This is a genomic window from Micromonospora sp. NPDC050795, from assembly GCF_044456785.1.
In the GTDB taxonomy this organism is placed as follows: Bacteria; Actinomycetota; Actinomycetes; order Mycobacteriales; family Micromonosporaceae; genus Micromonospora.
The window spans coordinates 1-110,484 of sequence record NZ_JBITGE010000008.1 but is presented as its reverse complement, the minus strand read 5'-3'; the positions used below and the strand labels follow the sequence as shown (position 1 = coordinate 110,484).

Here is a 110,484-nt window from a genome sequence, read left to right as displayed (position 1 = left end):
CCCCCACGCCGTCAGCGCACCAGCAGATCGATGACGCGCCGCGGGGGGACGCGACCGGTCGTCAGTTCGATGGTTGGGGGAGACGCGCTAGTGATCCTGCGCGATCTCCTCGAAACCGCGCCGGCCCGTGCCCCCACCGGGGACACGGGCCGGAGTGCGTCAGTCGTCTACTTGGAAGGCTCGGGCAGCTTGCAGTCGACCTTCGGGTTGGCGCCGATGTAGTTCAATGGCCCGGCCACGATGGTGACCAGGATGGTGCCGGCCTCGGCGCAGTTGGTGTCGTCGCCGCTGTAGTAACCGCGCTGGCCACCGGCGATGGCGCCGATCACCAACCAGATCACGACGATGACTCCGAGAATCGAGGTGCCGCGCATCGCTGCCTCCTGAGGTATGTGGTGGATCTGAGGTGCAGCCGTTGTACCCAATCAGGTCGCGCGGCTAACGGTTGCGTGCTACGACCCCCTGCGGATCCCCCATCCGGCCGATGCCGTCCGCCGTTGTGTACGCCCGGGCATCCGCCGCCCGCACCGGGTGGCACCTGTCGGCTATCGGATCGCCGACCGACCTCGCCGTCATCCGGGTGAGTGGACGTAGAACTGCTTCACGGCCCCGCCGAGGAGGACTCATGGACGCCCCGACACCGCCCCTCTACATCGACCGCCCCGAGGACGTCGCGGTCGCGGCCCGCGCGCTTGCTGGCGGCGCGATCGTCGCGGCGGCGTTCGCCAACGTCTACGCCATCGTGACGCGCCCCGACGCGGCCACCGTACGTCGGGTCAACCTGGCCAAGGGTCGACCGGTCCACCAGGTCGGCAGCATCACCACGGCGATCGGCCGGATCCCCGGGATGTTCGACTGGACGCGGATCTCGCCGCGGTTGCCGGTCGGTCGGGTGCGGGCGCTGATGGACGCCCTGTACGGGGCCGGCCCGTTCGGCTTCCGTGGGCCGGCCGCCGACCGGCTTCCCGACCACCTCACGCAGATCGACCAGGGGAGGAGGACCACCCAGGTGATCGCACCAGGGCTGACCTGCCCCTCCAATGCCTTCTTCGAGCGGGCGCTCGCCGAGACCGCGACGGATCACCTCTACATCACCTCGGCGAACCGCTCCCGGCATCTCACCGGCGCGGCGGAGGAACCGGCGCACTGGACGGCGGGCGCCCTCGCCGCGGATTTCGCCCACCTCGACGATCTGGTGGTGCTGGTCCACCGGGACGAGGCAGCCGCCCGCGCCGCGTACCCGGGATACCTCACCACCTCGGTCACCCTGCTCTCGTTCCACGCGCCGGAGGGTGACCTCGAAGAACCGCCGGTGCTCACCGTGGACCGGCACGGATCGCTGCACGTGGACGACGTCCGCCGCGCCGCCGCGCCGCTCGGCCTGCAGGTGCGCCTGGCGGGAGGTGCCCGGGAACGACTGCAGGTCCGGGGGTACGCCGGGGCACTGGTGTAGCTGGCGGGCCGCTCAGTGTGGCGGTGACGGTGCCTCCGGCGGCTTGCCGTGGCTACGCCGGAAGTCCGCGTAGGCCACGCCGACCAGCACCAGCAGCCCGCCGAGGGACGCGAAGCCCGGCGGCACGTACAGCAGGGCGGGGGCGATGGTCAACAGCGCCAGGACCCCACCGGGCCGGGACCACGACACCCGGCTGAACACCTCGTACTCGAACGAGGCCCGGCCGGCCAGGAACAGCGCCGGGCCGCCGAGAATCACCGCCAGCCAGGACGGCGGGGTCCGCCCGGTCGGCTCGTGCAGCACCAGGTGGAAGCCGGCCGCCGTGGTGACCACACCGGCGATCATCAGCAGATGGGTGTATGGCGCGCTGAAGAGGAACTTGCTGGGCGATTCGGCGGCCTTGATGGCGTTCGGCAGCAGCTCGCCGGACCTGTGCACGTAGATCCGCCAGAGCAGCAGCGTGGTCAGGAACGCCACCGCGAATGCCCCGATGTTCTCGGCCTCGGTGTGCTCCATGCTGAACATGGTGCCGATCGTCAGGATGGCGTCGCCGAGCGCGATGATGAAGAACTGCTGGTAGCGCTCGGAGAGATGCTCCGCTGTGACGTTGCGTTGCTTCTCCGGCACCACCCCGAGCCCCGGCACCGGGTACGCGAGCCGGAAGCCGAGGTAGTCGATGGCGAGGGCGACGGCCCAGCACACGATGCGGGCGTCCCCGCTGACGAACGCCCCGATCAGCCAGGGGATCGCCGACACGGCGAACCAGAGGAAGATGCGGGCCGCCCGCCGCTGGGTCTGCGGTTCGCGGCGTACCGCCGGCATCAGGAACAGCCCACGCCCCAGGTGGATCGCGACGTACGTTCCGGCGAAGACGAGCCCTCGATTGTTGAACGCCTCCGGGATGGCCGTGGTCATCAGCAGCGCGCCGAACATGACGGCGCTGATCAGCAGCTTGATCTCGGTGCGTTCGGGGTTGTACAGGTCGGTGACCAGGGTGGTGATCGTCCAGGTCCACCAGACGGCGGCCAGCATGATCAGTGCCTCGGCGGCCCGGTGCCAGTCGAGTCGTTCGGCCAGTCCCCGCGAGATGAGCGCCAGGGCGACCACGTACACCAGGTCGAAGAAGAGTTCGAGGAGGGTGACCCGACGTGGGCCCTCCGGGTCGCGGACCGGCGGACCGCTGGCCTGGGGCGATCCGGGCTCCGGCGCGGCGAGGTGCACGGGTTACTCCTGCGGAACCGCTCGACTCGATGGACCTGCCCGGTCCACCTTCACGGACGGTAACGAGCGGGGGAGCGCGGGAACCCGCGTTCACCCGCTCGTCCCCCGACCGGGTCGTGCCGGGCGGTCACCCCGCCTGCGGGGATGTCGACGGCTTCTCGCCGCCGCGCGGGGCGGCGAGGGCGTCGACCAGGCGGCGGGCCGAGCCGGCCAGGTTCCATCGTTGGGCGAGCTCGAGCAGCCGGTCCGGGTCGGCCGGCGCGCTCGGCAGCGCGGTGGGCAGCTCCGGCAGGGGCACGTCCAGGGCGACCCGGACCACCGTCGGCGCGACGCCCAGGTAGTCGCGGGCCGCGACCAGCTTGGCGCGCAGGCCCGGTGCGAAGGACGAGTCGGAGTCGTCGAGCGCGGCCAGGATGCCGGCGATGCTGCCGTACCGCTCGATCAGCCGGGCGGCGGTCTTGTCGCCGACGCCGGCCACCCCGGGCAACCCGTCACTCGGGTCGCCGCGCAGTGCGGCGAAGTCGGCGTACCGGTCGGCGGGCACGCCGTAGCGGGCCCGCACGGCGGCGTCGTCGCAGTCGTCGAGCTTGGCGACGCCGCGCCCGACGTAGAGCAGCCGGACCGGCCGGGCATCGTCGACGAGCTGGAACAGGTCGCGGTCGCCGGAGACCACCTCGATCGGGCCGGGCTGGGTCACCGAGAGGGTGCCGAGCACGTCGTCCGCCTCGTAGCCGGTCGCGCCGACAGCGGTGATGCCCACCGCGGTCAGCACCTCCAGGATCATCGGCACCTGCGGGGAGAGGGTGTCCGGAACGATCTCGCCGCCCTGCGGGGCGACCCGGTGCGCCTTGTACGACGGCAGCAGGTCGACCCGCCACGCCGGGCGCCAGTCGTAGTCCAGTGCGCAGATCATCCGGTCGGCGCCCCGCACCCGGATCAGGGTGGCGAGCATGTCGAGGAAGCCGCGCACCGCGTTGACCGGGGTGCCGTCCTCGGCCCTGGCGGCGGACTCCGGGATGCCGAAGTAGGCCCGGAAGTAGAGGCTGGCTGAGTCGATCAGCAGGATCGGGGGTCGGTGTGCCACGCCGGACAGCCTGGCACAACCGTCCGACGATCTGGGGTACGCCCGGCCGCTGGTGGTGTCAGCGTCGCTCGTCGGGCCGGTAGACGGTGTCCCGCCGGGCCAGGTGCTGCACGACGTAGCTGGTCACCAGCAGCAGGATCGCGACCACCACCTCGACCCAGGCCGCGATGCCGTCCGCGACGGTGACGCCGATGACGAGCAGGACCAGGCCGACGAGCGCGAGGACTCCGGCCCACAGTTGGCGGCGACGGCGGGTCGCCGCCCGGTTCGTCTGGTTCCCTGCCACGTCGGTCCTCCCGGTCAGGTCGCCCGCACGGACGCCCGGTCCCAGGCTAGGGCCGGGGGGAGGCGCCGGCCCGGAAAACGACAGTGCGGGCTGGTTGCCGCGCGGCAGGGTGGCGCGGACGCCGAGCCGCCCGACCGCCGACCCGACCACGCTGGTCGTGCCGGCGGTCCACCAGCGCCGGAACACCCCGGCCCGTTCGTCGACGTGCGCGTCGCCGTCCCCCGTTCGTCGAGCCAGCGCATTCCAATCTGGAACGGACTATAGTCGGATCAGGAGCAACGGAGGTAGCGGGTGCGGCGAGAAGATCTTGCCGATGCGGACTGCGGCATCGCGCAGGCGCTCGGCGTACTGGGGGACTGGTGGACGTTCCTCATCGTGCGTGACGTCGCCGGCGGGACGACCCGTTTCGACGCGCTGCAACGGGAGTTGGGCGTCAGCCGTCGGGCGCTGACCGAGCGCCTCGGCGCGCTGGTCGAGCACGGTGTGCTGGAGCGCCGGCCGTACTCGCTACACCCACCGCGGTACGACTACCTGCTCACCGGGAAGGGTGAGGGGCTGTTGCCGGTGCTGATCGCCTTGCAGGACTGGGGAACGAGGTACCTGATGGGTGACGGTGACGTGACCGCCACGGCCGACGCCGACTCGGCCGAGGCGCGCCGGGTGCGCGACCTGGTGGGTCGACGGTTGCCCGAGGTCGTCCTGCCCGCCGCTGACGGGCACCCGGTGGCGGTGACCGCGACGGACGGGTGGACGGTCCTCTACCTGTTCCCCGGGGCGTACGCGCCGGGGACGCAGGGCCATCCCCCCGGCTGGGCGGAGATTCCCGGCGCCCGGGGTTGCACACTGGAGTCGACCACGTACGCCAAGCGTCATCCAGACTTCGTGACCGCCGGTGTCCGGGTGTACGGGATCAGTACCCAGCGGGCCGACCAGCTTGCCGACTTCGCCGCGTACGCCAGACTGCCGTTTCCGTTGCTGTCCGACCAGGACGGTCGGCTGGGAGCGGGGCTGCTGCTGCCGGTGTTCCGCGCGGGCGGGGTGACCCGGTTCAAGCGGCTGACCCTGCTGGTCGACCCGACGGCTGTGGTGCGGGCCGTGCAGTTCCCGGTCACCGACCCGGCCGGCTCGGTGCAGGAGATGCTCGACCTGGTCGGTGAGCACGCCGGGGCCCCCGGCTGACGCCTACGCGTCGACCGGGGGCCTTACGAGCCAGGCTGGTCCGGGGACCCTGTGCTCGCGGCGTCAGGCCGGGAGCGTCCAGCGCTGGTTGGCGCCGGCGAAGCAGTCCCAGATCTGCAGCCGGGCGCCGTCGGCGGAGGTGTTGTCGGTGACGTCGAGGCACTTGTTCGACTGCGGGTTGCGCAGCGTCCCGTTGGACTGCGCCTGCCAGACCTGGGCGCCGCTGCCGTTGCAGTCCCAGAGCTGGACCTTCGCGCCGTTGGCGGTGGATCCGCTGGTGATGTCGGCGCACTTGCCGAGGGCGCGCAGTGTGCTGTCGCTGGCCACGGTCCAGGTCTGGGCGTTGGTGCCGTTGCAGGTCCAGATCTGGAAGGCGGCGCCGTTGGCGGTGCTGGCCGAGGCCACGTCGACGCACTTGCCGCCGATCCCGGTGATCCGACCGGTGCGTCCGGTCGGCGGCGGGGTGGTGCCGCCCATGATGGTGTCGTACATGGCGCTGAGCAGTGAGGTCGAGCCGCTGGTGTCCTGCGACAGCTCCCAGTTCATCACGCCGCCGGCGTTCGCGAGGGCCCACTGCGTCTTGCGCTTGACCGTGGGGATGCCGTTCCAGCACTGCTGCGATCCGTTGATGGTGGCGCAGTCCCGGTTGGCGTTCGCCGGGTCGAGCCCGACCAGGTACGAGTAGTTGTAGTAGACCGGGCGGCTGTAGAACGGGATGCCGAGGACGGCCTTGCTGGCCGGCAGGCCGCGGGCCTTCCACCCGTTGATGGCGTTGATCGACCAGTCGTAGTTGGCGTGCGGGCTGCCGCCGTCGTACGCCATGATGTTGAGCCAGTCGACCTGGTTGAACACGGCCGTCTGGACGCCCTGGACGCTGCCGCCCTCGCTGACCACGGCGGCGGTGAGCAGCTTGCCGCGGCTGCGCAGGGCGCTGCCGAGTTGCGTCATGAGCGCCGTGTAGTTGTTGGCCGAGGTGCCCGGGTCGGGGTACTCCCAGTCCATGTCGACGCCGTCGAGGTTGTACTGGTTGACGAAGTTGATCAGGTTGTTGACGAAGTTCGTCCGGCTGGTGGTGTTGGCGGCGAGCGCCTCGAAGGCGGAGTCGTTGCCGTCGTTCCAGCCTCCGACGGCGATGGAGACCTTGACGTTGTTGGCGTGCCCCTGCGAGACCAGCGAGGAGAGCCGGGCCCCGTCCACCCCTTGCAGGGTGCCGTTGCTGTTGGGCAGGACGAAGGCGTAGTTGATGTGGGTGAGCTTGTTGTACTGGATCGTGTTGATGTTGCCGGCCCAGGAGGGCATGTAGCCGACGCTCTTGAAGTTGTTCGGCAGCACCACTGCCTGCGCGGCGGTGGGAATGACGGTGAGGGTGGCGCCGGCAGTAGCCAGCGCGAGCAGGCCGGCGGCGAGGGCGCGGCGCAGGGGTGAGGACATCGGGGGCCTTCCCGTGGGCGGGGAGATGACGACGGCACCGCCCACGCGGGGTCGGCGCGGGCGGGCGATGCGGGGGACGCAGGGACGGGTGGGCCTCGAGGCAGCCAAATCTTAAAGAGTGTTAACTGTCCGAGTCAATCAACACCGATGGATTTCCGGTCATCCGGTGCCAATAGGGGGTTTGCCCAAACGACCGTTAAGCTGGCGGGGTGGGAATCGACGAGCTGTATCCGCCGGATCGGTTGACCGCCGCACAGCGAGCGACGGCCGACGCCGGCCTGGACGCACTGCTGCTCACACCCGGCTCCGACCTGCGGTATCTGACCGGTTACGACGCCCACGCGGGGGAGCGGCTGACCTGCCTGGTGCTGCCCGCCGACGGTGAGCCGACGCTGATCGTGCCGAGGTTGGAGCGTCCCTCGGCGGAGGCCGCCCCGAACACCGGCGTACGCATCGTCGATCACGTCGACGGCACCGACCCGTACCCCTTGGTCGTCGCCGCCCTCGACGGCCCGGTCGCGGCGGTCGGGCTCGCCGACCGGATGTGGGCCGAGCAGGTCCTCGGCCTGCGGGCGGCGCTGCCCGACGCCGCGCAACGGCTCGCCGGGGAGGTCCTGCGCGAGTTGCGGATCCGCAAGTCCCCGGCGGAGATCGCGGCGCTCGCCGAGGCCGGCGCGGCGATCGACGAGGTGCACCTGCGGATGGGCGAGTGGCTGCGCCCGGGTCGCACCGAGGCCGAGGTCGCCACCGACATCGCCGCGGCGATCCGCGCCGCCGGACACGTCACTGTCGACTTCGTCATCGTGGCGGCCGGGCCCAACGGGGCCAGCCCGCACCACGGCACCTCCGACCGGCCAATCGGCGTCGGCGAGCCGGTGGTGGTCGACATCGGCGGCACGATGGCGTCGGGCTACCGCTCGGACTGCACCCGCACCTACCTCGCGGGCGGGTCGGCGCCGGCCGACTTCCTGGACTACTACGCCGTGCTGCGCGACGCCCAACGCGCCGCGGTCGAGGCGGTGCGGCCCGGGATCACCGCCGCGGCGGCCGACGCCGAGGCCCGCGCGCCGATCGCCGCCGCCGGCTACGGTTCCGCGTTCCTGCACCGCACCGGTCACGGCATCGGTCTGGACGGGCACGAGGAGCCGTACCTGGTGGCCGGCAACGACCGACCCCTCGACGCCGGCATGGCGTTCTCCATCGAACCGGGCATCTACCTGGCGGGCCGGCACGGCGCCCGCATCGAGGACATCGTCGTCTGCACAACGGACGGCGTGCAACGGCTCAACACCACCCCCACGGAGCTCATCGCGCTATGACTGTCGACCGGATCCTCCCCACCGACGAGGCTCACGACCTGCTGGGTCTCGCCACCGAGCTCGCCGACGGTGAGCTCGCGCCGAAGGCCGCGGCCTTCGAGGAACGCGCCGAGTTCCCCCGCGAGGTGCTGCGCACGCTGGGCCGCGCCGGCCTGCTCGGCCTGCCCTACCCCGAGGAGTACGGCGGCGCGGCACAGCCGTACGAGGTGTACCTGCAGGTCCTGGAGATCCTGGCCAGCCGCTGGCTCGCTGTCGCCGAGGCGGTCAGCGTGCACACCCTGTCCTGCTACCCGGTGGCGGCGTTCGGCAGCGACGAGCAGCGCAAGCTGCTGCCGGACATGCTCGGCGGCGAGTTGCTGGGCGCGTACTGCCTCTCCGAGCCGCAGGGTGGGTCGGACGCGGCGGCGTTGACCACCCGGGCGGATCGCGACGGCGACGCGTACCTGATCTCCGGCACCAAGGCGTGGATCACCCACGCCCACACCGCCGACTTCTACAACGTCTTCTGCCGCACCGGCGGGCCCGGTGCGAAGGGGATCTCCTGTCTGCTCGCCGACGCGGGCACGGCCGGCATCACCCCGCAGGCGGCCGAGCGGACGATGGGGCTGCGCGCCTCGCCGGTCGCGCAGATCGCCTTCGACGAGGCCCGGGTGCCGGCCGACCGGTTGATCGGCGGCGAGGGGATGGGCTTCACCATCGCGATGTCCGCGCTGGACTCCGGCCGGCTGGGCATCGCGGCGTGCGCGGTCGGGCTGGCCCAGGCCGCCCTGGACTACGCGGTCTCCTACGCGCGCGAGCGGCAGCAGTTCGGGCGTTCCATCATCGACTTCCAGGGGTTGGGGTTCCTCCTCGCCGACGCGGCCACCCAGATCTCCGCTGCCCGCGCGCTGACCCTGGCGGCGGCCCGGCTGCGCGACGCCGGCCGGCCGTACGCCATCGAGGCGGCCAAGGCGAAGCTGTTCGCCACCGACATGGCGATGCGGGTGACGACCGACGCGGTGCAGGTGCTCGGCGGTGCGGGTTACGTGGCCGACCACCCGTTGGAGCGATACATGCGGGAGGCGAAGGTGTTGCAGATCGTGGAGGGCACCAACCAGATCCAGCGGATGGTGATCTCCCGGGCACTGGCCAAGGGCTGACGACGGTACCTGGTGGTGGGGCTGCGGTGGGTGCGTCACGGCCCACCGCGGTCCGCCACTCGGGTACCTCGTCGCCGTACGACGGTTTTCCCGGTAGGTTGCACGCCGTGGAGGAGATCGACCGCGCTATCGTCGCCGCGCTGACCGCCGACGGCCGTCTGTCGTACACCGACCTGGCCGAGCGGGTGGGGCTGTCGGTGTCCGCCGTGCATCAGCGGGTCCGTCGGCTGGAGCAGCGCGGGGTGATCAAGGGGTACGCGGCCCGGGTGTCGTTCGAGGCGTTGGACCTGCCGCTCACCGCGTTCGTGGCGATCCGGCCGTTCGATCCGTCGCAGCCGGACGACGCCCCGGAGCGGCTGGCCCACCTGCCGGAGATCGACTCCTGCTACTCGGTGGCGGGGGAGGACTTCTACCTGCTGCTGGTGCGGGTGGCCAGCCCCACCGACCTGGAGCGGGTGCTGCAGGAGATCCGTACCTCGGCGAACGTCACGACCCGGACGACAGTGGTGTTGTCCACGCCGTACGAGAACCGGCCGCCGAAGATCAGCGCTGCGGCACCGAGTCGGTCGCGGTCCCGGGCGCCGGAGGAGCCGGCTGGTTCCACCGCAGGATGACCTGCCGGCCGTGTTCGTGACCGAGCGCGCTGACAGTGGCGGTGTCCAGGCGTAGCCGCCCACCGGCGGACGGGGGCAGGCCGATCCAGCGGGCACCGAGCACCCGCAGGCTGTGCGCGTGCCCGACCAGCGCCACGGTGCCCCGGTCGAGCAGCGGGGTGACGCGGGCCAGCACCCGGTCCAGCCGTTCGCCCACCTCCGCGGGGGACTCCCCGCCGGGGCAGCCGTCGGTCCAGATGTTCCAGTGCGGATCGTCGTCGTGGATGTCGACTGTGGTGCGACCCTCGTACTCGCCGTAGTTCCACTCGCTGAGGTTCTCGTCGACGGCGTCGACGGTGAGCCCGGCCAGCTGCGCGGTGCGCAGCGCGCGGGAGCGGGGGCTGGTCAGCACGGTGACGAAGCGCCGGCCGGCCAGGAACGCGGCCAGGGTGCGGGCCTGTCGCTCGCCGTCGGGGGTCAGCTCCAGGTCGGTGTACGAGGTGTGCCGCAGGCTGGCGCTCCAGGTGGTCTCGCCGTGCCGGATCAGCAGGAGCTCTCCCATGCGGTCAGTTAACCATCGTGGGTCGGTGCCGACAGCCGACCTCTCACTACCTATCTTCCTAGGATGCTCTAGCGGGTGTGCCGACCGGCACTGCCGGTTTCGGCACCCGGAGACCGGGCAAGCGAGCCAGGACAACCGCCAGACCGAGGAGGCGCGATGAGCTTCACCGAGAAGGCAAAGAACAAGGTTGAGCAGATGGCCGGCGCCGCGAGGGAGCGCGTCGGCGACATGACCGACAACGAGCGGATGCGTGGCGAGGGCGCCAGCCAGCAGAGCGACGCGCGCGCCAAGCAGGCCGGTCAGAACGTGAAGGACGCCGGTCGCAACGTGAAGGACTCCTTCACGAAGTGACGTGAGCGGTCCACGGGTCCCCGGGCGCACCGACGCCCGGGGACCCGTCGCGCTGCGGTAGGGGACCAACCATCCTCGACTACCCAAACCCGGCACAAAACCCCATAATCGACGCCCCCCAGGGTCTCCCCAGCCCTCACGCCTCGTCGATCTTGCACTTTCTGTTGCGGCATTTGGGGCATCCCGTTCAATCCGACGACCGTAAGTGCAAGATCGGCGAGACACGGGCGGGGCGCGGGCGGGGCGCGGGCGGGGCGCGGGCGGGGCAGTGAGGGTGGCTCGCGTTTGGGATGATCGGCGGCGTGAATCGGGGTCGGCTTCGTCCGTTGTGGTGTGGCGTACTCGCGGCGGTGGCCGTTGTCGGTGGTGCCGCGTGTACGGCGTCCCGGGTGCCGCCGCCGGACCGGCCCGTCTTCGTCGGGTCGTCGGCCTCGTCCACCCCGGCCGCGAGTTGGCCGGTGCCTCTTCGGCCGTGCCGTCGACGGGTGTTACTCCCGGGGTGCCGTCGAACAGCGTCTCGACGCCGCCGGTGGTGGTTGCCACGGTGCCGGGCACGACGCCCATCGGAGCCAGGGCGCGGGTGGTGGATCACGGGCCGCGCAGCGGCGCCAGGGTCGCGCTGACCTTCGACGCGGACATGACCGACGGGATGTTGGCCAGCCTGCGGGCCGGCCGGGTGAAGTCGTACGCGAACCTGCGCATCCTCGACCTGCTGGAGCGGGAGCAGGTGCCGGCGACGTTCTTCCTGACCGGGAAGTGGGTGCAGCGGTACCCGGACGTGACCCGGCGGATCGCCGGCAACCCGCGCTTCGAGTTGGCCAACCACACCTACGGGCACGCGGCGTTCACCGCGGACTGCTACGACCTGCCCCGGTTGCCGGTCGACGAGCTGGCCGGCGACGTGGCGAAGACGTTCGAGGTGATCGCGCCCTACGGCGGTCGGCAGACCCGGTACTTCCGGTTTCCCGGGTTGTGCCACGACGCGGCGGCGTTGGACGCGTTGGCGCCGCTGGGCGTGACCGTGGTCGACGGGGACGTGGTCAGTGGGGATCCGTTCGCGACGGCGTGGAAGCCGTTGGTGCGGGCGGTGTTGGACCATGTTCGCCCCGGCTCGGTGGTGATCATGCATGTGACCGAGGCGAACGCGGCGATGACCGATGAGGCGTTGCCGCACATCCTGGCCGGGCTGCGTGAGCGAGGGCTGGTGCCGGCGCCGTTGTCCGAGGTGCTGGTCGGCGGCTGAGGCGACCGAGGCAGCCAGGGCCATCACGCTCGTTCCGCGTCGACCCGTGCACTCGCGTCGTTGCCGCGGGTGGACCGTTGGGCGTCGTTTGCCAGCATCAGCACCAGGATCGCGATGGTGGTGACGAGCTGGACTGTTGCATGGCGACGGTGGCCAGTGTCGCCGCGGCGGCGGCGAGTCGGGCCCGGGGGATGGGCAGGCATAGCACGGTCGCGGTGGCCGTTACGGCGGTGAGCTGGGGTGGGTTTCGAGGGCTGTCACGGTTGGGGCCTCACCGGACATGGAGTGGATGTGAGCTCCGGCATTGAGTACTACGAGGACCGCTTCCGGCGTGTCTATCTTGAGCACTTCGCGCCGTTGTTGGCGTACGCGCTGCGGCGCGTCGCGCATCCCGAGGACGGGGCCGACGTCGTCGCGGAGACCTTCCTGGTCGCCTGGCGGCGCAGGCATGACATTCCGGCCGACGGTGAAGCTCGGCTCTGGCTGTACGGCGTGGCCCGGCGGGTGCTGGCCAATCATCACCGGGGTGGGGTTCGCCGGCAGCGGCTGGGTGAGCGGCTACGTGAGCAGATCGCCGTCGTGGTGGCTGCTGATCCGGGCAGTGAGGTGCCCGAGCGGCTCGCTGTCCGGGCGGCGTTGGCGGGTCTGGGTGAGCTGGACCGCGAGGTGTTGATGCTCACCGTGTGGGAGGGCTTGCAGCCGCGAGAGGTGGCTGCGGTCCTGGGGGTGGGTCCCACCGTGGTGCGGACGCGGCTCTCGCGGGCGCGAGCCAGGCTGCGCGAACTGGTCGGTGACGACCTCGGGCCGCCTGGACATGTACTCGACGTGCTGACCGCAGCGACCCGGAAGGAGCAGAGATGACCGAGGAACACCTTGACCGGCTGGTTCGGGAAGCTGACCCCGCTCGGCGGGACCTCATCGGGCAGCTTGACGGGATGAAGCAGACCCTCCTGGGGGAGATCATGTCCGAGTCGACGCTCGATCGGTTCGTGGAGCCACCGCGAGGGCGACCGAGTGTGCGTCGCTTCGCCGGTGTGGCGGCGGTGGTCGTGGTCCTTGCCGGCGTCCTGGCCGTCTCTGTTCTGGCGGGCGAGCCCGAGGAGGTCGGGGAGGTGGCTTCCGCTCCCAGCGCCGGTGCTGCGGTCGTCTACTCGCCGGTGGCGATGCGGGCGGCGGAGAAGAATCCGCGGTTGCTGATCAACCGGCCCGGCTGGAAGGCGACCAACGTGTCGGGGTTCACCCAGGAGGTGGGCACCATCACCTTTCGCAACGGTGGACGCGAGGTGGAGTTCGACTGGTATCCGGCTGACGGTTACGCCGACCGTTACGCCGACCGGCTCCACGTCAGTCGTCCGAAGGCTGTGCAGGTCGATGGCTGGCCGGGTGACCAGTTCGAGTATTCCGCCAGCGACTTCGAGGTGTTGCTCCGTCCCCGTGACGGGGTTTTCGTCGAGTTACAGACCACGGGTGACTGGTCTCGGAGGGAGTTCGCCCGGGTCCTCGCCAATGTGGTCCGGGCGGATGCCCGTACGTGGTTGGGCGCGCTTCCGCCGGAGATCGTCATTCCCGAGCGGGCGTTGGCGCGGGCGGCCGAGGTGCTCGCGGACGTGCCGCTCCCGCCGGGCTTCGACGTCGCGACCCTGGTTGACGTCGGCATCAACGATCCCTATCACTTCGGTGCCGTTGTGACGTCGCGGGTCGGTTGTGGGTGGATCGCTGAGTGGCAGCGGGCGAGGTCGAGCGGGGACGAGGCCGGGGTGCGGCGGGCCGCCGACGCGTTGCGGAGCAGTCACGGGTGGCGGGTGCTGCGGGACATGGACAAGGCCGGCGACTGGCCAGAGGTGTTCTGGGAGTACGCCGACGAGATCGCGGCCGGGACGTTGCGGGCCAGTTATTCGCAGGGTCTGGGCTGCGCCTGACGACGGAGTGCGAGACACCCCCGGGGCGTGGTCTGCCCGGGGGTGTCGTCGTCGGTGGGTCAGTCGTCGCGGTGGTCGTGCCACCACTGCTGGCCGTTGGTGGGCAGGGTGTCGATCGGGTCGTAGTAGGCGTAGCGCTTGTTGAGCGCCTCCAGGTCGGCGGATTCGATGGAGGTGCGGTAGTTCTTGGTCCAGTAGGAGATGCCGCGTTCGCGGTCGTAGTCGGTGAGCATGTGCACCCAGCGCTTACCGACGAAGGGGACGTCGCAGACGATGCGGGGGGTGGCGTAGCCGGGGAGGTAGCCCATGATGTCGTGTTGGAGTTGCTGGGCGTGCCAGACCGGGACCCGCCAGTGTTCGGCGTTGGGGATCATGTCGCACATGTAGAAGTAGTACGGCAGGATGCCTGCTTCGCCCTGGAGGGCGAAGCAGAGGTCGAGCAGTTCCGGGGTGGTGGCGTTGACGCCGCGCATGAGGACGCCCTGGTTGCGGACGTCGCGGACGCCGACGTCGAGGGCGGTCTGGGCGGCCTTGGCGACCAGTGGGGTGAGTGACTGGGCGTGGTTGACGTGGGTGTGGATGGCGAGGTTGACGCCGCGGCGGGCGGCGGTGCGGGCGACGCGTTCCAGGCCCTCGACGACGTCGGGTTGCAGCCAGTGTTGGGGTAGGCCCATGAGGGCCTTGGTGGCGAGCCGGATGTCGCGGACCGTTTCCAGTTCCAGCAGGCGCATGAGGTACGACTCGAGGTTGCGCCAGGGGACGTTGGCCACGTCGCCGCCGGAGACGACCACGTCGCGGACGCCGGGGTGGGCCTTGAGGTAGGCGATGTGGGCGTCGTAGCGGTCGACGGGCTTGAGGGTGAGTTTGAGTTTGTCGACGGCGGGGGTGGAGTTGCCGACGAGGTCCATGCGGGTGCAGTGTCCGCAGTACTGGGGGCAGGTGGAGAGCAGCTCGGCGAGGACCTTGGTGGGGTAGCGGTGGGTGAGCCCTTCGGCGACCCACATGTCGTGCTCGTGGAGGCTGTCGCGGCTGGCGTAGGGGTGTGAGGGCCAGTCGGTGCGTCGGTCGGAGGCGACCGGGATCATGTAGCGGCGGATGGGGTCGGCGAGCAGGGCCTCGGTGGTGAGGGTCGCGAACGGCACCATCGTGTTGATCATTTGTGGTGGCACCAGCATGGACATGGTGGCCATTGCCGCTTGGTCGGCTTGGAGGTCGGCGTAGAAGGTCTCGTCGATCAGGTCACCGAAGACGGCGCGCAGTTGCTTGATGTTCTTGACGCAGTTGACGCGTTGCCACTGGGCGGATTCCCACTGGTCGCGGGTGACGTGGCGCCAGCCGGGGAACCGGGTCCAGTCGGGTTCGACCAGGGGGCGGCGGTGGTACTCGTAGGGCTGCCCGGCGGTCGGTACGGCGACCGGGGCGTGACGGGGTTGAGGGATGGTCTCAACCGGTTGGGTCTGGGTCACGGCCCCTCCTCGGTGTTGTGGCTGATCATCGAAGCCCGAAGGCTACTGGAAAATATTCGGTACAGAAACTAGTCTGCCGTAAGTTTTCCCGTTACGCGAGCCTTGACCGGGGCTTCGGGCGGCTGGACAGGGGAGGTCGGCGTGACGTCACCGGTGGGACTGCACCGCGTCGTGCAACCGGCGGGGGTGCTGCCGCAGGCGGCCTGGCGCCTGGACACGTCGGCGGCGATCGCGCCGAACGAGGTGCGGATCCGGGTGCAGCGGCTCAACCTGGACGCGGCGAGCTTCCGGCAGTTGTCGGAGAAGCACGGCGGCGACGGTGACGCGGTCCGCGCCGAGGTGCTGGAGATCATCGCTACCCGGGGGAAGATGCAGAACCCGGTGACCGGGTCGGGCGGGATGCTGATCGGCACCGTCGAGGAGGCCGGTCGGCGGTCCCCACTGGGCCTCCGGGCGGGGGAGCGGGTCGCGACCCTGGTGTCGTTGACGCTGACGCCCCTGGTGATCACCGATGGGTTGGCCCGTTGGGACGGGCGCAGCGAGCAGGTGCCCTGTGACGGGTGGGCGATCCTGTTCGCGCGCTCCATCGCCGCGGTGCTGCCCGACGACGAGGACCCCCAGCTGTCCCTCGCCGTGCTGGATGTGTGCGGTGCGCCCGCGCTGACCGCCCGGGTGGTGTCGCGCTACGTCGAGGAGCGTCAGCGGGGCGGTGATCCGACGCCGGTGCGGGTCGCGGTGATCGGTGGGGCGGGTAAGAGCGGGTCGCTGTCGCTCGCTGCGGCGCGGCGGGCGGGCGCCGCGCGTACCGTCGGGGTGGTGCCGGTGGCGGCGGAGCGCGACGCGCTGACGGCCGCCGGCCTGGCGTCGGTGGTGGCGCTGGCCGACGCGCGCGACCCGGTGGGGTTGTCCACGGCGGTGACCACCGCGTTGGGGGTGCCGGCGGACGTGACGGTGGTCTGCGTGGACGTGCCGGGGTGTGAGCACGGGGCGGTGCTGGCCACCGCTGACGGCGGCACGGTGATTTTCTTCTCCATGGCGACGAGCTTCTCCGCGGCGGCGTTGGGCGCGGAGGGGTTGGCGGCGGACGTGACGATGCTGGTGGGCAACGGGTACGTGCCGGGGCACGCGGAGTTGGCGTTGGGGCTGTTGCGGGCCGAGCCTGGGGTGCGTCAGCTGTTCGCGGCGCGGGTCGCGGCAGACTGAGGTCATGACGAACCCCTCGACGTTGTACCGCGGCGGCGTGCTGCACTGCCCCGCCGACCCGAGCGCCACCGCGCTGCTGGTGTCCGGTGGGCGGATTGCCTGGTTGGGTACCGACGGTGACGCGCCGCCGGCCGACCGGGTGGTGGACCTGGGCGGGGCGTTGGTGACGCCGGCGTTCGTGGACGCGCACGTGCACGCCACCGACACCGGGTTGGCGTTGTCCGGGTTGTCGTTGTCCGGGGTGCGCTCGGCGGGGCAGTTGCTCGACGCGGTGGCGGGGTTCGCGGCGGGTCTGCCGGCGGACGCGGTGGTGCTCGGGCACGGCTGGGACGAGTCGGGGTGGTCGGATCCGACGTTGCCGGACGCCGCGGCGTTGGACCGGGCCGCCGGTGGTCGGCGGGTGTACCTGTCGCAGGCGTCGATCCACTCGGCGTTGGTGTCGTCGGCGTTGCTGGCGGCGTGCCCGCAGGCGGCGCAGGCCCCCGGGTACGACGCGTCGGGCTGGTTGCGGCGCGACGCGCACCACGTGGTGCGGGCGGCCGCGCAGGCGTCGGTGAGTCGGGCGCAGCGGGTCGCGGCGCAGCGGGTGGCTCTGGCCCATGCGGCGTCGTTGGGGATCGCGGCGGTGCACGAGTGTGGTGGCCCGGAGATCTCCGACGAGGAGGACTTCACCGGTCTGCTGGGCATCTCCGGCGCGGGCCTGCCGGAGGTGTACGGGTACTGGGGTGAGTTGGGTGGTGCGGCGCGGGCCCGGGAGTTGGGCGCGGTCGGCGCCGGTGGGGATTTGTTCGCCGACGGGGCGTTGGGGTCGCGTACGGCGCACGTGTCGCAGCCGTACGGCGACGGTGAGGGCTGCGGGCACGGGTACCTGTCGGTCGAGCAGGTGCGTGATCACCTGCTGGACTGCGCGGCGCACGGCATGCAGGGCGGTTTCCACGCCATCGGTGACGCGGCGATCGGCACCGTCCTGGACGGGTTCGCGGCGGCGGCGCGGACGGTGGGGGTGGAGCGGTTGCGCGCGGCCCGGCACCGCATCGAACACGCGGAGATCATGAGTAAGGCGTTGATCGCGCGGTTCGTGGAGTACGGGGTGGTGGCGAGCATGCAGCCGGCGTTCGACCGGTTGTGGGGTGGCGCGGGCCGGATGTACGAGGCGCGGTTGGGGTTGGACCGGTCGTTGGAGTCGAACCCGATGGGTGCGATGCACTCGGTGGGGGTGGCGTTGGCGTTCGGGTCGGATTCGCCGGTGACGCCGCTGGACCCGTGGGGGTCGGTGCGGGCGGCGGTCGCGCACCACAACCCGGCGCAGCGGATGGGTGTGCGCTCGGCGTTCGCGGCGCACACCCGGGGCGGGTGGCGGGCGGTGCACCTGGACGTCGAGGGGGTCCTGGCGTTGGGTGCGCCGGCGACGTTCGCGGTGTGGTCGACGCCGGCGGGGGTGGAGCGGGGTCTGCCGGTGTTGCAGGCCGAGGACCCGGAGGCGCGGGGTCCGAACGACCCGACGCCGTTGCCGGTGTGTCGGCGTCTGGTGCTGCGCGGTGAGGTCATTTACGAGGAAGGGTCATCATGACCGGGAAGCTTGATCTTGATCCGGTGCTGGTGGCGCGGGCGCGGGAGTTGGCGCGTCGGGCCGGGCAGCCGGTGGTGGACCTGGCCCGCAGCCACACCACCGTGTCGGTGGAGCGGGCGGTCCTGCGGTTGGCCGGGGTGACCGGCGCCGACCCGGACGGCATTCCGTGGGTGAACCGGCTCGTCGAGGCGGTGGCCGCGGACGTGGGGTTGGGGCACGGGGTGGCGGTGCCGGTGTTCGACGCCCTGGTGCGTGAGGGCAGCACCGACGTGACGTTGCTGGCGCAGAAGGCCGCCGCCGGGTCGGTGCGGTTCACCCAGCCGACCGGGCGGGCGGCCACGGCGGCCCGGTCGGCGGCGCGTAAGGCCGTCGGCGCGGGCATCCGGCGCATCGACCGGCGGCGCGCCGAGCGGGACCGGCTGGTGAAGCGCCACGGCGACCCGGCGCAGCGGCCGTGGATCTACCTGATCGTCGCCACCGGCGACATCTACGAGGACATTCCGCAGGCGCAGGCGGCGGCGCGCGCCGGCGCGGACGTGATCGCGGTGATCCGTTCCACGGGGCAGTCGTTGCTGGACTACGTGCCCGAGGGCGCGACCCGGGAGGGCTTCGCCGGCACGTACGCCACGCAGGAGAACTTCCGGCTGATGCGTGCGGCGTTGGACGAGTCGTCGAAGGAGGTGGGCCGCTACGTGCGGTTGACCAACTACGCGTCCGGGCTGTGCATGCCGGAGATGGCGACCCTGGCCGGGTTGGAACGCCTCGACATGATGTTGAACGACTCGATGTACGGGATCCTGTTCCGCGACATCAACCCGGTGCGCACGTTCGTCGACCAGCGGTTCTCCCGGCAGGTGCACGCCCGCGCCGGGATCATCATCAACACCGGTGAGGACAACTACCTGACCACCGCCGACGCGGTCGACGAGGCGCACACGGTGACGGTGTCGCAGCTGCTCAACGAGTTCTTCGCGCACGAGGCGGGGTTGGCGGACTGGCAGTTGGGGTTGGGGCACGCGTTCGAGATCAACCCGGAGGTGCCGGAGTCGTTCCGGTTGGAGTTGGCGCACGCGTTGCTGGCCCGGGAGTTGTTCCCCGACGCGCCGTTGAAGTGGATGCCGCCGACGAAGCACATGACCGGTGACGTGTTCCGGGGCAACCTGCTCGACGGGTTCTTCAACCTGGCCGGTGCCCTGACCGGTCAGGGCATCCTGCTGGTGGGGATGATGACCGAGGCGGTGGTGACGCCGTGGTTGTCCGACCGGGACATCGCCCTGCAGAACGTGCGGTACGTCCTCGGCGCGGCCGGTGGGTTGCACGAGGACTTCGTGCCGGCACCGGGCGGGTTCATCCGCCGCCGCGCCAACCAGGTCCTCGGTGAGGCGCTGGACCTGCTGGATCGCATCGGGGAGCAGACGCTGCTCACGGCGATCGCCGAGGGCACCTTCGGGATCATGAAGCGGCCTGCGGACCGCGGCAAGGGCCTCGACGGGGTCGCCGCGCACGAGGCCGACTACTGCAACCCGGCCACCGACATCCTGGAGGCGGCGGCGTGAGCGAGCGCAGCAGCAAGGCGATCGTGCGGCCGTACGGGGACACCACCGGTGACGGCATGGTGCAGGTGTCGTTCACCCTGCCGGTGACCCACGACAAGCGCGCCGAGGGCGCGGCGGTGCAGTTGGCCAACAAGATGGGCATGGACCCGGCGATGGTGGTGCACGCCAAGCCGATGGGCGACGGGTTCACGTTCTTCGTCGTGTACGGGCGGGTCAACCACCTGGTCGACCTCAACGCCGTGCAGGTGGTGGAGCGGGACTTCGCGCTGCTGTCGGCGAAGGACGTCAACACGGTGATCAAGCAGCGGTTGCGGCGCAAGCTGTCAGTGGTCGGGGCGTGCATCGGCACCGACGCGCACACGGTGGGCATCGACGCGATCCTCAACGTCAAGGGCATCGCGGGCGAGAAGGGCCTGGAGTACTACCGGGAGTTGAAGGTCACCAACATGGGCGCGCAGGTCAGCGTGCCGGAGCTGGTGGAGACCGCCCGGGCGGAGAAGGCCGACGCGGTGCTCGTGTCGCAGGTGGTCACCCAACGCGACGCGCACCTGCACAACACCAGGGAGATGTCGGCGGCGTTCCGGGAGGCGATGCCGGCGGGGCGGCGTCCGCTGCTGATCGTCGGTGGTCCCCGCTTCGACGAGACGATGACCGACGAGTTGGGCGTGGACCGGATCTTCGGTCGGGGCACCACGCCCGGCGAGGTGGCCAGCTACCTCGTGCACGCCCTGATCACGCAACGGAAGGCGATGGCATGACCGACGCACGGCTCGGGTTGACGGTGACGCACCGGCGGTATGTGCCGTACTCGCACGCCCACTACGCCGGCAACCTCGTCGACGGGGCGTACGCGCTCGGGTTGTTCGGCGACGTCGCCACGGAGGTGTGCATCCGCACCGACGGCGACGAGGGCCTGTTCGCCGGGTACGCCGATGTGCGTTTCCACGCGCCGGTGCATACCGGGGACGTCATCGAGGTCACCGCGCGGCTGTCGCGGGTGGGCAGCCGCAGCCGCACCCTGGAGCTGAGCTGCGCGGTGGTGTGCCGGGGTCGCCCGGACCGTTCCGCGTCCGCGGCGGAGGTCCTCGACCCGCCGATCGTGGCGGTCACCGCGACCGGCACCGTGGTCGTTCCCGCCGCGTCGTGACCCTGGCGGTCTGCGCCGACGTGGGTTCCACGTACACGAAGGTGGCGGTGGTGGACCTGGCCGGCGGTGTCCTGGCCGGTGCGGCGTCGGCGCCCACCACGGTGGGCACCGACGTGCTGCACGGCCTGGACGCCGCGGTCGCGGCGGCCACCGCCGGGCTCGGTGTGCGTGACGTTCCCTGGTACGTGTGTTCGTCGGCCGGTGGTGGGTTGCGGCTGGCCGTGATCGGCTACGAGCCGCTGGTCACCGCGCAGGCCGGCCGGCGGGTCGGGTTGTCCGCCGGCGCGCACGTGGTGCACGTCGCTGCCGGGCGGCTCGGCGCCGCCGACCTGACGGCGTTGCGGGCGGCCCGCCCGGACGTGGTGCTGCTCGTGGGCGGCACCGACGGCGGCGACGCCGACACGATCACCCACAACGCCACCCGCCTGGCCCGCGCCCGGTGGCGGCGGCCCGTGGTGTACGCGGGCAACGCCGACGTGCGCGAGCAGCTTACCGGGCTGCTGCGCGACGCCGGGGTGCCGGTCACCGACGCCGACAATGTCCTGCCGCGCATCGGGGTGCTCGCCCCGGCGTCGGCGCGGGCGGCGATCCGCGCGGTGTTCCTGCGTCACGTCATCGGTGGTAAACGACTGTCGCGGGGTGCCCGGTTCGCACGGTTGGTGCGGGCGGCCACCCCCGACGCGGTGCTCACCGGCGTGGAGGTGCTCGCCGACAGCCTCGGCGGTGATCTGGCGGTGGTCGACGTGGGTGGGGCCACCACCGACGTGTACTCGGTGCTCACGCCCGACGAGCGGGCCACCGGGCCGGGCCGGGAGGTCGCCGGCAGCCTGTGGCGGGCCCGCACCGTGGAGGGCGATCTGGGCATGCGGTGGAGCGCCCCCGGGGTGGTGCGGGCCGCCGCCGAGGAACGGCTGCTCACCGCCGGCGAAGCCGACGACCTGGGTGCCGCCGTGGCACGCCGGGCGGCCGACCCGGCGTTCCTGGCCGTCGGCGACGTCGAGCGGGCCGTGGACCGGCGCATCGCCACCCTCGCCGCGACGGTGGCGCTGCGCCGGCACGCCCGGGGCGCCGCCACCGGTGAACGCGCCGGGCGGGACCTGCGCGACGTGCGGATGCTGGTGGGCTCCGGTGGGGTGCTGCGGCACTCGCCGGCGGACGTGTCCGGGCAGGTGCTGACGGCGGTCCTGGCCGACCACGCCGGCGGGTGGGCGCTGCCGCGCGCCGCCGCGGCGGTGGTCGACGCCGACTACGTGCTGGCCGCCGGAGGGCTGCTCGCCGAGGAGCACCGGGCGGCCGCGCAGGCGCTGCTGCGTGAGCACCTGCGTACGCATTGAGACTCGCCGACCCGACACGCCGTGTCGCAACACACGACAGGCCGGCTGCGGGTTGACAACCGACGGGGGTCGGCACGTACCGTCTTTGAGTCCTACCACGGGAAGCGGCTGTTGTTCGCTTCGTCCCTTCGTCCGCTGGCCGAGCGACATGTTCGAGCGTCATCGTCGCGGCGGCCAGGTCCAGCGGGCGGGGGTCGGCGGGGCGGCGCGAACCGGCCGCGGTTACCGGTGTACGGGCAGGGTGAGGTGCACGGCCAGTAGACAACGGCCCGGCGGGGGCAGCCAGTCCACGTCCGGTCGGTCCGAAGGTCGTCGTGCCCCATCCTCGCCACACCGGCCGGGAAGGGCCTGGGAGCATCGGGGCGCGGCGAAAGCCGCGCCCCGATTTCATATCCGTGCTTCCCCCGCGCGCTCCCACCCCCCGTTCTCGGCGATCTTGCGGTTTGTGTCGTTGATGTGGGCGGGAATGCCCCTTGTGTCGGCACCGGAAGTGCACGATCGGCGAACAGGGGGCCCGGCCAGCGGGACCGTCAGGCGGGTAGCCTTCGCCGGGTGATCGAGGTGAAGCTGCGGTGACGATGCTGGACCGGGATGAGACACCCGCCCCCACGGTGATCAGCGCCCCTGCCGTCGTGGGTCGCCCCCTGTCGCTGCGGGTCGCCGTGCCGCTGGCCGTGGCCGCCGGGCTGGCCCTGCTGGTGGCGTTCCCCCCGTACGGGGTGTGGCCGCTCGCGCCGGTCGGGGTGGCGTTGCTGGCCGCCGCCGCGCACCGGCGGCGGTTGCGCGCCGGCGCCGGTCTGGGCTTCCTGACCGGGTTGGCGTTCTTCGCCCCGCTGCTGGCCTGGACGAACCTGCACACCGGTTACCTGCCGTGGGTGCTGCTGACGCTGCTGCAGGCCGGCTACCTGGCGTTGCTGGGCACGGCCACCGCCTGGGTGTCGCCGCTGGTCGACCGGGCCCGCTGGGCGTGGCCGGCGCTGACCGGGCTGCTCTGGGTCGGGCAGGAGGCGCTGCGCGACCGTACCCCGTTCGGCGGGTTCCCGTGGGGGCGGTTGGCGTTCAGCCAGGACGACTCGCCGCTGCTGCGGCTGGCCGCGCTGGGCGGCGCCCCGTTGGTCACCTTCGTCGTGGCCCTCATCGGCGGGTTGCTGGTCACCGCCGTCTGGCGGGGCTGGGTCACCGCCCAGCACCACGCACCCGAGCCCACCACCACGGCGAGCGACGCCGAGACGGGCGCTGACAGCCCGCTGGACGGCCCCGCACGCGCCGGGGGTGCCGCAGGGGGCCGCTGGACGCCGGTGGTCGTACCGGCCGTCCTGGCCGTCGCGCTGACCGCCGGGGCGCTGCTGGTGCCGGTCGCCTCCGCCGGGTCCGGCGCGAACGTGACCGTGGCGATCGTGCAGGGCAACGTGCCCCGGCTGGGCCTGGACTTCAACGCCCAACGGCAGGCGGTGCTCAACAACCACGTCGACGCCACCATCGAACTGGCCGAGCGGGTCGCCTCCGGGCAACAGCGGCGACCCGACCTGGTGGTGTGGCCGGAGAACTCCAGCGACATCGACCCGCTGCGCAACCCCACCGCCGGTGCGCGCATCTCCCAGGCCGCCGACACCATCGGCGCGCCGATCCTGGTCGGCGCGGTGCTGCTGGGCCCCGACGCCGGGCAGGTCCGCAACGCGGGCATCCTGTGGCACCCCGGCACCGGCGCGGACCTCGGGCAGCTGTACACGAAACGCCACCCGGTGCCGTTCGCCGAGTACGTGCCGCTGCGCGACGTGGCCCGGATGGTCAGCAAGAAGGTCGACCTGATCCGCAACGACTTCGTGCCCGGAAGCACCCCGGGCGTGGTACGCGCCGGCCCCGCCGTGCTCGGTGACGTGATCTGCTTCGAGGTCGCCTACGACGAGGTGGTCCGCGACACCGTCACCGGCGGCGCGCAACTGCTGGTGGTGCAGACCAACAACGCCACCTTCGACGTGGCGGAGGCCCGCCAGCAGATGGCCATGGTGCGGCTGCGGGCGGTGGAGCACGGACGGCCGGCGTTGATGGCCTCAACGGTCGGGGTGTCCGGGTTCGTCGCACCCGACGGGCGGGTAAGCGATGCCACCGGGTTCAACACCCGGGAGGTCGTGGTGCGGCAGTTGCGGCTCGACGACGGACGCACCCTCGCCACCCGCCTGGGCTGGTGGCCGGAGGTGGCGCTCGCCGCGCTGGCCGCGGCGGCCCTGGTCGGCGCGGCGGTGCTGCGCCGGCGGCAGCGGGTCAGGCCCGGATAGCAACAGCCGGTACGCCGGCGGGAGCGGAGGAACCGTGATCCAGGCGACCGATACGATCCGACGCGCGGACGAGGTGCCCGGGGTGGGCCGGGTGCTGGTGGTGATCCCCACCTACAACGAGGCCGACAACATCGCCGTGATCGTGGGCCGGGTCCGGCGGGCCGCCCCGGCGGTGCGGATCCTCATCGCCGACGACAACAGCCCCGACGGCACCGGTGCGATCGCCGACGCTCTCGCCGACGGCGACGCGCACGTGCAGGTGCTGCACCGTCAGGGCAAGGAGGGCCTCGGCGCGGCGTACCTGGCCGGGTTCGGGTGGGCGCGCGAGCGTGGCTACCAGGCGGTCGTGGAGATGGACGCCGACGGCTCGCACGCCCCGGAGGACCTGCCGGCGCTGCTGGACGCCGCCCGCGACGCCGACGTGGTGATCGGCTCCCGCTGGACCAGTGGCGCGCGGGTGCTCAACTGGCCGCTGCGACGGCTGTTGCTGTCCCGCGGCGGCAACCTGTACGCGCGCCTGGCGCTGGGCATGCCCGTCTCGGACGCCACCGGCGGTTACCGGGTGTACCGGATCAGCGCGTTGGACGCCATCGACCTGGAGTCGGTGACCTCGCAGGGCTACTCGTTCCAGGTGGAGCTGTCGCGGCTGGCGCACCGGGCCGGGGTACGGATCGTCGAGGTCCCGATCACCTTCGCCGAGCGGGAACGCGGCGACAGCAAGATGAGCCCGAAGATCGTGGCCGAGGCGCTGTGGCGGATCACCGCCTGGGGGGTGCGCGACCGGCGCCAGGCGGTCCGCCGGGGCCTGCACGGCACCGCCACCGGCCAGGCACGGTGGCCGTGAGCGGGTCGGGCACGGTGGCCGTGGGCGCGGCCGTGTCATGCTGGATGAGCGGAACACGTCAGTGGTGTCCGCAGGAATGGCGATGAGGTGAGATGCGCCGAGGACTGAGGTTCGTACCGTTGGCACTGTTGCTGGCGGTGGTGCTGGAGCTGGCGGTGTTCGTCGGCGTGGGACGGGCGCTGGGGTTCGGCGCGGCGGTGTTGCTGGTGTTCGCCGCGTCCCTGCTGGGGTTGGTCCTGCTGCGCCGCGAGGGGATGCGCGCCTGGCGTGGGTTCCGGGCTGCGGCGTCGGCCGGGCAACCCCCGGGTGGGCAGGTGACCGACGGGTTGGTCGGGCTGGCCGGGGCGCTGTTGCTGGCGGTGCCCGGCCTGGTCAGTGGGCTGGTCGGGTTGCTGCTGCTGGTGCCGCCGGTGCGTCGACTGGCCCGCGTCGGGGTGCGCCGCGCCACCGAGCGGCGGGTGTCGTCGATGGTCGCCGGTGACCTGTTCGGGCCCCGCACGGTGCGGGTGCGCCAGGGTGCGCCGCAACCGACCCCGCAGCCGGAACAGCCCGTGGTGGTCGACGGCGGTCGCGCCATCGAGGGCGAGATCGTCGAACCCGGCCGGCACTGACACCACGCCACACACAGACACGACGACGGCGCCCCCGGGGAGAACCCCGGGGGCGCCGTCGTCGTCCGTCGTGCGGCTCAGGCGCGGCCGCGGCGGGTCCGAACCTCCTGCAGGCGTTCCTCCAGGATGTCCTCCAGCTCGGCGATGGAACGCCGCTCCAGAAGCATGTCCCAGTGGGTACGCGGCGGCTTGGCCTTCTTCTGCTCCGGCTCGCTGCCGTCGACGAGTCGGGCGACGCTGCCGTCGAACTTGCATTCCCAGGTCGTCGGGACCTCGGCGTCGACGGCGAACGGCACCTCGAACTGGTGGCCCTTGGCGCAGAGGTACTCGCGGGTCTGACGCGGCGCGAGCTCCGTGTTGCGGTCGGATTCGTAGCTCACCGCGCCAAGGCGGCTTCCGCGCAGCATACGCTCGCCCATGATCGACTTCCCCTCGTTCGTGGTGCTGGTCTTCTGGGTGTAACGGTGCGTCCCCGTCGAGCCATTCCCGCCCGAGGGCGTGAGGCGTCCACGGGTGGGCCGGGACCAAGGGTAGCCGGCCGGGACGCTCACCCGGTGAGGTGATCCCCAGGCGGGTCGGGACAACGGTGCGTGTCCGCTGCCACCGGGGAGGTTAACCGCTTGAGCCTACCGAAGGTTGCGCCACGACCGTCAGGTGGCGTCCTTGGCGGTGGTGGCGCCGAGGCGGGCCAGCGCCAACGCCAGGTCGCTGACCTGGTCACCGAGTTGCGCCACCCGCCGCTGCGCGAGATCCCGGTCGGTCTCGGCGGCGTCGAGTCGTACCGTCAGGGCGGTGCGGTGACCCTCGGCGGTCGCCGCGGCCTGTCGGGCCACGGTCAGCTCGGCGGTGAGCGTGTCGCGCTGGGCGGCCAGGGCCGCCACCTCCGCGCGCAGCCGTGCCGCGACCTCGGCGGCCTCCTGCCGGGCGTCGTCGGCCTGCCGGGCGGCGACCTCGGCGCGGTCGCGGGCCCGGTCGGCCTGCTCGCGCGCCCGGGCGGCGTCGGCGGCCTCGGCGCGGGTCCGTGCCGCGTCGGCGCGCGACTGCTCGATCTGGCGCCGGACGTCCTGCACCTCGGCCTGCCACCGCCCGGCCCGCTCGGTCGCCTCGGCGGCGGCCCGGCTGGCCCGTTCGGCCTCGGCGCGCAGCGCGTCGCGTTCCACGCTCAGGTCGGCCACCCGCTGCCGTTCGGCGTCGCGCTCCGTGCGCAGCTCCCGCGCCTCGGTGCGGGCCTGGTCGCGGTCGCGTTCGGCCTGGGCGCGCAGCGCCTCGGCGGCGCTGGCGTCGTGGCGCGCCTGGTCGCGGGCGGCCTCGGCGTGCTGTGCCCGCTCGTCGGCGGCGACGCCCTGCCGCTGGGCCAGCTCGGCGCGGTGGCGGGCGTCGTCGGCCTCGGCGCGGGCCTCACGGGCCTGCTCGCGGGCGCGCGCCGCGTCGGCCGCCGCGTTTTCGGCGTCGTCGCGGGCCTCGTCGCGTTCGGTCTGCGCCGCCGCGATCTCGCTGGCGGCCTCCGCGCGGACCTGCGCGAGCTGCCGCTGCACACCCACCGGGGACAACTCGGCGTGCAGCGACTCGGTCAACGTCTCGACGATCTGGTCGAGCCGGTCCACCGCCTCCCAGGTGCGGGCCACCTGCCCGGGCAGACCGGGGGCGTTGCGGTGGCGCATCCGGCTGTTGCGCGAGGCGCGCTGGCAGGCGCCGTCGTTGTCGCGGCAGTAGCGAAACGGTCGACCCGCGCCGACACGCTGCGGCACCGGCGCTCCACAGTGGGCGCACGGGCGGGTCTCGGTGGTGCTGGGCTGGGCGTCCATCGAGGGCGAAGTCTAGTGCCGGCCGATCAGCTTCCCGCCCGGGCCGTCGCGTCCAGGGTGTAGCGGCGTTGCAGCAGCACCGCCGCCAGCATCGCCACCGCCGGCAGCAACCCGAATCCGTAGCGGACCGCCGCGAGCGCGGCGTCGGGCTGCACCGGCGACTCACCGGCCGTCGAGGCCACGAAACCACCCACGGTCAGGCACAGCGCGTACGCGTACGGGCCCAGGGCCGCGCCGGTGGCCTCGGTGGCCGTCCACACCCCGGTGTAGGTGCCGGCCCCGGTGCCGCCGGCGTTGCGGATCACGTCGGGCAGCATCGAGAACGGCAACAACTGCATGCCGGCGAACGCCACCCCGAGCACCGCCACCGCGCCGATGAGCACCGGCAGGCCGGCCGGTCGGCCCACCGCCAGCACCAGGGAGCCGATCGCGAACGCGCCCTGCGCGCCGAGCAGCGCCCGCTGCTTGCCGACGCGTCGGGCCACCACCAGCCAGGCCGGGGTGACCAGCAGCGCCGGCGCCACAAACGCGGCCACCAGCACCGTGGTCAGGCCGGGGGCGCGCAGCTCGTACTCGGCGTAGTAGGGCACCCCGGCGAGCACCAGGTGGGTGGTGGTGGACATCGCCAGGTAGGCGGCGACCAACCACCGGAACTGCGGATCGCGCAGCGCCGTGCGCAACGCCCGCCACCCGCCGTGCCCGGACGCGGTGCTGGCCGGCGCGGACCCGCGCAGCCGGGCGATGCCGGCGACACCGACCAGCATGGCCACCAGCATCCCCACGGCCAGGACCACGCCCATCCGCTGGTAGCCGCCGCGCGTCGCGGCGTCGCCGCCGGTGAGCAGCGGAGCCAGCAGCCCGGAGACCAGGATGCCCAGGGTCAGCACCACCATCCGGAACGCCATCAGCCGGGTGCGTTCGTGGTAGCCGATGCGCAGGTCGGCCGGGGTGGACAGGTAGGGGACCTGATAGGCGGCGAAGAGCAGGTTGCCGGCAACGAAGAACACCGCCACCCACGCCGCTGCCGGCGCGCCGGTCAGGCCGCCGGGCACCGCGAAGAGGGCGGCGAACGCGACCGGCAGGGCGCAGCCGAGCAGCAGCAGGCGACGACGGTCGCCGCGTCGGGTCTGCTCCACGTCGGCGCGGTGCCCCACCCACGGGTGCAGCAGCACGTCGGCGATCTTCGGCAGCAGCAGCGCCAGGCCGGCCAGCCACGGCCCGACGGCCAGCACGTCGGTGAGGAAGTAGAGCAGCAGCAGGCCGGGCACTGTCACCCAGACACCCATGCCGAGCGAGCCGGCCGCGAAGCCCGCCAGGGGGCCGCGCGGCAGCGTCGCGTCGGTGGCGGCCGCGGGCCGCCGGTCCAGCCCGGTCATCGCCGCATCCTCTCCGCAATCCAACGGTTGCTGGATTCTAGGGGCAGAATGGCGGCCATGACCATGCCCCGCCGCCGCCCGGGTCGGCCCCGCCGCGACGAGACCCGGCCGACCCGCGAGGTGGTGCTCACCGCGGCGACCGCGCTCTTCGCCGAGCGGGGCTTCGACGCCGTCGGACTGCGGGAGGTCGCCGCCGCCGCCGGGGTCGACGTCGCCACCGTCGCGCACCACACGGGTACGAAGGCAGCGCTCTACGACGCGTGCTTCGCCCGGGTGTTCGCCGCCGAGCGGGACGTGCTGACCGAGGCCGCCGAGCAGGCCCGTGCCGCTCTCGACGCGGGTCCGGACGCGGCGCGACGGGCCCTGCACGAGCTGGTCGACGTGTTCGTCGACTTTCTGGAGGACCGCCCCGAGACCACCGCGCTGTGGTTGCGTCGCTGGTTGGAACCGCAGCGGCACGCCGAGCTGGACCAGCGTTACGCCGACCCGTTGTACCGGCTGGTCGCGGAGTTGCTCACCGCCGCCGCGGCGACCGGCGCGCTGGCCGAGCCGACCCCGCACATCACCGTGCGCAGTCTGGTGTGGGCGACGCACGGGCATGTGGTGGCGCTGGCCGCGGGCGCGCCCGGCGCTCGGGAACGGCGCGAGTTCCGGGCGTTCGTGCATCGCCTGCTCGACGGGCTCTACGGGTCGCCGACCCCTTGACGGGCCGCCGCCACGCGACGATTATCCATCGGACGTTGGATTAATGGGGGCGGCAATGGGCGTACCACCTCGGGTGGCGGTGATCGGGGCCGGCGCCGCCGGGCTCGCCGCGGTCAAGGCACTACGCGACGTCGACGTGGCAACGGTGGGCTTCGAGGCCACCGAGCAGGTCGGTGGCCTCTGGGTGTACGGGGCGCCCGACTCGCCCGCGTACCGCACGCTGCACCTCAACACCAGCCGTGGTCGCACCCAGTTCGCCGACCACCCGATGCCGACCGACTGGCCCGACTACCCCGACCACCGTCGTGTCGCCGGTTACCTCGCCGACTACGCCGCGCGCTTCGGCCTGACCGACAGCATCCGGCTGCGGCACACCGTGCAGCGGGTCACCCAGCACCCCGACGGCACCTGGACGGTGGCCGCCAGCGGCCCGACCGGCCCGGTCGAGGTCACCGTCGACGCCGTGGTCGTCGCCAACGGGCACAACCGGGTGCCCCGCCTCCCCGACCCCGGCTACCCCGGCACCTGCACCGCCGAGCAGATCCACAGCCACGACTACCGGGGTCCGGAGCAGTTGGCCGGCCGGCGGGTCCTGGTCGTCGGCGGCGGCAACTCCGCGATGGACATCGCCGTCGACGCGTCGTACGCCGCCACCCGCACCCTGCTGTCGTTGCGCCGAGGCGTCTGGGTGGTACCGAAGTACCTGCTGGGACGCCCCTCGGACACCCTCAACGGGGCGTTGGCCCGCCGACTGCCGTGGCGTCTGCGCCAACGCATCACCCAGACGATGCTCAGCGCCACCGTCGGCAACCCCACCCGCTACGGGCTGCCCGCGCCGACGCACGGCTTCCTGCAGGACCACCCGACGCTGTCCGACGGGTTGCTGTCGCGGCTGACCCACGGTGACGTCGAGGCCCGACCCGGCGTCGCCGCCCTCGACGGCGACCGGGTGGAGTTCACCGACGGCCGCAGCGACACCGTCGACTTGATCATCTGGTGCACCGGCTACCGGGTGGACGTCCCGTTCCTCGACCCGGGGTTGCTCGCCGGAGGCGCCGACACCCTGCCGTTGTACCGGCACGTGTTCCACCCCGACGCCCCCGGGCTGAGCTTCGTCGGGTTGATGCAGTCCACCGGCTCCGCGTTCCCCCTGGTCGAGGCGCAGGCCAAGCTGATCGCGGCGCACCTCGCCGGCCGGTACGCGCTGCCGGACCCGGCCCGACAACGCGCCGCGTGCCGGGCCGAACTGCGGGCCGCGACCGCCCGCTGGGGTCAGCGCCGCCCGGCGATGCGGGTGGACTTCGACGTCTACCTGGCCGAACTGGCCCGGGAGTTGAGCGTCGGGACCCGCCGCGCCCGCCCCACCCCGAGCGGAGCAGGGCGGTGACGAGATCGCTGACCGGCCGGCGGGTGCTGGTCACCGGGGCGAGCGGGACCTTCGGCCGGCACCTCGGCGCCGCGCTGAGCGCTGCCGGCGCCCGGGTGGTCGGGCTCGACCTGCACGCCCGTACCGACGGCGACGTGCCGGTGCTGGCCTGCGACCTGACCGACCCGGACGCCGTACCGGCGGGGGTGCGGGCCGCCGTCGACCGGCTCGGCGGGCTCGACCTGCTGATCAACAACGCCGGTGTCGGTGGTCCCGCGCCGGCCGAACTGCCGCCCGACGAGGTGGTCCGCCGGCAGTTGGAGGTCAACCTGCTCGCCGCCTGGCGTACCACCGCCGCCGCGCTGCCCCCACTGCTCACCGCACGCGGACGGGTGATCTTCGTGGCCAGCCGGATGGCGGTGCTGCCGCTGCCGCTCGCCGCCGCGTACGGGGTGAGCAAACGGGCCCTGGTCGCCTACGCCGACGCGCTGCGCCACGAGGTGGGCACCCACGTCGGGGTCAGCGTCGTCTACCCGAGCATGGTCGCCTCACCGATCCACGACAGCACCGCCGAGGCCGGGCTGTCCCTGCGAGGGGTGTCGCGCCCCGAGCCCGTCGAAGGGGTGGTCGCGGCGATCCTGCGGACCGCCACCGCCCGGCGGGCGCCCCGGGACGTGGCGACCACCGCACGCGGTCGGCTGGAGATGGCCGTCGGCCGGCACGCGCCCGCGCTGGCCGACCGGCTGGTACGCCGTACCCTCGCCGCCCGGCTCGCCGCCGGTGACCTGGACGCCGCCCCGCTGGCCGCGGGGATGCTCGGCCGCCACCGGGGGCGCTGACCGACCGGGTCAGGGCGTGGCGACGGCAGGGCGCGAGCGGTCGGCGGCGATGCGCACGGCCAGCGCCGCGAGCGCGGTGCCGGTGACCCACCTCTGCACCCGCAACCACACCGGCCGGCGGGCGAAGAACCCCGCGAGGGCCCCGGCGCTGAGCACGATCAGCGCGTTCACGCTCAGCGCCACGATGATCTGGGTCAGACCGAGCAGCAGGCTCTGCGTGGCCATGTGCCCCCGCGTCGGGTCGATGAACTGCGGAAGCAGCGACACGTAGAGGATCGCGATCTTCGGGTTCAGCAGGTTGGTGACCAGGCCCATGGTGAACAGCCGCCGGGGCGGGTCCGGTGGCAGCGGCGCGGGCCGGAACGGTGACTGCCCACCCGGACGCAGCGTCCGCCAGGCCAGCCAGAGCAGGTAGCCGGCGCCGGCCAGCTTCACCACCGCGTACAGCGTCGGCACCAGGACGAAGACGGTGGCCAGGCCGGCGACCGCCGCCGCCAGGTAGACGCCGAAGCCGGCGGCGACCCCGAGCAGCGAGATGAGCCCGGCACGGCGGCCCTGCGCCACCGAGCGGGAGACCAGATAGACCATGTTCGGGCCGGGCGTGAGCACCAGCCCCAACGCCACCAGCGTGATGCCCAGCAGTGCACCTGTACTCACCATGACGCTTCCCCCGTCCGATGGATCCCTCACCGACCGTAATCGGGGCGAACGTCCCCACCCAGGGCCACCTGGCAGGCCGTGGCCTGCGATCCGCAGTGATCCGCTCGCGTTCGGCGCGACGGCCGGACCGTCGGCGGGAATGCTCACCGTCGCGGGCGTGCTGACCCCTGGCAAGAGCGTGTCGCCGGCCGCAGGCGGCGCGTTACGGTGGCCAGGGAGGTGCCGCACGGTGACCGAGGCGTGGAAAGCGTCAGTGGAGGCGAAGATCCAGGATGCCGTTCAGCGCGGCGAGTTCGACCGCCTGCCCGGCATGGGCAAGCCGATCCCCGGTCGGGGGGCACCGTATGACGAGGCGTGGTGGATCAAGAGCTTCCTGGAGCGCGAGGCGCTCCCCAGCGACCTGCTCCTGCCCACGTCGCTGCAACTGCGCCGACGCATCGAGCAGGTCCCCGACGAAGTCCGTGATCTGCCCACCGAACAGTCCGTCCGCGACTTCGTGGGACAACTGAACGCGCAGATCGTGGCGTGGCTGCGCTTCCCCGACGACGGCCCCCGGGTCGCGGTGCGCCCGGTGAACACCGAGGACGTGATCCGCCGCTGGCGCGCCGAACGTGCCCGCCCCAGGGCCACCGCAACCGTCGCCGAAGCGGCGGACGTACCGCCGCCCGCGCGCCGACCCCGGCGTAGCTGGTGGTGGCGGTGGCGCCGTCGGGGCTGACCGCCGGGCCACCGCCACGGCAGACTGTGCCGATGCTGATCGAATCGCGGTCACCCGGCACGCCCTCGACGCCGGGTGTCGCCCTGCGTCAGTGGTGCGCCGACGACCTGGATGAGCTGGTGCGGGCGTACCGGGATCCGGTCCTGCGCCGTTGGACCAGAGCTCCGGTGACCAACGCCGCCGAGGCCCGACGGTGGCTGGAAGGCGCGCTGCGCGACTGGGCCGACGGGCGGCGGTACACCTTCGCCGTCCTCGAAGAGCAGGCCGACGGCGCCCGGCTGGTGGGCAACGTCGTGCTCAAGGGTGTCACGGCGCAGCGCCCGGCCCCGGAGGTCGGCTACTGGACGGCGTCGTGGGCACGCGGCCGTGGCGTCGCCCCGCGCGCGGTCACCGCGCTGAGCCGCTGGGCGTTCGGCCGGTTCCCCAACGTGGCGCGTCTCGACCTGCTGCACCAGGTGGACAACGTGGCGTCCTGCCGGGTGGCGCAGAAGTGCGGCTTCGTGTTCCAGGAGGTGTTGCCGGCCCGGCCGCCCTTCCCGCTCGACGGCCACCGGCACTCGCTGCACGCCGGTTAGCCGGACGGCACTGCACTGACGACACCTCCCGCACCGACCGTCCGCCCCTGTCGCGAACGAACCCGAACAGGTCCGAAACTCGTTCCCGGCCGCGACGGCGCGAACGCGGATACGGTCTGCGCCGAGCGCCCAGACGACCGCCGGCGCGGGAGGGACGGGGCGACGTGACCGAGCGCGCCGCGACGTACGCCGAGGTGTTCGCGGTACGCGAGTACCGCCACCTGTTCGGTGCGTACCTGCTGTCCCTGGCCGGTGACCAGCTCACGGCCGTGACCGTGGCCTATCTCGTGTTCAGCGAGACCGGCTCGGCCGCACTGGCGGCGGCCGCCTACGCCAGTTCCTACCTGGCCTGGCTCACCGGCGGACCGCTGCTGTCCGGTCTCGCCGACCGGTTCCCCCGGCGAAGCGTGATGATCGCCTGCGACCTGGCCCGCGCGGCGCTCATCCCGCTGGCGGCGCTGCCGGCCCTCCCCGCGCCGGCCCTGGTGGTGCTCCTGTTCGTGGTCAACCTGATGCGGCCACCGTTCGTGGCGGCGCGGGCGGCGTTGATGCCGGAAGTGCTCGACGACGACCGCTACGCGGTGGCCAACGGCGTGGACAACATCTGCGCCCAGGTCGTGCAGGTGGTCGGGTTCGCCGTCGGCGGGAGTCTGGTGGCGTTGCTGTCGCTGCGCGGTGTCCTGCTGGTCGACGCCGGCACGTTCCTGGTTTCGGCTCTGCTGATCGGGATCGGCGTGCGTTCCCGCCCGGCTCCTCGAACGCGGTCGGGCGCGACCCGTCAGGGCCGGGCGGTCGGTCTGCGGGTGATCTTTGCCGATTCGCGGCTCCGGGCCTACGTTCTGGTCCTGTGGACGGCCAGCGCCTTCACCTACGCGGCCGAGGGGTTGATGGCGCCGCTGGCCCGACAGTACGGCGGCGGCGCCGGCACCGTCGGGCTGTTGCTGGCGGCGGCGCCGTTGGGCATGTCCCTCGGTGGGGTCGCGCTCACCCGGTTCTGTCCACCGGCGGCCCGGCCACGGCTCATCCTGCCGTTGGCCGCGATGTCGGCCGGCGTGCTGACGGTGGCCTGGTTGGTCCCTCCGCTGTGGACGATGCTCCTGCTGTTGGTACTGGCCGGAGCCGCGAGCGCCTTCGCCATCCCACTGAACGCGTTGTTCGGCCGGGCGGTGCCGACGCAGTACCGGGGACGCGCGTTCGGGATGGCCATCACCGGCCTCAGTGGGCTGCAGGGGACGGCGATGGTCCTCGCGGGTCTGGGCGCCGACCGGTGGCCGGCCACCACGGTGATCGGGTTCAGCGGATTGTCGGGTCTGGTGGCGGTTCTCGCTGTCGTGCCGCTGTGGCCACGGCGACCCGACTCTAGAGCTGCGCCGTCCGAAGGCCTGGTCGAACAAGTCCGAACGACTTCGAACGCCGACATCCCTACCGCCGAAGCAGGCAGTGGCCGACCCTGAGGTCACCTGGCGGGCACGGGGGCCGTCATCAAGGGGAGAGGAGAAGGGCATGCGCAGCGTTCGCAACCGTGGCATCAGCTGGACCTGACCCTGACGCTCCAACCGGGTGGTCGCCTTCCGGGCGACCACCCACCCCCCGCATCGCCGGTGCGAGTCAGTCGACAGCGGCCCGCCAGCTCCAGGAGGTGCGCCGGGCCCGGTCGGGCAGGTCGCCGCGGCCGGTCATCCAGAGCAGCACCTGGGGCGCCGCCCCGGGCGGGGCGTCCGGGAAGAGTCGGCGCAGCACCAGCGCGCTCAGCCGCTGCGACGGCTGCCACGGCACGCCGAGACCGAGGGTGATGTCGTGGGTGTGCAGCAGAGTCTCGGCCACGCCCATGGCGGCGAAACCGGCCGGATCGCACGGACCCCAGTGCCAGGCCCGCACGTCCGCCGAGGCGGCGTCGACGGCGGCGGCGAGCAGACCGGCGCAGGCCCGCACCACTGTGAGCACCTGCGTCGGGCTCGCGTCGGGGGAGACCCGCAGGTCGTACGGCAGATAGCTGTCCTCCGGGCGGCCGGTGACCTGGCCCGCGTACGCGAGGAGATCGTGCGCGATGTGCGCCGCTGTCGTCCAGCAGCTCCAGCTCAGCGAGCCGGCCGGCACCGACCAGTCGCGGTCCCGGTGGGGCCGCAGCACCCTGGTCATCTCGTCGGCTGCCTCCCGCAGGTCGGCGCCGGTCACCGCCGACACTCGCCAACCCGCCGAGCAGCACCGGGCGTGAAAAACCCGTCGTGGGTAAGGGGAGTCGAGGCGTGCAAGAATCCATCTTCGCATATGGGGAAGCGAGCGGAGTGTTGCCCAACCTTGTGGTGGACACGACGGTGTTGCCTCCGGCGGACCGATTCGCGTTCTGGTACGCCCTGGTGGCTCAGGAGACGGCGCCGGCGCACATCAGCAGTGGCCACCTGGACAACTTCGTGGCCTACGCTCAGGCCATCGATCTCGGCCGCATCCGGATGACCTCGCTGCGCTACCCGTCGCTGGACTCGATCCGGCCCACGAAACTGGTCCGCAGAACCGAGGGGGAGATCTATCAACTCGCGATACCACTGACGGGTCGCAGTACGTTGATCCAGGACCGCACCGAGTCCACGCTGGATGCCGGGAACCACTTCACGCTCCTGGACACCGCGCGACCGCACGTCGCCCGACACCGCGCCGACGGCGCTGGTCCCGCCACCACGATCACCGTGCAGATTCCGTACGCGGCGCTGCCCCTGGCACCGGACCGGCTCCGCCGCCTGTTGGCCACGCCGATGCCGTCACACCTCGGCGTCGGCGGGCTGTTGTCCCACCACCTGCGCAGCATCGCGGCGCACCCGGAGCAGTTCGAGCCGGCCCAGGCCGAGATCCTGGGCGGGGTGGCGGTGGACCTGCTCACCGCAGCGCTCGCTCAGTACCTCGACATCGAGGACACCCTGTCGCCGGAGGCGCGGCAGACCGCGCTGCGGGCCAGCGTCGTCGACTTCATCGATCGCCACCTCGACAGTGACGATCTCAGTCCTCGTAGCGTCGCCGCCGCCCACCACATCTCGGTGCGGTCGCTGCACCGGCTGTTCGAGGCGGAGGCGACAACCGTTGCCGAACTCATCCGCGCCAAGCGCCTGGAGCAGTGCCGACGTGATCTCGGCAACCCGCTGCTGCGGCAGTCGATCCAGGCCATCGCCGCCCGTTGGGGGTTTCCGGACAAGGCCCACTTCAGCCGCCTCTTCCGTGCCCACTACGGACGTTCGCCGCAGGACTACCGCACCGGCGTCGCTCGCCAGGACCGGTGATCCGACCGACCGTCAGCGGCGGCGGTCGGTCGGGTCGTCCGCGACGAAGTCCCGGACCGCGGCGCGGATGCTCTCGCCGTACGGGTCGTCCGGTAGCCGCATCAGGTGTTCGCGGGCTCGGGCGAGGTGCTCCCGGGCCGGGCCGACGTTGCCCAGGCGTCGGTGGCAGTCGGCCAGGTTGAGATACAGCGACGGCAGGAACGCCTGGACCTGGAGTGAGGACAGATACCGCTGGGCGCGTTCGTCGGTCAGGTCGGAAACGGCGTCCAGGGCCTTCTCGTCCCAGGCAAGCTCCGCCTCGGTGGTGTCCTGCAGATCGGCGAGGTGGTGCGCCAGGGTGCAGCGGTGCAGGGCGTCACCGGTGGGGCCGAGCTCCTCCCACAACAGGGTGAGCACCTAACGGGCTCGGGCAGGTGCGCCGCTCTGGCCGAGCTGCACGGCCTCGATGATGCGGGTCATGGTCGGGTCGGCGGTCGTCTGGTCGGTCATGTCGCCGATGGTCGGGCCTCGACCCGGTCGAGGGTCAAATCCGGGCTACGTCTATAAATTACAAAGATCTGCTCAGATCTTGCACTCCACTGTCGACTCTCCCTAGGCTGCCGGGGTGAGCGAACATCCGCTGGTCGAGGCGAGAGATCTGACGAAGGTCTATCCCGCACGTGGGTCCACGGCGGAGTTCCGCGCCGTCGACGGCATCGACTTCGCGCTCGAGCGGGGTGAGTCGTTCGGACTCCTCGGGCCCAACGGCGCCGGCAAGTCCACCACCATGCGGATGATCGCCGCCACGTCGCCGATCAGCGGGGGCAGCCTGCGCGTGCTGGGCATGGACCCGATGAGACAGGGCCCGGAGATCCGGGCCAGGCTCGGTGTCGTCACGCAGGACGACTACCTGGACAACGAACTCACCGTGCGGGAGAACCTGCACATCTACGGGCGATACTTCGGCCTGTCGCGGGCCGTCATCCGCGACCGCGCGACCCGACTACTCGACTTCGCCCAGCTGCAGGAGAAAGCCGGCGACCAGGTCGAGACGCTCTCCGGCGGCATGCGGCGGCGGCTCACCATCGCCCGCTCCCTGATCAACGAACCGGACATCCTGCTGCTCGACGAGCCGACCACCGGCCTCGACCCGCAAGCCCGACACGTCCTGTGGGACCGGCTCTTCCAGCTCAAACAGCAGGGCGTCACGCTCATCCTCACCACGCACTACATGGACGAGGCCGAGCAGCTCTGCGACCGGATCATCGTGGTCGACCACGGCCGGATCGTCGCGCAGGGCTCACCCCGGGAACTGATCACCAGGTACGCCACCCGCGAGGTTCTCGAACTCCGCTTCCGCCTCGACGAACGCGACACCGCGGCGGAGAAACTGCGGACGTCCGCGCTGGCCACCGGCGGCAACGACACCGACGGCCGCGTCGAACTGCTCCCCGACCGGGTGCTCGTCTACACCGCCGACGGCGAGGCGGCCCTCGCCACGGTGCACGCCATGTCGCTCACGCCGCTCACCGCACTGGTCCGCCGCGCGACGTTGGAGGACGTGTTCCTCAAGCTCACCGGCCGATCGCTCATCGAGTAGCAGGAGAAACCACTGGTGTTTCGTGTGTTCGGGTACTGGTTGACCCGCTACCGGCGTACCTGGCGGGGCTCGATCGTGATCAACGTGTTGAACCCGTTGCTGTTTCTCATCGGCATCGGCGCCGGGCTGGGCGCCCTGGTCGACGACAACGCGCCCGCCCAGATCGTCGGCGTCTCGTACGCGGCGTTCTTCGCCCCGGGCATGCTGGCCGCCGCCGCGATGCAGAACGCGTTCCTGGAAGGGGCCCCGGGTGTTGCCCGGGCTGCCGGCTTCGGGGCCTACCGCAGCGCCACGCCGACGCCGCTGAGGCCCGAGCAGCTCGCCGCCGGGCACCTGCTCTTCATCACCTTCCGGGTGCTCATCGCCAGCGGCGCCTTCATCGTGGTGATGGCCGCGTTCGGGTTGATCGGAGGATGGTGGGCCCTCGGCGCCCTGCTCGGCGCGACGCTGACCGGGGTCGCGTTCGCGGCACCCGCCGCCGCGTGGGCGGTCGGCGTACGCAAGCTGCGCCACATCGACACGGTGTTCCGCTTCGTCATCATGCCGCTCTACATGTTCTCCGGCACGTTCTTCGCGGTCTCGCAGCTACCCGAGTGGATCCGACCGGTGTCCTACCTGCTGCCGCTGTGGCACGGGGTGGAGCTGTGTCGCACCCTGAGCCTCGGTACGGCGACGGTCGTCGGCAGCTCCGTGCACATCGGCTACCTGCTGACACTCGCCATCGGTGGCTACCTGGTCGCGCGGGTCACCTACCGCCGGCGGCTGCATCCGTGACGGCCCACGCCCGAAGCCTCCTGGAGGCACCATGACCACCGTCGCCGTACCCAGCTGGACGAGTCGCCGGGCCCTGGCGCTCATCGAACGCAACTTCATGATCTACCGCCGGTCGGTGACGCCGCTGCTCAACGCGCTCGTCGAACCGATCCTGTACCTGCTGTCGATCGGCGTCGGCGTCGGGATGCTCGTCGGCACGGTCCCCGGCGTCGATGTCCCGTACGCCGCCTACGTGGCCCCGGCGATCCTGGCGACCACGGCGATGAACACGGCGTTCAACCAGATGAGCTTCGGTGTGTTCATCCGGATGAGGGTGGAGAAGACCTACGAGGCGATCCTGCCGACACCGCTCTCCGTCACCGACATCGCCGTCGGCGAGGTGACCAGCGCGATGATCAACGGGCTGCTGACGTCGATCGGATTCCTCGCCCTGATGGCCGTCGGTGGGCTGGTCACGTCGGCCTGGGTGCTGCTGGCCCTGCCGGCGTCGCTGCTGATCTCGTACGCGTTCGCGGCCGGCGGGCTGGCCGTCACCACGTACCTGCGCGATTTCTCCGACTTCCAGTACATCCAGCTGTTCATGCTGCCGATGTACCTGTTCGCCACGACGTTCTATCCCCTGTCGGTCTACCCGGAGGCGGTGCGGCCGGTGATCCAGGCGCTACCGCTCTACCACAGCATCGAGCTGGTCCGAGAACCCGCGTTGGGCCACGTCGGCTGGGAGCTGCTGATCCCGGTGGTCTACCTCGTCGCGTTCGGCTCGATCGCGATGTACGTCGCCACCCGCCGGATGACCCGGGCGATGCTGCGCTGACCGGCTCGAGGGAGCGTCATCGCCGGGCGACGATGGCCTCGAGCACCGAGCGGACGGGTGTCGGGCGGTGGCCGATGATCCTCTCCAGCGTCGGATCGGTCACGGCGAACTCCTTCGCTCGCGCCGCGCGGTACATGCCGAGGGTGAAGTCGGCCGCGGCCGCGGGCATGCCTCGCGCGATGGCGGCCTCCCGCCACTCGTCGTCATCGGCGACGACACGTTCGACGGTGCGGCCCGTGATGTCGCTGAGGATGGCGGCCACCGCCTCGAGGTCGAGCATTTCCGCGGCGGTCAACGGTGCCGTGACCCCGTCGAGTACGCCGTCCTCGGTCAGGGCGACGGCGGCGGCCTCGGCCAGGTCGGCGTGCGCGGTCCAGGACACCGGGCCGTCCGCCGGCGCCACGAGTTGCCCGGTCTCCAGCGCGGCGGCGACGGAGAAGCTGAGCGTGCTCGCGTAGAACCCGTTGCGCAGGGCGGTGAAGGCAACCCCCAGTTCGGCCAGGTGCTCCTCGGCGGCGGCGTGGATCGGCTGGGCGGCGAAGAGCGAGTCCCGGGAGGCAGCCTGGTGGCTGGTGTAGAGGATCCGGTCGGCTCCCGCGGCGCGGGCGGCGTCGATGGCGGCGCGGTTCGCGACGAACGCGCCGGTGCCGCGGATCGCGGCGGACACGATGAGGACCGTGTCGGCATCTTCGAAGGCGTGCTTCAGCGTGGCCGGGTCGGTGAAGTCCCCGGCGCGCACCCGTACGCCCCGCTCGGCGAGGCCGGCGGCCCTGTCGACGTCGCGCACGCTCACGCCCACGGCGTCGGGCGGCAGCCGGTCGAGCAGCCGGTCGACGATCTGGGACCCGAGGTTTCCAGTGGCACCGGTGACGACGATCATGATGAGCGCTCCCTTGTTATCGGCGTTACGATGACGACGTTAACACCGATAATTCGCGGATAACAAGACGCTGTTAGCATCGGTTCATGGTGACGACGCAGGACACCCGCGACGACGTCCGGGCGGGCATCGTCGCGGCAGCGACCCAACTGCTGCGGGAGAAGGGCGCGAACGCGGTGACGACGCGCGCCGTCGCCCAGGCCGCAGGCGTCCAGGCGCCGACCATCTATCGCCTGTTCGGCGACAAGGACGGCCTCGTCGACGCCGTCGCCGAGCACGTCATGGCGGCCTACGTCAGCGGCAAATCGGTCGCCGCCGACGCCTCGACGGGCGACCCCGTGACGGATCTACGCGCCGGATGGCGCCTGCACGTGGAGTTCGGCCTGACATACCCCGAGCTGTACGCGTTGATCGCCACCCGGGGGAGCCGCGCACCCTCGCCGGCAACAGTCGCCGGCCTCGACGTGCTACGTCGCCGCGTCCGGCGACTCGCCGCAGCCGGCCTGCTCCGGGTCGACGAGGAGCGTGCGCTACTGATGATCCACTCTGCGGGCAACGGAACCATCCTCACGCTGCTGGGAATGCCCCCCGACCAGCGAGACGTCGGTCTGGGGGAGGCCATGCTCGAGACCGTGCTCTCCAGCATCCTGGCGACAACTCCAGCGACACCCGACACCACCGCGAAGGCCGTCGCGGTGACGTTCGCGACGGTGCTGCCCGACCTCCCGGGGCTCACCGACGCCGAACGCGCGCTGATGGCCGAGTGGCTCCACCGATCGCTGACCCACCCGACCCCGTGATCACGTGGCGGGGAAAGAGCTCGACGGGATCGCGCTGGGGGAGATAGCTTGCAGGTGACCGCGACACCGCCTGAGGAGGTGAGACCCATGAACGTTGCAGCGATGTGGGTGCTCCCCCTTGCCGTCACGGTCGGGCGACTGACGTAGGTGTCGCCGGGAGCGCCTTGCCAACACGGCCCTCCCGAAAGGCAATACCTGTGCAACTCTCCGCCAAGTCACCGTCGACCGATCGCACGCACGACGTGATCATCGCCGGCTGCGGGCCGACCGGTGCGATGCTCGCCGCCGAACTACGACTGCACGACGTACGGGTCCTCGTTCTGGAGAAGGAGACCGAGCCGACGTCGGCCGTCCGCATCGTCGGCCTGCACATCCGCAGTCTGGAGCTGATGGCGATGCGCGGGCTGCTGGACCGCATCCTCCCGCACGGGCGGCGGCGTCCGGCCAGCGCCTACTTCGCCGCCATCCCCAAGCCCGCGCCCGAGGGCCTGGATCCCCGGTACGCCTACCTCCTGGGTATCCCGCAGCCGGTCATCGAACGTCTGCTCGAAGAACACGCCATCGCACTGGGCGCGCAGGTCCGACGCGGTTGCGCGGTCGCCGGCCTCGCCCAGGACGACGAGGGCGTGACCGTCGAACTGGCCGACGGGGAACAGCTGCGGTCACGCTATCTCGTCGGTTGTGACGGCGGGCGCAGCACGGTGCGCAAACTGCTCGGCGTCGGCTTTCCCGGCGAGCCTGCCCGGACCGAGAGCCTGATGGGCGAGATGGAAGTGGGCGTCCCGCAGGAGGAGCTCGCCGTCACGGTGGCCGAGGTCCGCGAGACCCATCAGCGATTCTGGCTCCGGCCAGCCGGCGTCGGGATCTACAGCGTCCTGGTGCCCGCCGCCGGGGTCAGCGACCGCGCCGAACCGCCCACCCTCGACGACTTCAAGCACCAGTTGCGCGCCGTCGCCGGGACCGACTTCGGCGTGCACTCCCCGCGTTGGTTGTCCCGCTTCGGTGATGCCACCCGGCTGGCCGACAGGTATCGGATCGGGCGGGTGCTGCTGGCCGGCGACGCGGCGCACATCCATCCGCCCATCGGCGGGCAGGGTCTCAACCTGGGCGTCCAGGACGCAGTCAACCTCGGCTGGAAACTGGCCGCGCGGGTCCGCGGCTGGGCGCCGGAGGCACTGCTGGACACCTACCAGGCCGAACGTCGCCCTGTCGCCGAGGCGGTGTTGGACAACACCCGAGCCCAGACGGAGTTGCTGTCCACCGAACCGGGCGCACAGGCGGTGCGGAGGCTGCTCATCGAGTTGATGGACTTCGACGAGGTGAACCTCCATCTGCTCGAAAAGATCACCGCCATCGGCATCCGTTACGACTTCGGCGCGGGCCCCGATCTGCTCGGTCGCCGCCTGCCCGACATCGCCGTGAAGCAGGGCAGCCTCTACGGTCTGCTGCACCACGGCCGGGGCCTGCTGCTGGACCGGACCGAACGCCTGACCGTCGACGGCTGGTCAGACCGGGTCGATCACCTCGCGGATTCGAGTGCGGAGCTGGACGTTTCCGCTGTTCTGTTGCGCCCCGACGGCCACGTCGCCTGGGTCGGTGACGACCAGCGGGACCTGGACGAGCACCTCTCCCGCTGGTTCGGCGAGCCCGCCCACTGATCTCAGGCCGGCGGCCTCGCCGTCGAGGCTGCGGGCCAGACCAACCAGCGGCGAACAGGCTCGGGGCGACTCTCTGCTGGGTCGCCCCGAGCCCGTTCGCTCAGGTGCGGTTGAACCGCCAACGAGTGTCAACTGTCATGACGGATCCTCTGCCGTGTCGTACTCGTCGTGCAACCGCCACCACTGGTACGGCTGGGTCTGCGGCCAGCCTTCCGGCGAGTCCTCCCAGGACTCCTGTCGGCCGTACGGCGTCAGATCGAGAAAGGACCAGTTGCTCCCGAGTCGTTCCACGCCGCGGGAGGTGGTGGTGTAGGTGCGGAAGATCCGGTCGTCCGTGCGGAGGAAGACGTTCAGCGCGAACCCGTCACCGGTTCCCATGTCGGCGTTGAAGCTGTTGTTCAGCGACGAGTACCAGGGCAGGGTCCAACCCATCCGGCGCCGCAACGCCAGCAGGTCGTCCAGCGGGCCATGGGACGTCAACGCCAGAGTGGTGTCGCGGGCGTTGAGGTGGGCCGGGTGTCCGACGTTGTCGGTGAACAGCGAGCAGCCGGAGCAGACAGCGTCGACGCCGTGCCACATGAAGGTGTAGACGATGAGCTGGCGGCGGCCCTCGAACAGATCGGTCAGACTGGCAGGCCCGGACGGGCCCTCGAACACGTAGTCCTGCTCGACCGGCGTCATCGGCAGCCGGCGGCGCGCTGCGGCCACTGCGTCGAGCTGGCGGGTGAGTGCCTTTTCGCGGACGCGCAAGGTGTTCACTGCGTCCTGCCAGTCCCTGGTCGGCACGATCGGCGGATGGTTCATGCGGGCCTCTTTTCGGCTTCCATGCACGTGCGGAGAGGGCACAGACCAGTCAGTTCCCTGAAGAGATGGACTGACATGACGCTAACACAGTTAGTTCCTTGAAGGAACTAACTCGCGTATCGTGGCGTCATGCAGCGAACGCAGTTCGGCGCCATGGCGTGCTCGATCGCCCGAACCCTCGACGTCATCGGTGAGCCGTGGTCTCCGCTGATCCTGCGGGACGTCTACGCCGGCACACACCGCTTCGAGCAGCTTCAGCGGGGGCTCGGCATCTCCCGCAAGGTGCTCGCCGAGCGGCTGAACTGGCTGGTCGAACAGGGCGTCCTGACCCAGCGTGAATACTCGGCCCGGCCTGTCCGACACGAGTACCTGCTCACTGACAAGGGCCGGGAGCTGTGCGATCTGCTGCTCGTCATGGTGCGCTGGGGTGACCGGTGGACGGCGGGCGACGCCGGCCCGCCGGTGCTCTACCGCCACCACGCCTGCGGCAAGATCAGTCACGTCGAACTACGGTGCTCGGAGTGCGAACAGCCCATGCGGGCTACGGACATCGATCTGCTGCCGGGGCCTGGGGCACACCCACCATCGTGACCATCGGCTCGGTCAACACCCGCCGTCATCCGGTCGACGGCGGCCGATCGATCGCATGGTGTTTCGTGGATGCTGGCAGACTCGTCGCATGACGGGTCTCACCGCCGAACTCGTGGTCGATGGTCGTGCCCCGCAGACCCCGGCGCTCGCCCCGAACGGGCGCCTGCTCTGCTACGTCCTCGCTCCCAGCAGCCGGACCGGTGACCACCTCGACACCGAACTCCGGCTCGTACCCACCGATTCCGCCGTCGCGCCGCGCCGGGCGACCGACGACACGGCAACCGAGTCCCAGCCACGCTGGTCGGCCGACTCGGAGACGCTGTTCTTCCTCTCCGACCGCGCCGAACGCGGCATGTCGCAACTGCACAGGCTCACCCTCGCCGACGGCACGGTGACCACCTTGACCAGCTGGCGCGGCGGCGTCATCGACCACCTGCCGCTCACCGACCCCAACCTGGTCGCCCTGCTCACCGAGGACGAACCCACCGAGCAGGACGCGCGTCGCGCCCTCAACCGCGACGACGCCATCGTCGTCGGCGAGCGCGAACCACGCGCCCGATTGCGCCTGCTCGACCTGCGCACCGGCCAGCTCACCACCCCGAAGGCGTTCGGTGACCGACACGTCGTGGACCTGCGGCAACGTCCCGACGGCGGTCCACTGGCCGTACTGACGTGGGCCAGCGCCGACATCGACCACGGCCCGCGAAACGGCCACCTGCACCTGTTCGACCCCACGACCGGGACCGCGGAGAACCTCGGACCGGTCGAGGTCGACGCACGGTCTCTGGCCTGGTGGCCGGGCGAGGACGGTTGGCACCTCGGTTACCTCGCGCTCACCCCACCGCTTCTGCAGGCCGGCACCGCCGTCTTCGACCTGGCCATGGAGACCCGCGTCCTGCGCGACCGCACCGCTGGCCTCACGATGTGTCCCACCGAACTGTGCCAGACCGACGCCGCCCCGCTGGTCGTGTTCGCCGACGGCCTGAACACGACACTGGCCAGGCTCGACCCCACCTGCCTCACGACCCTGTCGCATCACCCTGGACGCCTCGACCGACTCACCGCCACCCTTGCCGGCGACAAGATCGCGGTGCTCACCGGCACCCGCTATCAGCCCGCGAATGTGCACATCGGAGCGCCCACCGGGCCGCTGCGCAGAATCACCAACACCCGACCGGAACTGGACGGCGTGGCACTCGGCACGCAACAACCGCTGGCCTACCGCGCCGCCGACGGCCTCGATCTGGACGGCCTGCTCGTGCTGCCGGTCGGCAAAACTGCCTCGGAGGGCCCGTTCCCGCTGGTCACGATCGCGCACGGAGGCCCGTACGACCGCTACGCCGATCGTTGCCAGTTGTTCTGGTTCCCTAGCGCGCAGTGGCTGGCCGCCGCTGGCTACGCGGTGTTGCTGCCCAACCCGCGCGGCGGCCAGGGCCATGGTCACCAGTTCGCCGCCAGCGTCGCCGGCCGGGTCGGCCAGCAGGAGTGGACAGACATCCTGACCGGCATCGACCTGCTCATCGCCGAGGGCATCGCTGACCCTGACCGGCTGGGCATCGCCGGCTGGAGCCACGGCGGCTTCCTGTCCGCCTGGGCAGTCGGCCAGACCGACCGCTTCCGTGCCGCGCTGGTCGGCGCCGGCGTCGTCGACTGGGGCATGCTCGCCGCGACCGGGGAGAACGGCCAGTTCGAAGCCGCGCTCGGTGGCAGCACCGGCTGGTCCGGCACCGGCCCCCACCCGCATGACGCGGTCAGCCCGATCTCCTTCGCCAACCGCATCCGCACCCCGGTGCTCATCCTGCACGGCGCCGAGGACACCAACGTCCCCCTCGGACAGGCCGTCTACCTGCACCGGGCGCTGCGCCACTTCGACGTCGAGCACGAGTTCGTGATCTACCCGAGGGAGGGCCACTCGATCCGGGAACGCCACCACCAACTCGACGTTCTGCGCCGGACCCGCGCCTGGTTCGATCGCTGGCTCCGAGCCTGACCGGACGCACGTGGACGAGAACCCTGTTCGCCTGACCGGCCGGGGCGTCGGTTGGACGCGACACCTAGGACAGCGCTGTCGCAAGGTCGGTAGCGGCCTCATACGCAGCCGCAGCCCGTGCGGCCTGGTCCGCGCTCAACGCGACACGGTCAACACGAGCCAGCATCTCGATCGCCGTGGCCGGATCGTTCAGGACCATCGCGACCTCAGCCCGGTATACGAGCACCTCCAGCAACGCGACCGGGTCATCATCTGTATCGGGATGGCCCAGCGCGCTGTCAAGAATCCGAGCGGCCTGCCGGGCGTCCCCTCGGGAGTCGGCCTGCACGACGGCGTTCGCCATCGCCTTGCCCAGCCGCCCTGTCGGCGCCGACGCGGGGGAGGCCGAGGCGTTCTGAAAGACGCGGATCCAGTTGCCGCCTGGATCGATGACGCTGAAGCCGCTGAGCCCGTCGGCGTTCTTCCGCGCGCGGGGCCGGGTCATCCGGGGCGTCCCGGAGACCAACACCTTGCCGTACGCGGCGCGCATTCCCGCCGCGAAAGCCCGGTACAGCTGCCCCGTGTCCGAGGTCAGCACGAGACACGAACCGTAGGACTGCGCCGGATCGAACCCCGCGATCTCGAAGAACTGCAGATGTAGATCTTCACGCTGCAAGCCCACGCACGGGTTGGGTTTGCGCTGCTGGTAGGTGGTGTGGAAACCGAGCACCTCGTAGAAGGCGACGATGTCGTCGATGGACGCGCAGGGCAGCAGGGGAACGGTTACCTCGTTGGTCACCCGTACTTCGTAGCCGTCGGGAGGAGGCACACGCACATGGAAATGACCGATCGGCGGCCGCAGGCAACTGAACGGCCGATACAGCGCAAGCTGAGCTTGTCCGCCAGCGCCCCTCTGTCGGCACTCACCTTCGAAGGATGTGCGCGGTGATCCACATCGCGTCGCGTTGGTAGAGCCCGACGTGACTGCGGACGTTCTCCTGGCCCTGACCAGCCCGCGCCTCGGTGAAGGCGGCGAGGTCGTGCAGTCGGTGGACTGCGACCTGGAGGACATGAGCGGGGACTTGCCCCGAGCCGTAGGCGTCGCAGAGCATGCGCAGCCGACGTGTCCGCTCGCCCAGGTCGCTGTCGATCGCGTCGCCGTTGTCGGGGTGGGCCAGCGGCACCAGCCGGTAGGCGAGGTAGGCCAGATCCCACGACCGGGGACCGGGCGAGGCCGTGTCCCAGTCGATGATTCCGGTGAGCCGCCGGTCGGTGAAGACCATGTTGTAGGGCGCGAAGTCGTTGTGACAGATGACCTCAGCTGGCTGTCGCACCGGAAACTGCCACACTCCGCCGACGGTGTCGAAGCTGGCACTGGCCTCGTGAAGTTGTGCGAGGTGGAGACCTGCATCGGCGATGATGTCGTCGCTCCAGATCCAGTCCGGCAACGGGTACTGCGGCACGATGCCTTGCAGGTAGGAGACGCTGTCGCGTCCGTGCTCATCGGTCCCGAGTGGTTGCGGAACCCAGGTGACGCCGCGCTCCCGTAAATGTCGTAGTAGGCGCTGAATCGTCGGGCTCCATGCTCCCTGACCGCGCCGAACAGTGGCACCGACCCGTGTCGCACTCCCCATGTTGCCGCCCGGCAGCGCTTCCTCCTGCTCGTCGGCCGCGCTCGGACTGCGGTCATCCATGTCGACATCCTCAGCGCGTGCGGGCCGTGACGCCACCGCGTTCCCGAGCCGGACTAAAGCGAGGGATCGCAGCCACCCCAGGTAATTAATGGATTGTTGTTAATGAGAATCCAGTAATTACCTGGGACAAAAGGTACGCAACGTACGTGCACCATAATGACAGTTCTTGTGCGTAAGGACTTAAGTTGGTGTAGGCGTCTGGGTAGTTCGATGCGCGGGTGTTGGCCGGGAACTCAGGTGACCTCTCGGGGCGGCACCGATGACGGCCCCGACTGGAGGTATTCCAGTGCGCGGCGCAGCGCCTCAAGGCTGTCCCGGAAGTGCCCAAGTGCCGAGTTGCACCCGTTGCAGAGGAGCCCCGAACGGTGTTGGCGCCGTGGCAGTGATCCACGACCAACCGGAACGCCTGGGCGGAGGGCTTGCCGTCTTCCGGGGGCGACCGGCGAGAGTTGCCGAGAGGTCACCCTCATGGATGCCGCAGATGGCGCATCGAAACCCTTGCCTCCTCACACCCTGACAGCTTGAGTGGCGGTACCGGCATCGGAAAGCGTTGGAGGGCTGACTACGAGCGGCCGTACGCGGCGCGGGCCTGGGCAACCTCGACTGCCTCGCGTTCACGCCACCGGCGCTGTGCCTCCCGGTTGCACGTCCGGCAGACCCGACGGTACCGGCCGGTCGCCGGGTCGAGCTCACGGTCGTGGCCGTTGCGGCACAGCGCCGCCTGGTTCCGGCGGCGGCCGGCCTCGGCACGACTGAGCTGTCGCAGATGAGTCGGCTCGATACAGTCGGCGGCGCCGCAGGTCTGGTCGACGTCGAGGGCGGGGTCGTACCCGCCGAGGAAGACGACGTACGCGGCGATGTGCGCCCACGCCCGGCCCGCGACCTTCTGGTGCACCCCACGTCGCTGCCCGTAGCCTTCGACGACCAGGCAGCCGCTCTCGGTACGGTGTGAGCGCTCCAGCAGGTAGGCGCGCAGCGACTCCTCGGTGTGGTAGCGGGACAGACCCTTCACGGCCGCGAGCACCGTGTCACCGTACCCACGTCACGCACCATCGTCGACTGACGCTGGCACGGCGGCTCGTCTGCTCGGCGAGTGGTCGCGCTCCGACCGGTGGGCGGTCGTCGGCACCTACCTGTGCAGCCGCTCCGGGTTCGGTCGAGCGTGCGGGCCACGCTTGTAGATGATCGAGGACCACCTCCGCCCCTACTCAATCCACCACAACAAGATCAGCTCTGCGGGCATCAGTTAGCCGTCTGCCAGAATGACGTCCTCGGTCCGTAGGGCGTGCCGCGCTTCCGGTCAGGGATGGAGGAACGGCGTGAGCGTCGTACGGCGGCAGTTGCTCGACCATGTCGCTGACCTGGTGCCGACGTTCCCCGCGCCGCAGTGCGTACGGGTGGCCGTCGACGGGGTCGATGGAGTGGGTAAGTCCACGTTCGCCGGCGAGTTGGCCGCGTTGCTGAGCGACCGGGGACGCCCTGTCGTGCACGTGTCGGCGGACGACTTCCATCACCGTCGGGATGTGCGGCATCGCCGTGGCCGGGATTCGCCGGAAGGCTTCTGGCTCGACAGTTACGACTACGAAGCCCTCGCCCACAACGTGCTGGAGCCGTTCGGTCCCGGGGGCTCTCGCCGTTACCGTCCCGCCGCCCATGATCTTCGGACAGACGAGATCCTGGACCTTGAGTGGCGGACCGCGGCGCCCGGCACTGTACTCATTGTCGACGGGCTGTGCCTGCACCGTGACGAGCTTATGGAGTGCTGGGACTTCTCCGTCTTCGTTGACGCGCCGTTCGCGGTCACCGTCGCACGGATGGCCCGACGCGACGGTTCGCACCCGGATCCCGAACATCCCAGCCTCGGCCGCTACGTCGGCGGGCAGCGGCTGTACTTCGCCGCCTGCGCGCCTAACGAACGCGCGGACGTCGTCATCGACAACCAGGATGTGAACCGACCGGCCCTCGTGGAGGTCGTCGCGCAGGCCGAGGCAGTTGACGGTTGGACGGCCGCCAGCGGATGATCCAGCGATGTCGCTCGGGTCAGCGAGCCGGGACGCTGGTTCTCATGGGCACCATGATCGCCGTCATTCGGTGGCTTCAGGAGAGCGGATTGCATGAAGTTTCTTCTCACGTCGGGGGGCATCAGCAACCCGAGCATCGCCGACGCGCTGGTCGACCTGTTGGGCAAGCCGCTCGCTGAGTCCACGGCCCTGTTCGTGCCCACTGGCGTCTACCCCTTTCCCGGCGGAGCTGCGAAGGCGTGGAAGGCGATTCACGGCCACCCCGACATCCCGCTGTGCCAGCTGGGTTGGAAGTCCCTGGGGTTGTTGGAGCTCACCGCGCTGCCGACCATTCGAGAAGAGAACTGGGTCCCGGGGGTCCGGGAGGCTGATGCCCTGCTGGTCTGGGGCGGCGATGTGCTGTACCTGACCTACTGGCTGCGCCAGTCGGGCCTGGCCGACCTTCTACCGTCGCTGAGTGACACGGTCTATGTGGGGGTCAGCGCCGGAAGCATCGCAGTCACCCCGTACAACTGCGACGCCGAATTCGACACTCAGTTCGTCCCCGACGGCAGCGACAGGGCGCAGGACGCCGACCGGGCGCTGGGGCTGGTGGATTTCACGCTCTACCCCCACCTCAACCACCCGGACATGGAGGACACCGAGCTGTCCCACATCCAGAAGTGGGCGGCCGGAATCCCGGTCCCGACCTACGCCATCGACGACAACACCGCCATCAAGGTGGTCGACGGCAGCGTCGAGGTCGTCTCCGAAGGAGACTGGAGACTGATCAACCCCTGACCGAGACGCCCCTTCTGCCGATTGCTGTGATCGTGGCTGCTCGGCGGCAGGGTCGGCGTCACCAGCGGTGGTCGGCGTCACCGGCCCCGAAGACCGCCGGTGACGCCGACGACCGTCTCAGGTGCGGATGCGGTAGTGCAGGCACGCCACGCCGTTGCTGAATCGGCGATTGCTCAGCAGCTCCAGGTCGAGGCGGGTGCGGCTGGGCAGACCGGGCTTGCCTCCGCCGGTGAGGACGGGGTGGATCAGCAGGTGGCACTCGTCGATCAGCCCGGCCTGGAATGCCTGCGCCGCGAGGTGTGCGCCACCGATGGTGAGGTCGCTGGTGGCCGAGGCTTTCATGGCGCGTACCGAGGCGGGGTCGAAGGCCCTTTCGAGCCGGGTCCTGGCGGTCGACGTCGCGTCCAGCGTGGTGGAGTAGACGACCTTGTCCGCTGCCTGCCAGACGTCGGCGAAGTCGGCAGTGAGCTTGGATTGTGCGGCGAGAGCGGGCTCGGTCTCCCAGACGGCCATCGACTCGTACAGGCGCCGACCGTAGAGGTAGGTGCCCGCCGGCCGAACCAGGTCGGTGATGAACGCGAGGTAGTCGTCGTCGGGTGGGGTCCAGTCGAAGCGGCCGTGTTCGTCCTCGATGTAACCGTCGAGGGACACGTTGGTCACGTAGATCAGCTTGGCCATGGCGCTACACCTCGACGGCAACGGGTCGGGCATTGCCGAATGTCGCGTCCAGTTTGGAGAAGGCCTCGTTCCAACCCTGGTTGGCGGGAGCGGACAACTGCTCGGGGAGCCACTGACGGATCTCGAGTCGGGTCCGTCCATCGGCGTCGTCGTGAAACTCGACCCGCATCCTCGTCTCGTGCGGCGCGATGCCCTCCGGGAGTTGCCCGGTGACGTGCGCGATGCCGTCGATCAGTTCGCCGTCGACGACGTCGGTGAGGTCGATGTGGACCTCGACCCGCAGGCCGGGTTGGGTCGGGAAGACCTCGGTCCACCGCTGGTAGCCGCCAGGCCGGACGTCGAACTCCATCTCGTCGCGGGGCAGTGAGTTGCCGATCGGCCCCCACCATGCCGCCAGGTGGTCCGGGTCGGTGAAAGCTCGATAGACCAGCTCCCGTGGCGCGTCGACCACGCGCGAGATGACGATCGGCGGCTTGTCGCTGTCCATCAATTCTCCTTGTCGTGAGCCTTGCTCGGCGATTCCCTGTCGGGGATCGCCGGGCCGTGGGCCGTTTGGTCCGTTGGGTGGCCGGCGGTCTGGACGGCCGCGAGGTGGGCGTCGAGGCGGGTGAGGGACGTGTCCCAGAACCGCCGGTAGCGCTCGATCCACTCGGCCGCTTCGCGTAGCGGGGCGGCCTCGATGCGACTCATCCGCAACTTTCCCGACCGGGTGCGGGAGATGAGCCCGGCGCGTTCGAGCGCCTTCAGGTGCCGCGACACCGCCGGCATCGAGATCGGGAGTGGAGCGGTGAGCTCGGTGACCGTGGCGTCGCGGTCGGCCAGCTCGGCGAGGATCGCCCGTCGAGTCGGGTCGGCGAGCGCCGAGAACACCGTGCTGAGTTGATCGCTGCCAGACACCAGAGCCTCCAGTCGCTTAACCAACACGTTAAACGTAGTGCCGGACCGCCGCAACTACCAGAGGTGATTGGCAGGGATGGTGTCGGCACCACGAGGGACGGCAGGCTGGTCAACGTCGACGGCCCGGTCGCGTGCTCGCGTCGGGGGCGAGGTCGGTGGGCGGGCGGTGACCATGGCGTGCACGCCCAGGCCCAGGCGGGTCAGCGCGCCGGGGCGGCTGTCGTAGCGGTCGGTAAGGTCGGTGCTCCACACCTGCGGCAGGCCGCTGGTGTGGGTCAGCAGTTGGCGGACGGTGACCGTCCCAGCGGTGTCCGCGTCGCCCAGGCGCAGCCACGGGAGGTACGTGGAGGCGGTGGTGTCGAGGCCGATCCGGCCGGCCTCGACCAGTTGCGCCACCGCCAGCGCGGTGAACGACTTGCTGGTGGACCCGAGCAGGAACGGGGTCTGCGTGGTGATCGATCGGCCGTCACCGTCGACGCCCCATGCGCCTCGCTGGAGGACCTCGTCGCCGCGAATGACCGCGTACGCCAGGCCGGGTGCCTTGATCTGCTTCAGGTACGCGCGCAGGTAGCGTTCGCCAGCGGCGAGGTCGTTGGCAGCCGCGGGCTGGCCACGACCGGGGCGGCCAGCCCCGCGGCCGTCACCAGCAGGCAGCCGGCCGCGGCGGCGAGACGTCGGGCCCGCATCAGCGCGTCATTCCAGGTGCTCATGTGGTGCGTCCTCCCCGTCGGTGGGCCGTCAGCCGATCTGGCTCAGCAGCTTCTCGAGCGCGGCCAGGCGCTGCCGAACCTCGCCGAGCTCGTCCCGTACGCCCTTGATCTCGTCCGCCGTGGCCTGGGCGCCGGTGGCGCTGCGCTCGGCGAGCACTCGGTAGCCTTCCTCCCGAGCTGCGGCGTACCGGGCGCGGTAGATGCCCGTCCCGATGAGACCGGCGACCACGATCATCGCCGTCACGATCACCGCCGCGGCGATGGTGGAGGTCTGTGCGATGTCCAACGCGACCTGATGGGTCATTGCTCACTTCTCCTGTTCTGCGGCCGGCCCGGAGCCGGTCAGGTTCTGTGCGGCCAGTGCGATCGCGTCCAGGTCCAGGGACACCGTGAACGGCACCGCCTGGACGTACTTCACCGAGCTGCCGTCCGGTGCGGTCACCAGCTCGCCGGTCACCAGGCCGGCCGCTTCCAATTTCTGCAGGTGCATGTAGAGCAGCGGCCGGTTCATCTGCAGCCGCCGGGCCAACTCGCTGACGTAGGTCCGCTGCCGGGCCACGGCGGCCAGGATTCGTAGCCGGTGCGGGCTGGCCAGTGCGGCCAGCAACGACACGAGTTCGTCACCGGTCGGCGAGGTGCCGCTCATGCTGGTTTCCCTTCTCAATGAAGGTGTCAGATTTCTCTGACGCCCCCTGTCAGGTGAGTCTGACAGGGGAGGGTGGCAGATGTCAACGAACGCCGTAGCGCGTCGGTCACTGACCCCAGGGCGGTAGCCAGACCTCGATGTCGGTGGCCTGCACCCGCCGGGAGGCGAGGTAGGCGCGCAGTGCCCGCAGCGCGGGATGCGGGTTGTCGTCGCGCCAGATGAGGGACATGGGGTAGACGGGCGCCGGGCCACGCACCGGTACGCGCCGCAGGTCGTAGCTGTCCGGCCACAGGTACCGGGTGCGAACGCCAGCGAGGGTCGCCAGCTCCGCGGAGTCGGCGATCTCGGCCAGCAGCGCCTCGTTGCCGAAGACCGGCCCGACCAGGTCGATGGTGAGACCGAACGCGGCGGCGAGTTCGTCGTAGTAGTCGGACCATTCGGTGCCGGGGGCCATGCCGGGCATCCAGATGCGGTGCTCGGCGAGTTGCGCGGGCGTGACGACGCGGGCGTTGGCGAGCGCGTGGCGGGGGCCGACGAGCAGTTCGTGGTACTCGTCGATCACGCGGGTGGTCCTGATCGCGGCGGGCAGGTGACGCGCGGCGACGGTGACGGCGTGGAAGGTGGCGTCGACCGTCCCTGCCTCGACGGCGGCCATCGCGGCGTGGACGTCCGCGTCGAGGGTGACGACGTCCAGCTCGATGCGGGGATGCGCGCGGTGGAAGTCCTGCAACAGCACCGCTGGTGCGATCCGTCGGCTGTGCACGTCGACGCGCAGTGCCCGTCGCCCCGGGCGTACGGAGGCGTCGGCGCGCGCCTCCGCCCGGAGCAGTTCACGGGCGTGCGGCAGGAAGGTCTGACCGTCGACGGTGAGGTGGGTGCCGCGCGCGGTGCGGGTGAACAGCCGTACCCCGAGGTCTTTCTCCAGTGCCGCGATGCGCTTGGAGACGGCCTGCTGGGTGATCGACAGCGCCGCGGCGGCGTCCTGGAACTGGCCGGCGTCGACGGCGGCGACGAAGGTACGGACAGCGTCGAGATTCACCCGGCAAACCCTAGCGACACAACCTCTGGTTGTGGCTCGCCGCTCACGGGGTTGTTTGATCCCTCGTCACTGGGCTTGCTGTGATCGCAACGATCAACGGCGGGTTGTCAGGAGCGGGAGGTGTGGGTGTGTCCACGTGGCGATCCCTGGGACGGAGGTTCGGTTGGTTGTGGGCGTCGTACGCGGTCAGCGCCTACGGCTCGGGGCTGAGTTTCGGGGCGTTGCCGTTGATCGCCGTGCTGGTGTTGCAGGCCAGCCCCGCCCAGGTGTCCGTGTTGGCCGCGCTGGGGCCGGCCGTGGGGGCGCTGATCGCGTTGCCACTCGGGCCGTGGGTGGAGTTCCACCGCAAACGGCGGGTGATGATCGCGATGGACCTGGCCCGGTTCGCGGTCCTGCTGACGGTCCCGGTCGCGTACGCGCTGGGTCGGCTCAGCTTCGGGCAGTTGCTGGTCGTCTCGGCCGTGCTCGCCACCGCCAAGATCGCCTTCAACGCGGCCAGCGGCGCCCTCCTCAAGGCTCTCGTCCGGCCGGACGACCTGCTGGGGGCGAACGCGCGGTTCGAGTCGACGACCTGGAGCTCGATCGCGCTCGGGCCGCCGCTGGGCGGCGCCGCGGTGGGACTCTTCGGGCCGGTCGTCACCGTCGTGGCCGACGCGCTCAGCTACCTGCTCTCCGCGGTGGGCCTCGCCGCCATTCGCGGCCACGAGGAGCCTCCCCGGCGTGCCGGCGCGGGCCGGGTCCGGGCCGGTGAGCTGCTCGACGGCTGGCGACATCTGCTGGCCCATCCCGGCCTGCGGGCGCTCTACCTCAACCAGTTGCTCGTCGCCGGGCTGATCATGGCCACCGAGCCGTTGTTGGCCGTGCTCCTGCTCGGCGAGCTGGGCTTTGCGCCATGGCAGTACGGCCTCGCCTTCGCCGTGCCCTGCGTCGGCGGGCTCATCGGGTCACGCCTGGCCCGTCGGGTGGTGGCACGCCACGGCCAACACCGGATCATCCGCGCCGTGGGCACGCTGCGCGCGATCTGGCTGATCGGCCTCGCCTTCGTCCAGTCCGGCGTGGTCGGTCTCGCCACGGTGATCACCGTCGAGTTCGCGATCATCATCAGCATGAGCCTCTTCAACCCGGTGCTCGCCACCTACCGCCTGGAACAGACTCCGAAGGATCGCATCGTCCGTACCCTCTCTGCCTGGTCGATCGGCAGCAGCGCCACCATCGCCGCCCTCAGCGCGCTCGGTGGGCTGCTCGCGCAGGCCACCAGCCCGCGCACGGCAATCACGGTCGCCGGGCTGGTGATCTTGGTGAGCCCACTGCTGCTGCCCCGGCGTGAGGACGCCGATCAGCCGGCACCGGAGCGCTCCGCACGGGTCTCTACGATCGCGTGATGTTCCAGCCGACCTTCCCGATCCGCACCGCACGCCTCGCCCTGCGCCCGGTCACGATCGAGGACCTCGACGACGTGTACGCGTTTCAGCGTCGACCGGACGTCGTGCGCTGGATGCTCGGCGCGAAGCCGCGTACCCGTGAGCAGTCACGGGTGTCGGTGCTCGCCATGGCGGGCGAGGACGCCTGGCGCGCGGTGGGCGACTGCCTGACGGTGGCCGTGGTCACCGACGCCGGGATGATCGGGATCGTGGAGTTGGTGTGGCGCAGCCAGCTCGACCGTACCGCCGAACTCGGGTTCGTCTTCCACCCCGACCACGGTGGCCGCGGGCTGGCGACGGAGGCCGCCACCGCGTTGCTGGCCTGGGGGTTCGACGAGTTCGGGCTGCACCGGGTCTACGGCCGGTGCCACAGTCGCAACGGCGCGTCGGCCCGGCTGATGGCGCGACTCGGCATGCGGCAGGAGGCACGCCATGTCGAGAGTTACCTGTTCAAGGGGGAGTGGGCCGACCGGCTCGTCTTCGCGATCCTGGCCCACGAGTGGCGGGCCCGCACGCCCCCGTCGTGATCGACTGCCACGGCGACGTGCGGGCCGCTCGCCACCTCAGGCGTGGCGGCCGAGCCACTCCCGGTACACGGTGGGCGCGATGACGGCGCCGTCGGAGCCGGTGAGGACATCACCGGACACGGCGGCGAACATGCCGGCGCTGTTGTCGGTGGTGACGGTGCGCTGGTCACCGCGGGCGGCGAGGGTGATCCGCCCCAGCTCGTCGAGGGCGAAGACGTCGGGTCCGGCGACGTTGCGGACGCCCTGCAACGGCGCGCCCATGCTGACCTCGGCGACGGCCTGCGCCACGTCGGCGGCGGCCATCGGCTGCACAGGCGTGCTGGGCAGGCGGACGGTGGTGTCGTCGGCCGTCCAGGACAGGATCGCGTCGACGAACTCGAAGAACTGGGTGGCGCGGACGATCGAGTACGGAACGGGGCCGGCCTTGAGGATGTCCTCCTGGAGGACCTTGGCGCGGTAGTAGTCCAGGTCGGGCACCTGGTCGACGCCGACGATGGAGAGGATCACCGCGTGGCCGACGCCCGCGCGAGCGGCTGCGGCCAGCAGGTTGTCCATGGTCGTCTGGAAGAAGGCGGGCGAGGCCTCGTCGAAGGTCGGCGAGTTCGTCAGGTTGACGACGACCTCGGCGCCGGTGAGTGCCTCGGACAGGCCCTGCCCGGTGAGGAGGTCGACGCCGGTGGATAGCGAGAGCGGCACCGCCTCGTGGCCCGCGGCCTGCAAGATCTTGACGACCTGCGACCCGATGAGGCCGGTCCCGCCCAGTACGGCGATCTTCATGCCCATGCACCTTCCCGTGACATGTGGTCCGACTGCTGAGGCTCAGCCGATACTCGGACCTTCCTTGTCCGAGAACTATACTCGGACATACTGAGTCCGAGTAACGGGGTGACTAGGGTGACGTCATGAAGATGTCCGGCGGGGTCGAGTGGGCGCTGCACTGCTGCGTGGTGCTCACGGCCAGCCACACGCCCGTTCCGGCGGCCAAGCTGGCGGAACTGCACGACGTCTCCAGCAGCTACCTCGCCAAGCAGCTCCAGTCCCTGGCCCGAGCCGGCCTGATCCACTCCGTGCAGGGCAAGTTGGGCGGCTACGTCCTCACCCGCAAACCGGAGAGCATCACCCTGCTCGACGTGGTCCGGGCCGTCGACGGTCCCGGCCCGACCTTCGTCTGCACCGAGATCCGCCAGCGCGGCCCCTTCGCGACCCCGGCCGACGCCTGCACGACGCCGTGCCCGGTCGCCCGCGCCATGTGGGCAGCCGAGGACGCCTGGCGTCAGGCGCTCGCCGCCGTCACCATCGCCGACCTCGCCCGCGACGTCGACGCCACCTCCGGCCCCGAGGCGCTGGTCGGCATCCAGAGCTGGCTGACCAGCGGAGCCAGCTGAGCACTGCCTACCGGCTGCACCTGCTCAGCCGGTGTGGCGTACCTCGGTGTCCCAGATCTGCGCCCACGGACGCCGCAGCCCCTGGCACGCGTAGATCGGGCCGCCGTTCTCGTCGTTCTCCACCTCGACCCGCTGGTCCACCCGCCCGGCCAGGGTGCACTGCTCGAACCAGGTGTTGAGCTGGTCGGGGCGCTCCCAGCCGACGGCGATGACCACGTCCGCGTCGGCGGGCGGCCGACCGAAGTCGACCATGCTGTTGTGCCCGGAGTACGCCCGGGGCAGACCACGGGCCGGCCCGTAGCGGGCCACCGCACCGGCCTCGCCGTAGTTGCCGGTCAGGATGACCGCCCGCGAACGCTCCTGCGGCGGCAGGCCACGATGGACAGCGGCGATCGAGTCGGCGAACGCCGGCCAACCGATCGTCTCGCCGGCGTCGTAGTTGACGTCGACCACGAAACCGGGCAACCGGTCGGCCGGCAGCACCGGCAGCAACAGCACGACGGTGGGCAACAGGAACGGCACCACGCCCAGCGCGAGCAACCCCCGACGCCACCATGTTTTCCCGCGCGATGCCCACGCCACGGTGACCACCGCCCCGGCGGCGGTAAGGACCAGCAACAGCGGGGCGTCGTAGTAACCCTTGCCGCCGGCGATCAGCACGATGCCGACCACCACCACCCAGGCCCAGCCCACCGCCCGGTAGGCCCGCCACACCGGTCGGCGGAGCAGCGCGACCAGGCCGGCGATCCAGATCGGTACGGCGTACGGGCTGATGATGACGAACTGGAGGGTGAACGCGTCGAGCCGGCCACTGTAGGAGCTGTCACCGTCTGAGATGGACGCGGCAACGCCAAGCTGCGGAAAGCCGTTGGTCGTCTGCCAGATCAGGTTCGGCGCGGCCAGCAGCACGGCGATCCCGGCCCCGGCGATAACCCACCGGTCGCGCAGCAGCCGGCGTGGCCCAGCGATGAGCACCCCGGCGACCAGGCCGACGGCCAGCAGCGCCGGCAGCAGCTTGCTGAGCATGCCCACACCGAGCGCCAGCCCGATGCCCAGCGCCCAGCGGCTGTCGCCGGTGCGCAGCAACCGCACCGCACACCACACCGCGACCAGCCAGACCAGCAGGTCGACGGTGGTGGTGCTGAGCAGGTGACCACTGGCGAGCACGATGCCGGACAACGCGGCGAGCACCGCCGCGAAGAACTGCGCGCCCCGGCCGGCGCCCAGCTCCCGGGCGATGGCGGCGACCAGCAACACCGCGCCGCCGGCCAGCACCGCCGACGGGGTACGCAGCACCACCAGGTTGCCCGGCGCGATCGTGTCGAGCAGCCGGGCCAACGCCGGGACCAGCGGACCCTGGTCGACGTAACCCCAGTCGAGGTGCCGACCGGCGAGCAGGAAGTACAGCTCGTCGCGGTGGTAGCCGTAACGGCCGGCGAGCAGCAGCAGCGTCACGGTGGTGGCGGCGGCCACCACCCACGGGCCCCACGTGCGTGCCCCGGGCTCCGGCGGCCGCCCCGGCAGTGGCGACTGCGCCGGCTGCTGAGGTCGGTCGATGTCGATCGCGGGTTCGCTCACCCGCTCATGATGACCGGCGAAGTGGCCGCGCGGGGGCCCGTGCCGGGGCCTGACGGCCTCCATGTGCAGGTGGCCCCACCGAGTGCGAAGATCAGCTTTGTCACTCGAACCGAAAGGACGATATGCGCTATCGCACTCTGGGCAACACCGGCACCGTGGTGTCCACCCTGTGTCTGGGCACGATGACCTTCGGCGCGGAGACCGACGAGGCCGGCAGCTTCGCCCAACTGGACCGGTTCGTCGAGGCCGGCGGCACCTTCATCGACACCGCCGACGTCTACTCCACCGGCATCTCCGAGGACATCATCGGGCGTTGGCTGCGCAGCCGACCCGACGTGCGTGACCGCCTGGTGATCGCCACCAAGGGGCGGTTCCCGATGGGTTCGGGGGCGAACGACGCCGGCCTGTCCCGGGTGCACCTGACCCGCGCCCTGGACGCCAGCCTGCGCCGTCTCGGCGTCGAGGCCGTCGACCTGTACCAGGCGCACGCCTGGGATCCGCTGACCCCGCTGCCGGAGACGCTGCGGTTCTTCGACGACGCGGTCAGCGCCGGCAAGATCCGCTATGCGGGGGTCAGCAACTTCACCGGCTGGCAGTTGCAGAAGGCCGCCCTGCTCACCCAGCACCTCAACCTCACCCCGATCGTGACCCTGCAACCGCAGTACAACCTGCTGGCCCGGGAGATCGAGTTCGAGTTGGTGCCGGTCTGCGAGAACGAGGGCATCGGTATCCTGCCGTGGTCACCGCTGGGCGGCGGTTGGCTGACCGGCAAGTACCAGCGTGACAGCACGCCCACCGGTGCGACCCGGCTCGGCGAGAACCCGCAGCGCGGCGTCGAGGCGTACGCGGGTCGCAACGCCGAGGAGCGCACCTGGCGGGTGCTCGACGCGGTCCGCCAGATCGCCGACGACCGGGGCGTGTCCATGTCGGCGGTGTCGCTGGCCTGGCTGGCGGCCCGACCGGCGGTCACCTCGGTGATCCTCGGCGCGCGGACCACCGAGCAGCTCGACGACAACCTGACCGCCGCCGACCTGGTCCTCGACGCCGAGCAGATGCGGCTGCTGGACGAGGCGAGCGCCCCGCTGGTGGGCGACTACCCGTACGGCGGCGCGGGTGTGCGTCAGCGCGGCCGTGACCTGCCGACCGGATCATGACGTCGTTTCCCGAGCCCACCGACCCGGCCGGCAGCCGCACCGAGGTCTTCCTGCGCTACCTGGACTACTTCCGCGAGTCCATTGTCGACAAGGTGTCGGCGCTGAACGAGCCGGAGCTGCGGCGCAGCCGGCTGCCGTCCGGGTGGACCCCACTGGAACTGCTGAAACACCTGCGCCACGTCGAGCTGCGCTGGATCGAGTGGGGTTTCCAGGGCCGGGACGTCGCCGAACCGTGGGGCGACCGCCGCGACGACCGCTGGTACGTCGCCCCCGACGAGAACCGCGCGGACCTGGTGGCGGCGCTGCGGGCGCAGGGCGCGCACACCACGGCCGTGGTGACGGCACACGACCTGGCCGAGATCGGTGCGCCGGGCCCGCGGTGGAGAGGCGCGGACCCGGCGTCGCTGGAGCGGGTGCTGTTCCACCTGGTGCAGGAGTACGCCCGCCACCTGGGCCACCTCGACGTGGTCGCCGAACTCACGGGCGGCCCGACCGGAGAGTGAGGCCGTCGGTCCGATCTGATCACCCGGTCTGATCGACGGGCGGCACGGATGGTGTCGGCGTCGCACTACCGGCGTCGGCGCGTCGCATCGCCCGCGGCAGTCGCAGCGCGACGACGCCGGTAGCCACCAGTCCGCCGACGCCCGCGACCACCAGTGTCACCGGGGCGTCGTGCCGCCGATACCCGGGACGGGTGAACCAGCCTGTGGGTGAAGGTAGCCAGGAAAGCATCGGTGAGCACCGTATTTACTGTTGTCGGGAGCTGGTTCAGGAAGCGACCGGGACGTCGGTGGTGGCCCCGCTGGCGTCGGTGACCCGTACCTCGGTCGCTGTCGCGGGCAGCAGTGCCGCGTCCGCGCCGGCGTCCTGCCACTGGCCGTCGCCGATTCGGTAGCTCAGCGCTGACCCCACGGCGGCGACGAGAACGCCCTGGTCGTCGGGCAGTCGTAGCCGCACAGGCAGGGGTGCCGACCAGTCCGCGTTCGTGCTGGCCACCGCCTCGAACGGCAGATACTTGCCGGCGAGCAACGCGATGACGCGGGACGGGCCGTCGTCGTACTGGACGGTTTCCACGAGGAGCCGCCGGCCGTCGGGGGTTGCCCCGTAGACCCACAGGAGGGGAGAGCCGTTGTGCGTGTGCACTCCGACCGGGTCGATGTATTCGGCGAGGGCTTCGATCGGCGCGTTCACCTGCGCGGCAGCCGGGTCGGTGCCCCAGACCTGCTCCGCACCCGGCAACGTGTGCCGCAGCATCGGTATTGCGGACCGATCCTGTTTGCCGGCGAAGAGGATCTCGCTCGTGCCGTCGATGTGAATCGCGTTCTGCCGTTGAACGGGAGTCCGGGTGAGCGCGACGGTGACCTTCGTGCGCTGCGGCGGCACCGACAACACCGCCGCACCGTCTCGGAACACCACCGGCTCGAAGGTCCGCTCGACCTTGCCATCGGGCATGGACCGCAGTTGCGCGGAGAACTCCACCGGTTGCCCGAAGTCCAGCACAAGGAGCACGTCGCGCTGCGATCCGAGCAGTACCGCCTGCTCGAGGCCGTCTGTTTCGCTGTCGGTGGCCTGCGTCAGGGTGCGCACGCGCGGGCCACCGGCGGTGGGTTCGACGAACCCCACGGTCGTGCCGTGCGCGGTGGCGTGGGCCACGTAGGCGGCCGGACCAGCAGGCGTGACTCCTGCCCACACGACGTGCGGCTCGCCGCGCGTCCGATCTCCGACCTCCTTGATCCGGCGCTGCCACACCTCGCGGACCTGCCGCAGGTAACCCTGGTCGGTGGCCAGATCACCGCGGGCCGGCTGGTCGAGCAGCGGAGAGGCGGCACGGGTGTCTCCGGCGTCGCCGGGCAGGTCGAGAACGCCAGCCACGGGCACGGCCACCACGGCCGCGCAGACCGCCGCCAACAGCGCTCGCCGGCGCACCACCCGCCGCCGCCCGCCCCGACGCACCTCAGCGAGCAGGCCCGGCGGGCTGACCAGGTCATCCGTCGCGCGATGCAGGATGCCGCGCACGTCACTGTCGTTCATGGTCATCGCGAACTCCCGGTTCCAGTGATGGGTATGACGAGGTTCGATTCCGCCAGCGCCTCGCGCAGCCGAGCCAAACCACGGGAGGCGTGACTCTTCACCGCACCCTCTGAACAGCCCATCGCCGCCGCGACGTCGACCACCGGCAGGTCTTCCAGGTAGCGGAGCACGACAGCGGCCCGCTGCCGGGCCGGCAACGCCCGCAGCGCCCCGACGACCAGTTCACGCACCGCCACCGCGTCGGCGTGGTCCCGGGCAACCCCGTCATGCTCGCCCAGCGACTGTTCCGGACGGCGGGCACGCCACCGCCACCGGTTGATCGACCGGTTGACCAGCGCCCGTCGCGCGTACGCCTCCGGGCTGCTCTGCACCCGACGCCAGCGCACGTACACCTGCTCCAGCACCTCCTGGAGCAGGTCCTCGGCGGCGTGCCGGTCGCCGGTCAGCAGGAAGGCAACCCGCAACAGCACCGCCGACCGTGAGCGAACGAAGTCGTCGAACTCCGCCCCGCGCGAATCCCTCATCTGACCTCCCGGCTTCGTCAACCAGCAAGACACCGGACGGGCTCGCGAGGTTTACCGGTCCGGCGGTCCGGACCCGATGGAGGGCGCGGGTGGTGAACGCCCGGCTGTCAGTAGGGGCAGGTCCGCCCGTCGCGCACCATCTGCGCGTACTCGGCGCCGGTGATGCGCAGCCGATCGGTCTCGGTGCCGTCCTTGGCCCGACATCCGTCGGACGGGCTGAGGTAGACCCAGGCGTAGGCCGAGTCGTCCGCGCGCCCGGTCACCTCGAACGGCTTGTCGCCGGGTGCCGAGATCACCATTGTCTGACGTCGTCCCTCGGCCAGGTAGTCCAGCTCCAGTCGCCATCGGCAGTGCTGCTTCGCGCTGAGCGCTCGTACCTGGATGACGTTCTTCTCACCCTTGGGCAAGGTGATCTTGTGAGTGGCGAAGAACGGGACACCGGCGTCGGCGCCACCCGGGTCGTCGACGAGCATGCGGGGGTTCGGTCGATCCACGTGTGTCACGAGGACGATCTTCTGCGAGTCGCCCTGCGAGGGGTTGGGCTCGTGAATCCCGGTGAGCGGGGGCCCGCAGGGCTCGACGAGGACGGGTCGGAGGTCGACGGCCTCGGCCGCCTCCTCCCGGGTGCCGACGAGGGTGATCTCCCAGCTGCTCCGTTCGATGTCGACCGCGCCGGCCTCGACGGCCGGATCGTCCGGCCGCTTGGCGTCGAGCCGGGCCAGGTCGGAGTCGGCGGGGTAGACGTAGTCGAACGCACCCTCCTGCGGGTAGGGGATGTGCTTGAGGTCCAGGACGACGACGGGCCCCCGGCCGGCCAACTGCTCGGCCAACTCGTTCGCCGGCTTCCACTGGTTGATCATGCCGAGGACGACGGCCCCGAGCCAGGTGGCGACGGCCCCGACCACGATCGTCAGCAGCCAGGTGACGGGACGCTTCCACCAGGCGACGGTTGCCGGGGCGGGCGGCGACGCCGGGGCCGGCGCAGCCGGAGCGGCGGCCCTACGGCGACGCGGTCGCTTGTCACGTGGGCTCATGGACCGGCGTCTCCTGCGTGTCGATGGACGGATCGGTGTCGAGGAGCCGGCGGGCCAGCAGCACGGGCAGCGCGACGAGCCAACCCCAGGCCGCGCCGAAGCGCAGCGAGGGGGTCAATTGCACGCCCAGGAACTCCCAGGGAGCACAACCGGTAGGGGAGTCCAAGATGGCGCAGCCGACAACGACATCGGACGTCGCGGTCAGGGCGGCCGCCGCGATCGTGGCACCCCAACAGACGACGACGAGCCCGAGGCGATGCCCGGAGTTCGGCAGCCCGGCCAGTAGCGCCCACAGCAGGAGCCACAGCACCAGCAGCAGGGCGAGGGCGAGCACCGACCTGTGCGCCCACTCGTCCATCGACAGGGGATTCGGGTCGACCTCGTGAGTCAGCCGGTAGCCCACGTCGTCGCGGGCGCGTGGCGGCAGGGACAGGGCGGGGCGGTGCAGGAATTCCCCGAGCAGCGCCAGGAAACCTCTCCCCGAATAGCTGTCCCACACCGCCTGGGTGCCGTTGATCAGGAGGAGCACCAGCACCGGAAGGACGCCAGCCAGGGCAAGATTAGCGCTGCGTCCTCGCGCGTCGCCGATCAGCGGAACGCGGGGGGCCGGCTCGGTGTCGTCAACCGCATCCTGGGCCTCGTCTTCGACCTCGCCGTCGCCTTCGTCGGTGTTCTTGTTCAGCCGGTTCAGCAGCATCATGGCCAGGCTGGAGCCACCAACCAGGAATGCGTTCGTGACTGCCAACAGGCAGCCGAGAAAGAGGGCATCGGACGTCCACCCCGCCAGCGCCAGGTGCGCGCTGGCGAGGAGCGTGGAGTGGTCCAGCGCCTCGTTGGCGTACCAGCCGGTGGGGGCGGTACGCACACGGACCACGAGGGTGGCCCACCAGAGCAGATCGCCGATTGCCGTTGCGGTGAGGGCGGCGGCCGCACCGATCATCGCCGCGATGAGCGGGTGCATCTGTCTGGTGACGAGACCGCAGACCAGGTACGTCGACACCGCGAGCAGCAGGATCACGACCCAGCGGATCAGCGGCGTCACCGCGTCCATCATGGGAGCGGTCATGGCGTCGAGGGGGGCGAAGAAGACGAACCCCTTCGCCATGAGCGTCGGGAAGTCGACCGCGGTCCGCGTGACGGTGAACGACCCCGTCATCGAGCGCACCTCGGCGGTGACCCTCAGGTACAGGAGGATGGCCTCCGCCGCGGCGAGCACGGCGATGACAATCCTGAATAGTCGGCTCATGTCGCCGGCCTCGTCCCGGAGAGGGTCGTCACACCGTCAGTCTCTCGCATCGCGCCGCCTCGTACAGACCCCTGGAAGCAGGTGCCGACGCCTCAGCGGGCCCCGGCACAGCCCGCGAGGAGCGGCGGTAACGGCGGTGACTCTGTCGAGGTTGCCGACATCCTTCCGGGCGCCGGTCACCGCGCGTCGACGTTCGGTCCGGTCAACGGACGGCGGCGGGGTCGGCGGGTTGCGGTTGCGGGGTCGCCGGCCAGGTCAGTCGGCGTACGCCGGGAACGAGGGCGGTGCCCGCGCAGGAGGCGAGCACCAGAAGGCCGGCGACGGCCAGCGGGACGGGTGCGCCGAACGCGTCGGCGGCCAACGGCGCCAGCGCGTAGCCCAGCGGCATGGCGCCCAGCGACACCAGCCAGTCGTAGGAGGTGACCCGGGCCAGGACCTCCGGCGGGAAGTGGTGCTGCACGACGGTCTCCCACACCGGGTTGAGGTAACCGAGGGCGGTCAGTGCCACCGCGTAGGCGGCGATGACCGCGGGGGCGGGCGCGGCGACGGCGAGCAGGAACAGCGGGGCGGCGTAGCAGGCCAGCCCGAGGTTGGCCAGCAGCACCGGCCGGTGCAGCCGGACCCGCCCGGCCAGCAGCGATCCGGTCAGCATTCCGATCGCGCCGGCCTGCAACAGCAGCACCCAGGTCGTCTCGCCGCCGAGACGGTCGATGGCGACGGCCGGCCCGAGGGTCATCAGCACGGCGGCGGCGCCGTTCCAGACGCCGTGCCCGAGCAGGCTGGTCCAGAACCAGTCGCGGGCGCGTACCTCGCCGAAGCCGTGCCGCAGGTCGGCGAGGACGGAGCGGCGGGGGACCGGCACGTGGCGGACCCGCACCAGCGCGAGGAGCGCGGCGCTGAGCGCGAACGACGCACCGTCCAGGATGAACGCCCAGCCGGGACCGGCGGCCCAGATCAGCGCGCCGGCCAGCGCCGGGCCGGCGAGGCGGCTGGTGTTGGCGGTGATTCCCATCAGCGCGTTGGCGCGCTGCCGCTCGGCCGGCTCGACGGTGCCGGCGACCAGCGGGGAAGCGGTAGGGATGGCGAACGCCGAGGCGGTGCCGCCGAGCGCGGACGCCACGACCACTGTGGTCAGCGACGGGTCGCCGCCGAGCAGTTCCACGCCGACCGCGAGTTGCGTGGCGCAGCGGACCAGGTCAGCCAGGAGGGCGACCCGGCGGGCGTCGAACCGGTCGGCCACCACCCCACCGAACGGCAGCAGGACCAGCCGGGGCACGACCGCCGCGGCGAGGACGACGGCCAGCGCGCCGGTGGAGCCGGTGGCCCGCAGCACGGCCAGCGCCAGGGCGGCGGGCACCACCGCGTCGCCGAGCGCGGAGATGGTGCGCCCCAGGAACAGCAGTCGGAAGGAGTGGTCGCGCAGTGGGTGAGCCATGGCCTCAACATACTTCGGCGTCAAATATTTTGACAACGAATATTTCGGCGTTGAGGTAAGGTGCCACGGTGACCACAACTCCGGACGCCGTCGACCGGCACATCGAGCGTTGGCTGCCCGTGGTGCCCGACCTCGACGCGGACGTCGAGGGGGCGGTGACCAGGATGATCCGACTAACCCGGCACCTGCGGGCCGTCAAGGAGCGGGTCCTGGTCGACTTCGACCTACCGGCCCACGAGTACGACACCTTGCACGCCCTGGCCGGCCGCGGTGGCCGGGCGGCACCCTCGGACCTCGCCGCGGACCTCACGATGGCCCCCGCCTCGATCACCGCGCGGGTGGACGCGCTGCTGCGACGGGGCTTCGTCCGCCGGATTCCGTCGACAGTCGACCGTCGACGCGTCGATGTGGAGCTCACCGAGGCGGGCCAGGCCGCCTGGCGCGGGGCGATGGAGGTCCAGGGCGCCGAGGAGCATCGCCTGTTCGGCGCGCTCACCCCGACCGAGCGACGACACCTCTCCACCCTGCTGCGCCGGGTGCTGCTCGTCGCCGAAGAGCCACCGAGCGCGCCCCAGACCGACTGAGCGGGGCCGAAAAACGCGTGGCGGCGCGCGTACCGCTGATGCGAGGGTGACCGGCGTGACTGCGCATGTGCTGGCCGGGGCCCTGGCCGACGACGGACGGCGACGGACCTTCGCGGCGATCGTGCTGGGTGCGACCAGCGCGACCGAGGTCGCCGCGCGGACCGGCCTGCCGGCGCGGGTGGTGCTCACCGGGGTCCGCCGGCTCACCGACGCGGGCCTTGTCATCTGCGCGGACGGCGCGCTCGCGGCCGACGAGGCGTCGCTGCGGGCCGCCGCGCGTGACCGCCGGCCGGCCGACGACGCCGACCCCGGCGTCGACCCGGTCCTGCGGACCTTCCTGCGGGCGGGCGTCCTGGTGAGCCTGCCGGCGCAGCGCGGCCGGCGTTGGGTCCTGCTTGCGCACATCGCCGAGCAGTCGTTCGAGCCGGGCACCCGCTATCCGGAGCGGGCCGTCGACGACGCGCTCAAGCCGTGGTGCGCCGCAGGCGGGTCGGATCACGCGACGCTGCGCCGGTATCTGATCGACGAGCAGTTGCTCACCCGCGAGCACGGCATCTACCAGCGGCTCTGAACGTCGACTTCGGGAACCGTCTGGTCGCGGAGGATCTTGCTAGCCTCGGCGCATGACCTCCTGCACGCCGTCCGATGGCCCGCCGGACCTGTTGTTTCTGCTCTCCTGGGCGAGTCACGCGTTGCAGACCGAGCACGCCGCCGGGCTGGCCGAGCTGGGCATATCGCCGCGGGCGCACTACGTGCTGGCGCAGGCCCACACCGGCGAGCTGACCCAGCGGGAGATCGGCGAGCGGTGCGGTGTGGACAAGACCACGATGGTGGTGACGCTCGACCAGTTGGAACGGGCCGGGCTGGCCGAGCGCCGCCCGGTGCCAACGGACCGGCGGGCCCGGATGGTCGCTGTGACTCCAGCGGGGGAGCAGGTGCTGCGGCAAGCGCAACAGGTGGTCCGACGCATCCAGGACGACCTGCTGGCAACCCTGCCCGAGCAGGACCGGGAAGTGTTCCTGCGGGCTCTCCTGGGGCTGGTGAGCGGACCACTGGCCAACACCTCCCCGTATGCGCCGGGTGCACGCTCCGGTTGTTAGTTCTGAAGGAGATAGTTCCGAACAAGATTATCTGTTACGGTCGTACTCGTTCGTTTCCCTGAACGAGGAGCCGTCATGAGTGCTGCCACCGTCACGACCCCTGCCCCCTCCTTGCTGCGCCGCCGCGCCCTCGGCGTCGCCGCCGCTGTCGTGGCCCCCCTGGCTATCTGGGCGATCGGGGCGTTGGCCGGAGTCGACTACACCGTCGAGAGCCCGGGCCAGCCCGCCACTGTCATCGGGGCCGGCGCGATCGTCATGATCGCCCTGGTGGCCGCGCTGCTCGGCTGGGCGTCGCTGGCGCTGCTCGAGCGGTTCGCCAGCCGGGTCGCTCGACCGGTCTGGATCTCGCTGGCCATCGTCGTGACGGTGCTGTCCTTCGTCCCCGTGCTCAGCGTCGAGGCCACCGGCGGTGCCAAGCTGGCCCTCGGCGCGACGCACGTGGCCGTGGCGGTCGCGCTGATCGCCCTGCTACCCCGCCCCCGCCGGTAACCGCCCCCTGGTATTCCCCGCCGCCCACCCCGTGTCGCGCGGACCACGGGGTGGGCAAAAACCGGTAGGAGCGGGGAGATCGTCGCTGTTAGCATCGCCGTCATGGCACGAGGTATCTGGTCGCAGAAGGTCCGCTCCGCCCGCTGACGGCGGCGCCCTTCGTTCTGCTGAATTCGCGCTCGCCGTCCCGGTTCCCGCCGGGCGGCCGTTAGCTGCTGCCCGGCTCCATCGCGAGCTGCGGAGCACCGTTGAACCTCATACCGAACCCCGAAACCATGTCCCGGCCCGTCGAGGCCGGCAGCGCGCACGTCCGCGCCACCGACGTCACAGTGACCCGCGGGTCCCGTCGCGTCCTGACCGACGTCTCGGTCACCGTCTCCGCCCGTTCGAGGGTGGCGGTCGTCGGCGAAAACGGCCGCGGTAAGACGACGCTGCTGCACGTCCTCGCCGGGCTGATCACGCCGGACGGCGGCACCGTGCGGCGGGCCGGCACGATCGGACTGGCCCGCCAGGAGCTGTCCGCCCGCGACGGCGAGACGGTCGGCACCCTCACGTCCGAGGCCCTCGCCGCGTCGCTCACCGCCCTCGCCGCGCTTGACCAGGCGACTCTCGCCCTGGCCGCCGGAGCCCCGAGCGCCGAGGACCGCTACGCCTGCGCGCTCGACGCGGCCACCCGCCTCGACGCGTGGGACGCCGAGCGCCGCGTCGACGTGGCACTGGAGGCCCTCGACGCCTGCACCGACCGCGACCGCCCCCTGGCGACGTTGTCGGTGGGGCAGCGCTACCGGGTGCGGCTGGCGTGCCTGCTCGGCGCCCGCCATGATGTGCTGCTGCTCGACGAGCCGACCAACCACCTCGACGCCGGCGGCCTGGATTTCCTGACCCGCCGGCTCCGCGAGCATGACGGCGGTCTCGCCGTCGTCAGCCACGACCGGGCGCTGCTACGCGACGTCGCGGACCGGTTCCTCGACCTCGACCCCACCCACGACGCGAAGGCGCGGCTGCACGCCGGCGGTTATGACGCCTGGCAGGACGCCCGCCGTCGCGAGCGGGAGCACTGGGAGCAGGAGTACGAGCAGCAGCAGACCGAGCGTCGACGACTCCAGGACGCGGTGTCGAAGGCCCGCGACCGGCTCTCCACCGGCTGGCGACCGGACAAGGGGACCGGCAAGCACCAGCGCCAGTCCCGCGCGCCGGGCGTCGTGCAGGCCCTGAACCGGCAACAGGACGCGCTCCAGGCACACCGGATCGACGTACCGAAACCACCGCCGGCGCTGCGGTTGCCGGACCTCGGCGTACGGCAGGGCGCGCCGCAGGTACGCGCGCAGGGTGTCGCCGTCGACGGGCGGCTCGCCAGTCGGGTCGACCTCAGCCTCGACGGCGGTGACCGGCTGCTCGTCACCGGGCCCAACGGCGCCGGGAAGTCCACACTGCTCGCGGTGCTCGCCGGAGCGCTCGAACCCTCCGTCGGGTACACCTGGACGGCGAGGGGGGCCCGGGTCGCCCGGCTCACCCAGGAGACCGCTGGGCAGGCCCTCGACCTCACCGCCGACGAGGTGTACGCCGGCCAGGTGGGACGACTGGTGTCCGCTGGGGTGCTGCCCGCCGCCGAGGCCGTGTCGCTCGGATCGCTCGGGCTGCTGGACTCCGCCGCGACGCGTACGCCCGTCGGGCGGATGTCGCAGGGACAGCAGCGCCGCCTCGATCTGGCACTGGTCCTGGCCGGGCGGCCCACAGTGATCCTGCTCGACGAGCCGACCAACCACCTGTCGTCGACGCTTGCCGACGAGCTGACCGCCGCGATCCGTGCGACGAGTGCCGCTGTCGTCGTCGCCACCCACGACCGGCAGTTGCTGCGGGACCTGGCCGACTGGCCGCTGCTGCGGGTCGGCGAGCCCACGACACCGGGCACCCGGGCGACCGGATAAAGCCGTTGACCGGGCGGTGATGATCAACAGGTGACCGTCACCGCCCGACCGACCTGGACGACAAGCGCCAGCCGGCCCGACCACCCCGACGCAGTTCTGCTGCTGCGCGAATACATGACCGAGATGGTGGTCCGCTACCACCGTCGTCCGGCCCGGCCCGGTGAGGTCGACGCCGCCCTGGCCGAGATGCCCAGCGACGACCTGACCGCGCCGAGCGGGCTGCTCCTGCTCGCGCACCACGGCACCGACCTGGCCGGCTGCGCCGGTCTGCGCTGGCAACCGGGATGGGCCGAGCTGACCCGGGTGTTCATCCGCGGCGAGCATCGCGGCGTCGGTGGGGGTGCCGTGCTGCTGGCCGCCGTCGAGGAGCGGGCCCGCGCGGCCGGGGTGGACCGGATCCGGCTCGACACCCGCAACGACCTGGTCGAGGCCCGCGCCCTGTACGCCCGGCACGGCTACGTGGAGATCCCGGCGTACTCGCGGGGCCCCTACGCCGACCACTGGTTCGAGAAGCAGTTGACGTTCGCTTGCGAAGGCGCTAAACAAGAAGAGGAAGTTGAGTCACCCCGGCTCAACTCATCACCTTCGGCCAGGAGATCCGAGGAGGCATGACCATGTTGATGCGTACCGACCCGTTCCGCGAGATCGACCGGCTCGCCGAGCAGTTCTTCGGTACGGCGGCCCGTCCCGCGACGATGCACCTGGACGCCTACCGCGACGGCGACCACTTCTACGCGGCGTTCGACCTGCCCGGCGTCGACCCGGACAGCATCGACTGCACCGTCGAGCGCAACGTGCTCACCGTCCGCGCCGAGCGTCGCCGGCCCGCCGGCGACGGCGTCGAACTGGTCGCCGCCGAACGCCCGATGGGCACCTTCACCCGGCAACTGTTCCTCGGCGACACGCTCGACACCGACAAGCTGGAGGCCGGCTACGAGAACGGGGTGCTGACGCTGCGCATCCCGGTTGCCGAGCGCGCCAAGCCCCGCCGGGTGACCATCCAGGCCAACGGCGCCGCCCGCCGGGAGATCAACGCCTGACCCGACACGGTGACGGGTGGGATCGGCGCGCCTGCACGCCGATCCCACCCGAGGCTGAGAGCCTTTTTCACATGGTGTTCTCCGACGCTCCGGTGCTCGCCCGCCCGTCCGCGCCACCGGCGCTGCCGAGCGGGCCGGTCGAGGTCACCGAGGCGTGGCTGCGCAACCGGCGGCTGTCCGAGCACACCCGGGACGCCTACCGACGTGACGTCACCGGCTGGCTCACCTGGTGCGGCGGTCACGACCTCGACCCGCTGCGGGCCACGTTCCTGCACGTCAACGAATACGCCCGCGCCCTGGAGAGCAGTCTCGGCACCCGCAGTGGCCGCCCGCTGACCCCGGCGACCGTCGCCCGCCGACTCTCGGCGCTGTCCAGTTGGTACGACTTCCTGGTCAAACTGGGCGCTGTGCCGGCCAACCCGGTCTCCGGCGCTGACCGCCCCCGCGTCGACCGGGACCACTCCGCCACCGTCGGGCTCACCCCCGAGGAGGTGGACTCCCTGCTCAGCGCCGCCGACGCGGACACCGGCGCGACCGCCGTCCGCAACCGGGCGGCCCTCGCGCTCCTCGCCGACCTGGGCCTGCGGGTCGGGGAGCTGATCTCGCTGGACCTGACCGACCTCGGCACCGAACGCGGCCACCGCAGCGTGCGTTTCGTCGGCAAGGGCGGCAAACAACGCCGCCGCGCCCTCACCCCCGGCACTGGGCACGCCCTGGACGCCTACCTGGCCCAGCGGGCCGCCACCACCGGCGTGCCGGTGCCGCAGCTCACCGGCCCGCTGCTGGTCACCGCCAGCGGTGCCCGGCTGGACCGGCACTCGGTGTTCCGGATGGTCCGTCGGCTCGCCCGCGCCGCCGGCATCCCGGCCTGGGCGAAGCTGTCCCCGCACTCGCTGCGGCACGCCTTCGCCACCACGGCCCGCTCGGAGGGCGTGCCGTTGGAGGACGTGCAGGACGCCATGGGGCACGCCGACCCGCGCACCACCCGCCGCTACGACCGGGACCGGCACAACCTCGACCGCGACCCGGCCTACGCGGTGTGGGCGGCCCGGTCGCGTCGTCGCGGCTGAGCAGCGCGGGCGGCACTGCCGCTTCTCCGCCTCTGCCCCGCGGACGGCGGCAGACGCAGGTCGGCAGAAGCTCTCACGCCGGCGGTATGCCGCCGGGGCCCGACACCTTCGGCCCCGTGACACTCGCCGCGGCCCAGTGTCAGGCCCCCGCCCTACGGTCGGCGGATGAGACACGGTCTGGAGATTTCCTGCGGTGGGGCCTCGATAGCGGTGTCCACACTGGTCGAGCTGGGTGAGCTGGCCGAACGCGCCGGCTGGGACGGTGTGTTCCTGGAGGACTACCTGATCCACTATTCCGGAGACGAGCCGTTCACCTACGACCCGTGGCTCGTCCTCGCCGGGATCGCCGGGCGCACCGACCGGGTGCGACTGGGCACCACCGTCACCGCGCTGCCCCGACGCCGTCCGGCGAAGTTGGCGCGGGAGGTTCTCACCCTCGACCACCTCAGCGCGGGCCGGGCGACAGTGGCGGTCGGTGTCGGTGACCCCGGCGATCGGGGTCTGGTCGCCTTCGGCGAGAAGACCGAGGTGTCCGTGCGGGCCGCGATGCTCGACGAGGGTCTCGACCTGCTGACCGGGCTGCTCAGCGGTGGGCGGGTCAGTCACCAGGGCACCCACTACCGCGCCGATGGGGTGTCGCTGCGGCCTGCGCCGGTGCAGTCGCCGCGGGTGCCGGTCTGGGTCGGCGGGAGCACCCAGGCCGGGGCGGTGCGCCGCCGGGCCGCCCGCGCCGACGGCATCGTGCCGTACAAGCTCACCGACACCGACGGATGGTCCGACTTCACCCCCGACGAGGTCCACGACCTGGCGAACGCCCTGCCATCGACGCGCGCCGACGGTCAGCCCTTCGACGTGGCCATCGGCGGCCGGCGACGTCGCTCCGACGAACGCGCCGAACGGGCCTACCTCGGCGAGCTGGCCACCGCCGGGGCCACCTGGTGGTTGGAGTTCGTCCCGGCCGGCGATCCGGCGACGATGAGCGCAGCCGTTGCCCGAGGCCCCCTACGCTGACCCGGGGTCACGGGGCGTCGAGGGGCCAGAACGTCACACGGGCCGTGCCGTCGCGGCAGATCAACCCGGCGCCGACCCGGCGGCAGTCGGTCACACCCGCCGGGAGCACAGCGGACACGCGATGCCCGTCGCGCCCCACCGTCGCGACCAGGGAGCGCCTGCCGTCGGCCGCGATCCCCAGCACCACCAGGGGTTCCGTGGCGACCCCTGGCCCAGCCACCGTTCGCCAGCGCGCCCCGCCCGGCCACGTCCACACCCGCACCCCGCTGCCCGCGTCGATCGCCCAGCGTCCCTGCTCGTCCTGCCCGCAGAGCAGACCCTGGCAGGGCCGCAGGATCAGCTCCCCCGGCTGCACCGGCGACGACCAGCGCGGCACCAGCCCGGGTAGGTCGTAGCCGGTCAGCGCCACCGCGCCGCCGCGCGGGTGGCGCAGCACCAGGTACGCCCCGACGACCTGGGGATTGTCCGGGCCGTAGTCGGCCGGCGGAAGCTGTCCCCGCCCACGTTCGGTGCCGTCGCGGGCGTCGAGCAGCCGGACCAACCCGTCGTCCTGCACCAACAGCACCCGCCCCGGCAGGCCGGGCAGCGCCCGCAGCACCGCGGTGGAGGGCAGCGGGACCGACCACCGGGTCGCGCCGGTGGCCGGGTCGACGCCGTGCACCGTGCCCTCGACCCGCCGACCCGGTTCGGAGGCGCTGCGCACCTCGCTCACCGCGACCGCCGCGTCCCCGGCCGCGTACACCCGCTCGGGTCGCCGCCATACCGGCTCGCCGGTCCGCAACGACCGCCCGGTGGTCATCCGTGCCCCGAGCGCCTGGTCGCGCTCGACCAGCAGCAACACCTCACCGGCGACCTCGGCGGACCACCCGGCGGCGGGCGGCACGGTGACCCGCCACCGCGGCGGGCCGTTCGGCGCGGCCGAGTCGTAGGCGCTCAGCGTCGGCGGGTTCGGCTCAGGGTCGACGACCAGCAGCAGCGGCCCCGCGCCCAGCACGGTCGCCCGGGCGGGCAGCGCCGGCCCGGGCTGCGGCGTCAGGCGCGCGGCCGGGGCGGCACCACCGAGCAGCAGGACACAGGCCGCCACCAGCACCGCCACCCGCCACCGGCGGGACACCTGCGGCGGTGGTCGGCGCTCGTCCAGCGGCGCGCCCCTGTCGTCACCCAGCTCGATCAGCACCGACATGGCGTTCACCCGTCCGCTCGCGCCGGCCGGTCAGCAGAGCAGGTCGAGGTGATGGTGGGCGTCCTCGGCGATCTCCTCGTGCCGCAGCCAACGGCGCGCCCACAGCCGGGCGGCCAACTCCGCCTGCTCGTCGCCCCACGCGGCGTGCTCGACGAGCAACGAGGTGGTCAGCGCGTACGCCAGGCGCAACGCCAGACCGCGGGCGCCCGCGAGCACCGCCGGCGCACCCGGTTCGACGGTCACCGCGGCGATGGTCTCCGCCAACTGCGCGGCGGCGGTGGCCAGGGTGTCGGCCAGCACCGGCGACAACGGCCGCGCGAGGTCGACGGCGGCGGTCAGCCGGCTCAGCAGCGGCGTCCCGGCGTCCTCCCGCGTCAACGCGCGCAGCACGTCCAGGGCCAGCACATTGGTGGTGCCCTCCCAGATCGGCAGCACCTGGGCGTCGCGCAGCAGGCGGGGCACGCCGGTGTCCTCCACGTAGCCGGCCCCGCCGAAGCTCTCCACGTACTCGCTGGCGGAGCTGACGGCGAGCCGACCGGTGGCCAGCTTCGCCAGAGGGGCCACGATGCGCAGCTCGGCCGCGGCCTCCGGGTCGGCGCCGACCTCGACCCGCCCGAGCAGGGCGAAGGCGTGCCCGGCGAGAGCGAACGCGCCCGCCGCGTCGACCGCGAGGGTGCCCAGGGTGGCCCGGTGCAGGGGCGAGGACACCAGCGGGCCGCCGGCGACGTGCCGCGCCTCGGCGTACGCGCGGGCGTAGGCGAGACCCCGTCGCATCCCGCCGGCCGCCGCCGCGGCGTTGTGCACCCGGGTCACCACGACCAGGGTCATCGCCCGGACCAGACCGGGCACCGCCGGGTCACCCAGCGGGAGGGCGTACGCGTCGCGCAGGCCGATCTCGGCGGTGGGCAGCGCCCGCGTGCCCAGCTTGTCCTTGAGCCGGTGCACTGTGACACCCGGTGCGGGTGCGCCGGGCGCCGCGCCGTCGGCCAGCGGTGAGTCAACCGCGTACCGGGGAACGAGGAACGGGGCGAGCACCCGGCTGCCCCGCCCGGCGCCCTCGGGCCGGGCCAGCGCCACCGCCATCGCCGCGTCGGCGGCGGAGCAGAACCACTTCTCCCCGGTCAGCCGCCACGAACCGTCCGCCGCGGGTCGGCCGAGGGTGCTGGAGCGGCCCAGATCGGAACCGCCCTGCGACTCGGTCATCCACTGCCCGCTGGTGATCGCCGTGGCCGGGTCCGTGGAGATCAGCCGGGGCAGCCACGTGTCGCGGACCGTGGCGTCGACGTCGGGCGTGCTGAGCAGCGCTGCCGCCCCGTCGGCCATCGCCACCGGGCAGGAGAACGTCGCGGACTCCGGTCCGTACAGGTGCAGCAGGGCGTGCTGCACGACCCGCGCGGCGGCACCCCAGGTGCCCCGCGCGTCCGGCAGGTAGGGCAGCGCCACCACGGCGTGTCGGGCGGCGGCGGCACGTTGCGCCTGCCAACCGGCGGAGGTGTCGATGCGGTCGATCCGGGCACCCCACGGGTCGTAGCGGACCAGCGTCGGCGGGTGCGCCTCCGCGTCGGCGTGCGCCGCGCGCAGCGGGCCGGTGACGTCGGCGGCCAGGTCCGCGAGACGGCCCTTCGCGGCGGCGTGCCCGCCCGGGCCGAGGTGACGCTCCAGCCAGGACCGCAGCAGACCATCGCCGGCGTACGGGTCGACGGGGGGTGGTACCGGCTGCACGAAGCGGCTCATCGATCGGCTCCTGGCACTGCTCGGGGGGTGTGCGCCGACGGTAGACGATGCGGGGCCGCCGCGAACAGGGCACACCCGCCCATCGGGCGCACCCAGTTTCCGGCTTGTCGCCCGTCGGCGTGACCGTCTTCTCTACGGTCGGTAGTCGTGGGTGCGGGCCAGTCGTGGAGCCGACCGGCCCGGCGTCACCGCCCGATGCGCACCGGGTTGGCGTTCGCCGGGTTCGGCGTGGCGCTGTGCTGCGTGGGGGTGGCCGGGCTGGGCGCCTGGAACCTGCAGACCGTCCGGCAGGCCGCCGGCCCGATCCGGGAGACCGCCGACGGCTTCCTCAGCGAGGTGGCCCTCGGCGACAGCGACCGGGCGTACGAGCGGCTCTGCGAGGACGCGCGCAGCCGGTGGAGCGCGATCGGCTTCACCAGTTGGGTGCGGACACCACCGATGGTCACCGACTACGAGATCACCGACGTGTCGGTCGCGACCCGCAGCGGACGACCGCAGGGCACGGTGACGGTGAAGGTGACCCGCGACGGCGGGCTCAGCGAGGAACGGCGCCTGCCGGTGGTCCGTGAGGACGGGGACTGGCGGGTGTGCGGTGACCCGTTCTGAGCCCTCACTCGCCGCCCCGGTGCGCCCGCAGCTGCTGCGACCACGTCAGGGGGTGCAGCCGACCACCTCGACGGAACTCTTCTTCGACCTGGTCTTCATCTTCACCATCACCCAGCTGTCGCAGTATCTGATCACGCACCTGGACTGGCGTGGCGCCGCACGTACCGGACTGCTGCTGGCGCTGGTCTGGTTCGTCTGGGTGTACACCACCTGGGTGACCAACTGGTTGCAACCGGACCAGGGGCCGGTGCGGACGATGTTGATCGGGGTGACGCTAGGCAGCCTGCTGTTGTCGGCGGCGATCCCGCAGGCGTTCGACGCTACCGGCCTGCTCTTCGCGGTGGTGTACGTGACCGTGCAGGTGGGCCGTACCCTGTTCGCGCTGTGGGCCATCCAGGGCAGTGCCCAGCTGGTCGTCGCATTCCAGCAGACGCTGCCCTGGATCACCGGGACGTCGGTGCTCATGGTGCTCGGAGGCCTTGTTGGCGGGTCGGCCCGGGAGGCGTTGTGGGCGGCGGTGATCGTGATCGAGGTGGTCGGTCTGTCGATCGGCTATCCACTGCCGGGGCGGGGCCGGAGCCGCCCCGAGCGGTGGATGGTGGAGGGCGGGCATCTGGGCGAGCGGTGCGGGGCGTTCGTCCTGATCGCGTTGGGTGAGTCGATCCTGGTTACCGGTAGCACCCTCACGTCGCACGTGGACCTGGTGACGTCCGGGGCGTTCCTGTTGGCGTTCGCCGGCTCGGTGGCGCTGTGGTGGGTGTACTTCGCGCGGTCGGCTCCGGCCGCCAGGGAGGTCATCGCCCACGCTGGCGAGCGCACCGGCGCGTTGAGTCGGGTCGCGTTCAACTACCTGCACCCGGTGATCGTCGCCGGTGTCATCGTCACGTCGGCGGGCGACGAGCAATTGCTGCGGGAGCCCGGCGCGCCCACCAGCACGGTCGCCGCGCTGTTCATCCTGGGTGGCCCGGCGTTGTTCCTGGCCGGGCACGCCGCCTACAAGGCGTTGCTGTGGCGGACCGTGCCGACGAGCCGGCTCACGGCGGTGGTGGTCCTGCTGGCGCTGATACCGGTCGGGGTGGCGTTGGGCGTACCCGTCGCGGTGTGCGCCGCGCTGGCGGTGGCGGTGACGGTCGCCGTGATCCTGACCGACCGGCTCCGGGTACGGGCGAGGGTGCGGTGACCCTGTCCTCGCCGGGCTCCGGGCCGCTTCACCCGCAGCTGCTGCGCCCGCGCCGGGGCGTGGAGCGGACCACCTCCACCGAGCTGTTCTTCGACCTGGTCTACGTCTTCACCATCACCCAGTTGTCGCACTACCTGGTCGAGAACCTCAACTGGCGGGGTGTCGGGCGGACCGCGGTGCTGCTGGGCCTGATCTGGCTGGTGTGGATCTACACGGTGTGGGCCGGCAACTGGCTGCACCCCGACCGCACACCGGTGCGGGCCACGCTGCTGGTGGTGACGCTGGGCAGCCTGCTGCTCGCCGCGGCGCTGCCCACCGCGTTCGGCGACAACGGCCTGCTCTTCGCCGGAGCGTACGCGGCGGTGCAGGTGGGACGCACCGCCTTCTCCCTGTGGGCGATCCGCGGCGAACCGTGGCTCGCTGACAGTTTCCGGCAGTGTGTCGTCTGGATCGCGGGCACCGCGGCGCTGGCGGTCGTCGGTGGGCTGGTGGACGCCCCGGCCCGAGAGCTGATCTGGATCGCGGTGATCGCCGTCGACTCGATCGGGCTGGCGACCGGGTTTCCGGTGCCCGGGATGGGGCGCAGCAGGCCGGAGCACTGGCGGGTGGGCGGGCACCTGGCCGAACGCTGTCAGGCGTTCATCCTCATCGCGCTGGGGGAGTCGATCCTGATCACCGGTGGGACGCTGACGCAGCGGCTGGACCGGGTGACGATCGCCGCGTTCCTGCTCGCCTTCGCGGGCTCGGTGGCCCTGTGGTGGGTGTACTTCGACCGGGCGCAGGCCAGCATGGCGGCATTGGCGCACGCGGGTGCGCGGGCCGGCCGGCTCTCCCGGCTGGTGTTCAACTATCTGCACCCGGTGATGGTGGGCGGCATCGTCGTCACCGCCGTCGGTGACGAACGGCTGCTGCACGACCCTGGCAAACCGGTCGGCTGGTCGAGCGCCCTGGTTGTTCTGGGCGGTCCCGCGCTGTTCCTGGCCGGGCACGCCGCGTACCAGATGACGCTCCGGGACGACGGGGTGGTCGCCCGGGTCGCCGCGGCGCTGCTGTTGCTCGCGCTGTGCCCGGCGGCGGTGGCGCTGCGGGCGCCGGTCGCGTTGGCCGCCGGGGCGGCGCTGCTGGTCACGGTCGGGGTGATCGTGGCCGATCGGGTGTCCGGGCGGCGGGCCCCTCAGTCGCGGGGGCCGAGGTCGCCGCTGCGGTAGTGCCGGCGGCAGAGCACCTGGTAGCGCACCTCGGCGGTGTCGACGGTGTCACCGATGACGACCTGGGCGCCCTCACGGACGACCCGCCCGTCGACGACGCGGGCGTTGAGCAGCCCTTCGCGCCCGCACCAGCAGAGCACCTCGACCTGGATGCGGGCCACCTCGTCGGCCAACTCGAACAGGCGTTGCGCGGCGGGGAACATGCGCGACCGGAAGTCGGTGGCCAGGCCGAACGCGAACACGTCGACGTCGTAGCTGTCGACCAGTTCGGCCATCTGCTCGACGTGCTCGACGGTGTAGAAGCACGCCTCGTCGCAGATCAGGTAGTCCACGCGTACCCCGTCGGCCCACCGGCCGCGCACCAGGGCCCGCAGGTCCAGGTCGTCGGTGACCTCGATGGCCTCGTGGGCCAGACCGATGCGGGTGGTGACCTGCGGTCCCAGCGACCGGTCGATGCGGGTGGTGACCAGCCCGCGCCGGCCCTGCCGGGCGTGGTTGTAGTTCATCTGCAACGCCATCGTGGACTTGCCGCAGTCCATCGGCCCCCAGAAGAACTTCAACGCCGCCGCGTGCACCGGCCGCCCGTCGAGCCCACGCGCCGCCGCGCACCCGGCCGGAGCGTGCGGCTGGCCGGGGAACGGATGGGCCAGGCAGGTCGGGGCGGTGGTGGCGTCGTCAGTCACGGTCGGGCAGCCTAGCCGATCGACCACTCCTGATCTGTCGGGCGCGGGACGCGTGCTCAGAGCACCCGCGGTGGCGTGTTGCCGGCGGCGAGTATGGCACGGCGCATCGGTACGGCGGCGAGGAGCAGGAAACCGACCACGAAGAAGATCAGCAGTGAGACCAGGCCCACCCGGTAGGAGGAGGTGAGCTGGAACACCAGGCCGAAGGCGAGCGGGCCGAGCCAGCTGGTGCCCTTGTCGCTGATCTCGTAGAAGCCGTAGTACTCGCCTTCCTTGCCGGTGGGGATGAGCTGGCTGAACAGCGACCGGCTCAGCGCCTGGCTGCCGCCCAGGACCAGGCCGATGGCCGCGCCGAGGACCATGAACGGCACCGGCGCCTCGGCGGGCAGCCGGAACGCGGCGATGATCACACCGGTCCAGAGGACCAGGCTGAGCAGGACCGTCTTCCACGCGCCGATACGCCGGGCCAGCGCGCCCAGGCTCAACGCTCCGCCGAAGGCGAGGAACTGCACCAGCAGGATGGTGATGATCAGGGTGCTCTGCTCCAGGCGCAGTTCCTCGGTGCCGTACTGGCTGGCCAGGGTGATGACGGTCTGGATGCCGTCGTTGTAGACCAGGAAGGCGAGCAGGAAGTACAGCGTCAGCGGGTACGCCTTGATCTCGCGGACGGTGCGGCCGAGCTGGCGGAACCCGTCGGTGAGAATGTTGCCGCCGCCGGCCAGTGCCGCCGCCGGCGGGCGCTCACGCAGCCACCGCAGCGGGACCAGCGTGAACAGCGCCCACCAGACACCGGCGGACACGATCGACCAGCGGGCCAGGTCCAGGGTGCGTTGCGGGTTGTCACCGTCGTCGAGCAGGGTGATCGCGACCAGGTTGAGCGCCAGCAGCAGACCGCCGCCGAGGTAGCCCAGCGCCCAGCCGCGACTGGAGATGCCGTCGCGTTCGTCGGGCCCGCCGAGCTGCGGCAGGAACGAGTTGTAGACCACGATCGCGGCGCCGAACGAGATGTTGGCGACCAGGAAGAGCGCCCCGCCGAGCAGGTACCGGTCGCCGGTGACCAACGCCATCGCGATGGTGGCGCCGGCGCCGGTGAACGCGGCACCGCCGAGCAGCCGCTTCTTGTGCGCCGACCGGTCCGCGATCGCCCCGATGACCGGCAGCACGAACACGGTGAGGAACACCGACAGCGAGATCAGGTACGGGTAGTAGGACCCGGCGGCGACCTTGATGCCGAGCGGGTACACGAAGCCGTCGCACGAATCCGCACCCAGCTCGCACCCGGCCGCCACCTCGGCGACCGTGGTCAGGAACGGGCCGAGGAACACGGTGATGACGGTGGTCTGGAACGCGGAGTTGGCCCAGTCGTAGATGTACCAGCCCCGGCGCTCCCGGCGGGTGCTCGCGGGAGGCGGGGTGTCGTCCACCGTGGGGGTCACGGTCTCGGCCATCGGGGTCCTTGGAATGGTTCAGGCGGCCCAGTGGCCGCGGCTGCGGTAGACGTCGCGCAGCACGCCGACGTGATCGGTCATGATGCCATCCACGCCACGATCCAGTAAGTCGTGCATCTGGGCGGGTTCGTCGATCGTCCAGACGTGCACCTGCAGGCCGATCCGGTGGCAGTAGTCGAGGAACCGGCGGTCCACCACCGGCACCCGCCCGTAGCGCGGCGGCACCTGCGCGGCGACCACCGACGGCGGCAGCCGCAGCGGACGCCCGTGCAGGGAGGCCAGCCGCAGCCGGGCGACGCCGCGCATGCCGAGGCTGGTGGCGACGCGTCCCTCGGTGAGCGCCCGCAGCCGGGTCAGCCGGGCGTCGCTGAACGAGGCGAGCAGCACCCGGTCGCCGGCGCCGGCCCGGGTCACTGTCGCGACCGTCGGCTCGACGCCGTCGTCGGCCTTCACGTCGATGTTGAAGCGGACCTGCGGCCACGCCCCCAACACCTCGTCGAGCCGGGGTACGACGGCGGCGCCGCCGACGCGTACGGAGGCGAGGTCCGCCCAGCTCATCTCGCCGATGCGCCCCGCCTCGCCGGTGACCCGGCGCAACGTCGGATCGTGGAAGATCACCGCGACGCCGTCGGCGGTGGCGTGCACGTCGGTCTCCACGTACCGGTAGCCCAGCCCGATGGCCCGGGCGAACGCCTCGGTGGTGTTCTCGTCGCCCTCGGCGGCGCCGCCACGGTGGGCGAACGCCAGCGGCGCGGGCGCGTCGAGGTAGCCGAATCGCATCAACACGCAGCGCAGTATGCCTGCCGTCGGTGGAGCGCGGGTGGCCTACCGGCGAAGATCAGACCGGGGCCGCCCGGCGTCCTAACCCGTCCGGGCTCCGGCGGCCGCAGCTCACGCCCCGGACCGGTCCCCGGGCACCACCCCGGCGCCCCGGTCTGCGGCACCCGGTCTGCGGCGCCCGGTCTTCTTCCTTTGCTCTGCACCCGCGGATGCGCCGCCTACCGACGGTGACTGTCGCCTGCGCGGGTGCAGAGCAAAGGGCGTGCGCAGGGGTGGTGGCGCGGCGGATGGCTGCACGCGGGCGCTGCCCCGCATGTCCGTTCAGATCCGACTCTTCGCCTGCTCGATGTGGCCGACGATCGCGTTCGCACCATGGGTGCTTGCCAGGGCGTGCGCCTCGTCGAGTATTGCGAGCGCGTCCGCGCGGCGGTCCTGGGCTGCGGCGATGTACGCCAGTCCGATCATGTTGGAGGCCACGCCCGGCAGCGCCCCGATCTCCCGGCGCAGCTGGGACGACTGTTCCAGCAGTTCGCGCGCCTCGCCCAGCCGACCAGCCGCGTGTGCGCCGATGCCCAGGTGCCGCAGGGCCTCGGACCAGGTCAGTTTGTCGTCGACCTGCGCCGCCAGCCGGCAGGACCGCTGCAGGTAAGGAAGCGCCCTCTCATCGTCTCGTCGAACGAACTGGTGCAGACAGCCGATCCAGAACAGCGCCTCTGCCTCACCGCGCGTGTCGCCCAGCGCCTGGTACAACTCAAGCGCGCGCTCGAACAGCGGCAGTTGAGCGGGATCTTCCGCAGGCACCCCGCCTGGGTCGCTGGACCCGCTCTGAAACCGTGCGTGCAATATCCGTCCCCGCGCCAGCGCCGCGTCGGCGTCGACCGCGTCCAGTCCACGCTCGGCGGCGGCGAGCGCACTGCTGTCGCCGCCGAACACCGCCTGCTGATAGGCCTCTCTGGCCCGCTCGAGTCGGTCGTCGGTCGTCATCGTCGCCCCCGCTGGCATCGCGCTGCTTACTGGATCCGGCAGTCTAGTCCGGGAGGCATCAGCGGATCCCGATCGGTGGTCGGCGCTGCGGGTGACTCAGCGGGGGTGGCGGCGGTGGGCGCGGCTGAGGTCGGTGGGGCGTCCGGGGTCGACGTGGTGGGGCCGGTCGGGTTCGTCGGGGCGCAGTGGGGCGAGGGTGTCGGTGAGCGCGTCGATGATCCGGTCGGTGGCGCGGCGGGCCGCGCCGGGGTTGGCGGCCGCCGTCTCGCCCAGGTCGACGGGGGCGCCGAAGTGCACCCGGATCACCGGGCGGCGCCACAGCGAGCGGGCGATGCCGCGCAGCATTCCGCGGGGCGCCTGGTAGGGCAGCACCTCGTGCGAGCCCCACTGGGCGACCGGGACGACCGGGGCACCGCAGGCCAGTGCGAGGCGGGCGGCACCGGTCTTGCCGCGTTCGGGCCACAGGCCGGGGTCCAGGCCGATGCGCCCCTCGGGGTAGATGAGGATCACCGAGCCGCGCGCGACCGCCGTGGCGGCGTCGTCGAGGGCCTGGTGCACGGCGCTGGTGCCGCGGTCGACCCGGATGTGCCCGGCGTGACGCATGGCGGCACCGAACACCGGGACGCGGAACAGTCCGGCGGTCGCCATGATCCGGGGGGCGACGCCGCGGGTCTGGCAGGCGGCGGCCATGACCACCGGGTCGAACGGGCTGATGTGGTTGGCGGTCAGCACCAGCGGACCGCGACGCAGGTGCGCCGGGACGTCGCCGGTGACCTCGAGGCGGCCGAGCAGGCCGACCAGGCCCCGGGCCAGCAGCAGGGCGGCGCGCCAGATCAGCGGCGGCTGCCAGGTGGTGTGTGCGGTGTCCATCAGCGCGCCATCGTCGCACGCTGCGGCGGGGCCGCGAGGGCGGGTCGGGTGATCAGGGTCATTGGTCCCGGCCGGGTACGGACCCCCAGCCTTCTACGACGAGCAGTAGTATTTACTACGTCGCGTAGTACGGATGGCTGGAGGTCCTCAGGTGGACGCGTTGGACGTTGCCCGCTGGCAGTTCGGTGTCACCACCGTCTACCACTTCCTTTTCGTGCCGCTGACCATCGGCCTCTCCGTGCTGGTGGCCATCCTGCAGACGATGTGGCACCGCACCGGCAACGAGCGCTACCTCAAGCTGACGAAGTTCTACGGGAAGCTGTTCCTGATCAACTTCGCCATGGGTGTGGTCACCGGCATCGTGCAGGAATTCCAGTTCGGCATGAACTGGAGCGACTACTCCCGCTTCGTCGGCGACATCTTCGGCGCACCCCTGGCCATCGAGGCGCTCGTCGCGTTCTTCCTCGAATCCACCTTCATCGGCCTGTGGATCTTCGGCTGGGACCGGCTGCCCAAGCGGGCGCACCTGGCCAGCATCTGGGCCGCCGCGATCGGCACCAACCTGTCCGCGTACTTCATCCTCGCCGCGAACTCGTTCATGCAGAACCCGGTGGGCTACCGGATCAACCCCGACAGCGGACGCGCCGAGCTGACCGACTTCCCGGCCGTGCTGACCAACAAGGTCGCCCTGATCACCTTCCCGCACACCCTGGCCGGCTCGTTCCTGGTCGCCGGGTCGCTGGTCGTGGCCGTCGGCCTGTGGCACGTCATCCGCAACCGCGACTCCGCCGACACCGGCGCGTACCGCTTGGCCACGAAGTTCGGCTCCTGGGTCGTCCTGGTCGCCTCCGCGGCCGTGCTGTTCACCGGCGATATCCAGGGCAAGATCATGACGGACGTGCAGCCGATGAAGATGGCCGCCGCCGAGGGCCTCTACACCACCGAGAGCCCCGCCTCGTTCTCGGTGCTCACCATCGGCAGCCTGGACGGCAGCCGCGAGGTGTTCGCCCTCAAGATCCCGTACCTGCTGTCGTACCTGGGCACCGGCGAGCCGAACGGCACCGTGCACGGCATCAACGACCTGCAGGCCCAGTACGCCACCCAGTACGGCGCGGGCAGCTACACCCCGATCATCCCGGTCACCTACTGGAGCTTCCGCTTCATGATCGCCTTCGGGATGGCGGCCGGCGCGATCGCCCTGCTGGTGCTCTGGAGCCAGCGCAAGGGCCGCACCCCGAGCAGCAGGTGGCTGCTGCGCGCCGGGCTGGCCATGCCGGTCCTGCCGTTGCTGGCCAACTCGTTCGGCTGGATCTTCACCGAGATGGGCCGCCAGCCGTGGATCGTCTTCGGCGAGATGCTCACCCGAAACGGGGTGTCGCGCAGCGTCTCGCTGGCCGAGGTGCTCACCTCGTTCACCGCGTTCACGCTGATCTACGCCACCCTCGCCGTGATCGAGGTCAAGCTGCTGCTGCGCTACGCCAAGGCCGGCGTACCCGACGTCAGCGAGCAACCCCCCACCGACGACACCGACGACGCCGAGCGCCCGCTCGCCTTCGCCTACTGATCCCGGAGCCCATCGTGGAACTGACCACCATCTGGTTTCTCCTCGTCGCCGTGCTGTTCACCGGGTACTTCATCCTGGAGGGCTTCGACTTCGGCGTCGGCATGCTGCTGCCCGTGCTCGGCCGCGACGACCGGGAACGCCGCGTCCTGATCAACACCATCGGCCCGGTCTGGGACGGCAACGAGGTGTGGCTGATCACCGCCGGTGGCGCCATGTTCGCCGCGTTCCCCGAGTGGTACGCCACCCTCTTCTCCGGCTTCTACCTGCCGCTGCTGCTGATCCTGCTGGCCCTGATCGCCCGGGGCGTCGCCTTCGAGTACCGGCACAAGCGCCCCGAGGCGTCCTGGAAGCGCCGCTGGGACGCGGCGATCGTGGTCGGCTCGCTGCTGCCGGCGATCCTGTGGGGCGTCGCCTTCGCCAACATCCTGCGCGGCGTGCCACTGGACGCCGACCACGAGTACGTCGGCGGCCTGCTGGACCTGCTCAACCCGTACGCCCTGCTGGGCGGCGCGACCACCCTCGCGCTGTTCCTCACCCACGGCGCGGTGTTCCTCGCCCTGAAGACCACCGGCGACATCCGCGAGCGGGCGGGCGCGCTCGCCGTGCGCCTGGGTGTGGGCGCCGCCGTGCTCGCGGTCGGGTTCCTGACCTGGACGTTGACCATCCGCTCCAGCACGGCCGCCGTCGTGCTCGCCGTCGGCGCGGCCCTCGCCCTGCTCGGCGGTCTGGCCGCCGCCCGGGTACGCCGGGAGGGCTGGGCGTTCACCGGCACGGCCGTGGCGATCGGCCTGGCGGTGGCGACGCTGTTCGCGGCGCTGTTCCCGAACGTGCTGCCCTCCACCCTGGACGCGGCCGGCACGCTGACGGCCACCAACGCCGCGTCGACCCCGTACACCCTGAAGATCATGACCTGGGTGGCGGTGATCTTCACTCCGGTGGTGCTGGCCTACCAGGCGTGGACGTACTGGGTGTTCCGCAAGCGCATCGGCGTGGCCAACATCCCGCAACACTGACCGCCGGAAGCGGGGGAATCGCGTCGATCTTGCACTTCCGGTCGTCGATCTGCACGAAATGCCGGTAAAGCCGCGACAGTAACCGCAAGATCGCGCACCAGCGGGGACGGCGCAGCGCGGGGGCGTCGAGGAAAATCGCGGGGGTGGTGGGGGTGGGCTCGTTTACGGTGTGCCGATGCCCGCCACTGTGCACGTACGCGAACTCACCGCCGACGACCTCGACGCCGCCTGGGAGCTGGGCCGCTTCGCGTTCGGCTCCGACCCGCAGCGCCCGGCGCCCGCGCCCGCGCCGGTGCCCGGCCTGACCCGTTACGGCGCGTTCGACGACTCCGGTCGGCTCGTCGGCAAGGCCGTCGACCTGCACCACGACCAGTGGTGGTCCGGGCGGGCGGTGCCGGCCGCCGACGTGGCCGGGGTGGCCGTCGCCCCCGAGGCCCGTGGTCATGGCGTGGCGCGAGCCCTGCTCAGCGCGCTGCTGCGCGGCGCCCGCGACCGTCAGGCGGCGATCAGCGCGCTCTATCCGACCGTCGCCGCCCCGTACCGGGCCTGCGGGTGGGAGGCCGCGGGGGTGCTGCGCACCGTCGACCTGGCCACCGCCGCGCTGCCCCGGCACCGGCCCGCGTCGCACCTCACCGTCCGGGCCGGTACGCCCGCCGACCTGCCGGCCGTCGACGCCCTGTACGAGCGTGTCACCCGGCACCGCAACGGCATGCTGACCCGCCGGGGTGAGCTGTTCGACGCCGCCGACCGCGGTCTGCCCGGCGACGGGGTCACCCTCGTCGAGGCCGACGGCGAGCTGGTCGGTTACGCCACCTGGCAGCGGGGCCGGGGCTACGGGGCGGATTCGGTGCTCACCGTCGACGAGGCCCTCGCTGTCACGCCCGAGGCCGCCCGGGAGATCGTCGGGGTGCTCGGCAGTTGGGCCAGCGTCGCGCCGACGCTGCGACTGTGCCCGCTCGACGGCGACGCGGTCAGCGCCGTCCTGCCGTTGGAGTCGGCCCGCGACCACGAGCGGGACCTGTGGATGCACCGACCGGTCGACGTCGCCCGCGCGGTGAGCGCGCGGGGGTGGCCCGCCCACACCCGAGGCGTCGTCGACTTCGCCCTCACCGATCCGCTCGCCGAGTGGAACACCGGCACCTGGAGGCTGACCGTCGGCGACGGCGACGCCGAGCTGACCCGGGTCGGCGGCGAGGCCGACCTGCGGTTGGACGTGCGCGGTTTCGCCCTGCTCTACGCCGGTGCCGCGCAGGCCCGCTCGGTCGCGCAGGCCGGCCTGCTGCACCACAGCCCGGGTGTCGACCCGGGCGCGCTCGACCTCCTGGCCTGCGGCGGGCCCGCGCAGTTGCTCGACTACTTCTGACCGGCGGGCCGATGGTTTCCCGGCACAAGCGCATGTTGCCGCGCCGGTAGCGGTCCCGATCGAGCCCGTTCAGTGGTAGCCACGCGTAGGCAACGATGATGAAATCGCCTTCGTGGCGGGAATCAATCACTTCCGGTTCGGCAGGCTGGTCGCCGAGGCCCTAACCGCCGAGGCGTTCAAGGACTCGGGGCACCGCATCGTGGACCTTGAGGTCATTCCTTCGTTCGACGGCAGTTCTGACGAAATGTGCTCGTGGTTGATTTTCTCCACCGTCGAGGAGGCCCAGGCCGCTCGTGAGGAGGCACCCGCCTTGGAGGAACGCGCACGTGCCGTTCTTGCTCAAAGGGGCTACCCCACCGAAGCGCTGCCGAGCTTCCGCCTGTCCTTCACTTCTGTGCCTGAGATCGAGGCTGGCGGAGGGCGGTTCTACTACTTCCGCTAGCCGGTTGTCACATTACCGGCTGCCGATTGCGGGGCCGTTGTCGTCCTCGGAGCGCGCACCTGATTCTGGTCGCGGGCGTCGAGAAATGGACGGCCGGCCATGCGACGTGACACGGGCACCTTGACCCGCAGGGCGCTGCCCTGACTAGGGTTCGGGTGCTCCGTCGGGCCACCAGGTTGTCTCGTCCCGCGTAGCCCTTGTGAGATCAGCACCGTCCAGCAACGCGCGGGTGAAGTCGGAGCCCCGCAGGTCCGCAAGGTAGGCGGCGAGGACGTTGACAATGTTCGGGCGGTCGTCGATCGACTCGCGAGCGATACGGTCAAGCGCGTAGATGCCGCCGATCCGCACGGTTGTGTCAACGTTGGCGAGCTGCTCGACAGCCCTGGTGTATCGGTCGGTCAACTGCCCCTCGCGCTGCACAGTCAACTGCTCACGAGTGGCGGCTGCCGAATGCTGCGCGACCACCTGGTTGAACGGGACGCCGAGTGTGCTGATGGCCCGTTCGAGCAGGGCCCGGGTGGCGTAGTGGGCCTGGCCGATGACCTGGCCGTTGAGGGTGGGGACGGTGGACATGACGCCTCCTTCGACACGTTGGCCGAGCCAACGGTGGTTGCGCCAGACCGCCGGTCACGCCGCCCGCCTGCTCAACGAGGGCTTCGCCGCGCACGACCTGCGCGGCTACCACTACCGGCTGCTCGCCACCCTCGCCGAGGACGGGCCCGCGAGCCAGGCCGACCTCGGCCGTCGCTGCGGCATCGACCGCAGGGACGTGGTGGCCGCCATCAACGACCTGGCCGGCCGAGGGCTCGTGGTGCGTGCCCCCGACCCGGCCGATCGCCGCCGCAACGTCATCAGCGCCACCGACGCCGGCGTCGACGGGGCCCGCCGGCTGGGCGCGACCCTCGAGCGCGTCCAGGTCGACCTGCTCGCACCGCTGTCCACCACCGAGCGCGAGCAGCTGACGCGACTGATCACCCGACTGCTGCACCACCACAGCCGGCACTGACAGCCCTCAGCGGGCCTCGCGCAGCTCCGCCAGCCGGGCCTCGATCTCGGCCAGCTCGGCGCGCAGCTTCTCGGCCTGCTGCTCCGCCTCGGCCCGCTCGGTGCCGAGGATCTGCTCCACCGCCTCCTGCACCCCCGGCACGTCGACCAGGGCCACCATCTTCAACGCCTCTGCCGGCTTCACCACGTACGGCTTCGCGAGGGCTTTGCTGCCCTGCTGCGCGGCGACGGTCCACTCCCCGTCGGCGTACGCCAAGGTCACGGTGAGGCCCGCGGGGCTTTTCGGCTTGACGGCCTTGACCGCCCGCCGCGCCGGCGGCTTCTCCGTCTGCTCCACCTTCGGCTCCTCCTGTCGCTGCGCGGGCACCCGCGGCGTGTCCAACACGAACTCCGGCGCGGCCACCGCCGGCGGCTCGGGCTCGGGCTCCGGCTTCGGCTCCACCACCCGACGAGTGACGCCCTTGGGCGCCACGGCCAGGTCGGCGGGGGAGAACGGCAACTCGTCGCGGCCGAAGCGCACCACCACGAACTCGTCGGACACCTCCGGGTCGGTCAGCTCGATCACCTGACCGACCTGACCGGCGATCTGCCCCGCCGAAGCGGTGAACACCACCCGCGGTTTGCGACCGGCCGCCAACGACTCCCGGATGCTCTGCACCTCGCTAGTGGACAAACCCTGGCCGGCATCCATCACAACCCTCTTCCGTACACCTGTTTGATTGCTGTCTTGATACCAGCCGACTGCGACACCCGCCGCACGGGGCTCACACCCCGGTCAGCCGCCCAGCGCCCGCAGCGCCCGGTCCGCGTGCTCGTTCATGCTGACCTCGCTGTGGATCACCTCGATGATCCGCTGGTCGGTGCCGATGACGAACGTCATGCGCTTCATGCTCAACGGCCCCAACGGCACCCGTCGCTTGACCCCGAACTGCTGCGCCACCGTGCCGTCGGCGTCCGACAGCAGCGGATAGTCGAAGCCGTGCAGCTTCGAGAACTCGGCCTGCTTCGCCACCGGGTCGCGGCTGATGCCCACCCGCGTCGCGCCCAGCGCCGTGAACTCCGCCGCGAGGTCACGGAAGTGGCAGCTCTCCGCCGTGCACCCCCGGGTCATCGCCGCCGGGTAGAAGAACAGCACCACCGGCCCGGCCGCCAGGAACTCCGACAGCCGCCGCGGCGTGCCCGTCTCGTCCGGCAGCTCGAAATCCTGCACCACGTCGCCGACACCCACACCCGCCACCGCGCACCTCCGTTGTCCGATCGACCGTTGTCGGATCGACTGCGCGGTGAGCGTAAGCGATCACGCCCAGAGCGCCGCCACCTCGTCGGCCACCACGTCGGCCTGGGCCCGTCCGGCCCGCGCCGCCCCCGCCCGCCGCGCCGGGTCCAGCACGTTACGGCCGATCGCCGTGCGCGCCGCCGCGTCCGGCGTCACCACCACCACCCGCGCTCCGGCCGCCCGTAACGCGTCCACCTGCGCCGACAGCCGTGGCATCGGCCCGAACGCCGCCGACGTCGGTGCGAGCACCAGCACCGCCCGCGCGTCCGCCGCAAGGTCCGCGTTCACCGTCGAGCGCATCCCACCGTCGACGAAGCGGCGCGCGCCGATCGTCACCGGCGGCCACACCCCGGGCACCGCGCAGCTAGCGCCCACCGCGTCCACCAGAGACACCCCGCTGTCACGGTCGAACACCACGAACTCACCGGACGACGCGTCCACCGCCGTGACCAGCAGCCGCCGCGCCGGCCACTCCCGGGCCGGCAGGCGGGCCTCGATCACCGCGCGCCGCGACGACTCCGGCGGGGTACGCGCCGCCACCGCCATCGCCCCGATCCGCGCCCGCGAGCGCACTGCGTCGCGGGTCCGACCACCGGCCCAGATCAGCCGCGCCAGCGTCGCGAAGCCCAACCGTGCCGCGATTTCACTCGACGGCGGTGCCAACTGTTCGGCGTAGAAACGCTCGACGGGCAACCCGGAGCACACCAGCGCGCCGACCACCGAGCCCGCCGACGTGCCCACCACCAGATCCGCCCCGGTGACCGGCACATCCCGTTCGACCAACCCCGCCAGCAGCCCCAACTCCCAGGCCACCCCGGTCACCCCGCCACCGCCGAGCACCAGTGCCCGCTGCATGTGACCCTCCTCTCGACGACCGAGCCGCGCCGGTCACGGTAGCGTCGGCACGACAATCGCGCAGCACTCAGACCCCCCCCGGGGAGGCACCGTGGCACCCGTCACCGTCATCACCGGCGGCGGCCGGGGCATCGGCGCGGCCACCGCCCGGCGGCTCGCCGCCGCCGGTCACCACGTGGCCCTGTGCTACCGCCGCGACGACGCCGCCGCCACCGCCGTCCTGGCCGACCTGCGGGCCGCCGGCGCACAGGCCATCGCGGTACGCGCCGACACCACCGACCCCGAGCAGGTGCACGCCCTGTTCGACGCCGCCGCGCAGCTCGGCCCGCTCACCGGCCTGGTCAACAACGCCGGCGTCACCAGCCTCATCGGACCGTTCACCGAGCTGCGCGTCGAGGACCTGCGTCGGGTCGTCGACGTCAATCTCGTCGGTTACGTCCTCTGCGCCCAGCAGGCCGCACACCGGCTCACCGACGGTGGGGCGATCGTGAACGTCTCGTCGGCGGCCGCGACCCTCGGCAGCCCGGGGGAGTACGTGCACTACGCCGCCGTGAAGGCCGCCACCGACACCCTCACCGTCGGCCTGGCCAAGGAACTCGCCCCGAAGGGCATCCGGGTCAACGCCGTGGCCCCCGGCATCGTGCGCACCGACATCCACGCCGACTCCGGGGTCCCCGACCGCGCCGACTCCGCCGTCGGTCGCATCCCGCTGGGCCGCGCGGGCGAACCCGACGAGATCGCCGCCGCCATCGCCTGGCTGCTCGGCCCGGACGCCTCGTACGCCACCGGGACCGTGCTACGCGTTTCCGGCGGTCTCTGACGGTGCTGCGGGGTGCCGCCCGACGGCACCCCGCACCGCACCTCAGTGGGTGAACAGCTTCGCCGCCGTGATGACGGTCTGGGCGATCCCATAGCCGAGCAGCGCCGCCACCACCAACCAGGAGATCCACAACCGGGCCTGCTGCCCGGAACGGCTGTCGTCACTCATCGCGTACCACTCCTCTGCGCCGTCGCGTCCTCGTCCACGTGCTGTTGCGGGTGATGTTCCGCCGCTGGTTCGTGGTAGCGCTGCGGCACCGGCCGCACCAGCAGGTTCGCCACGAAGCCCACCGCCAGCACGCCCACCATCGTGAACAGCGCCGGACGGTACGCAGCGGCGGTCAGCGAGCCCGGCTCGCCCTGCGCGTCGAGGAACCCGTTGACGATCAGCGGACCGGCGATCCCCGCCGCCGACCACGCGGTCAGCAGCCGACCGTGGATCGCCCCGACCTGGAAGGTGCCGAACAGGTCCCGCAGGTACGCCGGCACGGTCGCGAAGCCACCGCCGTAGAACGACAGGATCACGCAGGCCAACAACACGAACAGGGCCGTCGAGGTCTGCCCGACGAGCGCCAGCAGCGCGTAGAGCACCATGCCGACACCCAGGTACACCAGGTAGATCGGTTTGCGGCCGATGATGTCCGAGGTGGACGACCACGCGAACCGTCCGGCCATGTTGAACAGCGACAGCAGACCCACGAACCCGCCGGCCGCCGCGACGGTCACCGCGGAGGTGCCGTTGTCGCGGAAGAAGTCCTGGATCATCGGGCTGGCCTGTTCCAGGATGCCGATGCCGGCGGTCACGTTGCAGAACAGCACCACCCACAGCAGCCAGAACGAGCGGGTCTTCACCGCGTTCGCCGCCGACACGTTCGCCGTGGTGACGAGCGGCTTCGCCGCCACGCTGGCGGGGTCGAAGCCGGCCGGCCGCCAGTCCGGCGCCGGCACCCGCACGTTCGCCACCCCGAACATCATGATCACGAAGTAGCCCAGGCCGAGCGTCACGAACAGCCACACCAGGGCGCTGCCCGACGCCGTCGACCCCGCGTTGGCCGGGTCGTAGCCGGCGTCGTAGAACGACAACAGTTGCCGCGACAGGGGAGAGGCGACCATCGCCCCACCACCGAACCCCATGATCGCCAACCCGGTTGCCAGCCCTGGCCGGTCCGGGAACCACTTGATCAGTGTGGAGACGGGGGAGATGTAGCCGATGCCCAGCCCGATGCCGCCGAGCAGCCCGTAGCCCAGATACAGCAGCCAGAGCTGCTTCGTGGCGATGCCCAGCGAGCCCACCAGGAAACCCGCCGCCCAGAAACAGGCCGAGACGAACATGGCCTTGCGCGGCCCGTTCGCCTCCACCCAGGTCCCGGCGACCGCCGCGGACAATCCGAGCATCACGATCGCGATGCTGAAGATCACCCCGATCGCCGTCTGGCTGGTGTCGAAGTGGGCGATCAGCGAGTTCTTGTAGACGCTGGTCGCGTAGACCTGACCGATGCAGAGGTGGATGGCCAACGCCGCCGGGGGGATGAGCCACCGGCTGTAGCCGGGCGGCGCGACGGTGTGCCGACGATCGAGTACGGAAAGCATGAGCTGCTTCCTCTCCGACGAGGACGAGAAACGTCGCCCCCAACGTGCCCACACCACGCGTAAGCGGCAAACCTCACCGTCGCCGGACGGTCGTTCCGCTGAGCTGAGCGGTCAGTCAGCGACCGCGCGCCGCACCCGTGACCGACTCGGCCTCCCCACAGTCGGGACACCGCGACCTTCCAGACACCGAGTCGGTCACGCCGCCTTCGTCAGCTCCGGCCGCGACTAGCGCAGGTCCGGAAGGTGCCAGCCGCCGGCCAGCGCGTCGGCGTCCGCCGGACCCCAACTGCCCTTCTCGTACGACCGCACCGCCGTCGGCAGATCCAGGATCGGCTCGACGATGCGCCACTCCTGCTCGATCGTCTCGGCACGCGCGAAACGCAGGTGCTGCCCGTCCATCGCGTCGTCGAGCAGCCGCTCGTACGCCTCCTGCCGGCGGCCGAGAGCCGCCCCGAAGTCGACGGACAGGTCCACCGGACGGCTCGCCACCTCAGCACCCGGGCTCTTCGCCTGGATCGACATGGTGATGCCGTCACCGCGCCCGAGCCGGAACCGCAGCAGGTTCGCGGCAGGGGCCTGGCCCCGCTCGGCCGGGATCAGTGAGCGCTGCGGCTGCTTGAACTCGACCACGACCTCTGTCGCCGTCCCCGCCAGGGACTTGCCGGCACGCAGGTAGATCGGCACACCCGCCCACCGGGGGGAGTCGACCGTCAACCGGGTCGCCACGAACGTCTCCGTGTTCGAATCCGCCGCCACGCCCGGCTCGTCGCGGTAGCCGGCGTACTGCCCCCGGACGGTGGAGTCCGGCGACAGCGGCGCGATCTGCCGCAGCACCGCGGCCTCCGCCTCCCGGAACGCCGTGGTGTCCTCGCTGGCCGGCGCCTCCATCGCAATCAGCGCCACGACCTGCAGGATGTGGTTCTGCAGCACGTCCCGGGTCGCGCCCACGGTGTCGTAGAAGCCGGCCCGGCCCTGGGTGCCGAAGGCCTCGGCGAGCGTCACCTGGATGTTGTCGATGTGCTCGTTGTTCCACAGCGGCTCGAACAGCCGGTTGGCGAACCGGAAGGCGTAGAGACCCTCGACGGCTTCCTTGCCGAGGTAGTGGTCGATGCGGAACACCCGCTCCGGCGCGAAGGCCGCGCCCAGGGTGCGATCCAGCTCGCGGGACGACTCCAGGTCACGCCCGAACGGCTTCTCCACGATCACCCGACCCCGGTCGGCCAGACCCACGGCCGCCAGGCCCTCGACGACGGAGCCGAACACCGCCGGAGGAATCGCCAGGTAGAAGACCGGCCGCTCGGCGTCGCGCAGCCGCTGCGCCAGCCGTTGGTACGTCGTCGGGTCCGCGTAGTCGCCGGAGATCATCGAGAGGTTGTCCGCCAGCCGGTCGAAGGTCTCGTCGTCGATCTCGTCCTGGGCCTCGGTGACCGACTTGCGGGCCATGGTGACCAACTGCTGATCGTCCCAGGGGGAGCGGGCGATACCGATCACCGGAACGTCGAGACGGTCGCGCCGGGTCAACTCGTACAGCGCCGGAAACAGCTTCTTCGAGACGAGGTCTCCCGTGACGCCGAACAGCACTACCGCGTCTGAGCGCATGTGCATGGCACTTCCCATTCGATCATCCGAACCTGATCTTCCGAATGGACAACGGCACGACCACTCCCGGAATTCCCCAGCGTGCGGCGTACGTGAGGTCGGCGACAGCGCTGTCTCGACGCGCCCTACGTTAAGGAAGGTTTACAGTACAGGCGAAACGCCGGTAATCTGCCCTCCTAATCGACAACTGTCGATCACGACGAGGCCTGGAGTTACCGTGCGTCGCCGACACACCACCACACGGCTGCTGGCCATAGCCGCACTCGCGCTACCCGTCACCCTGCCCGCAACACCCGCCGCCGCGACACCCACCGCACCAGCCCGACACCTCAGCGACGTCATCCCCGCACCGGTCGAGACCCACCCCGACGCGCACAACACATTCCGCATCACCCCCCTGACCGTCATCCGCACCACCCCCGGCTCAGCCGCCGCCCGCAACGTCGGCCACCAACTCGCCACCACACTGCGCCCCGCCACCGGCCACGCCCTGCCCGTCCTGCCCGTACGCTCCACCCCGCTACCCGAGATCGCCCTGCTCATCGGCGGCGCCGACGACCGCATCGGCCAGCAGGGCTACCAACTCGACGTCACCCGCCGCAGCGTCACGATCCGCGCCAACACCCCCGCCGGGCTGTACGCCGGCACCCAGACCCTGCGCCAACTGCTCCCCGCCCAGATCGAGGCACCCGAGCGGCAGGGGACCACCTGGACCATCCCCGGCGGACGAATCATCGACTACCCACGCTTCGCCTACCGCGGCGCGATGCTCGACCTCGCACGCCACTTCCACACCGTCGACGACATCACCGCCTACGTGGACCTGCTCAGCCAGTACAAAATCAACTACCTGCACCTGCACCTGACCGACGACCAGGGCTGGCGCATCCAGATCGACTCCTGGCCCCGCCTCACCACCGTCGGCGGCGGACCCGGCACCGGAGTCGACGGCGTCGGCCCCGGATACCTCACCAAGGCCGACTACAAAGCCGTCGTCGCCTACGCCGCCGCACGACACATCACGATCATCCCCGAGATCGACATGCCCGGGCACACCAACGCCGCCCAGTCGACCTACCCCGAACTCAACTGCGACGGCGTCGCACCGCCCCCGCGCACCGACATCGCCGTCGGCTACAGCTCCCTCTGCATCAACGACGACCTCACCTACCGCTTCGTCGAGGACGTCATCCGCGAAATCGCGGCCATCACCCCCGGACCATTCCTGCACGTCGGCGGCGACGAAGCCCACGCCACCACCGACGAGGACTACCGCACCTTCATGAACCGGGTCCTGCCCCTGGTCACGAAGTACGGCAAACGCGCCTACGGCTGGAACGAAATCACCCAGGCCGACACCTCCACCGACGACGTCGCCCAGTTCTGGGGCACCGGCACCACAAACGCCAGCCTCGTCGCGGCCGCCGCCCGCGGCACCAAAATCGTCATGTCACCGGCGAACAAGGCCTACCTCGACATGAAGTACGACGCCAACACCCGCCTCGGCCTACGCTGGGCCGGCCTGATCGAGGTGTCCGACGCGTACGGCTGGGACCCCGCCACCCGGGTCACCGGCATCGGCGAGAACGCCATCCTCGGCGTCGAGGCCCCACTATGGTCCGAGACGCTGCGCACCCTCGACGACATCGAACACATGGCCTTCCCCCGCCTACCGGCGATCGCCGAACTCGGCTGGTCGACCACCGCCAGCCACGACTGGGAATCATTCCGCACCAGACTGGGGGAGCAGGCACCCCGCTGGCGACTGCAACAGGTCGACTTCTACCCGTCCCCACAGGTGCCCTGGATCTGACCCGTACCCCCGGTTTGTGGGCACCGGCCGACCCGGCCGGTGCCCACGACGCTCAGCGACCGCAGACGGTGTCCAACGCCTTCAGCGGCGGGTCGAGATCCGGCGCCTCGATCTCGGTGGCCTTCGGACCGGCCAGGTGCTTCTCCACCCCCGCAGCCAGGGTCTCCAACGCGGTGCGCACCTGCGGGTCGGCAGCGGTCGGCGCCGCCGTCTTGAGGTCCTGCAACAGCGCCGTGTAGTGGCCGCGAACCTTCGCGCCCGCCTCCTTGGCGCTGACCGGCTTGTCGATCGCGGCGATCGCATCGTCAGCCATCGCGACGTAGTGCTTCTTGACAAAAACGAGACTGGCGTCGCAGACCTGCTTGCTGTTGGCCGCCACGTCGACGGTCGGGCTCGGCGCCACGGTCGGCGACGGCGCGACGGCGCCCTCATTCTCCTTCTCGGCAGGCTGGCAGCCCACAACGAGGCCGACGGTCGCGACCAGGCCAACCACAATACGGACAGGCTTACTCGTCAAGATGTTCCCCCGTGGTGATGTGCGGCCCCGCCGTTCGCGGTGAACGGGCAATGGCCGGAGCGCACCACTGTAGACACCGCCCGCCGAAGACGCAGACCAGTTTCACCCACGGCCCGCCCGGCATGAGACGTTGAACCTGAACCCCACCACCGACAACCCCAACGAGGACTCCCGATGAACCTGGCGTTCGACCACACGGCGGAGACCGGACCAGCGGTGGTGTGCCTACCTCCCCGGCCACGGAGACACCCCCGCACACTGCCCACCCACCTCCCAGGCAGTGCTGGACACCGTCTGCGCCTGGCTCGACCACCACATCGACACGCCAGTCCTGCTCGCCGGCGGCTCCTACGGCGCGTACCTGGCCGCCGGCATCGCCCGCCAACGACCCGACCTCGTCCGCGGCCTGCTCCTCGTGTGCCCCGGTGTCACCATCGCCCGCCACAGCCGTACCCTGCCCCACGACCCACCACTCGAAGCACCCCCGGGCTGGCTCGACGCCGCCCCCACCGAACTGCACCCACATCTGGACGCCGCCCTGGGTCACCGCACCCCAAAAGTCGTCGCGACGGTGCTCGCCGCACTGCAATCCGGCGGCCCCGGTGACCCGACATTCCAACAGGAGTTGCAGAACGGCCCCGACTACGCGCTACCCGACGAGAACACCGAGATCGCCTTCGACGGCCCGGTCAGCGTGATCACCGGCCGGCAGGACCGCATCGTCGGGTACGCCGACCAGTTCCACGCCATGCGCCACTACCCGCGCGGCACCTACACCGTGATCGACGCCGCCGGGCACTACCTGCCGTACGAACAACCCGCTCTGCTGCACTCGCTCACCCAGGACTGGCTGCGCCGTTCCCACATCTGACAGCCCGAGCTGGGGGAGCGGACCTTGTCCGGCTATCTCCGCGGTCCCTGACGTGTGTCACTGCGATCCGCGAATGGTGCTCGGTCACCCCGAAGGGCCGCCGTCAACTGATCCAAGCCCATCGAGCCCAACTCCAGCGCCTGACGATGGAACGCGCGCCGGTCGCCAGGAAAGGACGAACGGCCTGCCAGCCACACGCGCTCACCCACCTTGTAGGCCAACGCCTGCCCAGGCCGACCCAGGTAACGCGCGAGCTCGGCGGACGCGTAGCACCCCTGATGGCACCGATCCCGCAACAGCTTCAGCGCCGCGTCCGCCGTCCACACGGCTCCATCGCCGCAGGGCATCGCCAGCCGCAGGTGCAGGCCGATGTCGAGCACGACCCGCGCGGCGCGCAGGAGCTGCATGGACAGGTACCCCAGTCGAGCACCTGGCTGCTCATACAGCCCGAGCTCGTCCATGAACCGCTCCGCATACAGTGCCCAGCCCTCCTGACTCCCGGAGAGGCCGCCGAGCAGGTTCAGCCGCTGCCCGAGGCCTCCCCGGCAGGCTTCCGCGCCGAGGTGGAGGTGATGGCCGGGAACGCCCTCGTGAAAGGCGGTGCTGTAGGCGTACCAGGTAGGGAATGTCGCTGCGCCCTCCGGGACCGACCACCAGACCCGACCCGGCCGCGCCAGGTCCCGCGACGGCCCTGTGTACGCAATGCCGGACGACGTGACCAACCGCGACTCGATGCGCCTCAGCGGGGCGGGGATGTCGAAGTAGACACCGTCCAATCTCTCGGTGGTCGACTCCAACAGGTTCTGCAGCCACGCAGCGAACGCCTCCCTACTGTGCAGCGTGCCAGGTGCGTCGGGGCTGTTGAGCCGGGCGAGCACCTCCGGCACGCTCCCGCCCAGGGCCTCCGCCTCAGCGAGAAGCTCTGCCTCTGTCGCTCTGAACTCCTCCCAACCCCACTCGTACAGCTCGCGCAGGTCAGGTTGGGCCGCGAGGAAGGTACGCACCCAGAGCGCATACCGCTGCTGACCGAACGCCTCCTCCTCAACTGCCCGCGGAGCCAGGTCGACGGTCAGCCTCTCAGCGAGCTTCTGGTACGCCGCTCGCGAGCCCGCTGCCGCGGCTTGCAACGACGCCCGCTGACGCCCCTCGCCGTAGCGATCCACCAGGGCAGCATCGTCGTCAGTCCAGGTGCGGCAGCGCTGCGCGACGAGCTCCACCTGACGGCGCGCCGGCACATCGCCGCGCTGCGCGGCGAGGAGGAGGCTGCGGGCGTACCCGTCAAGGGCCGCAGGGATCGCGGCCATGCGTGCGCCGACACGAGCCCAGCCCTCCTCGAAGGCCGCGTTCTCGGCGTCGCGGCCGGGAACCGCGGCTTCGACGGCTTGGCGGATGAGCTGAAGGGGACCGGTGGCCGCCACGTGCAGTTCGCGCAGATCCTCTCCGGCGTCGTGGAAGGCGACACGCGTGTGCAGCCGTTCGGCGAGGTGGGCGTGCAGCGGGGTCCCGGCCGGCAGTGCCTCGATCTCGCGCAGGGCGAGGGCGGCCCGGTCCGCGCGGGCCTGGTGGCCCTCGGGGCCGTAGTCGGTAAGCCCGTCGACGTCCTGTTCGCCAGCGTCGACCACCGCTGTGCAAGGGTCGAGGATGGCCATGTCGTGCAGAAGCCGCTCCACGAAATCCTCGATCACCCGGGCAATGGTAGGGCCTCGCGCCAGTTGTCATGGTGCAAGCCCGCATCGATCCGGAACGATGTAAAGCTGATTCGATAATGGGCATTATGTAAAGTCGAGGCTTTCTGGGAGTCCCCTCGCCGTTCACCGACGGTGTCAGTCGCGTGTCAGGCCGGGCGGGCACGCGTCCTCGTCCGGGCCGACGAGGCGCGCGTTGACCAGAGGGTTACGTCGCAGGGCCGCGAGCACCGCACCGCTGGCGCCGATGTCGGTCCAGGTGTCGTCCCACAGGGCGGAGACGAGCCAGGAGCGATCAGCCGGAAAGAACAGGTCGGGCAGCGCCCCGTCGCCGCGCATGTGACCGACCCGCCAGTTGAGGGCCTGTTCCGGCCCGGCCTGGACCAGTACGTAGGGCCAGTCCCAGTAGAGGGACACCCTCGGGGCGTGCGGGAAGACGACGTCGTGGGCGCCGGTGTCGAGAAAGCCCAGCCACCAGGGCTGGTCCGGTGTGCACGCCGCCAACTCGTCGATCACCGCGCGTTCGTGGGCGTCGAAACCGACCCCGGCGGGCGGGTGAAAGGTGCCGTACGCCTCGAACACCGGCGGGATCGCCGTGGTGACCGACAGACCCTGCGTGGTGCGCCCGGTGAGCCAGGCGACGTCACCGGCGGTGCCGATCCGCCAGGTCCGCCCGTCCTTGCTGACGTCCATGGGCTCCGTCCGGGTCGTTGCGTCTTGTGCGTCGCGGCCTGCGGCGGCGGTCGACGTCATGCCGGGCACAATACGTGTTCCCTGATCAGCGTGGCCCCGGCTGCACCGGTCACGGGTGGGCCCTCTCCCCCTGGCTCACCACTTCCCGGCAACACGAAAATGCTGCATAATATCCCTTATGCATGACAAACAGGACGAATCGCTCGCGGTGCTGATCGAGGAGTTCCTGACCGCGCGGGCCACCCGCAAGCCCTCCCCGCACACCCTGGCGGCGTACCGCAGGGATCTCCGAACGATCGCGGCTCTGGTCGCGGAGGATGACACCCCTCCCCTACCCCTGGACGCGCTGTCGATCACCGACCTCTCCCCCCGGGTGATGCGCGCGGCCTTCGCCCGGTTCGCCGCCCCCCGGGCGCCCGCGTCGGTGCACCGGGCCTGGTCCACCTGGAACAGCTTCTTCACGTTCCTGGTCGCTGACGGGTTCGTGGCGGGCAATCCGATGCCGGCGGTTGGGCGGCCTCGGGCGCTACTCCCCCAGCCGAAGCCGCTGCGCGGCGCGGACACCCCCGAGGTGCTGCTCGCGTCCGCCGCGCGCGACGACGGGCGGCAACGCGACCCGTGGCCGGAGCGGGACGTGGCGGTGTTGGCGGTGGCGCTCTGCGCCGGGCTGCGTCTGTCGGAGCTGCTGGCGTTGCGCGTCGACTCGCTCGGCGGTCGGTCCGGTGAGCGGCGGGTCGAGGTGGCGGGCAAGGGTGGACGGCCTCGGGTGGTGCCGATCGAGGCGGATCTGGACCGGGTGCTGCGGGACTACCTGGACAGTCGGGTGCGGCGCTTCGGTTCGCGGTCGGTGCGTCCCGACTCGCCGTTTCTGGTGGATCGGCGTGGTGAGCCGTTGCGCCGTGGTGGCCTGCAGTATCTCGTGGAGTCGTGTTACCGGCGGGCGGGCATCGGTGACCGGGTGCCGCGGGGTGCGCGGCTGCACGCGCTGCGGCACACGTTCGCGACCCGGTTGGCGGAGGACGGTGCGAGCGCGGCGGAGATCATGCGGTTGTTGGGGCACGCGTCGTTGGCGTCGTCGCAGACGTACATCGAGGTGACGGCGGGACAGCAGCGTGACGCGGTCCGCGCCAATCGGACCAACCGCGCGTTGGCGGGTCTGGTGCCGCCGGGGTGAGGTGGTCAGTGTGCGCGGTGGCCGGTGCCGTGGGCGGTGACGGGCAGGGGGCCGAGGACGGCGTTGATGATGTGGATGCGGGCGTTGGTGGCCTGGTAGTCGGCGCAGACCGTGTCGGCGCGGTCGCCGAGGCGGGCGGTGGGTCCGGTGCTGGTGACGGTGACGGTGACGCCGTCGAGGGTGGTGGCGGTGCCGGCGGTGGTGAGGTCGGCGATCGGGTGGTTTCCGGTGATGAGGTGGGCTTTCAGCAGGGTGCGGAGCTGGTCGGTGTGGTGGGTCATGAGGTCGTCCCAGTTGTCCTCGGAGAACGTGGCGGCGAAGGCGTCGTCGGAGGGTGCCAGGAGGGTGACGCCGTCGCCGGCGGGTAGGTCGGTGAGGACGCCGCTGGTGCGCAGTGCCGCTTCGAACGTGGTGAGGGTGGGGATCCAGCGCAGCGCCGCCTCGACGGGTTGCCCGGCGAGGAAGCTCGGGTTGCCGGGGTCGGTGCCGGTGGGCAGGGCGGCGCAGAGTGGCCCGGTGGGCTGGGGTGCGGTGCTCGCGGGCGCGGCGTCGGCGTTGGGGGCTGCGGGGCTGCCGGTGCAGGCGGCCAGCAGCAGGGTCGGCAGGAGCAGGCCGAGCGTCCGGCGGACGCGTCGAGCGCCGTGCGGTCCGGGGAATCGTCGGGGGTGTCGCGGTGCGGTGGTGGGGTGCGACACGGCGGCCTCCACGGGTGCGGTGTTGCTGGTGGGGTGCCGGCGGCGCGGGTGTCGGGTCCGCGCCGCCGGCGTGCTGGCTCGCTAGTGGTCGGTCACAGTGCCGCGCACTGGGTGGTGCGGGGGCCGTGGACGGTGTTGGCGATGCCGAGGTTGTGCGGGGTGGGGTTGTTGCCGGTGCAGGTGAGTGGGCCGCGGATGGTGGTGCCGGCCAGCACGGGTGCGTCGGTGGCGGTGGTGTTGCCGGACAGGTCGACGGGGCCGGCGATGGTGGCGTCGATGATGGAGATCGTGTGGGTGGTGGCGATGCGGACCGGGCCGTTGATGGTGCTGTCGGCGAGGAGGATGCCGGCGGCGCCGGTGGCGGTGAGGGGGCCGCTGATGGTGGTTGCTGTCGTGACGAGTGCCGCGCCGGCTCGGACGGTGACCGGGCCGTTGATGGTGGCGTCGTCGGCGCAGGTGAAGCCGGTGACGGTCAGGGGTCCGTTGCGGCGGCCGGTGAGGGTGGGATAGACACGTTCGCCGTCGGTCAGCTTCTCCACGCCCTTGCTGTCGAGGAGCAGGGGGATGAGGCCGCGTTCGGGTTGGTTGAGGGGGACGTAGTGGTCCCCGCCGATCGTGATGACCTTCCAGCCGTGGGCGGCGATGCGTTGGGCGACGGTGGTGCCGACGCCGCCGGGCCCGTCGGTGCGGGGGCCGTTGTACTGGGCGTCGGTGAGTTTGTAGGCGCAGGGCGGGTTGTCGAGGATCAGGTCGGCGGGGGGCGCGTCGAGTGGTGGCGGGCTGTCGCCGGGGTGCGGTGCCGGGTGGGCGGGGATGGGGCGGGAGCCGCGGAAGACGAGCCGGCCGGTGTTGGCGGCCTGGGATTCGATGGCTTCGCTGCGGGCTGTCAGGATGTCGGCGCGGTCGGCGCGGTGGTAGTCGAGGAACTGGTGGAACGTCCACAGGGCGGAGTAGGTCTTGCGGCGTCGGTTGTTGGCGGTGTTGCCCTCGTCGGGGCGGGTCTGGCCGCCGGAGCTGCGCAGTTCCAGCAGCGAGTTGGTGACGTTCTTGAGTCCGAGGGTGTTGCGCAGGATGGTTTCCTCGCTGAGGCCGACGTTGCCGCCGCCTTCGCAGCCGTAGGGGCAGGCCCACCAGCCGGCTTCGGCGCCCTTGGCGTACATGTGGCCTTCGATCATGTCCTGGGACTGGTCGAAGATGGGTTGGGCGACGTTCTGGTGCCGTGGGGGCAGCATCGGCAGGTCGCCGGCGCGGGAGTTGCCGAACTCGTGGCCGTCGTAGCCGGCGACGGGTCGGTAGTCGCGGACCATTTTGATGTACGCGGTGGTTTCGGGTTGGCGGATCAGGGAGTAGTCGCGGTTGAGGTCCTGGCCGGTGGAGTTGCCGCGGGTGTTGTTGGCGCGGCCGTCTCCGTTGATGGTGGGGATGATCAGGACGGTGGTGTGGCTGAGTAGGTCGGTGATGCGGGGGTCGGTGCTGAAGGCGAGGTGGCGGGCCATGATGAGGCAGGCTTCGCGGTCGCCGGGTTCGTTGCCGTGCACGTTGCAGTTGATGGCCACGGGTGCGGTGGTGGCGACGGCTTGCGGGGTGGCCGGCGGGGTGGGGTGGCCGATGACCATCATGTTGATGGGTCGGTTCTGGACGGTGCGGCCGAGTTCGACGACGCGTACGCGGTCGCTTAGGGCGTCGATGGCGGCGGTGTAGGCGTACTCGTCGGTGTCGCTGGTGTACTGCGCGGCGTGGGTGGTTTCCCAGCCGGTGCGTAGTTGCTCGCCGGGGGTCGTGGGATTGCCCCAGGGTGCGGTGGTGGTGGCGGTGACCGGGTCGGAGTAGGGCTGTTCGGTGGTGCCGGTGCGGGCGCGTACACGCCATTGGAAGGTGTCGCCGGGGTTGTGGCCGGCGTCGGCGAAGGTGGGTGCCTGTTGGTTGATCTGGCGGTTGGGTCGCCAGATTCCGACGATGGTGGGTGCGCCGGTGGGGGTGTTGTCGGCGTCGACGGGGGTGCGTTCGATCTGGTAGTCGGTGGCGCCGTCGACGGGTTGCCAGGCGAGGGTGGTGTATCCGTCGGCCTGGTGGGCGGTGAGGGCGGTCACCTGGTCGGGTGGTGCGGCGGTCTGGGCGTTGGCGGGGGTGGCTGCGGTGGTGAGCGTGAGGGCGATGAGGGTGGACACGGCGATGAGGGTTTGTCGCTGGCGTCTCATGTGGCCTCCGACGAGGTGATCGTGGCGTGTCGACCAGCATGATCGTCGAAGTCCGTCGATGCAATGATCTTGAGGGAATCTTGCGCCTTGTGGTCCGCTCCCCCGGGTCGGTCAGGCGGGAACGGTGGTGGGTTCGCCGGGTGGAAGCCAGCGGACGCTGTCGCGTACCGGCGGTGGGGCGGCGGCGAACGCCCGCTCGATGACCTCGCGGGGCTCCTGGAAGTGTTGCCAGCCCTCGTAGTGCACGGGGATCGTGGTGTGCGGTAACACTGCGGTGCACAGCTGGACGGCTCGCCGGGCCGTCATCGAGTAGCGCAGCGGCCCGGTGAGCGGGAACCGTACGCCGCCGAGGTGCAGCAGCACGGTGCCGACGCGGATGCCGGTGGCCGCGGCGTGAACGCGGCGGGTCAGGACGGTGTCGCCGGTGATCCAGAGCGCGCCGTGCTGTTGTCCGTCCCAGCGCAGGGCGAAGCCGATGACGTCGCCGACGATCGGGCCGCTCAGGGGCGGGCCGTGCCGGCAGGGGGTGGCGGTCACCTCGATGGTCGGTCGGTCGGGGTGCGTCAGCAGGGTGGTCGTGTTGGCGCGCAGGCCCCGGGTGGCGGGGCCGAGCCGTCGTGCCCCGGCTTCGGTGGTGAGCACGGTCTGCGTGTCGTTCAGGAGCGCGCGGCCGGCGTCGTCGAGGTTGTCGCCGTGGTGGTCGTGACTGAGCAGCACCGCGTGGATCGGCCCGAGGTCGGCGGCGGGGATGGCCGGACCGGTGATTTTGCGCGACGAGGTTCCCCACCCGAAGGTGTAGCGCCGCCCGGGTGGGTCGAACGTGGGGTCGGTGAGCAGCCGCCACCCGCCGACCTCGATCAGCGTGGTGGGGCCGCCGATGTGGGTGATCCGCAACGACGCCGTGGTGTTCATCGGGCGTGGCGCAGGGCCCAGTCGAGGGCGACGTCGGCGATGCGCTGCCAGCCCTGCTGGGCGGGCAGCAGGTGCGCGTACCCCTCGAAGAGCTCGACCTCGGTGATGGTGTCGCCCGTGTAGTGCGCGGCGTTGGAGCGCTGCACGCTGGGCGGCATGATGTGGTCCTCGGAGCCGGAGATGAACAGCAGCGGGGCGCGTTGGTCGTTGTGGTAGTTGACGGCGATGTCCTGGGGGCCGGGCAGCAGGTTGGCCAGGACGCTGTCCCAGAGGATGCCGCCGGCGGCGGGGATGGCGTAGCGCTCGTACAGGGCGCGGGCGGTCTGTTCGTCGAAGGTGTTGGTGAAGGCGTAGTTCCACTGCTCGAAGGTGAACCCGACGGCGCGGTGCCGGTTGGCGGGGTTGCGCAGTACCGGGAAGGTGGAGCGCAGTTGCGAGAACGGGATGTTCTTGACGCCTTCGGTGGGCGCCGAGTTGAGGGCGACGGCGCTGGCGCCGTACCCCCGGTCGAGCAGTACCTGGGTGAACGCCCCGCCGGCGGAGTGGCCCATGATGATCGGCGGCTTGGGCAGCGCGGCGACGACGTCGATGAGGTGGTCGATGACCTGTGGCGCGGTCAGCGTCTCCAGGGGGCTGGGGTCGGCGTTGATGGCCTCGACCTCGCCCTCCAGCCCCGGGTAGGTGGGGGTGAGCACGTGGAAGCCCTTGGCCTGGTAGTGGGTGACCCAGTGTTCCCAGCTGCGGGGGGTGACCCAGAACCCGTGGATGAGGACGATCGTGTCCGGCCTGTCGCTCATGGTCAGCTCCGTGTTGTCGGGGGTGCCGATGGCGCAACGGTCGTGGTGTGGGTGATGCCCCACCTTAGACATTCGCGACCCGCGACGGCGGATCATCTGGCCTGACGGTTGTCAGCCGAGGTCGACCAGCAGGGGGCGGTGGTCGCTGATGGTGGACGACGGCGCGGTGACCGCGCGGACCGGTGGGAGGGCGGCGAGGGCGTGTCGGTCGGCGAGGATGTGGTCGAGTTGGACGCGGGGCTGCCCGGACGGGTAGGTGGGGCGTCGGCCCAGGGGGTGCCAGCCGGAGATGAGGCGGGCCGCGCCGGCGGGCAGGTTGAGGTCGCCGAGCAGGACGCGGGGCCCCGGTAGCGCGCGCAGGGCGCGGACGGTCTGCCGGAGTTGGCGGGCGTTCCAGCCGGGTACGAAGGACAGGTGGGTCGCGGCGACGGTGAGGGGTCCGTGCGGGGTGTCCAGGACGGCGGCGAGGATCACGCGGGGTTCGTCGTGCAGCAGGATGAGACCGCCGCGGGGGCCGGGCACGTAGACCGGTGAGCGCACCGGCGCCGGCTTGAGTCGGGTCACCTGCCAGCTGCGGACGGGGTGTCGGCTGATCAGGCCGATGCCGTAGCAGGGCTCCCCGTGGCCGTCGTCTTCGTGGCGCAGAGGGCGGAACTGTTCGCCGGGGGTGCCGACGACGGCGGCGGCGAAGCGGTGGTGTGGCGCGCCGAGGGCGCGGGCGGCGATGGCGGTGAGGTCGAGGTTGCCGCTGCGGCGTTGGTCGCGGTCGACCTCCTGCAGGGCGAGCACGTCCGCGTCGAGGGCCCCGATGGCGGCGGCGAGTCGGTCGGAGTCGACGAGCCCGTCGGTGAGGGATCGTCCGTGCAGCATGTTGAAGGTGGCCAGGCGCACTCCTGCACCTTACGTGCCCGTGGCATGGTTGCCGGGTGGTGAAGGTGTTGCTGTGTTCGGTGCTGGTGTTCGTGGCGGTCGGCGCGTTGGGGGTGTGGTTGCGGCGTACGCGGGGTCGCTGAGCAGGTGAGGCTGGCCACTCGGTGCCCGTTGCGGAGTGTGGGGTGGGCAGAATTGCCGCCCGTGGACGCCGTGACGCTGAGTACGCTGCTGGCCGCCGCCGCGATGGCCGGGTGGGTCGATGCCGTGGTCGGTGGTGGCGGGTTGCTGCTGCTGCCGGCGTTGCTGGTGGCCGCCCCGGGGTTGCCGGTGGCCACCGCGCTGGGCACGAACAAGCTGGCCGCGATCTTCGGCACGGCCACGGCGGCGACGACGTACGCGCGTAGGACGACTGTCGACTGGCGGGTGGCGGGCCCGGCGGCGGGGCTCGCGGTGCTCAGCGCGGGGGTGGGCGCGGCGTTGGCCGGGACGGTGCCGGCGTCGGCGTACCGGCCGGTCGTCCTTGTGGTGCTGGTGGCGGTGGCGGTGTTCGTGCTGGTGCGTCCCCGGATGGGGGTGGTCGCGGTGCCGGCGAAGCGCACCACGGTGCGGGTGGCGGCGGTGATCGCGGTGGCCGGGGTGGGGGTCGCCCTGTACGACGGGTTGATCGGCCCGGGCACCGGCACGTTCCTGGTGTTGGCGTTCACCGCCCTCGTGGGCGCGGACTTCGTGCACGGCTCGGCGATGGCGAAGGTCGTCAACGCGGGGACGAACCTGGGCGCGCTGGTGGTGTTCGCGGCGACCGGGCACGTGTGGTGGCTGTTGGGCGCGGGCATGGCGGTGTGCAACATCGCCGGCGCGGTGCTGGGGGCGCGGATGGCGTTGCGCCGCGGCTCCGGGTTCGTGCGGGTGGTGTTGCTGGTGGTGGTGGTGGCGCTGGTCGCGAAGCTGGGCCACGACCAGTGGGTGAGCTAGGTGTTCTGTCCATGGACGTTGGTGACGGGGCGTAGATCTTGAAATGGGTGAGGACCTCCGGGTGAGGTGGAGCTTGTCGAAGGTTCCGCAT

At 71.4% G+C, this 110,484-nt stretch carries 116 protein-coding genes and 1 pseudogene; 61 read left to right on the top strand and 56 right to left on the bottom strand.

From position 1 onward, the window contains the following. Positions 1-167: 167 nt before the first annotated feature. Positions 168-374 carry a hypothetical protein gene (locus ACIBEF_RS09650; protein ID WP_007460667.1) on the bottom strand — a complete coding sequence of 69 codons (207 nt, stop codon included), beginning with the start codon at positions 372-374 and terminating at the stop codon, positions 168-170. Positions 375-625: 251 nt separating this feature from the next. Here ACIBEF_RS09650 and ACIBEF_RS09645 point away from each other — a divergent pair, with 251 nt between their 5' ends. Then, the gene (locus tag ACIBEF_RS09645; protein WP_396792645.1) at positions 626-1,453 is read left to right on the top strand and encodes a hypothetical protein; all 828 of its coding nucleotides are present in this window, start codon (positions 626-628) and stop codon (positions 1,451-1,453) included. Positions 1,454-1,465: 12 nt separating this feature from the next. Here the strand turns inward: ACIBEF_RS09645 and ACIBEF_RS09640 are convergent, their stop codons facing one another. The 3 genes from ACIBEF_RS09640 to ACIBEF_RS09630 form a co-directional block, all read right to left on the bottom strand. Continuing rightward, on the bottom strand, positions 1,466-2,674 hold the full coding sequence (locus tag ACIBEF_RS09640; RefSeq protein ID WP_396792644.1) for a low temperature requirement protein A: 1,209 nt from the start codon (positions 2,672-2,674) through the stop codon (positions 1,466-1,468). Positions 2,675-2,801: 127 nt separating this feature from the next. Beyond that, complete coding sequence (locus tag ACIBEF_RS09635; protein ID WP_355007448.1) at positions 2,802-3,758, bottom strand: 5'-3' exonuclease; 957 nt, start codon at positions 3,756-3,758, stop codon at positions 2,802-2,804. A 58-nt stretch (positions 3,759-3,816) separates the two neighbouring features. After that, positions 3,817-4,044: a hypothetical protein gene (locus ACIBEF_RS09630; protein WP_396792642.1), complete on the bottom strand. Its 228-nt coding sequence runs from the start codon at positions 4,042-4,044 to the stop codon at positions 3,817-3,819. A gap of 291 nt (positions 4,045-4,335) precedes the next feature. Here ACIBEF_RS09630 and ACIBEF_RS09625 point away from each other — a divergent pair, with 291 nt between their 5' ends. Next, positions 4,336-5,223, top strand: coding sequence for a winged helix-turn-helix transcriptional regulator (locus ACIBEF_RS09625; protein ID WP_396792641.1), 888 nt, complete (start codon positions 4,336-4,338; stop codon positions 5,221-5,223). A gap of 63 nt (positions 5,224-5,286) precedes the next feature. On the opposite strand, the gene ACIBEF_RS09620 is transcribed toward ACIBEF_RS09625, so the two are convergent. Next, positions 5,287-6,654, bottom strand: a complete 1,368-nt coding sequence (locus ACIBEF_RS09620; protein ID WP_396792640.1) for a glycosyl hydrolase family 18 protein — start codon at positions 6,652-6,654, stop codon at positions 5,287-5,289. A 209-nt stretch (positions 6,655-6,863) separates the two neighbouring features. Between ACIBEF_RS09620 and ACIBEF_RS09615 the strand changes: the two genes are divergently transcribed. The 3 genes from ACIBEF_RS09615 to ACIBEF_RS09605 all read left to right on the top strand — a co-directional run bounded on the left by ACIBEF_RS09615 (position 6,864) and on the right by ACIBEF_RS09605 (position 9,726). Beyond that, positions 6,864-7,973 carry a M24 family metallopeptidase gene (locus tag ACIBEF_RS09615; protein WP_396792637.1) on the top strand — a complete coding sequence of 370 codons (1,110 nt, stop codon included), beginning with the start codon at positions 6,864-6,866 and terminating at the stop codon, positions 7,971-7,973. Then, positions 7,970-9,112: an acyl-CoA dehydrogenase family protein gene (locus ACIBEF_RS09610; RefSeq protein ID WP_396792635.1), complete on the top strand. Its 1,143-nt coding sequence runs from the start codon at positions 7,970-7,972 to the stop codon at positions 9,110-9,112. The genes ACIBEF_RS09615 and ACIBEF_RS09610 overlap by 4 nt, the downstream gene beginning before the upstream one ends. Positions 9,113-9,219: 107 nt before the next feature. After that, on the top strand, positions 9,220-9,726 hold the full coding sequence (locus ACIBEF_RS09605) for an Lrp/AsnC family transcriptional regulator (RefSeq protein WP_355430675.1): 507 nt from the start codon (positions 9,220-9,222) through the stop codon (positions 9,724-9,726). Here ACIBEF_RS09605 and ACIBEF_RS09600 read toward each other — a convergent pair. Beyond that, entirely contained in the window at positions 9,656-10,267 is a 612-nt protein-coding gene (locus tag ACIBEF_RS09600) for a histidine phosphatase family protein (protein ID WP_357223185.1), read from the bottom strand. The genes ACIBEF_RS09605 and ACIBEF_RS09600 overlap by 71 nt on opposite strands. A gap of 156 nt (positions 10,268-10,423) precedes the next feature. On the opposite strand from ACIBEF_RS09600, the gene ACIBEF_RS09595 reads away from it, so the two are divergent. The 4 genes from ACIBEF_RS09595 (at position 10,424) to ACIBEF_RS09580 (ending at position 13,780) form a co-directional block, all read left to right on the top strand. Then, positions 10,424-10,618 (top strand): CsbD family protein, encoded by a 195-nt coding sequence (locus tag ACIBEF_RS09595; RefSeq protein ID WP_088989634.1) that lies wholly within the window; start codon positions 10,424-10,426, stop codon positions 10,616-10,618. Positions 10,619-10,991: 373 nt separating this feature from the next. Next, positions 10,992-11,861 carry a polysaccharide deacetylase family protein gene (locus ACIBEF_RS09590; RefSeq protein WP_396792633.1) on the top strand — a complete coding sequence of 290 codons (870 nt, stop codon included), beginning with the start codon at positions 10,992-10,994 and terminating at the stop codon, positions 11,859-11,861. Between the two features lie 291 nt (positions 11,862-12,152). Next, entirely contained in the window at positions 12,153-12,722 is a 570-nt protein-coding gene (locus tag ACIBEF_RS09585; protein WP_396792632.1) for an RNA polymerase sigma factor, read from the top strand. Further along, complete coding sequence (locus ACIBEF_RS09580) at positions 12,719-13,780, top strand: hypothetical protein (RefSeq protein WP_396792631.1); 1,062 nt, start codon at positions 12,719-12,721, stop codon at positions 13,778-13,780. Before ACIBEF_RS09585 ends, ACIBEF_RS09580 begins: the two co-directional genes overlap by 4 nt. Positions 13,781-13,839: 59 nt before the next feature. Here the strand turns inward: ACIBEF_RS09580 and ACIBEF_RS09575 are convergent, their stop codons facing one another. Further along, positions 13,840-15,246 carry a KamA family radical SAM protein gene (locus ACIBEF_RS09575; protein ID WP_396792629.1) on the bottom strand — a complete coding sequence of 469 codons (1,407 nt, stop codon included), beginning with the start codon at positions 15,244-15,246 and terminating at the stop codon, positions 13,840-13,842. A gap of 153 nt (positions 15,247-15,399) precedes the next feature. On the opposite strand from ACIBEF_RS09575, the gene ACIBEF_RS09570 reads away from it, so the two are divergent. The 9 genes from ACIBEF_RS09570 (at position 15,400) to ACIBEF_RS09530 (ending at position 25,787) form a co-directional block, all read left to right on the top strand. Next, positions 15,400-16,449 (top strand): zinc-binding alcohol dehydrogenase, encoded by a 1,050-nt coding sequence (locus tag ACIBEF_RS09570; RefSeq protein ID WP_396792798.1) that lies wholly within the window; start codon positions 15,400-15,402, stop codon positions 16,447-16,449. A 4-nt stretch (positions 16,450-16,453) separates the two neighbouring features. Beyond that, positions 16,454-18,019 carry an amidohydrolase gene (locus ACIBEF_RS09565; protein ID WP_396792627.1) on the top strand — a complete coding sequence of 522 codons (1,566 nt, stop codon included), beginning with the start codon at positions 16,454-16,456 and terminating at the stop codon, positions 18,017-18,019. Further along, a complete protein-coding gene (locus tag ACIBEF_RS09560; protein ID WP_396792626.1) occupies positions 18,016-19,575 on the top strand; it encodes a lysine 5,6-aminomutase subunit alpha in 1,560 nt (519 codons plus the stop codon). Before ACIBEF_RS09565 ends, ACIBEF_RS09560 begins: the two co-directional genes overlap by 4 nt. Next, complete coding sequence (locus ACIBEF_RS09555) at positions 19,572-20,333, top strand: OAM dimerization domain-containing protein (RefSeq protein WP_396792624.1); 762 nt, start codon at positions 19,572-19,574, stop codon at positions 20,331-20,333. The genes ACIBEF_RS09560 and ACIBEF_RS09555 overlap by 4 nt, the downstream gene beginning before the upstream one ends. After that, positions 20,330-20,722: a hotdog domain-containing protein gene (locus tag ACIBEF_RS09550; RefSeq protein ID WP_396792622.1), complete on the top strand. Its 393-nt coding sequence runs from the start codon at positions 20,330-20,332 to the stop codon at positions 20,720-20,722. The genes ACIBEF_RS09555 and ACIBEF_RS09550 overlap by 4 nt, the downstream gene beginning before the upstream one ends. After that, positions 20,719-22,056, top strand: a complete 1,338-nt coding sequence (locus tag ACIBEF_RS09545; RefSeq protein WP_396792620.1) for a glutamate mutase L — start codon at positions 20,719-20,721, stop codon at positions 22,054-22,056. Before ACIBEF_RS09550 ends, ACIBEF_RS09545 begins: the two co-directional genes overlap by 4 nt. 578 nt (positions 22,057-22,634) lie before the next feature. Further along, on the top strand, positions 22,635-24,332 hold the full coding sequence (gene lnt, locus ACIBEF_RS09540; protein ID WP_396792796.1) for an apolipoprotein N-acyltransferase: 1,698 nt from the start codon (positions 22,635-22,637) through the stop codon (positions 24,330-24,332). 34 nt (positions 24,333-24,366) lie between these two features. After that, positions 24,367-25,176, top strand: coding sequence for a polyprenol monophosphomannose synthase (locus ACIBEF_RS09535; RefSeq protein ID WP_357234695.1), 810 nt, complete (start codon positions 24,367-24,369; stop codon positions 25,174-25,176). A gap of 92 nt (positions 25,177-25,268) precedes the next feature. Next, positions 25,269-25,787, top strand: coding sequence for an FxsA family protein (locus ACIBEF_RS09530; protein ID WP_355007467.1), 519 nt, complete (start codon positions 25,269-25,271; stop codon positions 25,785-25,787). A gap of 77 nt (positions 25,788-25,864) precedes the next feature. Here the strand turns inward: ACIBEF_RS09530 and ACIBEF_RS09525 are convergent, their stop codons facing one another. From ACIBEF_RS09525 to ACIBEF_RS09515, 3 genes are all read right to left on the bottom strand, one after another. Continuing rightward, positions 25,865-26,206, bottom strand: a complete 342-nt coding sequence (locus tag ACIBEF_RS09525) for an RNA polymerase-binding protein RbpA (RefSeq protein ID WP_030327608.1) — start codon at positions 26,204-26,206, stop codon at positions 25,865-25,867. A gap of 231 nt (positions 26,207-26,437) precedes the next feature. Further along, positions 26,438-27,592 (bottom strand): hypothetical protein, encoded by a 1,155-nt coding sequence (locus ACIBEF_RS09520; protein WP_396792618.1) that lies wholly within the window; start codon positions 27,590-27,592, stop codon positions 26,438-26,440. Between the two features lie 26 nt (positions 27,593-27,618). Then, entirely contained in the window at positions 27,619-28,968 is a 1,350-nt protein-coding gene (locus ACIBEF_RS09515) for an MFS transporter (protein WP_396792617.1), read from the bottom strand. Between the two features lie 57 nt (positions 28,969-29,025). On the opposite strand from ACIBEF_RS09515, the gene ACIBEF_RS09510 reads away from it, so the two are divergent. The 3 genes from ACIBEF_RS09510 to ACIBEF_RS09500 are packed head-to-tail and all read left to right on the top strand — an operon-like array spanning position 29,026 to position 31,878. Next, the gene (locus ACIBEF_RS09510) at positions 29,026-29,673 is read left to right on the top strand and encodes a TetR/AcrR family transcriptional regulator (RefSeq protein WP_258395666.1); all 648 of its coding nucleotides are present in this window, start codon (positions 29,026-29,028) and stop codon (positions 29,671-29,673) included. A gap of 55 nt (positions 29,674-29,728) precedes the next feature. Next, a complete protein-coding gene (locus tag ACIBEF_RS09505) occupies positions 29,729-31,060 on the top strand; it encodes a flavin-containing monooxygenase (RefSeq protein WP_396792615.1) in 1,332 nt (443 codons plus the stop codon). Then, positions 31,057-31,878, top strand: a complete 822-nt coding sequence (locus tag ACIBEF_RS09500; RefSeq protein ID WP_396792613.1) for an SDR family NAD(P)-dependent oxidoreductase — start codon at positions 31,057-31,059, stop codon at positions 31,876-31,878. The genes ACIBEF_RS09505 and ACIBEF_RS09500 overlap by 4 nt, the downstream gene beginning before the upstream one ends. A 9-nt stretch (positions 31,879-31,887) precedes the next feature. Here the strand turns inward: ACIBEF_RS09500 and ACIBEF_RS09495 are convergent, their stop codons facing one another. Further along, positions 31,888-32,538 (bottom strand): LysE family translocator, encoded by a 651-nt coding sequence (locus ACIBEF_RS09495; protein ID WP_396792611.1) that lies wholly within the window; start codon positions 32,536-32,538, stop codon positions 31,888-31,890. A gap of 229 nt (positions 32,539-32,767) precedes the next feature. On the opposite strand from ACIBEF_RS09495, the gene ACIBEF_RS09490 reads away from it, so the two are divergent. The 3 genes from ACIBEF_RS09490 to ACIBEF_RS09480 all read left to right on the top strand — a co-directional run bounded on the left by ACIBEF_RS09490 (position 32,768) and on the right by ACIBEF_RS09480 (position 35,285). After that, positions 32,768-33,256, top strand: coding sequence for a DUF1992 domain-containing protein (locus tag ACIBEF_RS09490; protein WP_396792610.1), 489 nt, complete (start codon positions 32,768-32,770; stop codon positions 33,254-33,256). A 32-nt stretch (positions 33,257-33,288) separates the two neighbouring features. Continuing rightward, a complete protein-coding gene (locus tag ACIBEF_RS09485) occupies positions 33,289-33,831 on the top strand; it encodes a GNAT family N-acetyltransferase (protein ID WP_396792608.1) in 543 nt (180 codons plus the stop codon). A gap of 164 nt (positions 33,832-33,995) precedes the next feature. Next, entirely contained in the window at positions 33,996-35,285 is a 1,290-nt protein-coding gene (locus ACIBEF_RS09480) for an MFS transporter (protein WP_396792606.1), read from the top strand. 154 nt (positions 35,286-35,439) lie between these two features. On the opposite strand, the gene ACIBEF_RS09475 is transcribed toward ACIBEF_RS09480, so the two are convergent. Then, complete coding sequence (locus ACIBEF_RS09475) at positions 35,440-36,006, bottom strand: maleylpyruvate isomerase N-terminal domain-containing protein (protein ID WP_396792794.1); 567 nt, start codon at positions 36,004-36,006, stop codon at positions 35,440-35,442. A 71-nt stretch (positions 36,007-36,077) separates the two neighbouring features. On the opposite strand from ACIBEF_RS09475, the gene ACIBEF_RS09470 reads away from it, so the two are divergent. Beyond that, positions 36,078-37,100 carry a helix-turn-helix domain-containing protein gene (locus tag ACIBEF_RS09470; RefSeq protein ID WP_396792604.1) on the top strand — a complete coding sequence of 341 codons (1,023 nt, stop codon included), beginning with the start codon at positions 36,078-36,080 and terminating at the stop codon, positions 37,098-37,100. A gap of 12 nt (positions 37,101-37,112) precedes the next feature. Here the strand turns inward: ACIBEF_RS09470 and ACIBEF_RS09465 are convergent. Continuing rightward, positions 37,113-37,589: pseudogene (locus ACIBEF_RS09465) on the bottom strand (hypothetical protein). 115 nt (positions 37,590-37,704) lie between these two features. Between ACIBEF_RS09465 and ACIBEF_RS09460 the strand changes: the two are divergent. The 3 genes from ACIBEF_RS09460 to ACIBEF_RS09450 are packed head-to-tail and all read left to right on the top strand — an operon-like array spanning position 37,705 to position 40,267. Beyond that, a complete protein-coding gene (locus ACIBEF_RS09460; protein WP_396792603.1) occupies positions 37,705-38,679 on the top strand; it encodes an ABC transporter ATP-binding protein in 975 nt (324 codons plus the stop codon). 15 nt (positions 38,680-38,694) lie between these two features. Further along, entirely contained in the window at positions 38,695-39,453 is a 759-nt protein-coding gene (locus ACIBEF_RS09455) for an ABC transporter permease (protein ID WP_396792601.1), read from the top strand. A 31-nt stretch (positions 39,454-39,484) separates the two neighbouring features. Then, positions 39,485-40,267 (top strand): ABC transporter permease, encoded by a 783-nt coding sequence (locus ACIBEF_RS09450; RefSeq protein WP_396792599.1) that lies wholly within the window; start codon positions 39,485-39,487, stop codon positions 40,265-40,267. A gap of 16 nt (positions 40,268-40,283) precedes the next feature. Here the strand turns inward: ACIBEF_RS09450 and ACIBEF_RS09445 are convergent, their stop codons facing one another. Beyond that, entirely contained in the window at positions 40,284-41,147 is an 864-nt protein-coding gene (locus ACIBEF_RS09445) for an NAD(P)H-binding protein (protein ID WP_396792597.1), read from the bottom strand. Positions 41,148-41,233: 86 nt separating this feature from the next. Between ACIBEF_RS09445 and ACIBEF_RS09440 the strand changes: the two genes are divergently transcribed. Then, positions 41,234-41,947, top strand: coding sequence for a TetR/AcrR family transcriptional regulator (locus ACIBEF_RS09440; protein ID WP_396792595.1), 714 nt, complete (start codon positions 41,234-41,236; stop codon positions 41,945-41,947). A gap of 275 nt (positions 41,948-42,222) precedes the next feature. Then, positions 42,223-43,605, top strand: a complete 1,383-nt coding sequence (locus ACIBEF_RS09435) for an FAD-dependent monooxygenase (protein WP_396792793.1) — start codon at positions 42,223-42,225, stop codon at positions 43,603-43,605. A gap of 135 nt (positions 43,606-43,740) precedes the next feature. Here ACIBEF_RS09435 and ACIBEF_RS09430 read toward each other — a convergent pair whose 3' ends face one another. Beyond that, on the bottom strand, positions 43,741-44,409 hold the full coding sequence (locus tag ACIBEF_RS09430) for a DUF899 domain-containing protein (RefSeq protein WP_396792593.1): 669 nt from the start codon (positions 44,407-44,409) through the stop codon (positions 43,741-43,743). Positions 44,410-44,538: 129 nt separating this feature from the next. Between ACIBEF_RS09430 and ACIBEF_RS09425 the strand changes: the two genes are divergently transcribed. Together ACIBEF_RS09425 and ACIBEF_RS09420 are read left to right on the top strand one after the other, a co-directional pair. Next, positions 44,539-45,000: a winged helix-turn-helix transcriptional regulator gene (locus tag ACIBEF_RS09425; RefSeq protein ID WP_396792592.1), complete on the top strand. Its 462-nt coding sequence runs from the start codon at positions 44,539-44,541 to the stop codon at positions 44,998-45,000. An 88-nt stretch (positions 45,001-45,088) separates the two neighbouring features. Beyond that, on the top strand, positions 45,089-46,990 hold the full coding sequence (locus ACIBEF_RS09420; RefSeq protein WP_396792590.1) for a S9 family peptidase: 1,902 nt from the start codon (positions 45,089-45,091) through the stop codon (positions 46,988-46,990). A 64-nt stretch (positions 46,991-47,054) separates the two neighbouring features. On the opposite strand, the gene ACIBEF_RS09415 is transcribed toward ACIBEF_RS09420, so the two are convergent. From ACIBEF_RS09415 to ACIBEF_RS09400, 4 genes are all read right to left on the bottom strand, one after another. Beyond that, complete coding sequence (locus ACIBEF_RS09415) at positions 47,055-47,768, bottom strand: VOC family protein (protein ID WP_396792588.1); 714 nt, start codon at positions 47,766-47,768, stop codon at positions 47,055-47,057. 124 nt (positions 47,769-47,892) lie between these two features. Next, positions 47,893-48,663 carry a phosphotransferase gene (locus ACIBEF_RS09410; RefSeq protein ID WP_396792586.1) on the bottom strand — a complete coding sequence of 257 codons (771 nt, stop codon included), beginning with the start codon at positions 48,661-48,663 and terminating at the stop codon, positions 47,893-47,895. A 233-nt stretch (positions 48,664-48,896) separates the two neighbouring features. After that, positions 48,897-49,133, bottom strand: a complete 237-nt coding sequence (locus ACIBEF_RS09405) for an endonuclease domain-containing protein (protein WP_396792584.1) — start codon at positions 49,131-49,133, stop codon at positions 48,897-48,899. 92 nt (positions 49,134-49,225) lie between these two features. After that, entirely contained in the window at positions 49,226-49,687 is a 462-nt protein-coding gene (locus tag ACIBEF_RS09400) for an HNH endonuclease (protein ID WP_396792581.1), read from the bottom strand. A gap of 295 nt (positions 49,688-49,982) precedes the next feature. On the opposite strand from ACIBEF_RS09400, the gene ACIBEF_RS09395 reads away from it, so the two are divergent. Then, positions 49,983-50,684, top strand: a complete 702-nt coding sequence (locus ACIBEF_RS09395) for a uridine kinase (protein WP_396792579.1) — start codon at positions 49,983-49,985, stop codon at positions 50,682-50,684. Between the two features lie 93 nt (positions 50,685-50,777). Next, positions 50,778-51,464: a Type 1 glutamine amidotransferase-like domain-containing protein gene (locus ACIBEF_RS09390; protein WP_396792577.1), complete on the top strand. Its 687-nt coding sequence runs from the start codon at positions 50,778-50,780 to the stop codon at positions 51,462-51,464. 117 nt (positions 51,465-51,581) lie between these two features. On the opposite strand, the gene ACIBEF_RS09385 is transcribed toward ACIBEF_RS09390, so the two are convergent. The 8 genes from ACIBEF_RS09385 to ACIBEF_RS09350 form a co-directional block, all read right to left on the bottom strand. Further along, complete coding sequence (locus tag ACIBEF_RS09385) at positions 51,582-52,142, bottom strand: dihydrofolate reductase family protein (RefSeq protein ID WP_396792575.1); 561 nt, start codon at positions 52,140-52,142, stop codon at positions 51,582-51,584. Positions 52,143-52,146: 4 nt separating this feature from the next. Then, positions 52,147-52,629, bottom strand: coding sequence for an SRPBCC domain-containing protein (locus ACIBEF_RS09380; protein WP_396792573.1), 483 nt, complete (start codon positions 52,627-52,629; stop codon positions 52,147-52,149). Next, positions 52,629-53,039: an ArsR/SmtB family transcription factor gene (locus ACIBEF_RS09375; RefSeq protein WP_396792571.1), complete on the bottom strand. Its 411-nt coding sequence runs from the start codon at positions 53,037-53,039 to the stop codon at positions 52,629-52,631. Before ACIBEF_RS09375 ends, ACIBEF_RS09380 begins: the two co-directional genes overlap by 1 nt. 54 nt (positions 53,040-53,093) lie before the next feature. Next, the gene (locus ACIBEF_RS09370) at positions 53,094-53,555 is read right to left on the bottom strand and encodes a serine hydrolase domain-containing protein (protein WP_396792792.1); all 462 of its coding nucleotides are present in this window, start codon (positions 53,553-53,555) and stop codon (positions 53,094-53,096) included. A gap of 35 nt (positions 53,556-53,590) precedes the next feature. Then, the gene (locus tag ACIBEF_RS09365) at positions 53,591-53,749 is read right to left on the bottom strand and encodes a hypothetical protein (RefSeq protein ID WP_396792570.1); all 159 of its coding nucleotides are present in this window, start codon (positions 53,747-53,749) and stop codon (positions 53,591-53,593) included. Positions 53,750-53,777: 28 nt separating this feature from the next. After that, on the bottom strand, positions 53,778-54,053 hold the full coding sequence (locus tag ACIBEF_RS09360) for a hypothetical protein (RefSeq protein ID WP_124857923.1): 276 nt from the start codon (positions 54,051-54,053) through the stop codon (positions 53,778-53,780). Positions 54,054-54,056: 3 nt separating this feature from the next. Continuing rightward, a complete protein-coding gene (locus tag ACIBEF_RS09355) occupies positions 54,057-54,395 on the bottom strand; it encodes an ArsR/SmtB family transcription factor (protein ID WP_396792568.1) in 339 nt (112 codons plus the stop codon). Positions 54,396-54,501: 106 nt separating this feature from the next. Next, a complete protein-coding gene (locus ACIBEF_RS09350) occupies positions 54,502-55,434 on the bottom strand; it encodes a LysR family transcriptional regulator (RefSeq protein ID WP_396792566.1) in 933 nt (310 codons plus the stop codon). A gap of 128 nt (positions 55,435-55,562) precedes the next feature. On the opposite strand from ACIBEF_RS09350, the gene ACIBEF_RS09345 reads away from it, so the two are divergent. Continuing rightward, complete coding sequence (locus tag ACIBEF_RS09345) at positions 55,563-56,816, top strand: MFS transporter (RefSeq protein ID WP_396792563.1); 1,254 nt, start codon at positions 55,563-55,565, stop codon at positions 56,814-56,816. Continuing rightward, entirely contained in the window at positions 56,816-57,382 is a 567-nt protein-coding gene (locus ACIBEF_RS09340) for a GNAT family N-acetyltransferase (RefSeq protein WP_396792561.1), read from the top strand. Before ACIBEF_RS09345 ends, ACIBEF_RS09340 begins: the two co-directional genes overlap by 1 nt. 36 nt (positions 57,383-57,418) lie before the next feature. On the opposite strand, the gene ACIBEF_RS09335 is transcribed toward ACIBEF_RS09340, so the two are convergent. Continuing rightward, positions 57,419-58,159, bottom strand: coding sequence for an SDR family oxidoreductase (locus ACIBEF_RS09335; protein ID WP_396792559.1), 741 nt, complete (start codon positions 58,157-58,159; stop codon positions 57,419-57,421). 125 nt (positions 58,160-58,284) lie between these two features. Here ACIBEF_RS09335 and ACIBEF_RS09330 point away from each other — a divergent pair, with 125 nt between their 5' ends. Then, positions 58,285-58,767 (top strand): RrF2 family transcriptional regulator, encoded by a 483-nt coding sequence (locus tag ACIBEF_RS09330; protein ID WP_396792557.1) that lies wholly within the window; start codon positions 58,285-58,287, stop codon positions 58,765-58,767. A 24-nt stretch (positions 58,768-58,791) separates the two neighbouring features. On the opposite strand, the gene ACIBEF_RS09325 is transcribed toward ACIBEF_RS09330, so the two are convergent. After that, on the bottom strand, positions 58,792-60,345 hold the full coding sequence (locus ACIBEF_RS09325; RefSeq protein ID WP_396792555.1) for an ArnT family glycosyltransferase: 1,554 nt from the start codon (positions 60,343-60,345) through the stop codon (positions 58,792-58,794). Between the two features lie 122 nt (positions 60,346-60,467). Between ACIBEF_RS09325 and ACIBEF_RS09320 the strand changes: the two genes are divergently transcribed. Then, positions 60,468-61,499, top strand: a complete 1,032-nt coding sequence (locus ACIBEF_RS09320) for an aldo/keto reductase (protein WP_396792553.1) — start codon at positions 60,468-60,470, stop codon at positions 61,497-61,499. Next, entirely contained in the window at positions 61,496-62,002 is a 507-nt protein-coding gene (locus tag ACIBEF_RS09315; protein WP_396792551.1) for a DinB family protein, read from the top strand. Before ACIBEF_RS09320 ends, ACIBEF_RS09315 begins: the two co-directional genes overlap by 4 nt. 265 nt (positions 62,003-62,267) lie before the next feature. On the opposite strand, the gene ACIBEF_RS09310 is transcribed toward ACIBEF_RS09315, so the two are convergent. The 5 genes from ACIBEF_RS09310 to ACIBEF_RS09290 all read right to left on the bottom strand — a co-directional run bounded on the left by ACIBEF_RS09310 (position 62,268) and on the right by ACIBEF_RS09290 (position 67,769). After that, positions 62,268-63,536, bottom strand: a complete 1,269-nt coding sequence (locus tag ACIBEF_RS09310; protein WP_396792549.1) for a hypothetical protein — start codon at positions 63,534-63,536, stop codon at positions 62,268-62,270. Further along, positions 63,533-64,054, bottom strand: a complete 522-nt coding sequence (locus ACIBEF_RS09305; RefSeq protein WP_396792547.1) for a SigE family RNA polymerase sigma factor — start codon at positions 64,052-64,054, stop codon at positions 63,533-63,535. Before ACIBEF_RS09305 ends, ACIBEF_RS09310 begins: the two co-directional genes overlap by 4 nt. 107 nt (positions 64,055-64,161) lie before the next feature. Next, positions 64,162-65,088: a hypothetical protein gene (locus tag ACIBEF_RS09300; protein ID WP_396792545.1), complete on the bottom strand. Its 927-nt coding sequence runs from the start codon at positions 65,086-65,088 to the stop codon at positions 64,162-64,164. Further along, complete coding sequence (locus ACIBEF_RS09295; RefSeq protein ID WP_396792543.1) at positions 65,075-66,334, bottom strand: hypothetical protein; 1,260 nt, start codon at positions 66,332-66,334, stop codon at positions 65,075-65,077. The genes ACIBEF_RS09300 and ACIBEF_RS09295 overlap by 14 nt, the downstream gene beginning before the upstream one ends. A 202-nt stretch (positions 66,335-66,536) precedes the next feature. Next, positions 66,537-67,769, bottom strand: a complete 1,233-nt coding sequence (locus ACIBEF_RS09290) for an MFS transporter (protein WP_396792541.1) — start codon at positions 67,767-67,769, stop codon at positions 66,537-66,539. A gap of 68 nt (positions 67,770-67,837) precedes the next feature. Here ACIBEF_RS09290 and ACIBEF_RS09285 point away from each other — a divergent pair, with 68 nt between their 5' ends. The 9 genes from ACIBEF_RS09285 (at position 67,838) to ACIBEF_RS09245 (ending at position 74,991) form a co-directional block, all read left to right on the top strand. Beyond that, positions 67,838-68,353 (top strand): MarR family winged helix-turn-helix transcriptional regulator, encoded by a 516-nt coding sequence (locus ACIBEF_RS09285; protein ID WP_396792539.1) that lies wholly within the window; start codon positions 67,838-67,840, stop codon positions 68,351-68,353. Between the two features lie 55 nt (positions 68,354-68,408). Then, entirely contained in the window at positions 68,409-68,924 is a 516-nt protein-coding gene (locus ACIBEF_RS09280) for a DUF2087 domain-containing protein (protein WP_396792537.1), read from the top strand. A 52-nt stretch (positions 68,925-68,976) separates the two neighbouring features. Further along, complete coding sequence (locus ACIBEF_RS09275; protein WP_238669826.1) at positions 68,977-69,453, top strand: MarR family winged helix-turn-helix transcriptional regulator; 477 nt, start codon at positions 68,977-68,979, stop codon at positions 69,451-69,453. A gap of 75 nt (positions 69,454-69,528) precedes the next feature. Beyond that, the gene (locus ACIBEF_RS09270; RefSeq protein ID WP_357223976.1) at positions 69,529-69,942 is read left to right on the top strand and encodes a DUF6069 family protein; all 414 of its coding nucleotides are present in this window, start codon (positions 69,529-69,531) and stop codon (positions 69,940-69,942) included. 248 nt (positions 69,943-70,190) lie between these two features. After that, positions 70,191-71,870: an ATP-binding cassette domain-containing protein gene (locus ACIBEF_RS09265; RefSeq protein ID WP_396792536.1), complete on the top strand. Its 1,680-nt coding sequence runs from the start codon at positions 70,191-70,193 to the stop codon at positions 71,868-71,870. Positions 71,871-71,900: 30 nt separating this feature from the next. Further along, positions 71,901-72,482, top strand: coding sequence for a GNAT family N-acetyltransferase (locus tag ACIBEF_RS09260; protein WP_396792534.1), 582 nt, complete (start codon positions 71,901-71,903; stop codon positions 72,480-72,482). A gap of 2 nt (positions 72,483-72,484) precedes the next feature. Next, a complete protein-coding gene (locus tag ACIBEF_RS09255) occupies positions 72,485-72,910 on the top strand; it encodes an Hsp20/alpha crystallin family protein (RefSeq protein ID WP_124771597.1) in 426 nt (141 codons plus the stop codon). Between the two features lie 71 nt (positions 72,911-72,981). Beyond that, positions 72,982-73,980 carry a tyrosine-type recombinase/integrase gene (locus ACIBEF_RS09250; protein ID WP_396792532.1) on the top strand — a complete coding sequence of 333 codons (999 nt, stop codon included), beginning with the start codon at positions 72,982-72,984 and terminating at the stop codon, positions 73,978-73,980. A 165-nt stretch (positions 73,981-74,145) separates the two neighbouring features. Further along, the gene (locus ACIBEF_RS09245) at positions 74,146-74,991 is read left to right on the top strand and encodes an LLM class flavin-dependent oxidoreductase (RefSeq protein ID WP_396792531.1); all 846 of its coding nucleotides are present in this window, start codon (positions 74,146-74,148) and stop codon (positions 74,989-74,991) included. Positions 74,992-74,998: 7 nt separating this feature from the next. Here the strand turns inward: ACIBEF_RS09245 and ACIBEF_RS09240 are convergent, their stop codons facing one another. Continuing rightward, positions 74,999-76,174 carry a PQQ-binding-like beta-propeller repeat protein gene (locus tag ACIBEF_RS09240; protein WP_396792529.1) on the bottom strand — a complete coding sequence of 392 codons (1,176 nt, stop codon included), beginning with the start codon at positions 76,172-76,174 and terminating at the stop codon, positions 74,999-75,001. A 30-nt stretch (positions 76,175-76,204) separates the two neighbouring features. Then, positions 76,205-77,908 carry an acyl-CoA dehydrogenase family protein gene (locus ACIBEF_RS09235; RefSeq protein ID WP_396792527.1) on the bottom strand — a complete coding sequence of 568 codons (1,704 nt, stop codon included), beginning with the start codon at positions 77,906-77,908 and terminating at the stop codon, positions 76,205-76,207. 147 nt (positions 77,909-78,055) lie between these two features. Here ACIBEF_RS09235 and ACIBEF_RS09230 point away from each other — a divergent pair, with 147 nt between their 5' ends. The 3 genes from ACIBEF_RS09230 to ACIBEF_RS09220 are packed head-to-tail and all read left to right on the top strand — an operon-like array spanning position 78,056 to position 80,902. Then, entirely contained in the window at positions 78,056-78,514 is a 459-nt protein-coding gene (locus ACIBEF_RS09230) for a hypothetical protein (protein ID WP_396792525.1), read from the top strand. Beyond that, a complete protein-coding gene (locus ACIBEF_RS09225) occupies positions 78,501-79,694 on the top strand; it encodes a low temperature requirement protein A (RefSeq protein WP_396792523.1) in 1,194 nt (397 codons plus the stop codon). The genes ACIBEF_RS09230 and ACIBEF_RS09225 overlap by 14 nt, the downstream gene beginning before the upstream one ends. Further along, the gene (locus ACIBEF_RS09220; protein ID WP_396792522.1) at positions 79,691-80,902 is read left to right on the top strand and encodes a low temperature requirement protein A; all 1,212 of its coding nucleotides are present in this window, start codon (positions 79,691-79,693) and stop codon (positions 80,900-80,902) included. The genes ACIBEF_RS09225 and ACIBEF_RS09220 overlap by 4 nt, the downstream gene beginning before the upstream one ends. Here ACIBEF_RS09220 and ACIBEF_RS09215 read toward each other — a convergent pair. From ACIBEF_RS09215 to ACIBEF_RS09195, 5 genes are all read right to left on the bottom strand, one after another. Next, positions 80,869-81,585 carry a thymidine kinase gene (locus ACIBEF_RS09215; protein WP_396792520.1) on the bottom strand — a complete coding sequence of 239 codons (717 nt, stop codon included), beginning with the start codon at positions 81,583-81,585 and terminating at the stop codon, positions 80,869-80,871. The genes ACIBEF_RS09220 and ACIBEF_RS09215 overlap by 34 nt on opposite strands. Positions 81,586-81,641: 56 nt before the next feature. Further along, positions 81,642-83,033: an MFS transporter gene (locus tag ACIBEF_RS09210; protein ID WP_396792518.1), complete on the bottom strand. Its 1,392-nt coding sequence runs from the start codon at positions 83,031-83,033 to the stop codon at positions 81,642-81,644. 18 nt (positions 83,034-83,051) lie between these two features. Further along, the gene (locus ACIBEF_RS09205) at positions 83,052-83,813 is read right to left on the bottom strand and encodes a glycerophosphodiester phosphodiesterase (RefSeq protein ID WP_396792790.1); all 762 of its coding nucleotides are present in this window, start codon (positions 83,811-83,813) and stop codon (positions 83,052-83,054) included. A 321-nt stretch (positions 83,814-84,134) separates the two neighbouring features. Then, positions 84,135-84,797, bottom strand: coding sequence for a tetratricopeptide repeat protein (locus ACIBEF_RS09200; protein ID WP_396792516.1), 663 nt, complete (start codon positions 84,795-84,797; stop codon positions 84,135-84,137). A gap of 96 nt (positions 84,798-84,893) precedes the next feature. Beyond that, entirely contained in the window at positions 84,894-85,667 is a 774-nt protein-coding gene (locus ACIBEF_RS09195) for a lysophospholipid acyltransferase family protein (RefSeq protein WP_396792514.1), read from the bottom strand. A gap of 151 nt (positions 85,668-85,818) precedes the next feature. Between ACIBEF_RS09195 and ACIBEF_RS09190 the strand changes: the two genes are divergently transcribed. From ACIBEF_RS09190 to ACIBEF_RS09175, 4 genes are all read left to right on the top strand, one after another. Continuing rightward, positions 85,819-87,231, top strand: coding sequence for a cytochrome ubiquinol oxidase subunit I (locus ACIBEF_RS09190; RefSeq protein ID WP_396792788.1), 1,413 nt, complete (start codon positions 85,819-85,821; stop codon positions 87,229-87,231). Between the two features lie 14 nt (positions 87,232-87,245). Further along, positions 87,246-88,244: a cytochrome d ubiquinol oxidase subunit II gene (gene cydB / locus ACIBEF_RS09185; RefSeq protein WP_396792512.1), complete on the top strand. Its 999-nt coding sequence runs from the start codon at positions 87,246-87,248 to the stop codon at positions 88,242-88,244. Between the two features lie 175 nt (positions 88,245-88,419). After that, positions 88,420-89,607: an enhanced intracellular survival protein Eis gene (gene eis / locus ACIBEF_RS09180; RefSeq protein ID WP_396792510.1), complete on the top strand. Its 1,188-nt coding sequence runs from the start codon at positions 88,420-88,422 to the stop codon at positions 89,605-89,607. Between the two features lie 112 nt (positions 89,608-89,719). Continuing rightward, on the top strand, positions 89,720-90,049 hold the full coding sequence (locus ACIBEF_RS09175; protein WP_396792508.1) for a hypothetical protein: 330 nt from the start codon (positions 89,720-89,722) through the stop codon (positions 90,047-90,049). 144 nt (positions 90,050-90,193) lie between these two features. Here ACIBEF_RS09175 and ACIBEF_RS09170 read toward each other — a convergent pair whose 3' ends face one another. After that, positions 90,194-90,622 carry a pentapeptide repeat-containing protein gene (locus ACIBEF_RS09170; protein WP_396792506.1) on the bottom strand — a complete coding sequence of 143 codons (429 nt, stop codon included), beginning with the start codon at positions 90,620-90,622 and terminating at the stop codon, positions 90,194-90,196. On the opposite strand from ACIBEF_RS09170, the gene ACIBEF_RS09165 reads away from it, so the two are divergent. After that, entirely contained in the window at positions 90,621-91,055 is a 435-nt protein-coding gene (locus tag ACIBEF_RS09165; protein WP_396792503.1) for a MarR family winged helix-turn-helix transcriptional regulator, read from the top strand. The genes ACIBEF_RS09170 and ACIBEF_RS09165 overlap by 2 nt on opposite strands. A gap of 6 nt (positions 91,056-91,061) precedes the next feature. Here ACIBEF_RS09165 and ACIBEF_RS09160 read toward each other — a convergent pair whose 3' ends face one another. From ACIBEF_RS09160 to ACIBEF_RS09150, 3 genes are all read right to left on the bottom strand, one after another. Next, positions 91,062-91,745, bottom strand: coding sequence for a hypothetical protein (locus ACIBEF_RS09160; RefSeq protein WP_355007529.1), 684 nt, complete (start codon positions 91,743-91,745; stop codon positions 91,062-91,064). A gap of 84 nt (positions 91,746-91,829) precedes the next feature. Then, positions 91,830-92,291 carry a peroxiredoxin gene (locus ACIBEF_RS09155; RefSeq protein ID WP_396792501.1) on the bottom strand — a complete coding sequence of 154 codons (462 nt, stop codon included), beginning with the start codon at positions 92,289-92,291 and terminating at the stop codon, positions 91,830-91,832. Between the two features lie 60 nt (positions 92,292-92,351). Then, positions 92,352-93,185, bottom strand: coding sequence for a patatin-like phospholipase family protein (locus tag ACIBEF_RS09150; RefSeq protein WP_396792499.1), 834 nt, complete (start codon positions 93,183-93,185; stop codon positions 92,352-92,354). A gap of 91 nt (positions 93,186-93,276) precedes the next feature. Between ACIBEF_RS09150 and ACIBEF_RS09145 the strand changes: the two genes are divergently transcribed. Then, a complete protein-coding gene (locus ACIBEF_RS09145; protein ID WP_396792497.1) occupies positions 93,277-94,005 on the top strand; it encodes an SDR family oxidoreductase in 729 nt (242 codons plus the stop codon). Between the two features lie 42 nt (positions 94,006-94,047). Here ACIBEF_RS09145 and ACIBEF_RS09140 read toward each other — a convergent pair whose 3' ends face one another. The 3 genes from ACIBEF_RS09140 to zwf form a co-directional block, all read right to left on the bottom strand. Beyond that, positions 94,048-94,173: a hypothetical protein gene (locus ACIBEF_RS09140; protein ID WP_396792495.1), complete on the bottom strand. Its 126-nt coding sequence runs from the start codon at positions 94,171-94,173 to the stop codon at positions 94,048-94,050. Next, positions 94,170-95,594, bottom strand: a complete 1,425-nt coding sequence (locus tag ACIBEF_RS09135) for an OFA family MFS transporter (protein ID WP_396792493.1) — start codon at positions 95,592-95,594, stop codon at positions 94,170-94,172. The genes ACIBEF_RS09140 and ACIBEF_RS09135 overlap by 4 nt, the downstream gene beginning before the upstream one ends. A 225-nt stretch (positions 95,595-95,819) precedes the next feature. Beyond that, positions 95,820-97,199: a glucose-6-phosphate dehydrogenase gene (gene zwf / locus ACIBEF_RS09130; RefSeq protein ID WP_396792491.1), complete on the bottom strand. Its 1,380-nt coding sequence runs from the start codon at positions 97,197-97,199 to the stop codon at positions 95,820-95,822. Between the two features lie 211 nt (positions 97,200-97,410). On the opposite strand from zwf, the gene ACIBEF_RS09125 reads away from it, so the two are divergent. Next, a complete protein-coding gene (locus tag ACIBEF_RS09125) occupies positions 97,411-99,006 on the top strand; it encodes a beta-N-acetylhexosaminidase (protein ID WP_396792489.1) in 1,596 nt (531 codons plus the stop codon). A gap of 52 nt (positions 99,007-99,058) precedes the next feature. On the opposite strand, the gene ACIBEF_RS09120 is transcribed toward ACIBEF_RS09125, so the two are convergent. Beyond that, positions 99,059-99,499, bottom strand: a complete 441-nt coding sequence (locus ACIBEF_RS09120) for a hypothetical protein (RefSeq protein WP_396792487.1) — start codon at positions 99,497-99,499, stop codon at positions 99,059-99,061. A 304-nt stretch (positions 99,500-99,803) separates the two neighbouring features. Here ACIBEF_RS09120 and ACIBEF_RS09115 point away from each other — a divergent pair, with 304 nt between their 5' ends. Next, positions 99,804-100,394, top strand: coding sequence for an alpha/beta fold hydrolase (locus ACIBEF_RS09115; protein ID WP_396792485.1), 591 nt, complete (start codon positions 99,804-99,806; stop codon positions 100,392-100,394). A 32-nt stretch (positions 100,395-100,426) separates the two neighbouring features. Here the strand turns inward: ACIBEF_RS09115 and ACIBEF_RS09110 are convergent, their stop codons facing one another. Both ACIBEF_RS09110 and ACIBEF_RS09105 read right to left on the bottom strand, forming a co-directional pair. Then, on the bottom strand, positions 100,427-102,079 hold the full coding sequence (locus ACIBEF_RS09110; protein WP_396792483.1) for a DUF885 domain-containing protein: 1,653 nt from the start codon (positions 102,077-102,079) through the stop codon (positions 100,427-100,429). A gap of 138 nt (positions 102,080-102,217) precedes the next feature. After that, the gene (locus tag ACIBEF_RS09105; protein ID WP_396792481.1) at positions 102,218-102,772 is read right to left on the bottom strand and encodes a hypothetical protein; all 555 of its coding nucleotides are present in this window, start codon (positions 102,770-102,772) and stop codon (positions 102,218-102,220) included. Between the two features lie 178 nt (positions 102,773-102,950). Here ACIBEF_RS09105 and ACIBEF_RS09100 point away from each other — a divergent pair, with 178 nt between their 5' ends. After that, positions 102,951-103,946 (top strand): tyrosine-type recombinase/integrase, encoded by a 996-nt coding sequence (locus tag ACIBEF_RS09100; protein ID WP_396792479.1) that lies wholly within the window; start codon positions 102,951-102,953, stop codon positions 103,944-103,946. Positions 103,947-103,951: 5 nt separating this feature from the next. On the opposite strand, the gene ACIBEF_RS09095 is transcribed toward ACIBEF_RS09100, so the two are convergent. The 5 genes from ACIBEF_RS09095 to ACIBEF_RS09075 all read right to left on the bottom strand — a co-directional run bounded on the left by ACIBEF_RS09095 (position 103,952) and on the right by ACIBEF_RS09075 (position 109,439). After that, a complete protein-coding gene (locus tag ACIBEF_RS09095; RefSeq protein WP_396792477.1) occupies positions 103,952-104,641 on the bottom strand; it encodes a fasciclin domain-containing protein in 690 nt (229 codons plus the stop codon). A 92-nt stretch (positions 104,642-104,733) separates the two neighbouring features. Further along, positions 104,734-106,839, bottom strand: coding sequence for a M14 family zinc carboxypeptidase (locus ACIBEF_RS09090; protein WP_396792475.1), 2,106 nt, complete (start codon positions 106,837-106,839; stop codon positions 104,734-104,736). Positions 106,840-106,950: 111 nt separating this feature from the next. Then, positions 106,951-107,751, bottom strand: coding sequence for an MBL fold metallo-hydrolase (locus ACIBEF_RS09085; RefSeq protein ID WP_396792474.1), 801 nt, complete (start codon positions 107,749-107,751; stop codon positions 106,951-106,953). Then, complete coding sequence (locus ACIBEF_RS09080; protein ID WP_396792472.1) at positions 107,748-108,548, bottom strand: alpha/beta hydrolase; 801 nt, start codon at positions 108,546-108,548, stop codon at positions 107,748-107,750. Before ACIBEF_RS09080 ends, ACIBEF_RS09085 begins: the two co-directional genes overlap by 4 nt. A gap of 111 nt (positions 108,549-108,659) precedes the next feature. Beyond that, entirely contained in the window at positions 108,660-109,439 is a 780-nt protein-coding gene (locus tag ACIBEF_RS09075) for an endonuclease/exonuclease/phosphatase family protein (RefSeq protein WP_396792470.1), read from the bottom strand. Positions 109,440-109,622: 183 nt separating this feature from the next. On the opposite strand from ACIBEF_RS09075, the gene ACIBEF_RS09070 reads away from it, so the two are divergent. Further along, positions 109,623-110,393: a sulfite exporter TauE/SafE family protein gene (locus ACIBEF_RS09070; RefSeq protein ID WP_396792468.1), complete on the top strand. Its 771-nt coding sequence runs from the start codon at positions 109,623-109,625 to the stop codon at positions 110,391-110,393. Positions 110,394-110,484 lie beyond the last annotated feature (91 nt).

What these genes read in the sequence shown, in the direction of transcription:
- ACIBEF_RS09650 (WP_007460667.1), bottom strand. Translation starts at nt 374, where the DNA reads ATGCGCGGCACCTCGATTCTCGGAGTCATCGTCGTGATCTGGTTGGTG.
- ACIBEF_RS09645 (WP_396792645.1), top strand. Translation starts at nt 626, where the DNA reads ATGGACGCCCCGACACCGCCCCTCTACATCGACCGCCCCGAGGACGTC.
- ACIBEF_RS09620 (WP_396792640.1), bottom strand. Translation starts at nt 6,654, where the DNA reads ATGTCCTCACCCCTGCGCCGCGCCCTCGCCGCCGGCCTGCTCGCGCTG.
- ACIBEF_RS09610 (WP_396792635.1), top strand. Translation starts at nt 7,970, where the DNA reads ATGACTGTCGACCGGATCCTCCCCACCGACGAGGCTCACGACCTGCTG.
- ACIBEF_RS09600 (WP_357223185.1), bottom strand. Translation starts at nt 10,267, where the DNA reads ATGGGAGAGCTCCTGCTGATCCGGCACGGCGAGACCACCTGGAGCGCC.
- ACIBEF_RS09595 (WP_088989634.1), top strand. Translation starts at nt 10,424, where the DNA reads ATGAGCTTCACCGAGAAGGCAAAGAACAAGGTTGAGCAGATGGCCGGC.
- ACIBEF_RS09580 (WP_396792631.1), top strand. Translation starts at nt 12,719, where the DNA reads ATGACCGAGGAACACCTTGACCGGCTGGTTCGGGAAGCTGACCCCGCT.
- ACIBEF_RS09565 (WP_396792627.1), top strand. Translation starts at nt 16,454, where the DNA reads ATGACGAACCCCTCGACGTTGTACCGCGGCGGCGTGCTGCACTGCCCC.
- ACIBEF_RS09560 (WP_396792626.1), top strand. Translation starts at nt 18,016, where the DNA reads ATGACCGGGAAGCTTGATCTTGATCCGGTGCTGGTGGCGCGGGCGCGG.
- ACIBEF_RS09550 (WP_396792622.1), top strand. Translation starts at nt 20,330, where the DNA reads ATGACCGACGCACGGCTCGGGTTGACGGTGACGCACCGGCGGTATGTG.
- lnt (WP_396792796.1), top strand. Translation starts at nt 22,635, where the DNA reads ATGCTGGACCGGGATGAGACACCCGCCCCCACGGTGATCAGCGCCCCT.
- ACIBEF_RS09530 (WP_355007467.1), top strand. Translation starts at nt 25,269, where the DNA reads ATGCGCCGAGGACTGAGGTTCGTACCGTTGGCACTGTTGCTGGCGGTG.
- ACIBEF_RS09525 (WP_030327608.1), bottom strand. Translation starts at nt 26,206, where the DNA reads ATGGGCGAGCGTATGCTGCGCGGAAGCCGCCTTGGCGCGGTGAGCTAC.
- ACIBEF_RS09520 (WP_396792618.1), bottom strand. Translation starts at nt 27,592, where the DNA reads ATGGACGCCCAGCCCAGCACCACCGAGACCCGCCCGTGCGCCCACTGT.
- ACIBEF_RS09515 (WP_396792617.1), bottom strand. Translation starts at nt 28,968, where the DNA reads ATGACCGGGCTGGACCGGCGGCCCGCGGCCGCCACCGACGCGACGCTG.
- ACIBEF_RS09510 (WP_258395666.1), top strand. Translation starts at nt 29,026, where the DNA reads ATGACCATGCCCCGCCGCCGCCCGGGTCGGCCCCGCCGCGACGAGACC.
- ACIBEF_RS09505 (WP_396792615.1), top strand. Translation starts at nt 29,729, where the DNA reads ATGGGCGTACCACCTCGGGTGGCGGTGATCGGGGCCGGCGCCGCCGGG.
- ACIBEF_RS09495 (WP_396792611.1), bottom strand. Translation starts at nt 32,538, where the DNA reads ATGGTGAGTACAGGTGCACTGCTGGGCATCACGCTGGTGGCGTTGGGG.
- ACIBEF_RS09485 (WP_396792608.1), top strand. Translation starts at nt 33,289, where the DNA reads ATGCTGATCGAATCGCGGTCACCCGGCACGCCCTCGACGCCGGGTGTC.
- ACIBEF_RS09450 (WP_396792599.1), top strand. Translation starts at nt 39,485, where the DNA reads ATGACCACCGTCGCCGTACCCAGCTGGACGAGTCGCCGGGCCCTGGCG.
- ACIBEF_RS09445 (WP_396792597.1), bottom strand. Translation starts at nt 41,147, where the DNA reads ATGATCGTCGTCACCGGTGCCACTGGAAACCTCGGGTCCCAGATCGTC.
- ACIBEF_RS09440 (WP_396792595.1), top strand. Translation starts at nt 41,234, where the DNA reads ATGGTGACGACGCAGGACACCCGCGACGACGTCCGGGCGGGCATCGTC.
- ACIBEF_RS09435 (WP_396792793.1), top strand. Translation starts at nt 42,223, where the DNA reads ATGCTCGCCGCCGAACTACGACTGCACGACGTACGGGTCCTCGTTCTG.
- ACIBEF_RS09430 (WP_396792593.1), bottom strand. Translation starts at nt 44,409, where the DNA reads ATGAACCATCCGCCGATCGTGCCGACCAGGGACTGGCAGGACGCAGTG.
- ACIBEF_RS09425 (WP_396792592.1), top strand. Translation starts at nt 44,539, where the DNA reads ATGCAGCGAACGCAGTTCGGCGCCATGGCGTGCTCGATCGCCCGAACC.
- ACIBEF_RS09420 (WP_396792590.1), top strand. Translation starts at nt 45,089, where the DNA reads ATGACGGGTCTCACCGCCGAACTCGTGGTCGATGGTCGTGCCCCGCAG.
- ACIBEF_RS09410 (WP_396792586.1), bottom strand. Translation starts at nt 48,663, where the DNA reads ATGGATGACCGCAGTCCGAGCGCGGCCGACGAGCAGGAGGAAGCGCTG.
- ACIBEF_RS09405 (WP_396792584.1), bottom strand. Translation starts at nt 49,133, where the DNA reads ATGAGGGTGACCTCTCGGCAACTCTCGCCGGTCGCCCCCGGAAGACGG.
- ACIBEF_RS09390 (WP_396792577.1), top strand. Translation starts at nt 50,778, where the DNA reads ATGAAGTTTCTTCTCACGTCGGGGGGCATCAGCAACCCGAGCATCGCC.
- ACIBEF_RS09385 (WP_396792575.1), bottom strand. Translation starts at nt 52,142, where the DNA reads ATGGCCAAGCTGATCTACGTGACCAACGTGTCCCTCGACGGTTACATC.
- ACIBEF_RS09380 (WP_396792573.1), bottom strand. Translation starts at nt 52,629, where the DNA reads ATGGACAGCGACAAGCCGCCGATCGTCATCTCGCGCGTGGTCGACGCG.
- ACIBEF_RS09365 (WP_396792570.1), bottom strand. Translation starts at nt 53,749, where the DNA reads ATGAGCACCTGGAATGACGCGCTGATGCGGGCCCGACGTCTCGCCGCC.
- ACIBEF_RS09360 (WP_124857923.1), bottom strand. Translation starts at nt 54,053, where the DNA reads ATGACCCATCAGGTCGCGTTGGACATCGCACAGACCTCCACCATCGCC.
- ACIBEF_RS09355 (WP_396792568.1), bottom strand. Translation starts at nt 54,395, where the DNA reads ATGAGCGGCACCTCGCCGACCGGTGACGAACTCGTGTCGTTGCTGGCC.
- ACIBEF_RS09340 (WP_396792561.1), top strand. Translation starts at nt 56,816, where the DNA reads ATGTTCCAGCCGACCTTCCCGATCCGCACCGCACGCCTCGCCCTGCGC.
- ACIBEF_RS09335 (WP_396792559.1), bottom strand. Translation starts at nt 58,159, where the DNA reads ATGAAGATCGCCGTACTGGGCGGGACCGGCCTCATCGGGTCGCAGGTC.
- ACIBEF_RS09330 (WP_396792557.1), top strand. Translation starts at nt 58,285, where the DNA reads ATGAAGATGTCCGGCGGGGTCGAGTGGGCGCTGCACTGCTGCGTGGTG.
- ACIBEF_RS09320 (WP_396792553.1), top strand. Translation starts at nt 60,468, where the DNA reads ATGCGCTATCGCACTCTGGGCAACACCGGCACCGTGGTGTCCACCCTG.
- ACIBEF_RS09315 (WP_396792551.1), top strand. Translation starts at nt 61,496, where the DNA reads ATGACGTCGTTTCCCGAGCCCACCGACCCGGCCGGCAGCCGCACCGAG.
- ACIBEF_RS09310 (WP_396792549.1), bottom strand. Translation starts at nt 63,536, where the DNA reads ATGACCATGAACGACAGTGACGTGCGCGGCATCCTGCATCGCGCGACG.
- ACIBEF_RS09305 (WP_396792547.1), bottom strand. Translation starts at nt 64,054, where the DNA reads ATGAGGGATTCGCGCGGGGCGGAGTTCGACGACTTCGTTCGCTCACGG.
- ACIBEF_RS09300 (WP_396792545.1), bottom strand. Translation starts at nt 65,088, where the DNA reads ATGAGCCCACGTGACAAGCGACCGCGTCGCCGTAGGGCCGCCGCTCCG.
- ACIBEF_RS09295 (WP_396792543.1), bottom strand. Translation starts at nt 66,334, where the DNA reads ATGAGCCGACTATTCAGGATTGTCATCGCCGTGCTCGCCGCGGCGGAG.
- ACIBEF_RS09290 (WP_396792541.1), bottom strand. Translation starts at nt 67,769, where the DNA reads ATGGCTCACCCACTGCGCGACCACTCCTTCCGACTGCTGTTCCTGGGG.
- ACIBEF_RS09275 (WP_238669826.1), top strand. Translation starts at nt 68,977, where the DNA reads ATGACCTCCTGCACGCCGTCCGATGGCCCGCCGGACCTGTTGTTTCTG.
- ACIBEF_RS09270 (WP_357223976.1), top strand. Translation starts at nt 69,529, where the DNA reads ATGAGTGCTGCCACCGTCACGACCCCTGCCCCCTCCTTGCTGCGCCGC.
- ACIBEF_RS09255 (WP_124771597.1), top strand. Translation starts at nt 72,485, where the DNA reads ATGTTGATGCGTACCGACCCGTTCCGCGAGATCGACCGGCTCGCCGAG.
- ACIBEF_RS09250 (WP_396792532.1), top strand. Translation starts at nt 72,982, where the DNA reads ATGGTGTTCTCCGACGCTCCGGTGCTCGCCCGCCCGTCCGCGCCACCG.
- ACIBEF_RS09245 (WP_396792531.1), top strand. Translation starts at nt 74,146, where the DNA reads ATGAGACACGGTCTGGAGATTTCCTGCGGTGGGGCCTCGATAGCGGTG.
- ACIBEF_RS09240 (WP_396792529.1), bottom strand. Translation starts at nt 76,174, where the DNA reads ATGTCGGTGCTGATCGAGCTGGGTGACGACAGGGGCGCGCCGCTGGAC.
- ACIBEF_RS09235 (WP_396792527.1), bottom strand. Translation starts at nt 77,908, where the DNA reads ATGAGCCGCTTCGTGCAGCCGGTACCACCCCCCGTCGACCCGTACGCC.
- ACIBEF_RS09210 (WP_396792518.1), bottom strand. Translation starts at nt 83,033, where the DNA reads ATGGCCGAGACCGTGACCCCCACGGTGGACGACACCCCGCCTCCCGCG.
- ACIBEF_RS09205 (WP_396792790.1), bottom strand. Translation starts at nt 83,813, where the DNA reads ATGCGATTCGGCTACCTCGACGCGCCCGCGCCGCTGGCGTTCGCCCAC.
- ACIBEF_RS09200 (WP_396792516.1), bottom strand. Translation starts at nt 84,797, where the DNA reads ATGACGACCGACGACCGACTCGAGCGGGCCAGAGAGGCCTATCAGCAG.
- ACIBEF_RS09195 (WP_396792514.1), bottom strand. Translation starts at nt 85,667, where the DNA reads ATGGACACCGCACACACCACCTGGCAGCCGCCGCTGATCTGGCGCGCC.
- eis (WP_396792510.1), top strand. Translation starts at nt 88,420, where the DNA reads ATGCCCGCCACTGTGCACGTACGCGAACTCACCGCCGACGACCTCGAC.
- ACIBEF_RS09165 (WP_396792503.1), top strand. Translation starts at nt 90,621, where the DNA reads ATGACGCCTCCTTCGACACGTTGGCCGAGCCAACGGTGGTTGCGCCAG.
- ACIBEF_RS09170 (WP_396792506.1), bottom strand. Translation starts at nt 90,622, where the DNA reads ATGTCCACCGTCCCCACCCTCAACGGCCAGGTCATCGGCCAGGCCCAC.
- ACIBEF_RS09160 (WP_355007529.1), bottom strand. Translation starts at nt 91,745, where the DNA reads ATGGATGCCGGCCAGGGTTTGTCCACTAGCGAGGTGCAGAGCATCCGG.
- ACIBEF_RS09150 (WP_396792499.1), bottom strand. Translation starts at nt 93,185, where the DNA reads ATGCAGCGGGCACTGGTGCTCGGCGGTGGCGGGGTGACCGGGGTGGCC.
- ACIBEF_RS09140 (WP_396792495.1), bottom strand. Translation starts at nt 94,173, where the DNA reads ATGAGTGACGACAGCCGTTCCGGGCAGCAGGCCCGGTTGTGGATCTCC.
- ACIBEF_RS09135 (WP_396792493.1), bottom strand. Translation starts at nt 95,594, where the DNA reads ATGCTTTCCGTACTCGATCGTCGGCACACCGTCGCGCCGCCCGGCTAC.
- zwf (WP_396792491.1), bottom strand. Translation starts at nt 97,199, where the DNA reads ATGCACATGCGCTCAGACGCGGTAGTGCTGTTCGGCGTCACGGGAGAC.
- ACIBEF_RS09105 (WP_396792481.1), bottom strand. Translation starts at nt 102,772, where the DNA reads ATGGACGTCAGCAAGGACGGGCGGACCTGGCGGATCGGCACCGCCGGT.
- ACIBEF_RS09100 (WP_396792479.1), top strand. Translation starts at nt 102,951, where the DNA reads ATGCATGACAAACAGGACGAATCGCTCGCGGTGCTGATCGAGGAGTTC.
- ACIBEF_RS09090 (WP_396792475.1), bottom strand. Translation starts at nt 106,839, where the DNA reads ATGAGACGCCAGCGACAAACCCTCATCGCCGTGTCCACCCTCATCGCC.
- ACIBEF_RS09085 (WP_396792474.1), bottom strand. Translation starts at nt 107,751, where the DNA reads ATGAACACCACGGCGTCGTTGCGGATCACCCACATCGGCGGCCCCACC.
- ACIBEF_RS09080 (WP_396792472.1), bottom strand. Translation starts at nt 108,548, where the DNA reads ATGAGCGACAGGCCGGACACGATCGTCCTCATCCACGGGTTCTGGGTC.